General features: G+C 56.8%; 91 protein-coding genes, 1 tRNA gene and 1 riboswitch (1 of these 93 only partly in view). Of the genes, 53 read left to right on the forward strand and 39 right to left on the reverse strand.

Translation table 11 applies throughout. The annotated features are described in order from the left end of the window. Together GM298_RS08360 and GM298_RS08365 are read right to left on the reverse strand one after the other, a co-directional pair. Positions 1 to 841: the 5' portion of a multifunctional CCA addition/repair protein gene (locus GM298_RS08360; protein WP_266153925.1), read on the reverse strand. The gene continues 401 nt to the left of window position 1, outside the view; 841 of the gene's 1,242 nt are visible here — the first part of the coding sequence; the start codon lies at positions 839 to 841; its stop codon lies off the left edge, out of view. 60 nt (positions 842 to 901) lie between these two features. Next, on the reverse strand, positions 902 to 1,522 hold the full coding sequence (locus GM298_RS08365; protein ID WP_025758524.1) for a TIGR04211 family SH3 domain-containing protein: 621 nt from the start codon (positions 1,520 to 1,522) through the stop codon (positions 902 to 904). Positions 1,523 to 1,751: 229 nt separating this feature from the next. On the opposite strand from GM298_RS08365, the gene GM298_RS08370 reads away from it, so the two are divergent. Genes GM298_RS08370 through hldE form a run of 3 tightly spaced genes read left to right on the forward strand, consistent with a single transcriptional unit; the run spans position 1,752 to position 7,401 of the window. Then, entirely contained in the window at positions 1,752 to 3,053 is a 1,302-nt protein-coding gene (locus GM298_RS08370) for an inorganic triphosphatase (protein ID WP_266153926.1), read from the forward strand. Positions 3,054 to 3,074: 21 nt separating this feature from the next. Beyond that, positions 3,075 to 5,930, forward strand: a complete 2,856-nt coding sequence (gene glnE, locus GM298_RS08375; protein WP_266153927.1) for a bifunctional [glutamate--ammonia ligase]-adenylyl-L-tyrosine phosphorylase/[glutamate--ammonia-ligase] adenylyltransferase — start codon at positions 3,075 to 3,077, stop codon at positions 5,928 to 5,930. Between the two features lie 40 nt (positions 5,931 to 5,970). Beyond that, positions 5,971 to 7,401 carry a bifunctional D-glycero-beta-D-manno-heptose-7-phosphate kinase/D-glycero-beta-D-manno-heptose 1-phosphate adenylyltransferase HldE gene (gene hldE, locus GM298_RS08380; RefSeq protein ID WP_059384898.1) on the forward strand — a complete coding sequence of 477 codons (1,431 nt, stop codon included), beginning with the start codon at positions 5,971 to 5,973 and terminating at the stop codon, positions 7,399 to 7,401. Between the two features lie 95 nt (positions 7,402 to 7,496). Here the strand turns inward: hldE and ubiK are convergent, their stop codons facing one another. After that, positions 7,497 to 7,793 (reverse strand): ubiquinone biosynthesis accessory factor UbiK, encoded by a 297-nt coding sequence (ubiK, locus tag GM298_RS08385; RefSeq protein ID WP_013098757.1) that lies wholly within the window; start codon positions 7,791 to 7,793, stop codon positions 7,497 to 7,499. Between the two features lie 119 nt (positions 7,794 to 7,912). Next, a riboswitch (FMN riboswitch) is annotated at positions 7,913 to 8,063 on the forward strand. A 109-nt stretch (positions 8,064 to 8,172) separates the two neighbouring features. Here ubiK and ribB point away from each other — a divergent pair. Next, on the forward strand, positions 8,173 to 8,826 hold the full coding sequence (ribB, locus tag GM298_RS08390; RefSeq protein ID WP_008502964.1) for a 3,4-dihydroxy-2-butanone-4-phosphate synthase: 654 nt from the start codon (positions 8,173 to 8,175) through the stop codon (positions 8,824 to 8,826). Between the two features lie 31 nt (positions 8,827 to 8,857). Here ribB and zupT read toward each other — a convergent pair whose 3' ends face one another. After that, positions 8,858 to 9,631 (reverse strand): zinc transporter ZupT, encoded by a 774-nt coding sequence (gene zupT, locus GM298_RS08395; RefSeq protein WP_025758519.1) that lies wholly within the window; start codon positions 9,629 to 9,631, stop codon positions 8,858 to 8,860. Positions 9,632 to 9,827: 196 nt separating this feature from the next. On the opposite strand from zupT, the gene ygiD reads away from it, so the two are divergent. After that, entirely contained in the window at positions 9,828 to 10,616 is a 789-nt protein-coding gene (gene ygiD, locus GM298_RS08400; RefSeq protein ID WP_025758517.1) for a 4,5-DOPA dioxygenase extradiol, read from the forward strand. A gap of 93 nt (positions 10,617 to 10,709) precedes the next feature. On the opposite strand, the gene GM298_RS08405 is transcribed toward ygiD, so the two are convergent. From GM298_RS08405 to tolC, 3 genes are all read right to left on the reverse strand, one after another. Further along, complete coding sequence (locus GM298_RS08405; RefSeq protein ID WP_025758516.1) at positions 10,710 to 11,870, reverse strand: glutathionylspermidine synthase family protein; 1,161 nt, start codon at positions 11,868 to 11,870, stop codon at positions 10,710 to 10,712. 2 nt (positions 11,871 to 11,872) lie between these two features. Beyond that, the gene (locus GM298_RS08410; protein ID WP_025758515.1) at positions 11,873 to 12,538 is read right to left on the reverse strand and encodes a DUF1190 family protein; all 666 of its coding nucleotides are present in this window, start codon (positions 12,536 to 12,538) and stop codon (positions 11,873 to 11,875) included. Positions 12,539 to 12,732: 194 nt separating this feature from the next. Continuing rightward, positions 12,733 to 14,211, reverse strand: a complete 1,479-nt coding sequence (gene tolC, locus GM298_RS08415) for an outer membrane channel protein TolC (RefSeq protein ID WP_094918780.1) — start codon at positions 14,209 to 14,211, stop codon at positions 12,733 to 12,735. 204 nt (positions 14,212 to 14,415) lie between these two features. On the opposite strand from tolC, the gene nudF reads away from it, so the two are divergent. From nudF to parE, 5 genes are read left to right on the forward strand one after another with little or no spacing between them, the layout of a single operon-like run. After that, positions 14,416 to 15,048, forward strand: a complete 633-nt coding sequence (nudF, locus tag GM298_RS08420; protein WP_025758512.1) for an ADP-ribose diphosphatase — start codon at positions 14,416 to 14,418, stop codon at positions 15,046 to 15,048. After that, positions 15,045 to 15,467, forward strand: a complete 423-nt coding sequence (locus GM298_RS08425) for a DUF1249 family protein (RefSeq protein WP_003862516.1) — start codon at positions 15,045 to 15,047, stop codon at positions 15,465 to 15,467. The genes nudF and GM298_RS08425 overlap by 4 nt, the downstream gene beginning before the upstream one ends. Positions 15,468 to 15,494: 27 nt before the next feature. Beyond that, positions 15,495 to 16,322 (forward strand): 3',5'-cyclic-AMP phosphodiesterase, encoded by an 828-nt coding sequence (gene cpdA / locus GM298_RS08430; protein ID WP_045285910.1) that lies wholly within the window; start codon positions 15,495 to 15,497, stop codon positions 16,320 to 16,322. Then, complete coding sequence (yqiA, locus tag GM298_RS08435; RefSeq protein WP_045285909.1) at positions 16,322 to 16,903, forward strand: esterase YqiA; 582 nt, start codon at positions 16,322 to 16,324, stop codon at positions 16,901 to 16,903. The genes cpdA and yqiA overlap by 1 nt, the downstream gene beginning before the upstream one ends. Positions 16,904 to 16,931: 28 nt before the next feature. Continuing rightward, entirely contained in the window at positions 16,932 to 18,824 is a 1,893-nt protein-coding gene (gene parE / locus GM298_RS08440; RefSeq protein ID WP_266153934.1) for a DNA topoisomerase IV subunit B, read from the forward strand. A gap of 83 nt (positions 18,825 to 18,907) precedes the next feature. Here the strand turns inward: parE and GM298_RS08445 are convergent, their stop codons facing one another. Continuing rightward, positions 18,908 to 21,049 carry a TonB-dependent siderophore receptor gene (locus tag GM298_RS08445; RefSeq protein WP_266153935.1) on the reverse strand — a complete coding sequence of 714 codons (2,142 nt, stop codon included), beginning with the start codon at positions 21,047 to 21,049 and terminating at the stop codon, positions 18,908 to 18,910. 385 nt (positions 21,050 to 21,434) lie between these two features. Here GM298_RS08445 and GM298_RS08450 point away from each other — a divergent pair, with 385 nt between their 5' ends. Genes GM298_RS08450 through GM298_RS08470 form a run of 5 tightly spaced genes read left to right on the forward strand, consistent with a single transcriptional unit; the run spans position 21,435 to position 26,105 of the window. Then, on the forward strand, positions 21,435 to 22,244 hold the full coding sequence (locus GM298_RS08450; protein WP_266153936.1) for an ABC transporter ATP-binding protein: 810 nt from the start codon (positions 21,435 to 21,437) through the stop codon (positions 22,242 to 22,244). Continuing rightward, positions 22,241 to 23,224 (forward strand): FecCD family ABC transporter permease, encoded by a 984-nt coding sequence (locus GM298_RS08455; RefSeq protein WP_266153937.1) that lies wholly within the window; start codon positions 22,241 to 22,243, stop codon positions 23,222 to 23,224. The genes GM298_RS08450 and GM298_RS08455 overlap by 4 nt, the downstream gene beginning before the upstream one ends. Next, positions 23,221 to 24,261, forward strand: coding sequence for a FecCD family ABC transporter permease (locus GM298_RS08460; RefSeq protein ID WP_266153938.1), 1,041 nt, complete (start codon positions 23,221 to 23,223; stop codon positions 24,259 to 24,261). Before GM298_RS08455 ends, GM298_RS08460 begins: the two co-directional genes overlap by 4 nt. 9 nt (positions 24,262 to 24,270) lie before the next feature. After that, entirely contained in the window at positions 24,271 to 25,221 is a 951-nt protein-coding gene (locus tag GM298_RS08465; protein ID WP_266153939.1) for an iron-siderophore ABC transporter substrate-binding protein, read from the forward strand. Next, the gene (locus GM298_RS08470) at positions 25,218 to 26,105 is read left to right on the forward strand and encodes a MurR/RpiR family transcriptional regulator (protein ID WP_047959473.1); all 888 of its coding nucleotides are present in this window, start codon (positions 25,218 to 25,220) and stop codon (positions 26,103 to 26,105) included. Before GM298_RS08465 ends, GM298_RS08470 begins: the two co-directional genes overlap by 4 nt. Before the next feature lie 96 nt (positions 26,106 to 26,201). Here the strand turns inward: GM298_RS08470 and GM298_RS08475 are convergent, their stop codons facing one another. The 4 genes from GM298_RS08475 to qseB all read right to left on the reverse strand — a co-directional run bounded on the left by GM298_RS08475 (position 26,202) and on the right by qseB (position 29,240). Beyond that, the gene (locus tag GM298_RS08475; protein WP_025758496.1) at positions 26,202 to 26,516 is read right to left on the reverse strand and encodes a putative quinol monooxygenase; all 315 of its coding nucleotides are present in this window, start codon (positions 26,514 to 26,516) and stop codon (positions 26,202 to 26,204) included. 31 nt (positions 26,517 to 26,547) lie between these two features. Beyond that, the gene (locus GM298_RS08480; protein ID WP_008502985.1) at positions 26,548 to 27,129 is read right to left on the reverse strand and encodes an NAD(P)H-dependent oxidoreductase; all 582 of its coding nucleotides are present in this window, start codon (positions 27,127 to 27,129) and stop codon (positions 26,548 to 26,550) included. Positions 27,130 to 27,234: 105 nt separating this feature from the next. Next, entirely contained in the window at positions 27,235 to 28,584 is a 1,350-nt protein-coding gene (gene qseC, locus GM298_RS08485; RefSeq protein ID WP_088244375.1) for a quorum sensing histidine kinase QseC, read from the reverse strand. Further along, positions 28,581 to 29,240 (reverse strand): quorum sensing response regulator transcription factor QseB, encoded by a 660-nt coding sequence (qseB, locus tag GM298_RS08490; protein WP_266153940.1) that lies wholly within the window; start codon positions 29,238 to 29,240, stop codon positions 28,581 to 28,583. Before qseB ends, qseC begins: the two co-directional genes overlap by 4 nt. Positions 29,241 to 29,378: 138 nt before the next feature. On the opposite strand from qseB, the gene GM298_RS08495 reads away from it, so the two are divergent. The 6 genes from GM298_RS08495 to GM298_RS08520 all read left to right on the forward strand — a co-directional run bounded on the left by GM298_RS08495 (position 29,379) and on the right by GM298_RS08520 (position 37,367). Then, positions 29,379 to 29,780: a YgiW/YdeI family stress tolerance OB fold protein gene (locus GM298_RS08495; protein WP_025758490.1), complete on the forward strand. Its 402-nt coding sequence runs from the start codon at positions 29,379 to 29,381 to the stop codon at positions 29,778 to 29,780. Positions 29,781 to 29,898: 118 nt separating this feature from the next. Continuing rightward, entirely contained in the window at positions 29,899 to 32,157 is a 2,259-nt protein-coding gene (gene parC, locus GM298_RS08500) for a DNA topoisomerase IV subunit A (RefSeq protein ID WP_045285901.1), read from the forward strand. 164 nt (positions 32,158 to 32,321) lie between these two features. Beyond that, entirely contained in the window at positions 32,322 to 33,059 is a 738-nt protein-coding gene (plsC, locus tag GM298_RS08505; protein ID WP_025758488.1) for a 1-acylglycerol-3-phosphate O-acyltransferase, read from the forward strand. Between the two features lie 58 nt (positions 33,060 to 33,117). Further along, the gene (gene ftsP, locus GM298_RS08510; protein WP_126801365.1) at positions 33,118 to 34,530 is read left to right on the forward strand and encodes a cell division protein FtsP; all 1,413 of its coding nucleotides are present in this window, start codon (positions 33,118 to 33,120) and stop codon (positions 34,528 to 34,530) included. Positions 34,531 to 34,681: 151 nt separating this feature from the next. Next, positions 34,682 to 36,856 (forward strand): YgiQ family radical SAM protein, encoded by a 2,175-nt coding sequence (locus GM298_RS08515; protein WP_045285898.1) that lies wholly within the window; start codon positions 34,682 to 34,684, stop codon positions 36,854 to 36,856. Between the two features lie 109 nt (positions 36,857 to 36,965). Beyond that, a complete protein-coding gene (locus tag GM298_RS08520; protein WP_045285897.1) occupies positions 36,966 to 37,367 on the forward strand; it encodes a carboxypeptidase-like regulatory domain-containing protein in 402 nt (133 codons plus the stop codon). Between the two features lie 41 nt (positions 37,368 to 37,408). Here the strand turns inward: GM298_RS08520 and dkgA are convergent, their stop codons facing one another. Next, the gene (dkgA, locus tag GM298_RS08525) at positions 37,409 to 38,236 is read right to left on the reverse strand and encodes a 2,5-didehydrogluconate reductase DkgA (RefSeq protein ID WP_025758482.1); all 828 of its coding nucleotides are present in this window, start codon (positions 38,234 to 38,236) and stop codon (positions 37,409 to 37,411) included. 105 nt (positions 38,237 to 38,341) lie between these two features. Further along, entirely contained in the window at positions 38,342 to 39,505 is a 1,164-nt protein-coding gene (yqhD, locus tag GM298_RS08530; RefSeq protein ID WP_025758481.1) for an alcohol dehydrogenase, read from the reverse strand. Positions 39,506 to 39,700: 195 nt separating this feature from the next. On the opposite strand from yqhD, the gene GM298_RS08535 reads away from it, so the two are divergent. Continuing rightward, positions 39,701 to 40,600: an AraC family transcriptional regulator gene (locus tag GM298_RS08535; protein WP_025758480.1), complete on the forward strand. Its 900-nt coding sequence runs from the start codon at positions 39,701 to 39,703 to the stop codon at positions 40,598 to 40,600. 45 nt (positions 40,601 to 40,645) lie between these two features. Here the strand turns inward: GM298_RS08535 and yghB are convergent, their stop codons facing one another. Both yghB and metC read right to left on the reverse strand, forming a co-directional pair. Then, positions 40,646 to 41,305, reverse strand: coding sequence for a DedA family general envelope maintenance protein YghB (gene yghB / locus GM298_RS08540; protein ID WP_025758479.1), 660 nt, complete (start codon positions 41,303 to 41,305; stop codon positions 40,646 to 40,648). A gap of 143 nt (positions 41,306 to 41,448) precedes the next feature. Beyond that, the gene (metC, locus tag GM298_RS08545) at positions 41,449 to 42,636 is read right to left on the reverse strand and encodes a cystathionine beta-lyase (protein ID WP_025758478.1); all 1,188 of its coding nucleotides are present in this window, start codon (positions 42,634 to 42,636) and stop codon (positions 41,449 to 41,451) included. Positions 42,637 to 42,887: 251 nt separating this feature from the next. On the opposite strand from metC, the gene exbB reads away from it, so the two are divergent. The 3 genes from exbB to GM298_RS08560 all read left to right on the forward strand — a co-directional run bounded on the left by exbB (position 42,888) and on the right by GM298_RS08560 (position 45,775). Beyond that, positions 42,888 to 43,619 carry a tol-pal system-associated acyl-CoA thioesterase gene (gene exbB / locus GM298_RS08550; protein ID WP_025758477.1) on the forward strand — a complete coding sequence of 244 codons (732 nt, stop codon included), beginning with the start codon at positions 42,888 to 42,890 and terminating at the stop codon, positions 43,617 to 43,619. A gap of 4 nt (positions 43,620 to 43,623) precedes the next feature. After that, the gene (exbD, locus tag GM298_RS08555) at positions 43,624 to 44,049 is read left to right on the forward strand and encodes a TonB system transport protein ExbD (RefSeq protein WP_025758475.1); all 426 of its coding nucleotides are present in this window, start codon (positions 43,624 to 43,626) and stop codon (positions 44,047 to 44,049) included. 274 nt (positions 44,050 to 44,323) lie between these two features. Then, positions 44,324 to 45,775 (forward strand): methyl-accepting chemotaxis protein, encoded by a 1,452-nt coding sequence (locus GM298_RS08560; RefSeq protein ID WP_095450199.1) that lies wholly within the window; start codon positions 44,324 to 44,326, stop codon positions 45,773 to 45,775. Here GM298_RS08560 and GM298_RS08565 read toward each other — a convergent pair. Together GM298_RS08565 and GM298_RS08570 are read right to left on the reverse strand one after the other, a co-directional pair. Next, on the reverse strand, positions 45,772 to 46,218 hold the full coding sequence (locus GM298_RS08565; RefSeq protein ID WP_262747561.1) for a cytoplasmic protein: 447 nt from the start codon (positions 46,216 to 46,218) through the stop codon (positions 45,772 to 45,774). The two genes, GM298_RS08560 and GM298_RS08565, sit on opposite strands and share 4 nt — an antisense overlap. Before the next feature lies 1 nt (position 46,219). Next, complete coding sequence (locus GM298_RS08570; protein ID WP_025758471.1) at positions 46,220 to 46,624, reverse strand: hypothetical protein; 405 nt, start codon at positions 46,622 to 46,624, stop codon at positions 46,220 to 46,222. Between the two features lie 103 nt (positions 46,625 to 46,727). Here GM298_RS08570 and GM298_RS08575 point away from each other — a divergent pair, with 103 nt between their 5' ends. Together GM298_RS08575 and GM298_RS08580 are read left to right on the forward strand one after the other, a co-directional pair. Beyond that, the gene (locus GM298_RS08575; RefSeq protein WP_025758470.1) at positions 46,728 to 47,231 is read left to right on the forward strand and encodes an ESA_00282 family adhesion-associated protein; all 504 of its coding nucleotides are present in this window, start codon (positions 46,728 to 46,730) and stop codon (positions 47,229 to 47,231) included. Between the two features lie 81 nt (positions 47,232 to 47,312). Beyond that, a complete protein-coding gene (locus GM298_RS08580) occupies positions 47,313 to 47,801 on the forward strand; it encodes a TIGR00645 family protein (protein WP_014171606.1) in 489 nt (162 codons plus the stop codon). A 124-nt stretch (positions 47,802 to 47,925) separates the two neighbouring features. Here the strand turns inward: GM298_RS08580 and GM298_RS08585 are convergent, their stop codons facing one another. Then, on the reverse strand, positions 47,926 to 48,966 hold the full coding sequence (locus GM298_RS08585) for an aldo/keto reductase (protein WP_025759772.1): 1,041 nt from the start codon (positions 48,964 to 48,966) through the stop codon (positions 47,926 to 47,928). A 219-nt stretch (positions 48,967 to 49,185) separates the two neighbouring features. On the opposite strand from GM298_RS08585, the gene GM298_RS08590 reads away from it, so the two are divergent. Beyond that, complete coding sequence (locus GM298_RS08590; RefSeq protein WP_025759773.1) at positions 49,186 to 50,733, forward strand: methyl-accepting chemotaxis protein; 1,548 nt, start codon at positions 49,186 to 49,188, stop codon at positions 50,731 to 50,733. Between the two features lie 32 nt (positions 50,734 to 50,765). Here the strand turns inward: GM298_RS08590 and GM298_RS08595 are convergent, their stop codons facing one another. The 3 genes from GM298_RS08595 to GM298_RS08605 form a co-directional block, all read right to left on the reverse strand. Continuing rightward, entirely contained in the window at positions 50,766 to 51,092 is a 327-nt protein-coding gene (locus GM298_RS08595) for a DNA-binding protein (protein WP_032672665.1), read from the reverse strand. Positions 51,093 to 51,104: 12 nt separating this feature from the next. Then, positions 51,105 to 51,437 carry a type II toxin-antitoxin system RelE/ParE family toxin gene (locus GM298_RS08600; RefSeq protein WP_025759776.1) on the reverse strand — a complete coding sequence of 111 codons (333 nt, stop codon included), beginning with the start codon at positions 51,435 to 51,437 and terminating at the stop codon, positions 51,105 to 51,107. Positions 51,438 to 51,594: 157 nt separating this feature from the next. Continuing rightward, positions 51,595 to 52,185 (reverse strand): TetR/AcrR family transcriptional regulator, encoded by a 591-nt coding sequence (locus GM298_RS08605; RefSeq protein WP_025759777.1) that lies wholly within the window; start codon positions 52,183 to 52,185, stop codon positions 51,595 to 51,597. Between the two features lie 141 nt (positions 52,186 to 52,326). Between GM298_RS08605 and GM298_RS08610 the strand changes: the two genes are divergently transcribed. From GM298_RS08610 to GM298_RS08620, 3 genes are read left to right on the forward strand one after another with little or no spacing between them, the layout of a single operon-like run. Continuing rightward, positions 52,327 to 53,382 carry a sugar phosphate isomerase/epimerase family protein gene (locus tag GM298_RS08610; RefSeq protein ID WP_266153943.1) on the forward strand — a complete coding sequence of 352 codons (1,056 nt, stop codon included), beginning with the start codon at positions 52,327 to 52,329 and terminating at the stop codon, positions 53,380 to 53,382. A 24-nt stretch (positions 53,383 to 53,406) separates the two neighbouring features. Then, entirely contained in the window at positions 53,407 to 54,303 is an 897-nt protein-coding gene (locus GM298_RS08615; protein WP_266153944.1) for an alpha/beta fold hydrolase, read from the forward strand. Next, positions 54,293 to 55,195 carry an alpha/beta hydrolase gene (locus tag GM298_RS08620; protein WP_262783744.1) on the forward strand — a complete coding sequence of 301 codons (903 nt, stop codon included), beginning with the start codon at positions 54,293 to 54,295 and terminating at the stop codon, positions 55,193 to 55,195. The genes GM298_RS08615 and GM298_RS08620 overlap by 11 nt, the downstream gene beginning before the upstream one ends. 46 nt (positions 55,196 to 55,241) lie before the next feature. Here GM298_RS08620 and GM298_RS08625 read toward each other — a convergent pair whose 3' ends face one another. The 3 genes from GM298_RS08625 to yghU form a co-directional block, all read right to left on the reverse strand. Beyond that, entirely contained in the window at positions 55,242 to 55,565 is a 324-nt protein-coding gene (locus tag GM298_RS08625; RefSeq protein WP_266153946.1) for a hypothetical protein, read from the reverse strand. 123 nt (positions 55,566 to 55,688) lie between these two features. Next, positions 55,689 to 56,021, reverse strand: a complete 333-nt coding sequence (locus GM298_RS08630) for a glycine zipper domain-containing protein (protein ID WP_045286656.1) — start codon at positions 56,019 to 56,021, stop codon at positions 55,689 to 55,691. 160 nt (positions 56,022 to 56,181) lie between these two features. Next, positions 56,182 to 57,048, reverse strand: coding sequence for a glutathione-dependent disulfide-bond oxidoreductase (gene yghU, locus GM298_RS08635; protein ID WP_025759785.1), 867 nt, complete (start codon positions 57,046 to 57,048; stop codon positions 56,182 to 56,184). A gap of 245 nt (positions 57,049 to 57,293) precedes the next feature. On the opposite strand from yghU, the gene GM298_RS08640 reads away from it, so the two are divergent. From GM298_RS08640 to gss, 6 genes are all read left to right on the forward strand, one after another. Next, a complete protein-coding gene (locus GM298_RS08640; protein ID WP_266153948.1) occupies positions 57,294 to 58,883 on the forward strand; it encodes an ABC transporter substrate-binding protein in 1,590 nt (529 codons plus the stop codon). 45 nt (positions 58,884 to 58,928) lie between these two features. Further along, entirely contained in the window at positions 58,929 to 59,882 is a 954-nt protein-coding gene (locus GM298_RS08645; RefSeq protein WP_266153950.1) for an ABC transporter permease, read from the forward strand. A gap of 5 nt (positions 59,883 to 59,887) precedes the next feature. Beyond that, positions 59,888 to 60,733: an ABC transporter permease gene (locus GM298_RS08650; protein WP_266153952.1), complete on the forward strand. Its 846-nt coding sequence runs from the start codon at positions 59,888 to 59,890 to the stop codon at positions 60,731 to 60,733. Then, complete coding sequence (locus GM298_RS08655) at positions 60,726 to 61,703, forward strand: ABC transporter ATP-binding protein (RefSeq protein ID WP_128340088.1); 978 nt, start codon at positions 60,726 to 60,728, stop codon at positions 61,701 to 61,703. Before GM298_RS08650 ends, GM298_RS08655 begins: the two co-directional genes overlap by 8 nt. Continuing rightward, positions 61,700 to 62,677, forward strand: a complete 978-nt coding sequence (locus GM298_RS08660; RefSeq protein ID WP_047959461.1) for an ABC transporter ATP-binding protein — start codon at positions 61,700 to 61,702, stop codon at positions 62,675 to 62,677. The genes GM298_RS08655 and GM298_RS08660 overlap by 4 nt, the downstream gene beginning before the upstream one ends. 110 nt (positions 62,678 to 62,787) lie before the next feature. Continuing rightward, positions 62,788 to 64,653: a bifunctional glutathionylspermidine amidase/synthase gene (gss, locus tag GM298_RS08665; protein WP_266153953.1), complete on the forward strand. Its 1,866-nt coding sequence runs from the start codon at positions 62,788 to 62,790 to the stop codon at positions 64,651 to 64,653. A 438-nt stretch (positions 64,654 to 65,091) separates the two neighbouring features. Here the strand turns inward: gss and pgaD are convergent, their stop codons facing one another. The 4 genes from pgaD to pgaA are packed head-to-tail and all read right to left on the reverse strand — an operon-like array spanning position 65,092 to position 71,231. Then, complete coding sequence (gene pgaD / locus GM298_RS08670) at positions 65,092 to 65,526, reverse strand: poly-beta-1,6-N-acetyl-D-glucosamine biosynthesis protein PgaD (protein ID WP_025759795.1); 435 nt, start codon at positions 65,524 to 65,526, stop codon at positions 65,092 to 65,094. Further along, entirely contained in the window at positions 65,523 to 66,854 is a 1,332-nt protein-coding gene (pgaC, locus tag GM298_RS08675) for a poly-beta-1,6-N-acetyl-D-glucosamine synthase (protein ID WP_059384924.1), read from the reverse strand. The genes pgaD and pgaC overlap by 4 nt, the downstream gene beginning before the upstream one ends. Next, the gene (pgaB, locus tag GM298_RS08680) at positions 66,847 to 68,784 is read right to left on the reverse strand and encodes a poly-beta-1,6-N-acetyl-D-glucosamine N-deacetylase PgaB (protein WP_266153955.1); all 1,938 of its coding nucleotides are present in this window, start codon (positions 68,782 to 68,784) and stop codon (positions 66,847 to 66,849) included. Before pgaB ends, pgaC begins: the two co-directional genes overlap by 8 nt. Positions 68,785 to 68,792: 8 nt before the next feature. After that, positions 68,793 to 71,231 (reverse strand): poly-beta-1,6 N-acetyl-D-glucosamine export porin PgaA, encoded by a 2,439-nt coding sequence (gene pgaA, locus GM298_RS08685; protein ID WP_266153956.1) that lies wholly within the window; start codon positions 71,229 to 71,231, stop codon positions 68,793 to 68,795. Positions 71,232 to 71,903: 672 nt separating this feature from the next. On the opposite strand from pgaA, the gene GM298_RS23270 reads away from it, so the two are divergent. Beyond that, a complete protein-coding gene (locus tag GM298_RS23270) occupies positions 71,904 to 72,437 on the forward strand; it encodes a helix-turn-helix transcriptional regulator (RefSeq protein WP_167514986.1) in 534 nt (177 codons plus the stop codon). A 55-nt stretch (positions 72,438 to 72,492) separates the two neighbouring features. On the opposite strand, the gene GM298_RS08695 is transcribed toward GM298_RS23270, so the two are convergent. Together GM298_RS08695 and GM298_RS08700 are read right to left on the reverse strand one after the other, a co-directional pair. Continuing rightward, positions 72,493 to 75,525 carry an autotransporter outer membrane beta-barrel domain-containing protein gene (locus tag GM298_RS08695; RefSeq protein ID WP_266153957.1) on the reverse strand — a complete coding sequence of 1,011 codons (3,033 nt, stop codon included), beginning with the start codon at positions 75,523 to 75,525 and terminating at the stop codon, positions 72,493 to 72,495. Between the two features lie 116 nt (positions 75,526 to 75,641). Next, positions 75,642 to 75,956, reverse strand: a complete 315-nt coding sequence (locus tag GM298_RS08700) for a lipoprotein (RefSeq protein ID WP_045286548.1) — start codon at positions 75,954 to 75,956, stop codon at positions 75,642 to 75,644. A gap of 175 nt (positions 75,957 to 76,131) precedes the next feature. Here GM298_RS08700 and GM298_RS08705 point away from each other — a divergent pair, with 175 nt between their 5' ends. The 3 genes from GM298_RS08705 (at position 76,132) to GM298_RS08715 (ending at position 79,000) form a co-directional block, all read left to right on the forward strand. After that, entirely contained in the window at positions 76,132 to 76,764 is a 633-nt protein-coding gene (locus tag GM298_RS08705; protein ID WP_088244365.1) for a response regulator transcription factor, read from the forward strand. Continuing rightward, positions 76,761 to 78,560 carry a hybrid sensor histidine kinase/response regulator gene (locus GM298_RS08710; protein ID WP_266153958.1) on the forward strand — a complete coding sequence of 600 codons (1,800 nt, stop codon included), beginning with the start codon at positions 76,761 to 76,763 and terminating at the stop codon, positions 78,558 to 78,560. The genes GM298_RS08705 and GM298_RS08710 overlap by 4 nt, the downstream gene beginning before the upstream one ends. A gap of 113 nt (positions 78,561 to 78,673) precedes the next feature. Next, on the forward strand, positions 78,674 to 79,000 hold the full coding sequence (locus tag GM298_RS08715) for a hypothetical protein (RefSeq protein ID WP_045286545.1): 327 nt from the start codon (positions 78,674 to 78,676) through the stop codon (positions 78,998 to 79,000). 226 nt (positions 79,001 to 79,226) lie between these two features. Here the strand turns inward: GM298_RS08715 and GM298_RS08720 are convergent. Continuing rightward, a tRNA-Phe gene (locus tag GM298_RS08720) sits at positions 79,227 to 79,302 on the reverse strand. A gap of 95 nt (positions 79,303 to 79,397) precedes the next feature. Then, positions 79,398 to 80,111, reverse strand: coding sequence for a DUF554 domain-containing protein (locus GM298_RS08725; RefSeq protein WP_045286745.1), 714 nt, complete (start codon positions 80,109 to 80,111; stop codon positions 79,398 to 79,400). Between the two features lie 180 nt (positions 80,112 to 80,291). On the opposite strand from GM298_RS08725, the gene GM298_RS08730 reads away from it, so the two are divergent. Continuing rightward, positions 80,292 to 82,427 carry an ornithine decarboxylase gene (locus GM298_RS08730; RefSeq protein WP_128339808.1) on the forward strand — a complete coding sequence of 712 codons (2,136 nt, stop codon included), beginning with the start codon at positions 80,292 to 80,294 and terminating at the stop codon, positions 82,425 to 82,427. 99 nt (positions 82,428 to 82,526) lie between these two features. Here GM298_RS08730 and GM298_RS08735 read toward each other — a convergent pair whose 3' ends face one another. Both GM298_RS08735 and GM298_RS08740 read right to left on the reverse strand, forming a co-directional pair. Next, entirely contained in the window at positions 82,527 to 83,219 is a 693-nt protein-coding gene (locus GM298_RS08735) for a response regulator (protein ID WP_045286747.1), read from the reverse strand. 28 nt (positions 83,220 to 83,247) lie between these two features. Further along, a complete protein-coding gene (locus tag GM298_RS08740; RefSeq protein ID WP_164881267.1) occupies positions 83,248 to 84,834 on the reverse strand; it encodes an ATP-binding protein in 1,587 nt (528 codons plus the stop codon). Positions 84,835 to 85,179: 345 nt separating this feature from the next. Between GM298_RS08740 and GM298_RS08745 the strand changes: the two genes are divergently transcribed. From GM298_RS08745 to citG, 8 genes are read left to right on the forward strand one after another with little or no spacing between them, the layout of a single operon-like run. Further along, positions 85,180 to 86,541 carry a 2-hydroxycarboxylate transporter family protein gene (locus GM298_RS08745; RefSeq protein WP_115876255.1) on the forward strand — a complete coding sequence of 454 codons (1,362 nt, stop codon included), beginning with the start codon at positions 85,180 to 85,182 and terminating at the stop codon, positions 86,539 to 86,541. A gap of 17 nt (positions 86,542 to 86,558) precedes the next feature. Beyond that, positions 86,559 to 87,422: a fumarylacetoacetate hydrolase family protein gene (locus GM298_RS08750; RefSeq protein WP_045286750.1), complete on the forward strand. Its 864-nt coding sequence runs from the start codon at positions 86,559 to 86,561 to the stop codon at positions 87,420 to 87,422. Positions 87,423 to 87,435: 13 nt separating this feature from the next. After that, entirely contained in the window at positions 87,436 to 88,458 is a 1,023-nt protein-coding gene (citC, locus tag GM298_RS08755) for a [citrate (pro-3S)-lyase] ligase (RefSeq protein ID WP_262747548.1), read from the forward strand. A gap of 16 nt (positions 88,459 to 88,474) precedes the next feature. Next, on the forward strand, positions 88,475 to 88,768 hold the full coding sequence (citD, locus tag GM298_RS08760) for a citrate lyase acyl carrier protein (RefSeq protein ID WP_045286752.1): 294 nt from the start codon (positions 88,475 to 88,477) through the stop codon (positions 88,766 to 88,768). Further along, positions 88,765 to 89,640 carry a citrate (pro-3S)-lyase subunit beta gene (gene citE / locus GM298_RS08765; RefSeq protein WP_025760235.1) on the forward strand — a complete coding sequence of 292 codons (876 nt, stop codon included), beginning with the start codon at positions 88,765 to 88,767 and terminating at the stop codon, positions 89,638 to 89,640. Before citD ends, citE begins: the two co-directional genes overlap by 4 nt. 10 nt (positions 89,641 to 89,650) lie before the next feature. After that, the gene (gene citF, locus GM298_RS08770; protein WP_045286753.1) at positions 89,651 to 91,174 is read left to right on the forward strand and encodes a citrate lyase subunit alpha; all 1,524 of its coding nucleotides are present in this window, start codon (positions 89,651 to 89,653) and stop codon (positions 91,172 to 91,174) included. Beyond that, the gene (gene citX, locus GM298_RS08775) at positions 91,171 to 91,710 is read left to right on the forward strand and encodes a citrate lyase holo-[acyl-carrier protein] synthase (RefSeq protein WP_266153962.1); all 540 of its coding nucleotides are present in this window, start codon (positions 91,171 to 91,173) and stop codon (positions 91,708 to 91,710) included. Before citF ends, citX begins: the two co-directional genes overlap by 4 nt. Next, a complete protein-coding gene (citG, locus tag GM298_RS08780; protein WP_266153963.1) occupies positions 91,688 to 92,491 on the forward strand; it encodes a triphosphoribosyl-dephospho-CoA synthase CitG in 804 nt (267 codons plus the stop codon). The genes citX and citG overlap by 23 nt, the downstream gene beginning before the upstream one ends. A gap of 82 nt (positions 92,492 to 92,573) precedes the next feature. Here citG and GM298_RS08785 read toward each other — a convergent pair whose 3' ends face one another. From GM298_RS08785 to mutY, 4 genes are all read right to left on the reverse strand, one after another. Then, the gene (locus tag GM298_RS08785; RefSeq protein ID WP_025760238.1) at positions 92,574 to 93,830 is read right to left on the reverse strand and encodes a nucleoside permease; all 1,257 of its coding nucleotides are present in this window, start codon (positions 93,828 to 93,830) and stop codon (positions 92,574 to 92,576) included. A gap of 233 nt (positions 93,831 to 94,063) precedes the next feature. After that, positions 94,064 to 95,140, reverse strand: a complete 1,077-nt coding sequence (gene mltC / locus GM298_RS08790; protein ID WP_045286756.1) for a membrane-bound lytic murein transglycosylase MltC — start codon at positions 95,138 to 95,140, stop codon at positions 94,064 to 94,066. A gap of 57 nt (positions 95,141 to 95,197) precedes the next feature. Continuing rightward, a complete protein-coding gene (locus GM298_RS08795) occupies positions 95,198 to 95,470 on the reverse strand; it encodes an oxidative damage protection protein (RefSeq protein ID WP_023309138.1) in 273 nt (90 codons plus the stop codon). Positions 95,471 to 95,495: 25 nt separating this feature from the next. Further along, on the reverse strand, positions 95,496 to 96,548 hold the full coding sequence (gene mutY, locus GM298_RS08800) for an A/G-specific adenine glycosylase (protein WP_262747545.1): 1,053 nt from the start codon (positions 96,546 to 96,548) through the stop codon (positions 95,496 to 95,498). Positions 96,549 to 96,692: 144 nt separating this feature from the next. Here mutY and trmB point away from each other — a divergent pair, with 144 nt between their 5' ends. From trmB to GM298_RS08815, 3 genes are read left to right on the forward strand one after another with little or no spacing between them, the layout of a single operon-like run. Beyond that, complete coding sequence (gene trmB / locus GM298_RS08805; protein WP_025760376.1) at positions 96,693 to 97,412, forward strand: tRNA (guanosine(46)-N7)-methyltransferase TrmB; 720 nt, start codon at positions 96,693 to 96,695, stop codon at positions 97,410 to 97,412. Continuing rightward, a complete protein-coding gene (locus tag GM298_RS08810; RefSeq protein WP_003862421.1) occupies positions 97,412 to 97,738 on the forward strand; it encodes a YggL family protein in 327 nt (108 codons plus the stop codon). The genes trmB and GM298_RS08810 overlap by 1 nt, the downstream gene beginning before the upstream one ends. Positions 97,739 to 97,794: 56 nt before the next feature. Then, positions 97,795 to 98,511: a DUF2884 domain-containing protein gene (locus GM298_RS08815; RefSeq protein ID WP_025760375.1), complete on the forward strand. Its 717-nt coding sequence runs from the start codon at positions 97,795 to 97,797 to the stop codon at positions 98,509 to 98,511. The last annotated feature ends 151 nt before the right edge of the window (positions 98,512 to 98,662 follow it).

Below are 98,662 nucleotides of genomic sequence, written 5' to 3' on the forward strand. Positions count from 1 at the left end.
CCAGCTTCACCCCCGCCGGGCCATGACCGTGATGGCGAGGCCAGAATTCTTTTGGCGTTAAGCCTTTGCCCAGATCGTGGCACAGGGTGGAAAAGCGCACGTCCACGTCCGGGCTCAGCATGGCCGCCATGCTGAGCGTCATCAGCGTATGCACGCCGGTGTCAATTTCCGGGTGCCATTTCGCCGGCGCGGGGACGCCAAACAGCGCGTCTATTTCCGGAAACAGCACCTTCAGCGCGCCACAGTCGCGCAGAACCTGGAAAAAGACCTGCGGGTTGCGGGTGGTGAGGGCATTTTCCGTCTCTTTCCAGACGCGCTCTGGCGTCAGGTGTGCAAGCTCGCCGGCTTCGGTCATGGCGGTCATCAGCGCCATTGTCTCATTGGCAATCCGGAAGCTGAGATGAGCGTACCGTGCGGCAAAGCGCGCCACGCGCAGCACGCGCAGCGGATCTTCAGAAAACGCCGGGGAGACGTGACGTAAAAGACGGTTGCGCAGATCGTCCTGGCCGCCATACGCGTCAACGATCTGGCCGTTCTCGTCCTGCGCCAGCGCGTTGATGGTGAGATCGCGACGCAGAAGGTCTTGCTCCAGCGTCACGTCCGGCGCGGCATAGCAGGTGAATCCGGTATAGCCCGAGCCCGATTTCCGCTCGGTACGCGCCAGAGCGTACTCTTCGCGGCTTTGCGGGTGCAGAAACACGGGAAAATCGCGGCCTACCTGCTGGTAGCCCGCGTCGAGCATCTCTTCCGGGGTGGCGCCTACCACCACCCAGTCTTTATCTTTGACCGGCAGACCTAACAACGCATCTCGTACCGCACCACCGACCAGATAACTCTTCACGCCTTACACTCCTGTTTTCTCTTTTCCAGGATAATACGTAAGTCTGGCAGAGAAGACGAATTAGTTCATCCAGCGGTCTTTACGCTTACGGCTTGGGATCAGATGCGGCAGAACCAGACCCAGCACCAGACCTACGCCCAGCACGCCGCCGCCATACATAAACCACTGCATGATGATGGTGCGCTGTTTGTCATCGAGCTGCAGATTGGCGGCATTCACTTTCTTCTGCGCGACAATCAGCTCGTTTTTCAGTTTCTGGTTCTCTTCTTTCAGACCGTTAATCACCCCGTCGCTCTGCGCCACTTTCTGCTGCATTTCAGCGGTGCGCTGGTTCCAGGTGCCGTCGATGTTGTTCAGCTTGTCGGTCAGAGTTTTTACCTGGTTTTCCAGATCCGGCACGCGGGTGCGCAGGCTTGGCACGGTGCTCAGCTCTTTCAGCGGGATCCAGGACGTACGGCCGGAACTGTCGCGAACCTGACCGTAATTGGTCTCCGCGTTGGTCTGTAACAGCGTCACTTCCTCGCCGGCATTTACCGTGCCCACGAGGCGATAATTATCTCCGGGGCCACTGCGTACCCAGGTGTTCAGTTCGTCAGAAACGTAACGCTTCTCTTCAGCGTGCACGGCGGTTGCGGCGCTAAAAGCGAGTAAAGTAAGTCCAATCAGGCGTAATTTAAGCATCATTAGTCGTTATTTTCATAAAAAGTGGAACGATAGTAGTGGCAACAGTGTCTCTACGCAAAGCATTCGTCAGCAATCAGAATCATCTGTGTCACGACTCTACACATTTACGCCCGTCAAATTGCTCATTGCATGGCAATTTGGCGCAAAATACTATGTACTGACAAATAAATGGCGAGGAAGTTCGCCCTCATTGACGCGTCTGTGACGCCCGCAAAAGTACAAGGCTATGGCTCAGGAAATCGAATTAAAATTTATCGTCGAAAAAGACAGCGTTGACGCACTCCGCCAGCATCTGCATACGCTTTCCGGCGAACACCATGCACCGGTACAACTGCTTAATATCTATTACGAAACGCCAGACAACTGGCTGCGCCGCCACGATATGGGGCTGCGCATCCGTGGCGCAAGCGGACGCTACGAGATGACGATGAAAATTGCCGGCCGCGTGGTCGGCGGGTTACATCAGCGTCCGGAATATAATATCGACATCAATAAGCCAGAACTTGAGCTGGAACGTTTCCCGGCCGAAGTCTGGCCAGAAGGGGCGCTGCCTTCCACCCTCGCGGAACAGGTACAGCCGCTGTTCAGCACCGATTTCTGGCGCGAAAAATGGCTGGTGACAGAAGGCAAAAGCCGCATTGAAATCGCCCTTGATTTGGGTGATGTGAAGGCGGGTGAGTTCCAGGAGCCGATTTGCGAACTGGAGCTTGAGCTGCTGGAAGGGGATGCGAACGATGTGCTGAAGCTGGCGCGCAAGCTGGTGAACCAGTCCGGATTGCGCCAGGGGAGCCTGAGCAAAGCCGCGCGGGGCTACCATCTGGCCGCCGGGAATGCGCCACGTGCGCTGAAAGAGACAACCATTTTGCATGTTGCGCCGAAAGCCAGCGTTGAGCAGGGACTGGAAGCCGCACTGGAACTGGCGCTTTCTCAGTGGCAGTACCATGAAGAGCTGTGGGTGCGAAACGTGAAACACGCCAAATACCACGTGCTGTCGGCTATTGCCCTGGTGCGCCATACCCTGGCGCTCTTCGGCGGCATCGTTCCTCGAAAAGCGAGCGCTCACTTACGTGATCTGCTGACGCAAACCGAAACGCTGATGCTTTCCGACGTCTCGGCGCAAACGGCGATCTACAGCCCGCAAACCGCAACGGCAAAACTCGCACTGACCGAGTTCCTGGTGACGCGCGGCTGGCGCGCTTTCCTGGATGCGAAAGCGCAGGCCAAAATCGCGGAAAACTTTAAGCGTTTTGCGGATATTCATCTCTCCCGTCATTCCGCCGAGCTGAAAAACACCTTTGCCTATCCGCTGGGCGATCGGTATGGCGATCAGCTCCCTCGTCTTTCGCGCAACATCGACAGCATGCTGCTCCTCTCTGGTGCTTACGACGGTCCAAAGGCGCAGGCGTGGCTGGAAAACTGGCAGGGGCTGAAGCATGCCATTGAAACCCGTCAGCATATTGAGATAGAGCATTTCCGTAACGAGGCCATTTCGCAGGAGCCATTCTGGCTGCACAGCGGAAAACGTTAACTCTGGCAAGGAACCCCTAAAATGCCGCTTTCTTCGCAGTTACAGCAGCAGTGGCAGACCGTTTGCGAACGTCTGCCTGAGTCATTACCGGCGTCATCGTTAAGCGAACAGGCGAAGAGCGTGCTCGCCTTCAGTGACTTTGTGCAGGAAAGTATTACCGCCAATCCGGACTGGCTGGCGGAACTTGAAAACGCACCGCCGCAGGCAGATGAGTGGCGGCACTATGCTGGCTGGCTGCAGACTGCACTCGAAGACGTTGCGGATGAGGCTGCGCTGATGCGCGTCCTGCGCCAGTTCCGCCGTCGGGTGATGGTGCGCATTGCCTGGGCTCAGGCGCTGGAAATCGTGAGTGAAGAGAGCACGCTGCAGCAGTTAAGCGAGCTGGCGCAAACGTTGATTGTCGCCGCGCGAGACTGGCTCTACGCCGCCTGCTGTAAAGAGTGGGGCACGCCGTGCAGCGAGGAAGGGGTTCCTCAGCCACTGTTGATCCTGGGGATGGGCAAGCTGGGCGGCTGCGAACTGAATTTCTCCTCCGATATCGATCTGATTTTTGCCTGGCCGGAGAACGGCTCTACGCGCGGCGGGCGTCGCGAGCTGGACAATGCCCAGTTCTTTACCCGCCTCGGTCAGCGTCTGATTAAGGCGCTGGATCAACCCACCCAGGACGGGTTTGTCTACCGTGTGGACATGCGCCTGCGTCCGTTTGGCGACAGCGGCCCGCTGGTGCTGAGCTTTGCGGCGCTGGAAGATTATTACCAGGAGCAAGGGCGCGACTGGGAGCGTTACGCGATGGTCAAAGCGCGGATCATGGGCGACAGCGACGATGCCTATGCCAACGAGCTGCGCGCCATGCTGCGCCCGTTTGTCTTCCGTCGTTATATCGATTTCAGCGTCATCCAGTCCCTGCGTAATATGAAAGGGATGATCGCCCGTGAGGTGCGCCGCCGCGGCCTGAAGGACAATATCAAGCTTGGCGCAGGCGGCATCCGCGAAATTGAATTTATCGTTCAGGTCTTCCAGCTAATTCGCGGCGGACGAGAGCCGTCGCTACAGTCCCGCTCGCTGCTGCCGACGCTGTCAGCGATTGAGCAACTGCACCTTCTGCCGGACGGCGATGCGAACACTCTGCGCGAGGCCTACCTGTTCCTGCGTCGTCTGGAAAACCTGCTGCAAAGCATCAATGACGAACAGACCCAGACCCTGCCGGGCGATGACCTTAACCGGGCGCGTCTGGCGTGGGGAATGCGCGTGGACGACTGGTCAACGCTGACCGAACGACTCGATGCCCATATGGCAGGCGTGCGCCGAATCTTTAACGAGCTGATCGGTGATGATGAAAGCGAATCGCAGGACGATGCGCTTTCCGAACACTGGCGCGAGCTGTGGCAGGACGCGCTCCAGGAGGATGACACCACGCCGGTGCTGACGCACTTAACCGACGACGCGCGCCATCGCGTGGTGGCGCTGATTGCCGATTTCCGTCTCGAACTGAACAAACGCGCCATTGGGCCGCGCGGACGTCAGGTGCTGGATCACCTGATGCCGCACCTGCTGAGCGAGGTCTGTTCGCGGGCGGATGCGCCGGTGCCCCTGTCACGCATGATGCCGCTGCTAAGTGGCATTATCACGCGCACCACCTATCTTGAACTGCTGAGCGAGTTCCCCGGCGCGCTGAAGCACCTGATTACGCTCTGTGCCGCCTCGCCGATGGTGGCCAACAAGCTGGCGCGTTACCCGCTGCTGCTGGATGAGCTGCTTGATCCAAATACCCTCTATCAGCCGACGGCAACCGATGCCTATCGGGACGAGCTGCGTCAGTATCTGCTGCGCGTGCCGGAAGAGGACGAGGAGCAACAGCTGGAGGCGCTGCGCCAGTTTAAGCAGGCGCAGATGCTGCGCGTGGCGGCGGCGGATATCGCCGGCACGCTGCCGGTGATGAAAGTGAGCGATCACTTAACCTGGCTTGCGGAAGCGATCATCGACGCGGTGGTACAGCAGGCATGGGTGCAGATGGTGGCGCGCTACGGCCAGCCGAAACATCTGGCCGATCGTGAAGGTCGCGGCTTCGCGGTGGTAGGCTACGGCAAGCTCGGCGGCTGGGAGCTGGGCTATAGCTCCGATCTGGATTTGATCTTCCTGCACGACTGCCCGGTCGACGTGATGACCGACGGCGAGCGCGAGATTGACGGGCGTCAGTTCTACCTGCGTCTGGCGCAGCGCATCATGCATCTGTTCAGTACCCGCACCTCGTCGGGCATTTTGTATGAAGTGGATGCCCGCCTGCGCCCGTCCGGTGCGGCGGGGATGCTGGTCACCTCGACGGAATCCTTCGCCGATTATCAGAAGAATGAAGCCTGGACGTGGGAGCATCAGGCGCTGGTGCGCGCCCGCGTGGTGTATGGCGATCCGCAGCTCAAAACGCAGTTCGACGCTATCCGTAAGGAGGTCATGACCACCCTGCGTGAGGGCAGTACGCTGCAGACCGAAGTGCGCGAGATGCGTGAAAAAATGCGCGCGCATCTGGGCAATAAACACCGCGATCGCTTTGATATCAAAGCCGACGAGGGCGGTATTACCGATATCGAGTTTATTACCCAGTATCTGGTGTTGCTCCACGCGCACGACAGGCCGAAGCTGACGCGCTGGTCGGATAACGTGCGCATTCTGGAACTGCTGGCGCAAAACGACATCATGGACGAGCAGGAGGCGCTGGCCTTAACCCGCGCCTACACCACGCTGCGCGATGAACTTCATCATCTGGCGTTGCAGGAGCAGCCAGGGCATGTGGCGCTGGACTGTTTCACCGCTGAACGCGCTCAGGTAACGGCCAGCTGGCAGAAGTGGCTGGTGGAACCGTGCGTAACAAAACAAGTGTGATATTATCGCGCGAAAATTGTGAATCTTTCTGGAGTCAGGAATGAAAGTAACACTGCCAGAGTTTGAACGTGCTGGAGTAATGGTTGTTGGGGATGTGATGCTGGATCGCTACTGGTATGGGCCGACCAGCCGCATCTCTCCGGAAGCACCGGTACCGGTGGTTAAGGTCGACACCATTGAAGAGCGTCCCGGCGGCGCGGCAAACGTGGCGATGAACATTGCTTCTCTGGGCGCGCATTCGCGTCTGGTGGGCCTGACCGGCATTGACGATGCGGCGCGCGCGCTGAGCAAGTCGCTGGCGGACGTGAACGTGAAGTGCGACTTCGTTTCTGTTCCGACACACCCGACCATTACCAAGCTGCGCGTATTGTCGCGTAACCAGCAGCTGATCCGTCTCGACTTTGAAGAAGGGTTCGAAGGGGTTGATCCTGAGCCGCTGCACGAGCGCATCAACCAGGCGCTGAGCAATATCGGCGCGCTGGTGCTGTCCGACTACGCCAAAGGCGCGCTGGCGAGCGTGCAGACGATGATCCAGCTGGCGCGCAAAGCCAATGTGCCGGTGCTGATCGACCCGAAAGGGACGGACTTTGAGCGTTACCGTGGCGCAACGTTGCTGACGCCTAACCTCTCTGAGTTTGAAGCGGTGGCGGGCAAATGCAAGACCGAAGCCGAGATCGTCGAGCGCGGCATGAAAATCATTGCTGACTTCGAGTTGTCTGCGCTGCTGGTCACCCGCTCCGAGCAGGGGATGACCCTGCTGCAACCGGGTAAAGCGCCGCTGCATATGCCGACTCAGGCGCAGGAAGTGTACGACGTGACCGGTGCCGGTGATACGGTGATTGGCGTGCTGGCGGCAACCCTGGCCGCGGGTAACTCTCTGGAAGAGGCGTGCTATTTTGCCAACGCGGCGGCAGGCGTAGTCGTCGGGAAACTCGGTACTTCTACCGTTTCGCCCATTGAGCTGGAAAACGCGGTACGCGGTCGTGCCGATACCGGTTTTGGCGTCATGAGCGAAGACGAGCTGAAAGTGGCCGTCGCCGCTGCGCGCAAGCGCGGTGAGAAAGTGGTGATGACCAACGGTGTGTTCGACATCCTGCACGCGGGCCATGTCTCTTATCTGGCGAATGCGCGTAAGCTGGGCGATCGCCTGATTGTGGCGGTGAACAGCGATGCCTCGACGAAACGTCTGAAGGGCGAAACGCGCCCGGTGAACCCGCTGGAACAGCGCATGATCGTCCTCGGCGCGCTGGAAGCGGTGGACTGGGTGGTGTCATTTGAGGAAGACACGCCGCAGCGCCTGATTGCCGGAATTCTGCCGGATCTGCTGGTGAAAGGCGGGGATTACAAACCGGAGCAAATCGCGGGCAGCGAAGAGGTCTGGGCCAACGGCGGCGAAGTGATGGTGCTGAACTTTGAAGACGGGTGTTCAACCACCAACATCATTAAGAAGATTCAGAAAGACAGTCAGTAGTCCGTGCGGGCTGATGCCCTCACCCCAACCCTCTCCCACCGGGAGAGGGCGCAAACCTAAAAAACGGCAACCGAGGTTGCCGTTTTGCATTGATTTTAGGCCTGGTCATCCACCGGCGGAATCGCCGGGGCCGGCTTCACTTCTTCCGGCGTATTACGGTTTTCCAGCTCGGTCAGACGCTGTTCCAGCAGCGCCAGCTTCTCGCGGGTGCGCAGCAGCACCTGCGTCTGCACGTCAAACTCTTCGCGGCTGACTAAATCAAGGCGAACCAACTGCGCCTGCAGCGTCTGGCGGATTTTCTTCTCAACGTCATCACCAAATTCACGAATGCCTTTTGGCATGGATTCATGAACCTGACGCGCGATCTGCTCAATTTTTTTCGGGTCAATCATTGTCGTTTCCCTTGATGGAAAGGTGTTAGTGTCCATTGTAGCGCGTCATGCCCGGGGTAAACAAAATTGTTTGATGCTTATGCATTGCCCAGGTTAATCAATAGCGTTATAGTTATCTCGCTTATTCTCAGGGCGGGGCGAAATTCCCCACCGGCGGTAAATCAGCGTCACGCTGAAAGCCCGCGAGCGCTTTGGGTGCATTCTCAAAGGTCAGCAGATCCGGTGTAATTCCGGGGCCGACGGTTAGAGTCCGGATGGGAGAGAGTAACGATCCAGTCGGGCATGGGCCCGCTCACGTTATCTTTTTGCCGCTTATAATACGGCGCTCCTAAGACTGCCCTGATTCTGGTAACCATAATGTTAATGAGGTTTTTTTACCATGAATCAGACGCTACTTTCCTCTTTTGGCACTTCAACTCAACGTGTTGAACATGCACTGGATGCGCTGCGCGAAGGTCGCGGTGTGATGGTGCTTGACGATGAAAACCGTGAAAACGAAGGCGACATGATTTTCGCCGCCGAAAACATGACCGTTGAACAGATGGCGCTGACCATCCGTCACGGCAGCGGCATCGTATGCCTGTGTATTACTGAAGACCGTCGTAAGCAGCTTGAGCTGCCAATGATGGTTGAGAACAACACCAGCGCCTTCGGAACCGGTTTTACCGTGACCATCGAAGCCGCGCATGGCGTGACCACCGGTGTATCGGCGGCTGACCGTCTGACCACTGTCCGTGCCGCCATCGCCGATGACGCAAAACCTTCCGATCTGCACCGTCCTGGCCACGTCTTCCCACTGCGTGCGCAGGCGGGCGGCGTGCTGACCCGTGGTGGTCACACCGAAGCGACCATCGATCTGGTGACGCTGGCAGGCTTCAAACCCGCTGGCGTGCTGTGTGAACTGACCAACGACGACGGCACCATGGCGCGTGCGCCAGAGTGCATCACCTTCGCACGTCTGCACAACATGCCGGTCGTGACGATTGAAGATCTGATCGAGTATCGTCAGGCGCACGAGCGCAAAGCCAGCTGATGATAAAACGCCGGGACATCCCGGCGTTTTTTTACCCAATTCCTGCCGTCTGCAGCAATACCAGGCTGAACCCCATCACCGACATTCCGCACAGCACGCCGTAACTGGGGTTGTTGTTCGGGTCAATCTCTTTCGCCAGCGGCATCAGTTCATCCACCGAAAGCGCGACCATAATCCCGGCCACCGCTGCCATGATGGCCGCCATCACAACAGGCGAGACCAGGCTGCCGAGGATCAGCCAGGCCAGCACGCCGCCAAGAATTTCTGCCATGCCGGATATCCCTGCCCAAAACACGGCCGTCCGCTTTGAACCCGTGGCGGCATAAACCGGCCCGGCAACGGCCAGTCCTTCAGGAATATTGTGTAAGGCGACCGCCAGCGCGATGCCGAAGCCCATCTCAAGATTACTGCTGGCCGTCACATAGGTGGCGACCCCTTCCGGGAAGTTATGCAGGCTGATGCCCAGCGTCAGCAGAATCGCCGTGCGCTTAATATTCCGCGGCATGGGGGTAATGTTTTTCTGCATTAAATCCTGCGGATGCGCGTGCGGTAGCATACGGTCAAGAGCAAAGTACCCCAGCAGGCCAAAGACAAACATACCGTAACCCAGCAGCGGAGACATGCCCTCTGTGCCCAGCGCGGCGGGGAGCATCTCCATCAGGGAGATAAGCAGCATGATCCCGGCAGCAAAGCCCAGTGAAAAGGCCAGTACGCGGTTAGACGGCTTCTGGCCAAGCACGCCGAGGAGTGCACCGATAAAGGTTGCGGCGCCCGCCAGGATGGTCAGGATCAAGGGGACTGACATGCATTGCTCCTTGTGATAATGATTCTCATTAATCCTAATGATTCACTACGCGTAAAGCGAGAGAGGGAACGCTGTTTTACACATTCCTTACATTCAAATTTCCTGATGATGATCTTCACGCTTATCAGCGTTCATCCTGGCCCGATTGCGCGTAATGTAGCACCATTAAATTGACACCTTCTGTAAGGATATCACCATGACTACTTCCCGTATGCCAGCCCTGTTTTTAGGCCACGGTAGCCCCATGAACGTGCTGGAAGATAACGTCTATACCCGCGCATGGCATCATCTGGGCGAAACGTTGCCGCGTCCAAAAGCGATTGTGGTGGTGTCTGCACACTGGTTTACCCGTGGGACGGGCGTGACCGCCATGGAAACGCCAAAAACCATTCATGATTTCGGCGGCTTCCCGCAGGCGCTGTATGACACACATTATCCGGCCCCCGGCTCGCCTGAGCTGGCACAAAAGCTGGTTGATTTGCTGGCACCTGTCCCGGTCGCGCTGGATAAAGAAGCCTGGGGCTTTGACCATGGCTCGTGGGGCGTGCTGATCAAAATGTACCCTGATGCGGATATCCCGATGGTGCAGCTGAGCATCGACAGCACCAAACCGGCCGCCTGGCACATGGAGATGGGGCGCAAGCTGGCTTCGCTTCGTGATGAAGGCATCATGCTGGTGGCGAGCGGCAACGTGGTGCATAACCTTCGCACGGCACGCTGGCACGGTGAAAATACCCCGTACCCGTGGGCAACATCGTTTAACGACTTTGTAAAAGCGAACCTGTCCTGGCAGGGCCCGGTGGAGGAGCATCCGCTGGTGAACTATCTGGATCACGAGGGCGGTTCGCTCTCTAACCCGACGCCGGAGCATTTCCTGCCGCTGCTGTACGTTCTTGGCGCATGGGATGGACAAGAGCCGATTACGATCCCGGTTGACGGTATTGAGATGGGAAGTTTGAGTATGCTGTCGGTGCAGGTGGGATAATAAAAGCAAAACGGCAACGTCAGGTTGCCGTTTTTGGTGTTTACTCCCTCTCCCTGTGGGAGAGGGCCGGGGTGAGGGCATCAGGCCGCAGCCTTACTCAATAAAGATGTGCGGATAAAACCGTGACAGATCCTGCGTGATCAGCGCGCGATCTTCGCGGATGCCAATTCCGGCTGGTTGATCGTTGATGAGCCAACTGCCAATCAGCGTATAACTGTCGCCAAATTTCGGCAGTTGATAGAACTCCTGGACGATCATCCCTTCTTCGCCGTAAGGTCCTTCAACCGCTTCCAGCGTTTTACCGTTTTCAATAATGGAGACGTTTGCCCCCTCGCGAGAGAAGATAGGCTTCACGACATATTTTTCCATTTGCGGGTAATCATCTTCCGCAAAATAGGCCGGCAGCAGGTTCGGGTGGTTCGGGAACATCTCCCACAGCATCGGCAGCAGGGCCTTGTTGGAGATAATGCTCTTCCAGGCCGGTTCCAGCCAGCGTACGCCCGCATCTTCCAGCTTGGTGGAGAACATCTCACGCAGCATGTATTCCCACGGGTAGAGTTTGAACAGGTTACTGATCACCTGGTCCTGCATGTCGGTAAACTGGCCTTTCTCACCCAGGCCGATATCCTCGATATAGAGGAACTCGGTCGCCACTTCCGCTTCGGCCGCACAGTCCTGCAGATACTGAACCGTGCCACGGTCTTCTTCCGTGTCGCGGCAGCAGGCGAGATGCAGCAGGTTGAAGCCATGCTGTTCACGCAGCTCGGCAAAACGCTCGATCAGCTTTTCCTGAAGGCTGTTGAACTGGTCGCTGCCTTCCGGCAGGTTTCCGGCGTTCATCTGGTCTTCCAGCCAAATCCACTGGAAGAACGCCGCTTCGTACAGGGAGGTCGGCGTATCGGCGTTGTTTTCCAGCAGCTTAGGTTCACCCACGCCGTCCCATGCCAGATCAAGACGAGAGTAAAGCGAAGGCTGATTCGTTTTCCACGACTGACGTACAAAGCCCCAGGTGTGCTTTGGAATGCGGAACTTTGTCATCAGCGCGTCGCTGTCGATAACCTTTTCCACGACCTTCAGGCACATCTGGTGCAGCTCGGCCGTCACCGCTTCCAGTTTTTCAACCTGGGCCAGCGACAGCCTGTAATAGGCGTCTTCACACCAGTACGGCTCACCGTACATGGTGTGGAAGTTAAAACCGTATTCGGTGGCTTTTTCGCGCCAGTCCGGGCGTTCGGTAATACTGACTCGTTCCATGATCAGCCGCCCATTGAGCGAGAAGAGGTGCCTGTCGCGCTACGCTGCATGCTGGTCTGTTTCGCCACAGACTCACCAAATCCGCCGCGGGTGATGGTGCTGGTGGTGGCCGGTTTCGGTGCCATTGCCGTTTTCGGTACGGTCACGGTGCGGCCTGGGGTAGCTGCGCCGTAGCCTTTGCCGCTGGCATCGGTGTATTGGCCATAAGCCGGGCTGGCCGGGTTTTTCGAGCTAAACAGCGGCTGCTGCTGATAACCCGCACCGCCACCCATCAGGCGGCCCATCATGTAGCCAGCCATCAGCGGCATCCAGAAGCTGCCGCTGGACTGCGCCTGCGCCTGATTTTCTGGCGCCGTGCCCGCCTGAGCAGGCGTCTGCTGGCACTGTCCTTCACCAAACTCGGCCACGCAGTCTTCGCGTGAGGCATATTTCGGCGCGGTACGTTCCGCTTCTTTCAGGGCATTGGTGTAGGCCGTCTTACATTCGGCGGCTTTACCGGTTGCCGCAGAGCAGTCGTCTGCATTTTGATACAGCGAAACCGTTTCGTCGTTTTTCTCACAGCCTGCCAGCATAAAGACCGCGGTGACCGCCAGCGCAACAGGGGTGAGATGACGGGCGTTCCAGCTTTTGCGGAACGACGCGTGATTAATGGATTTTGTCCGTTTCATGTTTGTCTTCCAGGACCCAGTGGTAATAACGCTCAGGATAGAGGATGAGTGGTTGAAAATGAAGCGAAGAGGGGCGGAATCAGGGGGATCTTTACGTTGGCTTACGTTCAGGTGTGATTTTGCGCCAGGTGGCGCTGCGCTGACCCGGCCTACGATTCAGTAGGCCCGATAAGCGAAGCGCCATCGGGCAATGCTTAGTTACGGAACGGATTATTGCCTTTGCTGGCGGACGTCGTGGTACGCGCAGCGGCTGGCTGTGCAGCAGGCGCGCTGCTGTCAGCGTTGAAGTTATCAACCGCGGCTACCTGCTCCGGGTTCTCTGGTGCAACACTGTCCGGAGAAGTTGAGACCGGTTTGCCCAGCGCGCTGTTCAGCATCTGCAGATCCTGCTCGTTCAGCGTACCCAGAGCCTGTTTGATGTTCAGCTGGTTAATCAGGTACTGGTAACGAGCGCTGGAGAGCTGCTGTTTGGCGTTGTACAGCGTGGTGGTCGCGTCCAGCACGTCAACGATAGTACGTGTACCGACGGAGTAACCCGCTTCCATCGCATCCAGGGAGCTCTGTGCAGACACCACGGCCTGTTTATAGGCGTTGATGCTGCTGATCGACGCGTTCACGTTGTTGAAGGAAGAACGCACGGTCTGCACCACGTTGCGGTGCGCGCTTTCCAACTGCTCGCTCGCGCCCACAAAGTTGTACTGCGCCTGTTTCACCTGAGAGTTGACCTGACCGCCCTGATACAGCGGCAGGGAGAAGCTCAGACCCACTTTGTTCTGACCCATATTGCTGTCGTCATACTGGGCAGAATTGGTTTTAGAGCCGCTGTAGGTCGTGTCAGAAACACCGGTAGACGCGCTCAGGCTCAGGGTTGGCAGGTGGCCGTCCTGTGCCTGACGAATCTGCTCGCGGGCCAGGTCCTGGCTCAGACGCGCCTGCAGCAACGTCAGGTTGCGGTTTTCCGCCTCTTTAAGCAGGGCGTTAACCGCCTGCGGTTTATCCGTTTTGAAGTTGTCCACGTTCAGGGAGGCCAGTTCCGGGTAGTAATTCCCGGTGACCTGACGCAGGGATTCCAGCGCGTTATCGAGGTTGTTACGCGCGGTCACTTCGTTGGCCAGCACGGTGTCGTACTGTGAACGGGCGTTCTGCACGTCGGTGATCGCCACCAGACCCACGTTGAAACGCTGGGTGGTTTGATCTAACTGACGGTAAATGGCCTGTTTCTGCGCTTCGGTGTAGGAGAGCGCGTCGATCGCGCTCAGCACGTTAAAGTAAGCTGTGGCCGTGTTCAGGATCAGCGTTTGCTGGTCGGTCTGATAGGTCACATCCTGAATGCCCGCGCTCTTTTCCTGCAGGGTCAGGGCGCGCCATTTGGACATATCAAACAGCGTTTGTGTCAATTGCAGTGAGGCGCTGGTAGCATTGGAGTTAACGCCGTTAGCGTCGCGGAAACCGTTGCTGTAGGTATAATCTGCACCTAAGCCTAACTGCGGCAGCAGTGGGCTACGTGCTTCGTTAATCTTTTCAAACGCAGCATCACGATCGGCCGCTGATTTACGTAAATCAGGGTTGCCCAGACGTGCCTGCTGGTAGACCTGTAACAGGTTTTCCGCCTGGCTCATTGCACTGAAGCCCGTCAGGCTCAGGCCGATAAGGATGGGGAGCAATTTCTTCATTTGCATTCCTTGTTGTGAAGCAGTATTAGCGCTGATCTAATTAAAAAATAATTGCCGATTCTAACAGAATCATCCACACCAAAAGGTTGGCGTTACGTGCCATCTGGCGGTAATTTGCACCAATCTACCATAGAGCCTTACAAACGGCAGCCAAACAGCCTTGAAATTCATCATTTCATCACTATTGCTACCAGGACCCGACTCATGCAAAAACCAGAAAAGTTGCCCGTGACATTCGCCAAAAACGATGTAGAAATTATTGCACGAGAAACGCTTTATAGCGGTTTTTTTTCGATGGAACTTTACCGTTTCCGGCATCGCCTGTTTAACGGTGAAATGAGCGGCGAAATCCGACGCGAAATTTTTGAGCGCGGCCATGCGGCAGTCTTGCTACCCTTTGACCCAGTGCGTGACGAAGTTGTGCTGGTGGAGCAGATCCGCATCGCCGCTTATGACGTCAGTGAAAGCCCGTGGCTGCTGGAAATGGTGGCCGGGATGATCGAAGAAGGTGAGTCGGTCGAGGACGTCGCCCGGCGCGAGGCGCTGGAAGAGGCGGGGCTGGTGGTGGGCCGCACCAAACCGGTGTTGAGCTATCTGGCAAGCCCGGGGGGCACCAGCGAGCGCTTGTCCATTATGGTTGGCGAAGTGGACGCCACGACGGCGGAAGGGATCCACGGTCTGGCAGATGAAAACGAAGATATTCGGGTTCATGTGGTGAGCCGGGAACAGGCTTATCAGTGGGTAGAAGAGGGGAAAATCGACAACGCAGCGTCTGTCATCGCCCTGCAATGGCTACAGCTGCATTATCAGACATTACGAAACGAGTGGAAAAAATGAAGCGCTATACGCCTGACTTCCCAGAAATGATGCGCCTGTGCGAAACCAATTTCGCACAATTGCGCCGCCTGCTGCCGAGAAACGACGCACCCGGCGAAACGGTAAGCTATCAGGTGAGCAATGCGCAGTATCGGTTAACGATAACAGAATCAACGCGCTACACTACGCTGGTGGAGATTGAGCAAACGGCCCCCAGCATCAGTTACTGGAGCCTGCCGTCGATGACGGTGCGCCTCTATCACGACGCGATGGTCGCTGAAGTGTGTTCAAGTCAGCAGATCTTTCGTTTCAAGGCGCGGTATGATTATCCGAATAAAAAGTTGCATCAACGCGACGAAAAGCATCAAATTAACCAGTTTTTAGCCGACTGGCTAAGGTATTGTTTAGCACATGGAGCAATGGCGATTCCGGTTTGTTAGCGTCATAAACCTACCTAAGGACACCATTTGGAAAGCCTGTTGAACCTGACTGTTGCTGGTGGGGCGCCAGTCAGGATATTACAAATCACCGATACCCACCTTTTTGCCGAAAAGCATGAGACGCTGCTGGGGGTCAATACCTGGGAGAGTTATCAGGCGGTACTTAGCGCCATTCACGCTGAAAATCGTGCATGCGATCTGATTGTCGCAACCGGCGATCTGGCGCAGGATCAATCCTCCGCGGCCTACCAGCATTTCGCTGAAGGCATCGCGAGCTTTAGCGTGCCTTGCGTCTGGCTGCCTGGAAACCATGATTTCCAGCCGGCGATGTACAGTTCTCTTCAGGATGCGGGCATTTCTCCGGCGAAATGTGTTTTTGCGGGTGAACAGTGGCAGATCCTGCTGCTGGACAGTCAGGTATTCGGCGTTCCGCACGGTGAGTTAAGCGAGTTTCAACTCGACTGGCTGGAGACCAAACTGGCTGCTGAGCCTGAACGTCATACGCTGCTGTTGCTTCATCATCATCCTCTGCCCGCGGGGTGCAGCTGGCTCGATCAACACAGCCTGCGCAACTCTGCGGCGCTGGATCACGTACTGGCGAAGTTCCCGCGGGTAAAAAACCTGCTGTGCGGACATATTCATCAGGAACAGGATCTCGACTGGAATGGACGCCGTATGCTGGCGACGCCGTCGACCTGCGTGCAGTTTAAACCGCACTGCGCCAACTTTACGCTGGATACCATCGCACCAGGCTGGCGCTGGCTGGACCTGCATGCCGATGGCACGCTGACCACGGAAGTCTGTCGTCTGACCGGCGCAAAATTCCGCCCGGATACCGCTTCAGAAGGCTACTGATGTCTACGCTCCTTTATCTGCACGGATTCAACAGCTCGCCGCGCTCCGCAAAAGCGACACAGTTTCGCCACTGGCTGAGCGAGCATCACCCCGACGTTGAGATGATCATCCCGCAGCTGCCGCCCTATCCTGCGGAGGCCGCGGAGATGCTGGAATCTATTGTGCTCGAACACGGCGGCGAGTCATTCGGTGTGGTCGGCTCATCGCTGGGCGGGTACTACGCCACCTGGCTGTCGCAATGCTTCATGCTGCCGGCCGTTGTGGTCAATCCGGCGGTACGGCCATTTGAGCTGCTGCGGGACTTTCTTGGCGAAAACGAGAACCCCTACACCGGCCAGCAATATGTGCTAGAGTCACGCCATATTTACGATCTCAAAGTTATGCAGGTCGACCCGCTTGAAGCGCCGGATCTCATCTGGCTGCTGCAACAGACGGGAGATGAAGTGCTGGATTACCGCCAGGCAGTGGCGTATTACGCATCCTGCCGCCAGACTATAGAAGAGGGCGGAAATCATGCTTTCACGGGCTTTGAGAATCATTTCACCCAGATTGTCGATTTTCTTGGACTGCACAGCCACTGACAATCAATGCGAATTGCTAGTTTAAATCATGACGCAAACCTATAACGCAGATGCCATTGAGGTCCTCACCGGGCTAGAGCCGGTTCGCCGCCGCCCGGGGATGTACACCGATACGACGCGCCCAAACCATCTGGGCCAGGAAGTTATTGATAACAGTGTGGACGAAGCGCTGGCGGGTCATGCCAAACGCGTTGACGTCATCCTGCATGCCGATCAGTCGCTGGAAGTTATCGACGACGGGCGCGGCATGCCGGTGGATATCCACCCGGAAGAGGGGGTGCCTGCCGTCGAGCTGATCCTCTGTCGTCTGCATGCGGGCGGTAAGTTCTCCAATAAAAACTACCAGTTCTCCGGTGGTCTGCACGGCGTAGGCATTTCCGTCGTCAACGCCCTGTCGAAACGCGTGGAAGTTAACGTTCGTCGCGACGGTCAGGTGTACAACATCGCGTTTGAGAACGGCGAGAAGGTGCAGGATCTGCAGGTGGTTGGCACGTGCGGTAAACGCAACACCGGCACCAGCGTCCACTTCTGGCCTGATGAAAGCTTCTTCGACAGCCCGCGTTTTTCTGTTTCCCGCCTGACGCACCTGCTGAAAGCCAAAGCGGTGCTTTGCCCTGGCGTGGAAATCACCTTCAAAGACCACGTTAACAACACCGAGCAGAGCTGGCATTACGAAGATGGCCTTAATGACTATCTGTGCGAAGCGGTAAACGGCCTGCCGACGCTGCCGGAAAAACCGTTCGTCGGTAATTTCGCCGGTGACACCGAAGCGGTGGACTGGGCACTGCTCTGGCTGCCGGAAGGTGGCGAGCTGCTGACCGAAAGCTACGTTAACCTGATCCCCACGATGCTCGGCGGGACCCACGTCAACGGCCTGCGTCAGGGTCTGCTGGATGCGATGCGCGAGTTCTGCGAATACCGCAATATCCTGCCGCGCGGCGTGAAGCTCTCGGCGGAAGATATCTGGGATCGCTGCGCCTACGTGCTCTCCGTGAAGATGCAGGATCCGCAGTTTGCCGGGCAGACCAAAGAGCGCCTCTCTTCACGTCAGTGCGCGGCCTTTGTCTCCGGCGTGGTGAAAGATGCGTTTACCCTGTGGCTGAACCAGAACGTGCAGGCGGCAGAGATGCTGGCCGAAATGGCCATCTCCAGCGCCCAGCGTCGTCTGCGTGCGGCCAAGAAAGTGGTGCGTAAAAAGCTGACCAGCGGCCCTGCGCTGCCGGGTAAGCTGGCGGACTGTACCGCGCAGGATCTCAACCGTACCGAACTGTTCCTCGTGGAAGGGGACTCGGCAGGGGGATCGGCCAAGCAGGCGCGCGATCGCGAATATCAGGCGATCATGCCGCTCAAGGGTAAGATCCTGAACACCTGGGAGGTCTCGTCTGATGAAGTGCTGGCCTCGCAGGAAGTGCACGATATCTCGGTGGCGATCGGCATCGATCCTGACAGTGACGATCTGAGCCAGCTGCGCTACGGCAAGATCTGTATCCTCGCGGATGCGGACTCCGATGGTCTGCACATCGCTACGCTGCTGTGCGCGCTGTTTGTGAAACACTTCCGCACGCTGGTGAAAAACGGTCACGTCTACGTGGCGCTGCCGCCGCTATACCGTATCGATCTCGGCAAAGAGGTGTACTACGCGCTGACGGAAGAAGAGAAAGCGGGCGTGCTGGAACAGCTTAAACGTAAGAAGGGCAAACCAAACGTACAGCGCTTTAAAGGGCTGGGCGAGATGAACCCGATGCAGCTGCGCGAAACGACGCTGGATCCGAACACCCGCCGTCTGGTACAGCTGACGATCAGCGACGAAGACGAACAGCAAACCAACGCCATGATGGATATGCTCCTTGCCAAGAAACGTTCGGAAGACCGTCGTAACTGGTTGCAGGAGAAAGGCGATATGGCGGATATTGAGGCCTGATGCCCTCACCCTAACCCTCTCCCACAGGGAGAGGGAATGGATCGTAGGCCCGGTAAGCATTAGCGCCACCGGGCTTTTTTACATCAAAACTCCATCTTCACCGTAAACTGCACTTCGCGCGGGTCGCCAATCTGGTTACCCAGATTGTTGGTGGCGATAGATGAGGTGTAGTAGGTCTTATCAAACAGATTTTTGACGTTCACCTGCAGCGTCACCGGATACTGCAGCTTTATCTTATACGCCGCAAACGCATCCGCCACGAAATAGCCCGGCAGATAATAATCCGCCCCGTTGGTCGCTGAACGACGGCTCACGCCATGCCCGCCGCCGCCCAGCGTCAGGGTATTCCCGGCAAACGCATTATGAATATCGTAGGTCAGGAACAGGGAGCCGGTATGGCGCGGCACGTTCGGCAGCGGTTTGCCGGCATAGTCCGGATCTTCCAGCACTTTCGCGTCGGTATAGCCATAGCTGGCGATGATATTGGTGTTCTCGGTCAGCGACCCGGCAATATCCACCTCCACGCCCTGGGAGCGCACGCGTCCCGCAGTTTTGGCGATGGTTTCCCCGCCAATGCTCTCGGTGTACAGCACGTTGCGCTTGTGAATATCAAACAGCGCGATATTGGCGGTAATCCCGTCGAACAGATCGAATTTTGCACCCACTTCATAGGCATTCGACGTTTCCGGCGGCAGGTCACCGATGTAGCTCGCAATCGACGACTGCGGCATAAACGTTTGTGAGTAGTTGGCAAACAGCGAGACGGATGGCGTGAGCTTGTAAACCAGCCCCAGCTTTGGCGTCCACTGCTCGTCGCGGCTGTCGGTATTGATGTTGAACGGACGACCTTTGCCCGCGTACTGGGTGTAATACTGATAGCGCAGCCCGGCGACGGCGATCCAGTTGTCGGTCAGGTACAGGGCATCCTGCGCGTAGGCCGAGTAGCTCTCCTGCTTGAGCGTCTGGTCGCTGTCGGACGCCGACACGGTGGTGCATTTGCCGAGGTTGCCATACGTCGGATGGTAGATATTGAAATCTTTCACGTTCTTACAGCGCATCATGTCTGTGCGCAGCAGATCGTAATTTTCATACGACACGCCGGTCAGGATCTCATTGTAAAAACCGGCAATATCCACATTCCCCTGCAGATCCGCGCGGGTGCTGTGCATGCGCTGGGTCGATCCCTGGGTGGCATCCACGCGGCGGGTCAGGTTGCCGGTTTTTGAATCATAGGCCATCACGCGGGCCTGATTATCGCTGTATTTATCCTGACTGTAGCTGTAGTCGAACTTTGCGGTCCACTGGCTGTTGAGACGATATTCCGCGTTGAGCTGGGCGAGGTCCGACTGCCCGTCAGTGATATTAAACGGCTCGTCAAAGCGGGTTTTACGATCCACGTTTACCGGCTGTTTGGTGTTGAGATCGAAGATCGTCCCGCGATCGAACGGCGTCTTATAGTCGCGATGGGAATAGAGCACGGTTACGGTGGCATCATCACCAAACCAGGTGAGCGACGGAGCGATAAAAGTGCTGCGTTCGTTACCAAAATTACGCCAGTAATCCTCGTCCTGATATTCCCCTGTGAGGCGATACGCCAGACGGGTGCCCTCTATCGGGCCGGTGACGTCAACCTGTCCGGTGCCGCCGCCAAAGCTGGAAGAAGTGGCAGAAATCGACCCGCCGAAGCGCTGTTCCGGGCGTTTGGTGACCACGTTAATCAGCCCGCCGGGATCGAGAATGCCATAAAGCGTTGAGGCCGGACCTTTCAGCACCTCCACGCGTTCGGTTGCGGCATTAAAGCTGCGCGGCAGCACGGTGCGCAGACCGTTGGTCATGATCGAGCCGTCACGGTTCGCGCCAAACCCGCGGCGCACAAACGCATCCTGCGTGCCGCCCAGCGTGTTGGTCTGCACCACGTTGCTGACGTTGTAGAGCGCTTCATCCAGCGTGGTGGCGTGTTGATCCTGAAGCACCTTATCGCTGACGGTATTCACCACCTGCGGGATATCCAGCATCGGCATGTTGGTTAGCGTGGCGGTGGAGGTATTCAGCGGCTGATAGCCATTCGTGGCTTCCGCCGTAGTAGTTGGATCGGCCGTGACGGTCAGCGTTTCGCCGTCTTTAGCCGCGGTGGTGTCTGCTGCCTGCACCAGCGGCGCCATAAACAGCAGTGAAAAGAGCGCGCGCCCTTTTACCCCAGAGAGTGAAGGTGTGAACGTAGCCATTACATCTGTTATCCCGAAATATTCCGCAAAAGACGTTTCGCGGAAGAATGTGTGAGTCATTGCCCCTTACGGTCTGCCCGTTAGCCAGAACTAGCATCGGACATGTAATTGAGAATCATTCAATCATGAGCAGATGTAGTAGTAAATGGAAAAAAGCATAAATCGACTACAGCGAGAAATAAGGAGATAAAGCGTAACGGCGACAGAGTTAATTTATTGAAAATAAAGTTGATATAAAGCTATCCGAGCTCGCTTGCTTGTCCGTTTTCCCCTGGTTTTTACAGGGTGTTTCTTCGCTTGACTACTACAGGGCGCAGCGTCAAACTTCTCAAAAGAGAATGAGTTTTATTTTTATTTATTGGCTTTTCATTACGTTGGCGTTCACGTGGCTCACAACACAAACAAACCGGGACTGGTTCTGAAGAACCTCTCTGCGGGGTATCAGAAAAAAATCATCATTGATGGGCTCACCCTTGCGATCCCTCAGCAGAAAATGACGGTGCTGGTAGGAGCGAACGGCTGCGGGAAATCCACGCTGTTGAGCACTATCGCGCGGCTGCTGCGGCCACTTGGGGGGACTGCGCTGCTGGATGGCAAAGCCATTCATGAGCAGCCGACCAAAGCGGTCGCCCGTCAGCTTGGCATTCTGCCGCAGTCCCCGCTGTTGCCGGAAGGGTTAACCGTTTTTGAACTGGTCTCGCGCGGGCGTTATCCCTGGCAAAACGTTATGCGCCAGTGGAGCGAAGAGGACGAACTGGCGGTGGAAGAGGCCCTGCGCCTGACCGGTACGGCAGCGTTTGCCCATATGCCGGTAGAAAGCCTGTCCGGCGGTCAGCGACAGCGCTGCTGGATCGCGATGGCGCTGGCGCAGCAAACGCCGTATATCCTGCTGGATGAACCCACCACCTTTCTCGATCTTCGCTACCAGGTAGAGATCCTCGAACTGCTACATACGCTGACGCGTGAGCACGGGCGTACCGTGCTGGTGGTGTTGCACGACCTTAACTTCGCCGTGAACTATGGCGATACGCTGGTCTTTTTACGCCAGGGAAAGGTGGAGGGGGTATTGCATGAGGGGGACGTTTGTACGCCAGAGCTTATTAAAGCGGTGTTCGATGTCGACGTGCATATGTCCATCAACCCGTTAACCGGCAAACCGTTCTTTATGCCGTTTCGCCAGGTCGCTGAAAAATGATCCGCACCTCTCTGGCGTTTACCCTTTTTGTCTTACTGCTGACGGCGGGCGCGATTGCCCATCTGGGAACTGGCGCGCGTGTTATTCCGCCCTGGACAGTGGCCCAGGCCTTTTTCGCTTTCGACCCGCACAATTTCGACCATAACATCATCATCAGGCTGCGCCTGTTACGCCTGATGGCGGCCACGATCGTTGGCGCGGCGCTGGGCGTGGCGGGGGTATTATTACAGTCGGTCATCCGCAACCCGCTGGCTGAGCCGCATATTCTCGGGCTCAATGCCGGGGCGGCGCTGGCGGTGGTGCTGACGAGCGCGCTGGGCCTGACCCTGCCAGTGGGGCAGCCGCTTATTGCCGCTGCCGGTGCCGCCACGCTGTTTTTGCTGGTACTGGTGTTCTCCTCTTCCGGGCGGACCGGACTCACGCCGATGAAAGTCACCCTGTGCGGCGTCGCGATGTCGGCCTTTGCCTCGTCAGTGACCGCCGCCGTGCTGATTCTGGACGAACAAACGCTGCTCTCCCTGCGCACCTGGCTGGCGGGTGATGTCGCCGGGGTCAACGCACAGACGCTGCAGAGCGCCCTGTGGGCCGCCACCGCCGGTTTTGTTCTCGCTCTTGCGCTGTCGCCTTCGCTCAATATGCTGGCGCTTGGCGACAACATGGCGCAGGGGCTTGGCGTATCGCTGCTGAAAACCCGTTTGCTCGCTCTGCTGGCTATCGCGCTGCTCTGCGGCGCGGCCGTCTCCATCGCCGGGCCGATTGGTTTTATTGGCCTTGTGGTGCCGCAGCTCATTCGCCGTCTGGTGTCGGTCGATCTGCGGGTGATGGTGCCGCTGTCTGCGCTGTGCGGCGCGCTGGTTCTGCTGCTGGCGGATATCGCGGCCCGGACGCTGTTTACGCCCTGGGAGCTGGCAACCGGCATCATGACTGCCCTGGTTGGCGCCCCCGTCTTTATCTTCATGGCGTCGAGGATGTTTAAATGAACCGCGCCGGACTGCGTGCGTTGCGCGTTGGCACCTTCTCGGCGCTGGTTCGTCCAAAGGCGCTGGCGTGTCTTGCCATCCTGACGCTGGCCGCCTGCCTGCTGACCGGTTTTGGCCTGACGCACGGTTCCCTGCCTATTCCCAGCTCCGCCATCGGACGCGCGCTGTTTATGCCTGAAAGTCTGACAACAGAGACGCGCTACATCGTGATGGACATCCGTCTGCCGCGTCTGCTGATGGCGATCCTGTGCGGCGCAATGCTCGGCATGGCAGGGGCGGCCATGCAGTCCATCACCCGCAATGGCCTGGCCGATCCGGGACTGATCGGCGTGAAAGAGGGCTGTAGCACAGCGGTACTGCTGCTGATTTTTCAGTTCCCGGCGCTGAGCCTGGCGTGGCGTCCGCTGGTCGGGATGGCCGGGGGGCTGCTCACCGCGCTGCTGGTGATAGCCCTGGCGCGGGATATCTCGCGCCCGCGATTTATTCTGATCGGTATTGGCGTGTCGTGGGCCTTTGCCGCGGCAATGGGGGTTTTTATCACCACTGCTGACGTGCGCGACGTGCAGACGGCGATGCTGTGGCTGGCGGGAAGCCTGCATGCGGCAAACTGGACGCTGGTGGGGCTGGCCGCGCTCTGGACTGTCCCCGCGTTTGCGCTGCTGCTGTTTACCGCCCGGGCTGCAGACGTGGCGTTGCTCGGCAACCAGACGGCAACGGGCCTTGGGATTCGTACCACCCGGCTGGCGCTGCTGCGGGTTCTTGCCCCGGTGGTGCTGACGGCGGCCTGCGTCTCCTGCGTGGGCAGTATTGGCTTCGTGGGGCTGATTGCCCCGCACATGGCACGCCTGCTGCTGCGCGGTGGTCAAACCGCGCTCCTGACGGGCAGTGCCGTGCTGGGAGCGCTGCTGGTGCTGCTGGCGGATAACATTGGACGGCTGGCATTCCTCCCGCTGCAACTGCCGGCGGGCATTGTCATTTCATTAATTGGCGGACCGTTTTTCCTGCTGCTGCTCTGGCAGCGCCGGGACAGATTTTAGAGGACGATAATGCGCGTACTTTTTTCGATGCTGTTGCTGGTGGGGTTTGCAGTGAGTGCGGCGGAGCCGACTCAAACATTTACCGACGATTTGGGACGTAAGGTTGTTGTGCCGCTTCACCCAAAGCGGATCGTCTCGCTGCATGATCTGGATATCACCATTCCGCTGATTGAGCTTGGCGTGCCACCGGTCGCAAGCCATGGCCGCACGCGCCCGGACGGTAGCCACTTTCTGCGCTCCAGCGGCATGTTGACGGGCGTCGATTTCGATAACTCCGACATCAAATTTATCGGCACGGCCGATATCGACATTGAAGCCATTGCCGCCGCCAAACCTGACCTGATCATTACCGAGCCGACCCGTAATACGCCGGTGGAACAGCTTGCGAAAATTGCCCCGACGGTGAGTATCGATCACCTCGACGGCGGTGCGCCGGAAATCTACCGCAAGCTGGCGCAGCTTACCGGTACGCAGGCGCGGCTGAAAATCCTGGAGCGCCGTTATCAGGAACAAATCAAAGCGCTGAAGGCAACCCTCGACACCCGCCATATCACCGTGTCGGTCATTCAGGCCAACCAGGGGAAAATTAACGCCATGCACAGCTACCACTCGCTTGGACGCGTGCTGCGCGACGCAGGATTCACATTCCCGCCGTTGATTGAGAGCATCCCGGACGGAGGGCGCATTGACGTCAGCGCCGAGCGCCTGCCGGAGCTGGATGCCGATTTTGTCTTTGCTACCTGGCGTGGGGACACCGGCGGAAAACCGCAGGATGAGCTGGCGGCAATGGATGCCGTGATGCCGGGCTGGTGCCAGTTTCTGAACGCCTGCCGGACCGGACACTACGTGCTGATCTCACGCGAGGAGGCCATCCCGAATTCGTTCGCCTCGTTAGGGCTGATGGCCGCGCAGGTGCAGTCGCAGATTGCCGGGCGTCCGCTGCCGGAGGCATCACGGTGATCCGCAAAGAGAAAGGTCGCGTGGATGTTTATGGCGAACGTTTTCGCGCGCGGGCGCATCAGCTGACGCCGCGTCTGCTGCAGGTCGCCCGCTATATTCATGACAATCGCGAAGCGGTGATGGAGCAGACGGCAATGGAGATCGCCACGCAGCTTAAAACGTCAGACGCCACGGTGGTTCGCGCGATCCAGGCGCTGGGCTTTGCCGGGCTGCGCGATCTCAAGCAGACCCTGGAGCAGTGGTTTGGTCCGGTGGTGACCTCGAGCGAAAAAATCTCCTCTACGGTCAATACGCTCACCAGCGACGTGAATGCGAGTATCGATTTTGTGCTGGAAGGGCACCAGCACACCTGCGAGGTGTTGTCGCAACCGCACAACCGCTACGCGATGGCCCAGGCGGTCTCACTGCTGGCACAGGCAAGGCAGGTCGCCCTGTTTGGGATTGGCGCCTCCGGCATTCTGGCCGAGTACACCGCCAGGTTGTTCAGCCGGATGGGGCTGCCCGCCACGCCGCTTAATCGCACCGGAATAGGCCTTGCTGAACAGCTGATAGCGCTTCAGCGCGGCGACGTGCTGGTGATGATGGCGCAGAAATCCGCGCACCGGGAAGGGCAAACTACGCTGCGTGAAGCGAAACGTCTGGGCATCCCCACCATTTTGCTGACCAACGCGCTGGATTCACGTTTCAGTAAAGAGGCAAGCGTAGTGATCCACGTCCCGCGCGGCGGTGAAAAGGGTAAAATTCCGCTCCATGGCACGGTGCTGCTGTGTCTGGAGATGCTCATTTTATCCGTCGCCGCCACCGAGCCGCAGCGCACCATCAGGTCCATGAAGCGCATTAACGAGCTACACCGTGGGTTAAAACCGGGGAAGAAAAGCAGCTAAAAACAACAAAGCCCGGTGGCGCTGGCGCTTACCGGGCCTACGATTCAGGTTTTGTAGGCCGGGTAAACGCAGTGCCACCCGGCAAATTTCACAAATTTAAACCCCTTGCTCCAGAATGCGGATGTGGGTTTCCAGCACGTCACCTTTCACGGCATCACTCCACGCTTTCATGTGCGCGGTCTGCAGATGCGCTTCAAGGTGCGCGACGGTTTCCCACTGCTCAACCATGATGATCGAGTCTGGTGCGGTCGCCTGGAAGCTGGCGTGAGTGGCGGCATCCACCATCGGCGCGTAGCCGTGGCAGCCTTCTTCTTTCAGTACGGTTGGGATAATTTTCGCGAACTGATCCAGCACCGCCTGGCGGTGATGTTGACCTGGACGAGTACGGATTTCTGCAATAACGGTAAGCATTGTGACTACTCCTTTAATTCCAGGTTACCAGTTAAGCAAAAATTTCCGCGAGATGCTTGCGATATTCTGCGATATAGCGCGGGACATCAGGCATTTTAATCACGTCGTTGACGATAAAGGTCGGCAGCGGATCCATGCCCAGGAACTGGTTAGCCTTGTGGAACGGCAGGTACGCGCCGTCAACGCCCACCCCTTCGAAGAACTGATCTTTCTCGGTGAAAGCTTCCAGCGGGGCGTTCCAGGTGAGCGACAGCATATATTTTTTGCCCTGAATCAGGCCGCCGGAACCGTATTTTTTAGACGCATCTGAGCGGGTGCGGCCGTCGCTGGCATACAGCGAGCCGTGACCTTCAGTGAACACATCGTCCATGTATTTTTTCACGGTCCACGGTGCGCCCATCCACCAGCCAGGCATCTGCCAGATCACCACGTCAGCCCACAGGAAGTTCTGCACTTCGGCTTTCACATCGTAATCGCTGTCTGCGCGCACGACCTTAACATCATGCCCGGCGTCGCGCAGGAAACCGTCCGCGACCTCGGTCAGGGTGTCATTCAGCTGGCCTTTCGAGTGCGCGAACTCTTTCGCGCCGTTGATAATCAGAATGTTGCTCATTATTTGTCCTCGTCGATGAGAGTATGGCGAGTATTCTACGCGCGAGGGCGGGACGGTAAAATGAGCAAAATGTGCAAAGTCTTTTGCATTAAACGCAATAATATCCTACCAGCTGACCCTGACTTCAAGCCCCCCTTCCGGCGCATTGTTCAGCGAGACACGCAGTCCATGTAGCGCAGCAATACGTTTCACAATGGATAACCCCAGCCCGCTGCCCGTCGCATCCTGGCCGGGCGGGCGATAAAACCGCTCGCCGATACGCGCCAGCGCCTCGGGGGAAATCCCCGGGCCGTTGTCGCGCACGGTGAAGCTCCGGGTATCCAGCGTCACGTCCACCACGCTGCCGCGCGGGCTGTAGCGAATCGCGTTATCCAGCAGGTTACGCACCAGCAGGCTCATCAGCAGTGGCTGACCCGTGCGTGTCACCTCCGGGGCATGAATGTTCAGGCGAATATCCGTGCCCGCCTGCTGAGCCGGATGCCAGATATCCAGCACCGCTGACTGCAGTAAATCGGCCATCGTGATGGGTTCGACATCTTCCAGATTGTCCAGCGAGTCCAGACGCGAGAGCGTAAGGAGCTGATCCACCAGCCGGGAGGCGCGGTCGATCCCCGCATGAAGCTGCGAAAGTGCTTTTTCCTGCGCCTGTGGGTCATCCAGAGAGAGTTGCGCCACGTCGGTTTGCACTTTCAGGGCCGCCAGTGGGCTGCGCAGCTCGTGAGCGGCATCGGAGGTAAAACGACGCTCGCGGATCATCATCTCCTGGGTACGTGCGAAGAGATGATTCAGCGCGTCAAGCAGGGGGCGCACTTCCGCAGGGACACCCTGCGTCGGCAGAGTATCGGTGGCATCCGGCGAGCGGGCGCGCAGGGTCTGGGCCAGCTTTTTCAGCGGCTTCAGTTCCCGGCTCAGGAGGACAATCAGCAACAGCAGCATCACCGGCAGCGCCACCAGCCAGGGCGTGAGCTGTGAACTGACCACGTCCAGCGCCATCTCCTGGCGGTACTCCCACTCCTGGCCGATCACCACGCGGTATTTCCCGTCGGGTGACGTCAGCCATAAGAAACGCCATTCATCGTTATCGTCTTTAAGCCTTCCGTTATCAAACCCGTCGCGACGATAGTGATACGGGATATCGCGCCCGTTTTCGCCGTCGTTGAGGATCATTTTGCCGTCGACGGCATAAATGGCGAAAGCCAGCGCGTCGTCATCCAGACGACCATGTTTCACTTTTTTCGGGATCTCGCGCATGCGCTCAGGGGCACGGATCTCGTCCAGATCCATCGTCAGCAGCCGTTTGGCGAACAGCATCTGCTGGGTATCAAACAGCTTATCCAGCTTGTGGGTCGTCTGCTGCCAGGCCACCAGACTGGCGGCAAACCATGCCGTCAGGGAGAGCGCTAAAAAGAGGAGCGTCAGGCGCAGCTTCAGGCTCAGGCGTTGCGTCAGTTTCATGCGTCACCCAGGGTATAGCCGATGCCGTGCACGGTGCGGATAAACTCGCTGCCAAGCTTGCGGCGCAGATGGTGGACGTGGACTTCCACCGCATTGCTGGAGACGTCGTCGTCCCAGGTGTAGAGCTTCTCTTCGATCGCTTTGCGCGGCAGCACGCGGCCGGCATTGCGCATCAGCAGCTCCAGCAGGGCGAACTCTTTGGGCTTGAGCGTCAGCGTTTCCCCCTCCAGCGTGGCGACGAGGCTTGTCGGGTCGAGAGTGACCTTTCCGTGGCGCAGCTCGCTGCGCGTCTGGCCGTGGCTGCGGCGGACCAGTGCTTCGAGGCGGGCCCCCACCTCGATCAGCGCGAATGGCTTACAGAGATAATCATCCGCGCCCAGGCGCAACCCTTCGACGCGCTGGTTAAGCGCATCCCGCGCGGTCAGGATCAATACCGGTTCGCTGCGGCCGCTTTCTCGCCATGCGCGCAGGATCTGAAGACCGTCGATTTCCGGCAGCGTCAGGTCCAGCACCACGGCATCGTAAGGTGCAGAGTAGAGTGCGGCCTGGCCGGTTTTTCCATCGGTAAACCAGTCCATGCTAAAGCCCATTTTGCTTAAGCCCGTTTTGATGCCGTCGCCAATGAGCTTGTCGTCTTCTACCAGTAAAATGCGCATATTCCCTCCTTGATGCCGTCAGTAAACCCTCTGAATCCGTCTGCTGTACAGTAAAAATAAATAAATTTTCCCCTTAAGAAGTTGTTAAGGATTACCCTGTTAAATGGTTTGCGAAACCAGATTAAAGGGAGAGTTAATATGAAAAAATTCGCTGCGATTGCTGCCATCATGATGATGACCACTGCCCCTGTTTTTGCTGCCCAGGGCGGATTTAACGGCCCGTCAGCCACGCAAACTCAGACTCACGCGCAGACAGGCGGGTTTGTTGATAATGACGCGAACCTCACCACCGCGGTGAAGGTTAAAGAGATGAAAGATGACAGCTGGGTGAAGCTGCGCGGGAACATTACCCAGCGTCTGTCCGACGACCGCTACACCTTCCGCGATGAGACCGGCACGGTAAACGTGGAGATTGACCACAAGCGCTGGAACGGCGTGACCGTCACCCCGCAGGATAAAGTTGAAATCCAGGGCAAGGTCGATAAAGAGTGGAACGATTTTGAAATCGACGTGAAGCAGATCATTAAGCTGAACAAATAACCCGGAAAGGGCCGCCTGAGCGGCCCTTTTTCTTTGTGACTCAACTCGTCAGATAGGGTAGTATCTGCGGCAATATTGCCTGAAACCCATCGGTTTCTGAGTTGAGGAATCACACGTAATGAGCGATATGGCAGAGCGCCTCGCGCTACATGAATTCACGGAAAACGCCTACCTGAACTACTCCATGTACGTCATCATGGACAGGGCGTTACCGTTTATCGGGGATGGCCTGAAGCCCGTACAGCGCCGCATCGTGTATGCGATGTCCGAACTGGGGCTGAATGCTACCGCCAAGTTCAAGAAATCCGCCCGTACCGTCGGTGACGTACTGGGTAAATACCATCCGCACGGTGACAGCGCCTGTTATGAAGCGATGGTGCTGATGGCCCAGCCATTCTCGTACCGCTATCCGCTGGTGGATGGTCAGGGGAACTGGGGGGCGCCGGACGATCCGAAATCCTTCGCGGCGATGCGTTATACCGAATCCCGTCTGTCAAAATATGCCGAAGTGCTGCTGGGCGAGCTGGGGCAGGGCACCGTTGACTGGGTGCCAAACTTCGACGGCACGCTGCAGGAGCCGAAGATGCTGCCTGCGCGTCTGCCGAACATCCTGCTGAACGGGACCACCGGTATCGCCGTTGGTATGGCGACGGACATTCCGCCGCACAACCTGCGTGAAGTGGCGAATGCCGCCATCACCCTGATTGAGCAACCGAAAACCTCGCTGGATGAGCTGCTGGATATCGTGCAGGGGCCGGACTTCCCGACCGAAGCCGAGATCATCACCTCACGCGCGGAAATCCGTAAAATTTACCAGAACGGTCGCGGCTCCGTGCGCATGCGCGCGGTGTGGACCAAAGAGGACGGCGCCGTGGTGATCACCGCGCTGCCGCATCAGGTCTCCGGCGCTAAAGTGCTGGAGCAGATCGCCGCCCAGATGCGCAACAAAAAGCTGCCGATGGTGGATGATCTGCGCGACGAGTCCGACCACGAAAACCCGACCCGTCTGGTGATTGTGCCGCGCTCTAACCGTGTGGACATGGAGCAGGTGATGAACCACCTGTTTGCCACCACCGATCTGGAAAAAAGCTACCGCATCAACCTGAACATGATTGGCCTCGACGGACGCCCGGCGGTGAAAAACCTGCTGGAGATCCTCACCGAATGGCTGACGTTCCGCCGCGATACGGTTCGCCGTCGTCTGAACCATCGTCTGGAGAAAGTGCTTAAGCGCCTGCATATCCTCGAAGGTTTGCTGGTGGCGTTCCTCAATATCGACGAGGTGATTGAGATCATCCGTACCGAGGACGAGCCGAAGCCTGCCCTGATGTCGCGTTTTGGCATCAGCGAAACCCAGGCCGAAGCGATCCTCGAACTGAAGCTGCGCCATCTCGCCAGACTGGAAGAGATGAAGATCCGCGGTGAGCAGAACGAGCTGGAAAAAGAGCGCGATCAGCTGCAGGCGATCCTCGCGTCCGAACGCAAGATGAATACTCTGCTGAAAAAAGAGCTGCAGGCCGATGCCGACGCGTTTGGTGACGACCGCCGTTCTCCGCTGCACGAGCGCGAAGAAGCGAAGGCGATGAACGAGCACGACATGCAGCCGTCCGAGCCGGTGACCATTGTCCTGTCGCAGAGCGGCTGGGTGCGCAGCGCCAAGGGGCACGATATCGACGCGCCGGGGCTCAGCTACAAGGCGGGCGACAGCTTCAAAGCGGCGGTGAAAGGTAAGAGCAACCAGCCGGTGGCGTTTATCGACTCCACCGGTCGCAGCTACGCCATCGACCCGATTACGCTGCCATCCGCGCGCGGGCAGGGCGAACCGCTGACCGGTAAGCTAACGCTGCCGCCGGGGGCTACGGTTGACCATATGCTGATGGAAGCCGATGACCAGAAACTGCTGCTGGCCTCTGATGCGGGTTACGGCTTTATCTGTACCTTTAACGATCTGGTCTCGCGTAACCGTGCCGGTAAGGCGCTGATTAGCCTGCCGGACAACGCTCACGTGATGCCGCCGCTGGTGATCGAGAACGAAAGCGATATGCTGCTGGCGATCACCACCGCCGGACGTATGCTGATGTTCCCGGTCAGCGATCTGCCGGAGCTGTCAAAAGGCAAGGGCAACAAGATCATCAACATCCCGTCGGCGGAAGCCGCGAAAGGCGAAGATGGCCTGGCGCACCTCTTCCTTCTGCCGCCGCAGAGCACGCTGACCATCCATGTCGGCAAGCGTAAAATCAAACTTCGTCCGGAAGAGCTGCAGAAAGTGGTGGGTGAGCGCGGTCGCCGCGGCTCGCTGATGCGCGGCCTGCAGCGTATCGACCGCGTGGAGATTGACTCTCCTGCACGCAGCTCCGCGGGTGACAGCGAAGAGTAATGTCGTGATATCCCCCCTCTGTCCGGAGGGGGAATTTCAATAAAATTTCCCGTAAAATCGTTGTTAATTCGTGCGTTGCGATTAACAATACGCGCTCGTAATAAAGTCCTTACCTGGCCACAGGTGAAGTATAATTGTCAGCTGTCAGGGCTTCAGAGGTCGCTATGCTATACATTGTTCGTCTCATTCTTACCGTTATCTACTGCATTCTGGTCTGTGTTTTCGGCTCTGTTTATTGCCTGTTCAGCCCGCGTAATCCGAAGCATGTTGCCACTTTTGGTCATATGTTCGGTCGTCTGGCGCCACTGTTCGGTCTGAAGGTTGAAAAACGTCTGCCTGAAGGGGCGGAGAATTTCGGTAACGCCATCTATATCGCTAACCATCAGAACAACTACGATATGGTGACGGCCTCCAATATTGTCCTTCCGCCGACCGTGACGGTGGGGAAAAAAAGCCTGCTGTGGATCCCGTTTTTCGGTCAGCTGTACTGGCTTACCGGCAACCTGCTGATCGACCGTAATAACCGTGCAAAAGCGCACAGCACTATTGCGGAAGTGGTGAACCATTTTAAAAAGCGCAAAATCTCAATCTGGATGTTCCCGGAAGGAACGCGCAGCCGCGGCCGTGGCCTGCTGCCGTTTAAAACCGGAGCGTTTCATGCCGCAATTGCGGCGGGTGTTCCAATTATTCCTGTGTGCGTTTCCAATACTTCTAATAAGATTAATCTTAACCGCCTGAATAACGGGCTGGTGATTGTCGAGATGTTGCCACCCGTTGATACCAGCAAATACGGTAAAGATCAGGTGCGCGAGCTGGCAGCACACTGCCGCGAGCTGATGGCTCAGCATATTGCGCTGCTCGACAAAGAAGTCGCAGAGAGAGAAGCCGCCGGTAAGATTTAACCCGGCGTTGAAGGGAAAACGAATTCCCGCGTTGTTAGTCGTTTCAGATGGAGCTTATATGTCACTCAGTCGGCGTCAGTTTATTCAGGCTTCGGGGATCGCCCTTTGTGCGGGTGCGATGCCGCTGACAGCCAGCGCCGCCGGGCAGCAGCAGCCGCTGCCCATTCCGCCGTTGATTGAATCCCGTCGCGGTCAGCCGCTTTTCCTGACGCTGCAGCGCAGCCACTGGTCCTTTACCCAGGGAACCCGCGCGCCGGTCTGGGGCATTAACGGACGTTACCTTGGGCCGACCATCCGCGTTTGGAATGGCGATGACGTTAAGCTCATCTACAGCAACCGTACGTCTGAAAATGTCGCCATGACCATCAGCGGTTTACAGGTTCCGGGTCCGTTGATTGGCGGCGCGGCGCGCATGATGTCGCCTAACGCCGACTGGGCGCCGGTGCTGCCGATCCGTCAGAGCGCGGCTACCCTGTGGTATCACGCCAACACCCCTAACCGTACGGCGCAGCAGGTCTATAACGGCCTGGCCGGTATGTGGCTGGTGGAAGATGAGGTCAGTAAATCTCTGCCGATCCCGAACCACTACGGTGTGGACGACTTCCCGATTATTATCCAGGACAAACGTCTGGATAACTTCGGTACGCCGGAATACAGCGAGCCGGGCAGCGGTGGCTTTGTGGGCGATACGCTGCTGGTCAACGGCGCACAAAGCCCTTACGTAGAAGTCTCGCGCGGCTGGGTACGCCTGCGTCTGCTCAACGCCTCTAACTCGCGCCGCTATCAGCTCCAGATGAGCGATGGTCGTCCGCTGCACGTCATCTCCGGCGATCAGGGCTTTTTACCGGCACCGGTGTCCGTTAAACAGCTGGCCCTCTCGCCGGGTGAGCGCCGCGAAATCCTCATTGATATGACCAACGGGGATGAAGTTTCTGTCACCTGCGGCGAAGCGGCGAGCATTGTGGATCGTATTCGCGGGTTCTTTGAGCCATCGAGTATTCTGGTTTCCACCCTCGTGCTGACCCTGCGCCCAACCGGCCTGCTGCCGCTGGTGACCGACAGCCTGCCCATGCGCCTGCTGCCGCAGGAGATCATGAGCGGCTCGCCGGTGCGCAGCCGGGATATCAGCCTGGGCGACGATCCGGGCATCAACGGTGCGCTGTGGGACGTCAACCGTATCGACATTACCGCGCAGCAGGGCACCTGGGAGCGCTGGATTGTTCGCTCGGACATGCCGCAGTCGTTCCATATTGAAGGCGTGTCATTCCTGATCCGCAACGTGAACGGTGCGATGCCGTTCCCGGAAGACCGCGGCTGGAAAGATACCGTCTGGGTGGATGGTCAGGTTGAACTGCTCGTCTACTATGGTCAGCCTTCGTGGCCGCACTTCCCGTTCCTGTTCCACAGCCAGACGCTGGAGATGATGGACAGGGGCTCCGTGGGGCAAATGCTGGTTAACCCGGCGCCGTAAAACGAGTCGGGTGGCGGCTTCGCCTTACCCGACCTACAGGCCCCCAGGCCCGGTAAGCGTAGCGCCACCGGGCAATAAATACCCCTTCATTTCCCGCAATGATCCAGCGTATAATCCCCGCCCTTTTGTCTATTTTTTCTTCGGAAGCATTATGAGCGCAATTTCCCTGATCCAGCCGGATCGTGACCTCTTCTCCTGGCCCCAGTACTGGGCGGCCTGCTTTGGACCGGCGCCGTTCCTGCCGATGTCCCGGGAAGAGATGGACCAACTGGGCTGGGACAGCTGCGATATCATTCTGGTCACGGGCGATGCCTACGTTGACCACCCGAGCTTCGGCATGGCCATCTGCGGCCGTATGCTTGAAGCGCAGGGCTTCCGCGTGGGGATCATCTCCCAGCCTGACTGGAACAGCAAAGACGACTTTATGCGTCTGGGTAAACCCAACCTGTTCTTCGGCGTGACCGCAGGCAACATGGACTCGATGATTAACCGCTATACCGCCGACCGTAAGCTGCGTCATGACGATGCCTACACCCCGGATAACGTAGCGGGTAAACGTCCTGACCGTGCCACGCTGGTCTATACCCAGCGCTGCAAAGAAGCCTGGAAAGACGTGCCGGTGATCCTGGGCGGCATCGAGGCGAGCCTGCGCCGCACCGCGCACTACGACTACTGGTCAGATACCGTGCGCCGTTCGGTGCTGGTGGATTCCAAAGCCGACATGCTGATTTACGGTAACGGTGAGCGTCCGCTGGTGGAAGTGGCGCACCGTCTGTCGCAGGGCGAGCCGGTGAGCAGCATCCGCGATGTTCGCAATACCGCGATCATGGTGAAAGAGGCGCTGCCGGGCTGGAGCGGGGTGGATTCCCGCATCATCGATATGCCGGGCAAAATCGACCCGATCCCCCACCCCTATGGTGAAGATCTGCCGTGTGCCGATAACAAGCCGGTAGAGCCAAAGAAGGCGGAGGCAAAGGCGATCGTCGTGCAGCCGCCGCGCCCGAAACCGTGGGAAAAAACCTATGTGCTGCTGCCGTCCTACGAGAAGGTGAAAGCCGACAAGGTGCTCTACGCGCACGCGTCCCGTATTCTGCACCATGAAACCAACCCGGGCTGTGCCCGCGCCCTGATGCAGAAACACGGCGAGCGTTTTATCTGGATCAACCCGCCGGCGATCCCGCTCTCCACGGAAGAGATGGACAGCGTCTTCGCGCTGCCGTACAAGCGCGTGCCGCACCCGGCGTACGGCAACGCCCGTATCCCGGCGTATGAGATGATCCGCTTCTCGATCAACATCATGCGCGGCTGCTTCGGGGGCTGCTCCTTCTGCTCCATTACCGAGCACGAAGGACGTATTATTCAGAGCCGCTCTGAAGATTCGATCATCAATGAGATCGAAGCCATTCGCGACACCGTACCGGGCTTTACCGGCGTGATTTCCGACCTTGGCGGCCCAACCGCCAACATGTATATGCTGCGCTGTAAGTCGCCACGCGCGGAGCAGACCTGCCGCCGCCTGTCGTGCGTCTATCCGGATATCTGTCAGCACATGGACACCAACCACGAGCCGACGATCAACCTCTACCGCCGCGCGCGTGATCTGAAAGGCATCAAGAAGATCCTGATCGCTTCCGGGGTACGTTACGATATTGCTGTGGAAGATCCGCGCTACATCAAAGAGCTGGCGACGCACCACGTGGGTGGCTATCTGAAGATTGCGCCGGAGCATACCGAAGAAGGCCCGCTGTCGAAGATGATGAAGCCGGGCATGGGCAGCTACGACCGCTTTAAAGAGCTGTTCGACACCTACTCGAAGCAGGCGGGCAAAGAGCAGTATCTGATCCCGTATTTCATCTCGGCGCACCCTGGCACGCGTGATGAGGACATGGTGAACCTGGCGCTGTGGCTTAAGCAGCGTCGCTTCCGTCTGGATCAGGTGCAGAACTTCTATCCTTCACCGCTCGCCAACTCGACGACCATGTATTACACCGGCAAAAACCCGCTGAGTAAGATTGGCTATAAGAGCGAAGAGGTGGTGGTGCCGAAAGGGGATAAACAGCGTCGTCTGCACAAAGCACTGCTGCGTTATCACGATCCGAAAAACTGGCCGCTGATCCGTCAGGCGCTGGAAGAGATGGGCAAAAAGCACCTGATCGGCTCGCGCCGCGATTGCCTGGTGCCGGCGCCTACGCTTGAGGAGATGCGCGAAGCGCGTCGCCAGAATCGCAATACGCGCCCGGCGCTGACCAAGCACACGCCGATTGTGCATCAGCGTTCGAACGGTGGGGCGGGAACGAAGAAAAACGTAAAACGTAAGAGCGGCTAGACATATTGCCCGGTGGCGCTGCGCTTACCGGGCCTACAGTTCAGCGCGTAGGCCGGGTAAGGCGCAGACGCCACCCGGCTTTTTTCTGCATAAGGGCAGGAGGCCCAACATGAAAATAATGAAGTTAACGGGAGCGATGCTGATTGGCCTGACGTTAAGCGGTTGTGTAATGCACCGCCAGACACAGCCAGAAGTGGAAGGACGTCTTATCGACAGCGCAGGTAAGCCAGTCCCGGGCGCTAAAATAACATTAGAGAGGGAGCAAACGCTTTCTGACGACAACGGTCGTTTTGCTTTTCAGAGCCAGCATGAGTGGATCTTCTTTCTGCCAATAGGTCCGATGGACTGGATTTATCGCACTCCGCTCCAGATAAGTGTCAACGGAAAGGAATATGAAGCAGAAGCAGGCGGCGGTCTCGGCGGACCACATGAACTTGAAGGGAAAGCGTTTAACGTTATTTGCACCTTGCCTGACCTCCCCGGAGAAGCGAGATGTCAGTCCGGTTTATAGATTAAAACGAGCCCGGTGTAAGATCGGGCTCGTTTTAGGTATTACCCGCCAAACTGATCCGGATCCGGCCCTAAACGTTTCCCCTTATCCAGCTTCGCAATCTCACCCAGTTCATCTTTGTCCAGGCGGAAATCCCAGACGTCGAAGTTCTCGGCGATGCGCGATGGCGTGACCGATTTCGGGATCACCACCAGGCCGTTGTCCAGGTGCCAGCGAATGACAACCTGCGCCGGGGTTTTGCCGTATTTATCCGCCAGATCGCGGATAATTTTCTGGTCGAACACCCCCTCGCCGCCCTGAGCCAGCGGGCTCCAGGATTCGGTCTGGATTTTGTGCGTGGCGTTCCAGGCGTGAAGCTGGCGCTGCTGCATCAGCGGGTGCAGCTCGATCTGGTTAATCACCGGCGCGACGCCCGTTTCGTCTATCAGTCGCTGCAGGTGATGTACCTGGAAGTTACAGACGCCGATGCTTTTCACCAGCCCCGCTTTCTGCAGTTCAATCATCCCTTTCCAGGCGTCAACGTAATGGTCGATAGCCGGAACCGGCCAGTGCATCAGATACAGGTCGACGAAATCAAGCTGGAGTTTCTCCAGGCTCTCCTGCAGCGCTTCGCGCGGGCGCTTTTGATCGTCGTTCCAGAGTTTTGTGGTGATAAATAACTCATCGCGAGGGACACCAGCGCTGGCCAGAGCCTTACCCACGCCGTCCTCATTTTTATACGCGGCGGCGGTATCAATCGACCGATAGCCGACTTCCAGGGCCTTATGAATGGCGGAGACGACCTCGTCGTTACCGGCTTTCCATACACCTAGCCCCAACTGGGGCATCACGTTGCCGTCCTGCAGCTTGATTACGGTTTGGTTTGCCATTTTTCCTCCTTCAGGTGCGCATCGCCGGAGAGGGACTCCGGCGATGGGGTGTGCATTAAGTCTGGACGAAATGTCAAAAAACGAAAGTCGGAGGGACAAAAACGCTTAGCGTGCCGCCTCGTAGATACGACGGCTCACGTCCAGCGTAATGTCGCCGTGTTCGCCCAGATGGGTCATACCGTGTTCTTCCAGTTTCGCCAGCAGGGCAGGGATAGAGCTGCCATCCAGACCGTAGCCAGACAGACGCGTTGGCACGCCCAGCCCTTCAAAGAAGTTGCGGGTCGCGTCGATTGCCGCATCAATACGCGCATCGTCAGAGCCCTCGGTGATGTTCCACACGCGCTCGGCGTACTGCAGCAGTTTGGCACGTTTGGTATCCCGCTTTTCGTTCCACAGCGCAGGCAGAACAACGGCCAGCGTTTGGGCGTGGTCCAGACCGTGCATCGCCGTCAGCTCGTGGCCCAGCATGTGGGTCGCCCAGTCCTGCGGCACGCCAGCCCCGATCAGGCCATTCAGCGCCTGCGTTGCAGCCCACATCACGTTGGCACGCACGTCGTAGTTTTCCGGCTCTTTCAGCGCTTTCGGACCTTCTTCAATCAGCGTCAGCAGAATGCCTTCCGCGAAACGATCCTGAATTTTGGCGTTCACAGGGTAGGTGACGTACTGCTCAACGGTATGCACAAAGGCATCGACCACGCCATTCGCCACCTGACGCGCAGGCAGGGTGTAGGTGTAAACCGGATCCAGGATAGCGAACACTGGCTGAACGTGTTCGTTCATAAAGGCCTGTTTATCGCCAGTGGTTTTGCGGGAGATCACCGCGCCCTTGTTGGATTCAGAGCCGGTAGCCGGCAGAGTCAGCACCGAGCCCATCGGGATTGCGCTTTTAATGTCGCTGCCGCGGGTCTCCAGGATGTGCCACGGATCAACGCCTTCTGCGTAGTGGGCTGCCGCGGCGATAAATTTGGTGCCGTCCAGTACGGAGCCGCCGCCGACCGCCAGCAGGAAGGTGACCTTCTCGTCGCGGGCGATTTTCACCGCGTTCATCAGCGTTTCGTAAGAGGGGTTTGGCTCAATACCGCCAAACTCACGCACGTCCAGACCGTCCAGCGCGCTGTAAACCTGATCCAGCACGCCGGTTTTTTTCACGCTGCCGCCACCGTAGGTGACGAGGACGCGGGCGTCTGCCGGGATCTGCGCGCGCAGATCGGCGATAGCGTCTTTACCAAACAGAATGCGGGTTGGGGTGTGAAGATTAAAGTTGTTCATGGCTCGTTCCCTTTAGTGGGTGAATAATCGTGGTGGCGCAGAGGGCAACCTGATGCTGCACATTGTGGTCGCCTGCGGCTATCCTCTCAATGCACATTCCTGCCGATGTCTTGCCCATTTCTACAGAGCGCTGGAGAAAGCGCGGAAAACGACGCACACTGTCAACGTCGGAAACCGTACCCGGAGTAACGAAAAATGAACCGTGAGGCTATCTGTCAGCAGCTCACTGCGCAGATTAAGAGGTTGATAGATAATGAAAACCGCGCCAGCGAACTGCTGCCGGATATTCGCCTGCTTTATGGCACCCAGCCCGGGACGCGTACGCCGGTGATGTACCAGCCGGGCATCGTTTTTCTCTTTTCTGGCCATAAAATTGGCTATATCAACGAGCGCGTCTTCCGTTACGACACCAATGAATATCTGCTGCTGACGGTACCTTTACCCTTTGAATGTGAAACCTTCGCGACAGAGGCGGTTCCGCTGGCGGGGATCCGCGTCAATGTCGATATCCTTCAGCTGCAGGAGTTGCTGATGGAGATTGGCGAAGACGAACTCTTCCAGCCGTCAATGGCGTCGAGCGGGATTAACTCTGCGACGTTATCGGAAGAGATCCTCTGCGCCATTGAGCGTCTGCTGGACGTGATGGAGAGGCCGCTGGATGCGCGCATTCTCGGCAAACAGATCATCCGCGAAATTCTTTACCACGTACTGCTGGGACCCGGCGGTGGGGCATTGCTCGCCCTGGTGAGCCGACAGACCCACTTCAGTCTGATAAGCCGCGTGCTCAAGCGTATTGAGAGCCAGTACACCGAAAACCTGAGCGTTGACCAGCTCGCCGCGGAGGCGAACATGAGCGTCTCGGCGTTTCACCACAACTTTAAATCGGTGACCAGCACCTCGCCGCTGCAGTACCTCAAAACCTACCGGCTGCATAAGGCGCGGATGCTGATGATCCACGACGGCATGAAGGCCAGCGCGGCGGCGATGCGGGTGGGTTATGAAAGTGCGTCGCAGTTCAGTCGGGAATTTAAACGCTACTTCGGCGTCACGCCGGGAGAAGATGCGTCACGTATAAGAACGATGCAGGGAGTTTAGGCTTTTTCCCCTCTCCCCTGCGGGGAGAGGGTCAGGGTGAGGGGCTCACGCGCTGCAGTACTTCTTCTTAATCACTACCGCAATAGTCCCTACCAGTCCCGCCACCAGCAGGAACATCGGCAGCACCATCAGGAAGGTCATCACCTGGTCTTCATGGTGTTTCACAAACGGGATCATATTCAGCGCGTAGCCGAGCGTAGTGACCACGCCGACCCACAAAAGCGCGCTCAGCCAGTTGAAGAACTGGAAGCGGCGGTTCGACAGACCGGAAATGCCCGCCATGGTAGGCAGAAGGGTGCGAACAAACGCCAGGAAACGCCCGGCCAGCAACGCCAGCAGGCCGTGCCGATCGAACATGCAGGTGGCACGCTGATGATATTTATGCGGTAACTGCGCAAGCCAGCTTTTAACGACGCGTGTATTCCCCAGCCAGCGGCCCTGCAGATAGCTCAGCCAGCAGCCCAGGCTCGCGGCGGAGGTGAGGATGACCATGGTTGGCGTGAAGTCCATAACGCCTTTGCCGATTAACGCCCCGGCAAGTAAAAGCAGGCTGTCACCGGGTAAAAATGAGGCTGGCAGTAGTCCATTTTCCAGGAACAGCGTTGCGAACATCACGAAATAGACGATACCGACGACGTGAGGATCCGCCAGCGCGGCAAAGTCGTGTTGCCAGAGCGCCGCGATAATATCTTGAATAACAGCCATGGACTTTCCTGTGGAACAGCAGATATAACGCTATTGTACTCCCTTATTCGCCCGTCGGGTTTGATCGCGGGCGCATCTCATGCAGACTTTTCTGGTTGCAGTGTCCACAAAAGCGTCCAGGGAGTACATTTTCAGCCAGCACTTTACACGATACGCTCGAACCCTGCTGCTAAATCGGCAATTAAATCGTCCACATTTTCTAAACCGATGTGCAGTCGGATCAGGGTACCGCTGAAGTCCACTTCGCCGCCGGGACGCAGCGCCGCAATCTGTTCCGGCTGGTTAGGCAGAATCAGGGACTCAAATCCGCCCCAGGAGTAGGCCATGCTGAAGAGGGTAAAGTTATCCAGATAATTTGCCAGCTCGTCATGGGTCAGGCGTTTTTTCAGAACGAACGAGAACAAACCGCTGCTGCCTGTAAAGTCACGTTGCCAGAATTCATGTCCCTTACTGCCCGGTAGCGCCGGATGATTAACGCGCTCAACCTGCGGGTGCTGTGCCAGCCATTCGGCCACTTTCAGGCTGCTTTCATGGTGTTGACGCAGGCGAACCCCCAGCGTGCGAATACCGCGGCTGGTCATGTAGGCCGTGTCTGCATCCACCATCTGCCCCATCAGGTAGGCATTTTCACGCAGTTGATCCCAGCAGCGGGCGTTAGAGACCGCCGTGCCAATCATGCCGTCAGAGTGGCCAATCAGGTACTTGGTTGCCGCCTGAATCGAGATATCAATGTCGAATTCCAGCGCCTTAAACAGCACACCAGCCGCCCAGGTGTTGTCGATCATGATAATCGCCTCTGGCGCTTTACTGCGCACGGCTTTCACAATGGCCGGCACGTCGTGTACTTCCATGGTGAGCGATCCTGGCGATTCCAGAAACACAATGCGCGTGTTTGGCTGAATAAGCTCGGCAATGCCTTCACCAATCAGCGGATCGAACCAGCCGGTGGTGACGCCGAGCTTGCTGAGGATTTTGGTGCAGAAGTCCTGGCTGGGTTCATAGGCGGTGTTGGTCATCAGGATATGGTCGCCCTGTTCCACAAACGCCAGAATGGTATTAGCGACCGCCGCGGCGCCGCACGGGAACAGCGCGCAGCCCGCACCGCCTTCCAGCTCGCACATCGCTTCCTGCAGAGAAAAATGGGTTAGCGTGCCACGACGGCCATAAAACAGCCCGCCTTTCGCGCGGTTACGCGTGGCGTTTTTTTTCTCCTCCACGGTATCAAACACCAGCGAGGAGGCGCGTTGAATCACGCTGTTGACCGAGCCCTGGGTATATTTCTTGCTGCGTCCTGCCTGTACCAGCGTGGTATCAAGATGCTTCTTAGTCATGTTCGCTAACCCTGTTTTTATACGTCTGGACGTCCAGACTACCACGATTGTAAAAATCTGCACCCTGAGGCTTATCGAATAAGCAGAAAATATTAGCAAAAAACCGCATAAGAAATTTTTACTGCGTAAGCGCAAAGAAAGTGAGCAAAAATTGCGGCACTATGTAAATAGTAATGAGAACGACTATCAATTCGACGACGTTTTGATATTATTATGCTCAGATTTTGTGATTTGCGTCCTGGAGATACAGAGTGGGTAATAATTTGATGCAGACGGATCTCTCCGTTTGGGGCATGTATCAACATGCTGACATCGTGGTTAAGATTGTGATGATCGGCCTGATTCTGGCGTCCGTGATCACGTGGGCTATCTTCTTTAGCAAGAGCGCCGAACTCATTTCTCAGAAGCGTCGCCTTAAGCGGGAGCAGCTGCAGTTAGCCGAAGCCCGCTCGCTGGATCAGGCTTCTGACATGACCTCATCCTTCCACGCCAAAAGCCTGACCACCCTGTTAGTTAACGAAGCGCAAAACGAGCTGGAACTCTCCGCTGGCAGTGAAGATAACGAAGGCATCAAAGAGCGTACCGGCTTCCGCCTTGAGCGTCGCGTTGCGGCCGTTGGCCGACATATGGGACGTGGTAACGGGTATCTGGCGACGATCGGCGCAATTTCGCCGTTCATCGGCCTTTTCGGTACGGTCTGGGGCATCATGAACAGCTTCATCGGTATCGCCCAGACCCAAACCACCAACCTGGCGGTGGTGGCACCGGGTATCGCGGAAGCGCTGCTGGCGACGGCTATCGGTCTGGTAGCGGCCATCCCGGCGGTGGTTATCTACAACATCTTCGCGCGGATGATTGGCAGCTACAAAGCCACGCTTGGTGATGTTGCCGCGCAGGTTCTGCTGCTGCAAAGCCGCGATCTCGACCTCAATGCCAGCTCGGTTAAGCCGGTGCATGCGGCGTCCAAACTGCGCGTAGGTTAATGCGATGGCGATGCGTCTAAACGAAAACCTGGACGATAACGGCGAAATGCATGAAATCAACGTGACGCCGTTTATCGACGTCATGCTGGTTCTGCTGATTATCTTCATGGTGGCTGCGCCGCTGGCGACGGTTGACGTGAAGGTCAATCTGCCAGCCTCTTCCAGCCAGCCACAGCCGCGTCCGGAGAAGCCTGTTTATCTGTCCGTGAAGGCGGATAAATCGATGTTCCTCGGTAACGACCCGGTAACGACTGACTCTGTCATCCCGGCGCTGGAGCAGCTTACCGGCGGTAAGAAAGACACCACGGTCTTCTTCAGGGCGGATAAAACCGTTGATTATGAAACCATGATGAAGGTAATGGACACGCTGCATCAGGCGGGTTACCTGAAGATTGGACTGGTCGGCGAAGAAAAAGCGGCTAAAAAATAAAATAAAAGCTGGCGAAAGCCGGCTTTTTTGTTTTCTCTAAGGCCAAATCGTTATTATTTTCTGCCGTATTTCCCCACACATCATATTTATTTATCAATAAAGCCATCATTAATAATCTCTTGATTGTTAAGCAAATATCAATATTCGGCTGCGTCATTTAACGCTATCTTTTGTTGTACTGGCGTCGCGTAATATCCCCGCTACGCTTAAAAAAGATAATAAAAACAGACCTTCTTCGAAGGATCTTTTTCACCTGCACAGCAAGAGACTCCGTATGCCTACGATGACATGGCTCTATCCGCACGCGCATCAAAACGATCTGATTTCCCTTTCTTCCATACGCCGCCGCGCCGACAGGCTAATACTGGTGCTCATCTGGTCACTCTGGGGCATCTCACTGGCCGTGGGCTATCTCAATGAGAATGTGGTGCAGGGCGCCATCGTGGCGACTGCGCTGGCGTGTTTATCGTCGGTGCTCACACTGCTGTTTCCCGGCGCGCTGCTGCTTCGTCTGAGCTCGGCGTTTGTGCTGATGGCCTTTTCCGCGCTGCTGATCCATCTGGGGCACGGGGAAACCGAATATCACTTCTCTGTTTTCGTCCTCCTCTCCGCGCTGCTTGCCTGGCGCGACTGGCGACCGCTGTTGATGGGGGCTGCGGTCATCGCTATACACCATCTGGTCTTTAACTATTTGCAGGAGCACGACCTGTATGGCGTGGTGGTGTTTATGCACACCGGTTTTCATATGGTGGTTTTTCACGCCCTGTTTGTGGTAGTCCAGACGGCGATCCTGATCCTGCTGGCGGTGCGCATGGAGCAGGACGCCCGCTCGGCGAGCGAGGTGGCCGCACTCGCCGGGGTCATTAACCGCGAGCCGGGTTATCTGACGCTCGCCGTCGATGCCGCGCCCGCCGGGTCGCCCTTCGCCCGTACCTTTAGCCTGACGCTGGGCACCATGCGCGCCACGCTTGAGCAGGTCAGCGCCAATATTGGCCAGCTGCTGGAAGCCTCCCGCACATTAGGCCAGCGTAACAGTGCGCTGTCAGAGCGTACCGATCACCAGGCAAACTCGCTGGCAACGGCGGCCAGCGCGATGGAACAGCTACGAGCTGTCGCCACCCTGACCAGTGAAAAAGCCAGCCAGGTCAGAGAGGTGGCATTCAGCACCAGCCACGTGGCGGAGCAGGGGGGAAATAACGTACGGCAGGCGATGGCGGCAATGGAGCAGATTCGCGAGGAGTCGCAGCGTATTTACGCCATTCTGGAACTGATCGACGGCATTGCCTTCCAGACCAATATTTTGTCGCTTAACGCCTCGGTCGAGGCTGCCAGAGCGGGCGAGCATGGCAAAGGTTTCGCGGTGGTCGCCTCCGAAGTGCGCGTCCTGGCGCAACGTAGCGAAGAGGCCGCAAAAGAGATCCGCCAGCTGCTTACGGCGGCGCAGGCGACCACTCAGCACGGGGTCGAGCAGGTTGAGCACGCGGGGCTAACGATGAAGTCGATCATTGAGAGTATCGAAGGGCTTCGCTCTTTGCTGGAAGAGCTCTCACAGATGAGTGAGCAGCAGCGGGCGAGCATCGCACAAATGAACGACAGCATTGCCAGCATTGATGCCAGCGTACAGGAGAATGTGCGCCACGTTGCGCAGACCCTGCAGGTGGCTGAAGCACAGCGGCAGCAGACAAGTCAGTTAAAAGAGGCGATTGCCGTATTCAGATTTAATTAGCGTAGAGGTTCGGTGGGGGCGCTGCTGCCAGACGCCAGCGCGTCCTCATCAAGCGCAACGCAGGTCACGTTTGAGGTGCGGTACTCGCCGTCTGCCAGTTTACGTGTCAGGCGCAGGGTGGCGATTTCTCTGGCAAGCAGATACTGATAGTTGGCTTCAAGGCGTCCAAGAAGCTTCTCTTTGAGCTCCGGTCGCTGTTCGATAATGGCATTCATCACTGCACCGTAAATCTCTTCCTTTACCTGTAACGGATAAATATCGCGCCGGTTCTGCCATTTCAGTCGAACCAGTGCTGCCGGGATCGAGACCAGGTCTTGCGTAATACGTGTCATCTCGTCATTTTTTGATTTTCTCAGTGCATCGAGATTTTGCTTTAAGATAAATTCATCACTTTTTTTATCATCTAAAGTCAAATAAACGTCATTGTTCTTAATTTCTTTCACGTTAATCTTCCCCCAGGGTATAAAAAATAGGGTTGTTTTTTTCGCGTGTAATTAGATTAAGCCAAATTTCATTGCCCGCTTCATTAATTGCTTTGGTTTTCTCGGCCATTATCTGGCTTAATTTTTGGGCATCTATTTCACCTTCGGCCTGCAGGTCATTCAGTAGATGGACGAAGGCTTCAATTTTCATGGCACGAAATAAGCGGTCTTTTATATGGCGATCGTGCTCTTCCAGCAACATATTACGGGATTTGCCGCTGTCGGAAACACCAATTAATATATCAGGCTCGAAATCAGAGAGCTTTCTTTTCCCCTGAGTGAAACTGGCCTCTTTTTCTGCTTCCATCGGTTGCTGTTCCACAGGCGTAATGTGGTACTTAGCCGGGACGAGATAGTCGGGCAGCATTTTTAATTTCCTTTAATTTCAACAGGGTGGGGTTGGTAAAGGCGTGAGATTCGTTGACAATATCATGAGGCAAATTTAAAATCAAAAAAAATGGAGCCAACCCATGAACAGCATCTTTTTTACGGTCATCACATTACTATTACTGACCGCTGGTGTTCTTTTATTGATGCAGGAGTTCAATAAAACGAAAGTGTCGAACGACACCAGTGAACCCCCGCAACCGGAACGCATGACAAAAGAGGAAGGTGAAGACCATTTCTCTGTTTTGATGAACTCTGTTACGCCTGTCTGGTACTGGCGGGTCAACCATGAATATATCGATTTTTTACACGCAACAATTAAGCGTATGAAAATGTCGGAAATTAATGACACGCCCGGACTGTTTGAGGCTCAGCGTCGCTGTAGCGACCTCAATTCAGCCGTGTATAAATATTACGACAATATCAAAAAGCGCTGCCTTAACGGTGAGAAGGTCTCTTATTCCGACCTGGACGTATTAAATTTGCGCCAGTGTTTTCGTGAGTTCAGTCTGGAAGCCTACCCGGAGCTGGTGGCGCTGGTCTGGCCGGAATATGCCCGTCCTGAGGTTAACCCCGACAACGTCTGAGTGACGTTCTGGTTAGCTATTGCAAACAGTCAGCGCCGTTGAGCTATACTGGGCGCTGGTTTCTTTTGCAAACAGGACTTTATGGAACGCTTTTTTGAAAACGCCATGTACGCCTCTCGCTGGATACTGGCCCCCGTCTATTTTGGCCTTTCGCTGGCCCTTATCGCGCTGACGATTAAGTTCTTTCAGGAAATCCTGCATGTTCTGCCGAACATTTTTTCCATCGCCGAAGCAGATTTAATTCTGGTTCTGCTGTCGCTGGTGGACATGACGCTGGTGGGTGGACTGCTGGTGATGGTGATGTTCTCCGGCTATGAAAATTTCGTCTCTCAGCTGGATATCGATGAGCGAAAAGAAAAACTGAACTGGCTGGGCAAAATGGATGCCTCGTCGTTGAAGAATAAAGTGGCCGCCTCGATTGTGGCGATCTCCTCTATCCACCTGTTACGCGTGTTTATGGACGCAAAGAACGTCCCGGATAACAAACTGATGTGGTATGTGATTATCCATCTGACGTTTGTACTGTCGGCGTTTGTGATGGGGTATCTGGATAAGATCAGTAAGAAGTAAAATTCACCTTACCCCTCACCCCGCCCTCTCCCCAAAGGGGAGAGGGAGAAAGGCCGCACCGAGCAGTCCCCTCGCCCCTTTGGGGAGAGGGTTAGGGTGAGGGGGGGGAAGGCAACAGACCGCACTATTTCTCCGACGACGCCTGCCAAAGATTCAACTCCCCATCCGCAACATGCCGATCAATTCTTTCCAGCTCATCCGGGCTAAAGTGCAGATTATCCAGCGCCCGCACGTTCTCCTCTATCTGCTCCGGACGGCTTGCGCCAATGAGTACGGACGTCACGCGTTCATCTTTCAGTAGCCAGCTCAGCGCCATCTGCGCCATTGTCTGACCGCGTGCCTGCGCCATCTCATTCAGCAAGCGCAGGCTGTTCAGATTCGCTTCGGTCAGCATCTTCTGCGTCAGTCCGCGCACTTTGTTTCCTTCGCGCTGCATGCGTGAACCGTCAGGAATACCGTTCAGGTATTTTCCGGTGAGCAGCCCCTGTGCCAGCGGGGTAAAGGCGATACAGCCCGTCCCGTTTTTCTCAAGCGTATCCAGCAGGCCAGTATGATCGACCCAGCGGTTGAGCAGGTTATAGGAGGGCTGATGAATAAGCAGCGGGATTTTCCACTCGCGAAGCAGGTCAGCCATTTTCCGGGTGCGCTCGGTTGAATAGGACGAAATCCCGACGTACAGCGCTTTACCGCTCTGCACGGCATGGGCCAGCGCAGCGGCAGTCTCTTCCATCGGCGTGTTTTCATCCACCCGGTGGGAGTAGAAAATGTCCACATACTCCACGCCCATCCGCTTCAGGCTTTGGTCGAGACTGGCGAGCAGATACTTGCGCGAACCGCCCGAACCGTAAGGCCCCGGCCACATGTCGTAACCCGCCTTGGTGGAGATAATCAGCTCGTCGCGATACGCGGCAAAATCCTCACGCAGCAGACGGCCAAAATTTTCTTCCGCACTGCCCGCCGGCGGGCCGTAGTTGTTGGCGAGATCGAAATGGGTAATGCCGAGGTCGAAGGCTTTGCGCAGCAGCGCGCGCTGGGCATCAAGAGGCTGTACGTGGCCGAAGCTATGCCACAGCCCCAGCGACAGCGCAGGAAGGCGCAGGCCGCTCTTGCCGCAGTGGCGGTAGAGCATCGTTTCATAGCGGGCAGCGTCAGGGTACCAGGTCATGATGTCTCCTTTTCTTATCGATAATTTTTTGAAACGTCGTTTTCATTCTGAACTTATCACATCACTCCTCGCGAAGATAAGGGTTAACGGTGGCTGTGTGACCAGTGAAGCCACGCTAATTAAAAATGATCACAAAACGTTATAATTTCCCTCTTTCCTGCCGATAACGAGAGAAGCACTCGCCTCTGGGCGAATTCACCCTCACGGCAAGGAAGACTTATGAATATGCTCCGTAATTTCACAATACGTTTCGTCATGCTGACGATCCTCGGGATCTTTTGTGTAATGTGGGCGGGGGTTGGGCTGTACAGCACCTGGTCCCTTTCCCGCGTTTCCGATGGCAATGACGTGGACCGCCAGCTGGTTAAACAGATGACGGTACTCAGCCAGGGTAACGATCAGTATTTCCGCTTCGTGACCCGTCTGAGCCGCGCAATGGAAGTCAAAGCCGCAGGCGGCACGCCGGATCTGGCCTCTGCCCAACAGGCGCTGGATAACATGGGCAAGAAACTGGCCGAGATGAAAGCCATCTCCCCAGGCCCGATGGATGAGCAGGTTTCATCCCGGGTGATTGGCGCCTGGCAGGCGCTGCTCGAACAGGGGGTGACCCCGCAAATGCAGCAGGCGAAACAGGGCGCACTGGACGGCTATCGTCAGCAGGCGAATAATGTCACCCCACCGCTGAGCCGCGCGTTCGGTGCGGCGGCTGAGGCATTCAACACTGCCGCCGCGACGTCGCTCGACAGCACCCGTGTGGTGGTGGACGGCCTGACCAGCATGACCCGGACGGTGATTATCGTCGCCACGATTATCGGCCTGCTGATCCTCCTCTTCACCGACCGTTATCTGGTGGCAATGCTGGTCAAACCGCTGGATCGCATTCGCCAGCAGTTCCGCCAGATTGCCCAGGGCGATCTCAGCCAGCCTATTGAGCCGTTTGGCCGCAACTGTGTGGGACAGCTGGTGCCGCTGCTGAGCGCCATGCAGGACAGCCTGCGCGAAGCGGTCAGCACCATCCGCTCCGGCAGTGAGAATATCTGGCGTGGGGCGACGGAGATTTCCAGCGGTAACAACGATCTCTCTTCCCGTACCGAAGAGCAGGCGGCGGCGCTGGAAGAGACGGCGGCCAGCATGGAGCAACTGACCGCCACGGTGAAACTGAACGCCGAAAGCGCGCGTCAGGCGAGCCAGCTGGCCGATGTGGCCTCGACCACCGCCAGCCGCGGCGGCTCGCTGGTGGAAGAGGTGGTCACCACCATGAGCGGGATCTCGGAAAGCTCGAAGAAAATTGCGGAAATCACCAACGTCATCAACAGCATCGCCTTCCAGACCAATATCCTGGCGCTTAACGCCGCGGTTGAAGCGGCACGCGCGGGCGAGCAGGGGCGTGGTTTTGCCGTTGTGGCAGGCGAAGTCCGCAATCTGGCCAGCCGCAGCGCCAACGCGGCGAAAGAGATTGAGGGGCTGATTGCCGATTCGGTTTCCCGTGTGGAGCAGGGGGCGCAGCTGGTGAGCGACACGGGCACGACCATGGATGCGATTTTGCGTGACGTGACAGAGGTCACCACCATCATGAAGCAGATTGCGTCGGCTTCAGAGGAGCAAAGCAAAGGCATTTCTCAGGTCGGTATCGCCATCACCCAGATGGACGGCGTTACCCAGCAAAACGCCTCGCTGGTGGAAGAGGTTTCCGCGGCGGCGGCGGCGCTTGAGCGCCAGACCGAAGATCTTCAGCGTTCGGTGCAGAAGTTCCGCCTGACGGCTTAACGCGCAAAGGCCGCCCTGTGCGGCCTTTCTTTTCACGCGGGTGTGTTTAACCCTGCTGATGCAATTCGGGAAATCGGGTATCCCGTTGCAGATGCCACTTCGGCGATACGCTTAAATGAGGGATTACCGTTTGGTGAAAGTGATTTGTAGAGTGATTCGCGGGAAATACCTGCACGTTTTGCAATGACAGTCATCCCGCCCGAGGCTTCAATCACATGACGTAAAGCCAGCATGAACGCCTCATAACCTCCGGGCTCGTCAATTTCTATAAAAGCCTGATGAAGATATACGGGCGCGAAATCCGGAGAATCTTTCAGGAGTTGTACCATTGCGTCATCATGGAGTACTGATTTAGCCATTCCGATTTCCTCTTATATCCTGCGCTTGTAGTCGTTGAGGTACTCAACGGCTCTTTCTATATCTGCATTTTGCTTTTTTTTCGTTCCAGTCAATAGCACCAGGCTTACTGCGCCATCTGCCGGATCGGAGACTTCGCTGAAATAGACTCGGTAACCCGGCCCCTGGTTAATTCTGAGCTCTGAAACGCTCTCTCTGCATGGTTTACAATCACCATAGTTACCCGTTGACATTCTGGCGACACGCGTAGCAATCATGGCTTTTGCTATGGGATCTTTCACACTTCTCAGATATGCATCAAACGGGTCGTACCCGTCAGCTGTGATGTAGTGTTTAACCTTAGCCATTATTGTAGCCTGTAGTTTACGATAAGCAAATGCATTGTTATCTTCAGGCTACGACAGGCAACGGTTTACAGGGTTGTGACAGTGGGGAAGATGTGATTTCTGAAAGCGGATCGCAAAAATACGAAACCGTTGTGTGCGGCCTTTCTCAGCCTCTCACTCAGGAATGTGGCAGCAGGCTAAGCGCCTGTTTAACCGCCGCCTGCAAACGTGATTCCGGCACTCCGTCCCGGGCCTGCACCGACAAACCATGTAAAAAGACGGCAAAATAGTCTCCCAGACTCTCGGCATCGGTCGACTCCGGCAATTCACCGTTACGCACTGCCAGATGGAGACGGTCGATGATCTGCTGTGTACGCTGCAGGCGATGCTGTGCCAGCCAGGTTTTGATCGTCTCATTTTCCGCACTGACGCTGGCTGCCGAGGCCACCACCATACATCCTTGCGGCAATTCCGGATGGCAGTACAGGTGAACCGCATCCATTAACAGCGTCTGGAGGGTATCCCGCACGCTGCCCCCGGCAGCTAAGGCCCGATCCGCAAAACCGCCTTCCTGTTTTTCGTAATCGGCGATAGCTTCCCGAAAGAGCTGCTCTTTTGAACCGAACGCCTTGTAAATACGTGCCGATGCAATCCCCAGTTCTGCCACCAGGTCCGACATTGAGGTGCCTTCATAACCCTGTCGCCAGAACAGGTTACGCGCTTTGATAAGCGCTTGGTCACGATCGAACTGGCGCGGTCTGCCTGCCATTTTGTTGCTCCGGTTGGTCCTGAATTCTGTGCAACAGGATCGCCTAAATCATCTGGATTACCAACGAATTTATAATTTTCGCTTGCGGTTATCCGGCTTTACTCCTATTGTTTGTCAATCGACAAACAATAGGAGTATACGATGAAAACCCTCAAAGGTCCCTCTCTCCATCTGGCTCAGTTCAGCGATGATGCGGCCCCCTTTAATAATTTGCCCGCGATCGCCCGGTGGGCGGCGCAAACGGGTTTTAGCGCTCTGCAAATTCCGGCATGGGACCGCCGTCTCTTCGACGTGGCGACGGCGGCAGAAAGCCAGACCTACTGCGACGATCTGACCGGTATGCTGGCAGAGCATGGCCTGGTGATAAGTGAACTGACCAGTCATATTTTTGGCCAACTGATGGCAGTACATCCTGCTTACGACAGCTTATGCGACAGCTTTGCGCCGCCAGAAGTACACGGCAACGCACAAGCCCGCGGCGAATGGGCGCGGCAGCAGCTGCTCCTGGCGGTCAAGGCCTCTGCCCGGCTTGGTCTCAGCGATCTGGGTACCTTCTCTGGCTCGCTGGCGTGGCCCTATCTGTTCCCGTTCCCGCAGCGTCCGGAAGGGTTAATTGAAACCGCCTTTGACGAGCTGGCCAGACGCTGGATGCCGGTGCTCAACGCCTGTGACGAGCAGGGCATAAACCTCTGCTATGAGATCCACCCGAGTGAAGATCTGCATGATGGGATAACGTTTGAAATGTTTTATCAGCGGGTGAAAGAACATCCCCGCTGCCGGATACTTTTCGACCCCAGCCACATGGTGCTCCAGCAGCTTAACTACCTGGAGTTCATTGATATCTATAAGGACCTGATCAACATGTTCCACGTCAAAGACGCTGAATTCAATCCGACCGGCCGTCAGGGGATTTATGGTGGCTATCAGTCATGGGTTGATCGTGCAGGACGTTTTCGCTCACTGGGTGACGGTCAGGTGGATTTCAGGGCTATTTTCTCAAAGCTGACCCAATACGATTATGCCGGCTGGGCAACCCTCGAGTGGGAATGCTGTCTGAAAAATCCGCTGGACGGTGCCAGAGAAGGGGCTGCGTTCATCCGCGACCATAGTATTCACATCACCGATAAAGTCTTCGATGATTTCGCCGGTGCGCCGGTGAACCCTCAACAAATCAACGCATTACTCGGCATTCGCTAAGCCACGACATTACAGGGAGTCCCCATGGAACAACAATACGGTGAGATCGCGCATGCGGATCTCAGGGCAGAACACGTCTATACGAAAGTGAACGGACAGCGCATCCATTGCGTCGTGGCGGGAGAAGGTCAACCGGTATTACTGATACCGGGCTGGCCGCAGACCTGGTATACCTGGCGCTATGTCATGCGCGCGCTGGCAGCGGCAGGTTTTAAGGCTATCGCGGTTGATCCACCAGGCATGGGGGAGTCAGACAAACCGCGCGACGGCTATGACACCGGACGCGTTGGTGCCACGCTGCATACGATGATGGCGCAACTGGGGCATTCACATTACAGCATCGTGGGCCACGATATCGGCATGTGGGTGGGTTATGCCATGGCGAGCGATTTTCCACAGGCGATAGAACGGCTTGTGCTGACAGAAGCGGTTATCCCTGGACTGGCACCGCCACCGCCGATTTTTGTCGCACCGGAAGAGAATATCTTTCTCTGGCACTTCATGTTCAATCAGCTGGCGGATTTACCCGAAACCCTGACCAGCGGGCGCGAATCACAGTATCTCAGCTATATTTTTGACCGCTGGTCGCATCGCCGTGAACGGGTCGCAGCAGAGGTGTATATCACCGCCTATTCGACGCCCGGCGGGCTGCGTGCGGGTTTCGACTATTATCGCGCTATCCCGGAGACCATCCGGCAGAACCAGCGTCGCGCGCAAACGCCTTTAACCATGCCGGTGTTAACGGTGGGGGCCGAACATGCCACGCACGACGCACCACTGATAACCCTGCAGGGCAATGCCCGTGATCTGCGTGGTGAGACGGTGGCCGATTGCGGGCATTTTATTACCGAAGAGTGTCACGAGGCGTTTATTGGGCTGATCGTGCCATTCCTCTCAGAGGATGCACATCATGCCGCTTGATAAACATATTGCTGATTTTCTGGCTGCGTCATCGGGCGCGCCGCAGCCGGCGTCATTAGCCGAACTGCGTGTCGCCACCGACGTGGAATTGCTGCGGCTACAGGGCGAGGAGGAAACGGGTGGCGCCATTCAACATCACGTTGTGATTGCCGATGATGGCTACGAGATTGAACTTCGCGTCTATACCCCTGCCGCCTCGAAGGCAGAAATCGCGCAGCCTGCAATGCTGTTTGCTCATGGCGGCGGATGGTGCCTGGGGTCGCTGTCACTGTACGATCGACCCTGTCAGGCATTAGCGAATGCTACTGGCCGGAAAATACTCTCCGTGGATTACCGTCTGGCGCCGGAGTTCCCCTTCCCGAGGCCGTTAGAAGACGTTTATCAGGCATTGTGCTGGGCCAGTGAACAGGCCGCGCTTCTGGGTATTGATGCCACTCGTCTGGCGGTGGGCGGCGACAGTGCAGGCGGAAACCTCGCTGCAGCGACAACGCTGTTGGCCCGTGATCGTGGCGGACCTCATATAGAGCATCAGTTGCTGCTCTACCCGGCGTTAAGTCGCGATATGTCGACCGAAAGCTATTGTGAATTTGCTGAAGGTTATTTTTTAACGCGTGATGCGATGGCGTTTTGCTGGGAAAACTATCTGGGAAACCGTCGTCATCCTTATGCCGAGCCGCTGCGTATGGCCTCGCTGAGGGGGGTACCGCCAGCAACCATCCTGAGTTGTGAGTATGATCCCCTGCGCGATGAGGCTGAAGCGTATGCGCGGCGGCTTGAGGAGGCGGGAGTACCGGTACGCTGTGAACGGCTGCCGGGCATGGTGCATGCCTGTATTCATATGTCAGGGCTAACGCCTGCCGCGCGTCGGTTGTTCGAACGGGCTTGTATATAGTTCAGGGTGGGGCTTCGTTTTCCAAACGTGGCGCTTGATTTGCTGGCTATCGAGCCTTCCGGGTAAGAGTCCTCTGCAGGCGGAATGCTTTCCAGCCCAGAGCGGGTGGAAAGGTCACCCAGGCAATGATCAGGATAATGGGGAAACTCATGCTCCCGGAAAGAATGTGTGTCCGGCTACCCGCGATGAGGGTGACCAGCATAACCAGAACCAGCACGACCGTGAGCCATACCGAAACCTGGAAGCGCCGTGAGAGCGCATCGATGAGATGCTGCAGGGTGCCTCCAGCTGCTGAGAGTCGGGCCTGTAAATTGTCTACTTCGCTTTGGCTGAAACCTGCCTCAAGCAGGTCTTTCTCACTGATAGCCATCACGTCCTCCCTAATCAGGCGAAAATATACTGTATTAAACCAATAATGAGAGAAGACAAAAACCCAGCGTAATTGCTGGGTTTCTTCATCATGCCGGTTCGAAAGGGAGAATTACGGCGTTTATCAGTGCGTCGCTTCACCGATCAGCGCGCCGGAACCGGCGCCGACAGCCGCGCCTTTCAGCACGCTATTGCCCGTCACGGCAGCTGCGCCAGCACCCACAACAGCACCAACGGCACCGCCTTTACGTGCGGCTTTGCCTTTGTCGCCGTTTTTGAACATGGCACCGGTGCCTGCGCCCACCACGGCACCGCCAACGGTTGATTTCAGATCTTTACCCGTGGCCGCGCCAATTGCCGCGCCTGCTACCGCGCCAGCGGCGGTTTTGTCGATAGCCATTCCCGAGGCGGAAAAAATGAGGGCGCTGATAACCAGCGTTGTTTTAATCAGTTTCATAACAGATCCTTTGTGACTGCTGTCGGTTGATACGTCATTTCTCACCGTCTGGCGGAAGAAACACGCCCGGATAGTGCCAGCAATACCGGCCCAACCTTTAGGCTAATCATGCCCTGAACAGGGATCTGTTCTGCCGGGCGGTAAACCGCCCGGCCAGTCGTCATGCCTGACGCTTGTCTTCGGTATTCGTATCAAAGTCGCTCGCCGCGTGGCGTTCGTGGAGCTGCTCGTTCAGCTCGCCGCTGGTGCGGTTAACGATACGTCCGCGCTTAACGGCATGGCGGTTCGCCACGTCTTTCGCCCAGCGCTGCACGTTGGTGTACTTCTCTGCATCCAGGAACTCGGCGGCGTTGTACACGCTGCCCAGCGCCACGCAGCCGAACCATGGCCAGATGGCGATGTCCGCGATGGTGTACTCCTCACCCGCCACGTAGCGACCGCGCGCCAGCTGTTTATCCAGCACGTCGAACAGGCGTTTAGCTTCCATCGTGAAGCGGTCGATCGCGTACTCTATCTTCACCGGCGCATAGTTGTAGAAGTGGCCAAAACCACCGCCGAGGAACGGTGCCGCGCCCTGAAGCCAGAACAGCCAGTTCAGCGTCTCGGTGCGTCCCGCCGGATCTTTTGGCAGGAAGTGACCAAATTTCTCTGCCAGATAGAGCAGGATATTGCCGGATTCAAATACGCGCGTTGGCGGGTTCGTGGAGTGGTCGCGAAGCGCCGGTATTTTCGAGTTCGGGTTCACTTCAACGAAGCCGCTGGAGAACTGATCGCCCTCGCCGATGCGGATCAACCACGCGTCGTACTCCGCGCCCGTCACGCCCAGCGCCAGCAGCTCTTCGAGCATGATGGTGACTTTCTGGCCGTTAGGTGTCCCCAGTGAGTAGAGCTGTAGCGGGTGAGAGCCGACAGGCAGATCTTTCTCATGCGTTGCGCCGGAAATGGGACGGTTGATATTGGCGAACGCGCCGCCATTGTTCTTTTTCCATTCCCACACTTTGGGTGGCTGATAGGTGTTGTCTGACATGTTGGCCTGCCTTTTTTGTGATGTGTTGAGGCAGTGTAGCAGGAGATTTGTGAAGCGTTTAACGAACTGAGCGTAATTGATCTGCCGCTCTTCCTTCCGGCGCTTATATATAACAAATCCGGCATAAGCTTAATCGAAAATCGCATTTTCATAATTAATGCGTAAACAGATAAAGCTGCATATGATGCTTCAACATAAATAAAAGATGCAGTTATAAACACTTTATAAGGCAAGGAGTTAGTGAGATGCGTAAGCTTCTGTTATCGGCCGTGGTCGTTTCGCTCGCGTTAGGCCTGGCGGGCTGTGATGATGCGAAAAATAAAGAGACAAATACGTCCCCCGCGGCAAAAAACGATGCGCCAAAAGAGGGCGGTTCGCTTATTATCGGCATAACCTCCGGCGACCCGCTAGCCGTTAATCCGCTCTATGCCAGTGACCGCACAACGTTAACCATCATGCAGGCGCTGTATGCTCCGCTGTACAGCTTTAATAACGGCAAAATTGAGTGGGGCCTGGCAGAAAGCCTGACGCCGTCTGCCGATAACCTGAGCTACACCCTCACGTTAAAACCCAACCTGAAATGGCAGGACGGGCAGCCGCTGACGGCGGACGACGTGGTCTTTACGTTCAATAAGCTGCTGGATGCCAAACAGCACAGCTTCTTCCGCAGCATGTTCACCTACGGCGATAAGCCGGTGCAGGTAAGCAAGGTTGACGACCGCACCGTTAAATTCACCTTACCGCAGGTCAGTGCGGCTTTTACCGGCACCCTGGTGCAGATCTACCCGATCCCGCAGCACGTGTTCGCCGGTGAAGGCGACCTGGAAAAGAGCAGCAAAAACGATGCGCCGGTGGGCTCCGGGCCGTTTAAATTTAAAGAGTACCGCGCCGGACAGTATTACGCCCTGACCCGTTTTGACGATTACTGGAACGGCAAAGCGAAGCTTGATTCCGTGACTTACCGTTTCGCCAAAGACAGCAATGCCGCGAATCTTGCCCTGCAAAACGGTGAAATCAACCTCAAGATGGTGGACCCGCAGGATGTGAACCGCCTGAAAAATACCGGTAAGTTTGACTTCGTGGTCTATCCGGAAGGGCGTCTGGCCTACATGACCTTCAACCAGAACGTGCCGGTGATGAAGAGCAAGGCGCTGCGTCAGGCCATTGCTTACGCCATCAACAAAGATGAGCTGACCCAGACCGCGTTTACCTCGCTGGACTACGCCAAACCGGCGACCTCGTTCCTGACGCCAGATACGCTTTACAAGACGGACGATGTAGAACAGTACAAATTCGATCTGCAAAAAGCCAAAGATCTGCTTAAAGCGTCCGGCGCGCCGGACAACCTCAGGCTGCGCCTGGCGTATGTGAACACCAACAAAACCCAGGAGAGCATGGCGCTCTACATTCAGCAGGCGCTGAAGGGCATTGGGGTGAACGTGGAGCTGATGCCGCTGGACTCCAACGCTATGTCTCAGCGCAGTCTCGACATGAACAACACCGCCTGGGAGCTGAACCTGGGCGGCTACATCATGGGCTCAGAGCCGGACGGTTACAAATCACTGTTCATGAGCAACGAGGCCTATAATTATGCGCATTATAAAAATCCGCAGTTCGATGCCCTGTGGGATAAAGGCGCCGTGGAAACCGACGCCGCGAAACGGGCTGATATCTACAAGCAAATTCAGCAGACCGTGGCAAACGACATGACCTACTACCCGATTGCCTATACCAACGCGACCGTCGCGGTGGACAAGCGCTTCGGCGGCACCCAGGAAGCAGAGCCGAAGCCGGTCTACCTGTTCCAGGATCTGTCAAAAATCTATCAGAAATAAGCGATAGCCCCGGCCGTCAGGCCGGGGTCTGAGTAAGGGCATGTCGTGAACACACTTCTCACGCGTCGGCTGCTGCAACTGTTCCCGATGCTGTTCTTTATTTCACTGGTGGCGTTTTTGCTGGTCAAACTCGCCCCCGGCGATCCGGTGGCGGCGTACATCACGCCGCGTATGGCTCCGGAAGATATCGAACGTATTCGCCAGAGCCTGGGGCTGGATAAGCCGCTGGTTACGCAGTACGTTCTGTGGCTGAAAAACGTCCTGCGGGGCGATCTCGGCTATTCGCTGATCTACCACCGCCCGGTGCTGGAGATGATCGGCGAACGCATTCCGGCCACGCTGGGGCTGATGGGGGCGTCGCTGCTGCTGGCGATCGTACTGGCTATTCCGCTCGGTCTGCTGGCGGGAGCATTTAAGCACCGCTGGCTGGATCACGTGCTGAACCTGTTCGCCTATATCGGCATCTCGGTGCCGATTTTCTGGTTCGGCATTTTGCTTATCACCGTCTTTGCCGTGCAGCTTAACTGGTTCCCCAGCATGGGGATGCGCACCATCGGCATGGAAGACAGCGCGCTGGATGTCTTGCGCCACGGCGTGCTGCCGTGCATTGCGCTGACGTTCTACAACCTCTCCAGCTACGTGCGATACATCCGCTCCAACACCATCTCGCAGCTCTCGGCCGACTACGTACAAACCCAGCTTGCCTACGGCGCGACGCGCGCCAGTATTCTGTTCCGCCACGTGCTGAAAAACGTGCTGCTGCCGGTGATTACCCTGTTCGGCCTGTCGTTCGGCGAGCTGATTGTGGGGGCCTATGTGACGGAGAGCGTCTTCTCCTGGCCGGGGATGGGGCTGCTCGGGATCCAGTCGATCGCCTCGCTGGACTACCCGCTGATCATGGCGATCATCATGCTTTCGTCGATGATGCTGATCGTCGGCAACCTGCTCGCCGATCTGCTTTATCGCTTCGCCGATCCCCGCATTCGTACGCTGAGGTAACCTGGATGAGCAGACGCTGGCAGCAGGTTCGTCACCAGCTGCGCCGCAACCGTCCGGCGCAGTTCTCTCTGTTTGTGCTTTTTATTTTCGTTGTCGCCGCGCTTTGCGCGGGGTTAAGTCCGTACGATCCGGATCGGATGGCGCTCGGCGCACGCACGCTACCGCCGGATGCCGCGCACTGGTTCGGTACCGATGAATACGGACGCGATTACTTCACCCGCGCGCTGTATGGCGGCCAGATCTCGTTGATGGTCGGTTTTCTCGCCATGCTCTTCTCCACGCTTATCGGCACGGTGGTGGGAACGGTGAGCGGCTATTTTGGCGGCTGGCTGGATAACCTGATGATGCGCGCCGTGGATATCCTGATGGCCATTCCGGCCTTCTTCCTGCTGCTGGTGGTGAATGCTTACCTCAAGCCGGGCGTGGATAACATCATCCTGATCATCAGCCTGCTGACGTGGATGAACATGTCGCGGCTGGTGCGTGGCGAAACACTGTCGGTGAAAGAGCGCGAGTATGTGCTCTATGCCCGCGCGTCGGGAGAATATCCGCTGCGCATTATCGTGCGCCACATTATTCCCGGTGTGCTGCCGACCATTATCGTGGCCGCCACGCTCAATATCGCCTCGGCGATTTTGATGGAATCAACGCTCAGTTTCTTAGGGCTGGGCGTGCAGGCACCTGCGGCGTCGTGGGGAAGTATGCTGAACAACGCGCAGTCCTATATTGGCGAAGCGTCGTGGCTGGCAATGTTCCCCGGCATTTTGATCCTGCTGACGGTGTTCAGCTTTAACGTGCTGGGCGATGTGTTCCGTACCGCCTTTGAGCCGGGAGCCAGTCGCGATGAGTAGCTTATTAGAACTCGATGACCTGCATACCACGTTCCGCACCCGGGAGGGGGAAATGCATGCGGTGCGCGGCGTGAGCTTTCAGGTTCAGCCGGGAGAACTGGTGGGTATCGTTGGCGAATCGGGCTGCGGCAAGAGCGTCACCTGTAAGTCGATAATCCAGCTTCTCGGCAGCAACGGCCGGATAACGGGCGGCAGCATCCGCTTTCAGAACGAGGACCTGGCGCAGAAAACCCCGGCGCAGATGCGCGCCATTCGCGGCAACGAGATCGCGATGATTTTCCAGGATCCAATGACCGCCCTCAACCCGGTGCTGACCATCGGCAAGCAGATGGCGGAGATCCTGATGCGCAATAAAGGGCTCAGTAAAAAAGCGGCTAAAGCGGCGGCGATCGGCATGCTGCAACAGGTGGGCATTGCTGAGGCGGAACGCCGGTACGACCAGTATCCCCACGAGTTCAGCGGCGGGATGCGCCAGCGGGTGATGATCGCCATTGCGCTTTCCTGTAATCCGAAGCTTCTTATTGCTGATGAACCGACCACCGCGCTGGACGTGACCATTCAGGCGCAGATCCTGCGCCTGCTGAAAAGCCTGCAGCAGCAGACCCAAACCGCGATTTTGCTGATCACCCACGATCTCGGCGTGGTGGCGCAGGTCTGCAGCCGCGTGGTGGTGATGTACGGCGGGCTGGTGATGGAGGAGGGGAGCGTGGAGGACATTTTTTATCGCCCTGCGCATCCTTACACCCAGGGGCTGCTGGCTTCGCTGCCGCGTCCGGATGAGGAGAACCAACGGCTGTCGCCGATAGAAGGTTCGCCGCCTGGTCTGCTTAACCCGCCGCCGGGTTGCCCGTTCGCCGAACGCTGTCCGAAGCGTATGCCGCAGTGTGAGCGGCAGCCCGCGTTTTATTCCGCCGGAGAGGGCCATCGCGCCGCCTGCTGGCTATGGGCCGACAAGGAGATTCAGGCATGAGTGAACAACAGACACCTTTAGTGCGCGTACGGGACCTGCACAAACACTATCAGCTTAACGGCGGTTTGCTGCGTAAAGGCGTGGCCGTGAAAGCGGTCGATGGCGTGAGCTTTGATATCCAGCCCGGCGAGACGTTTGGCCTGGTTGGGGAGTCCGGCTGCGGGAAATCGACCCTCGGGCGCGCCATTCTGCGTCTTTTCGATATCACCTCGGGCGAGATCCACTTTGCCGGACAGGCGATCGCCCACGCCCGTGAAAAAGAGCTGAAGCCGCTGCGTAAAAGAATGCAGGCGATTTTTCAGGATCCCTGGTCCTCGCTCAACCCGGGGATGACCGTGCGACAGCTGGTGGCCGAGCCGATGCAAATCCACGGCTACAGCCGGGAAGCGCAGCAGGAGCGTACGGAAACGCTGCTCTATAAAGTCGGGCTGAAGCAGGAACACCTTGAACGGTTCCCGCACGAGTTCAGCGGCGGGCAGCGCCAGCGCATCAGTATTGCCCGCGCGTTGTCCGTGAATCCGGAGTTTGTGCTGTGCGATGAACCGCTCTCGGCGTTGGACGTCTCGGTGCAGGCGCAGGTGGTGAATATTCTGCAGGACCTGCAGCAGGAGCTGGGGCTGACCTATCTGTTTATCGCCCACGATCTCTCCATGGTGCGCCATATCTCGAGCCGAATTGGGGTGATGTATCTCGGTAAGCTGGTGGAGGTGGCCCCGGCGAATGCGCTGTATCAGCATCCGGCGCACCCTTACACCCGCGCGCTGCTGGCGGCGGTTCCCCGTCCCGACCCGCGCATTCGTCACCTCGACGACGCTACCCTGCGCGGCGATATTCCAGGCCCCACCTCCGCGCTGCCTGGCTGTAAGTTCTGCAGCCGCTGCCCGCATGCCATGCCGGTTTGCCAGACGCAGGAGCCGGCGATGCAGGAGATTGCGCCAGGGCATTTTGCAGCATGCTGGTTGTTTAACGTGTAATTAATGCGCCACGCAGGTGTATGATAAATCCTCCTCTGTCAGGTTAATTACAACGTGCAGACGACGACAACCCTTAAAAAATTGCCGCCTGCCTGTTTTAGGTTGGATACATGCGTAAAGGAACGTTAAGCAGTGATGCGCCATTCGGGACATTGTTAGGCTATGCGCCCGGTGGCGTGGCGATTTACTCTTCAAATTACGGCAGTCTGGACCCGCGAAATTACCCGGAAGATGCGGATTTCCGCAGCTATATTGGCAACGAATACATGGGCCACAAATGGCAGTGCGTTGAGTTCGCCCGCCGTTTTCTGTTTCTCAACTATGGCTTTGTGTTTACCGATGTCGGCATGGCGTGGGAGATCTTCTCTCTGCGCTTTTTGCGTCAGGTGGTGAACGATAACATTCTGCCCCTTCAGGCCTTTGCCAACGGCTCGAAGCGCGCGCCGCGCGCCGGGGCGCTGCTGATCTGGCAAAAGGGCGGCGAGTTTCACGAGACCGGCCACGTGGCGGTGATCACCCAGCTTCTGGACGATAAGGTGCGTATCGCGGAGCAGAACGTCATTCACGCGCCGCTGCCGCTCGGGCAGCAGTGGACGCGCGAGCTGCGCCTCTGTGTTGAGAACGGCAGTTACACGATCCACGACACCTTTACTGACACCGAAATCCTCGGCTGGATGATCCAGACTGACGACACAGAACACAGCATTCCGCAGCCGGAAATCGACGGCGAACAGCTGAAAATCAGCGGTGCGCGGCTGAAAAACAGACGCCAGTTCGACGGGAAGTGGCTCAACGAAAATGACCCCCTGCAACAGGCCTATATCCGCGCCAACGGTCACTTTATCAATAAAGATCCCTGCCAGTACTTCACCATTACCGAAAGCGCCGAGCAGGAGCTGATTAAAGCCACCAACGAGCTGCACCTGATGTACCTGCACGCGACCGATAAGGTGCTGAAAGATGACAACTTACTGGCGCTTTTCGACATACCGAAAATCCTCTGGCCGCGCCTGCGCCTCTCCTGGCAGTGGCGCCGCCACCATATGATTACCGGTCGTATGGATTTCTGCATGGATGAGCGCGGGATTAAGGTGTATGAGTACAACGCCGACTCCGCCTCCTGCCACACGGAGGGCGGGCTGATCCTCGAAGAGTGGGTCAAAAACGGCTATCGCGGCAACGGGCACAATCCGGCGGAAGGCCTGCTGGAAGAGCTGACCGGGGCGTGGAAGCACAGCCACGCGCGTCCGTTCGTGCATATCATGCAGGACAACGATGTCGAAGAGGACTATCACGCGCTCTTTATCCAGCGCTCACTGCTGCAGGCCGGGTTTGAAACGAAAATTCTGCACGGTCTTGGCGCCCTGAGCTGGGATGCCGCCGGGCAGTTGATTGACGACGAAGGCCGCCACGTCAACTGCGTGTGGAAAACCTGGGCGTGGGAGACGGCGATAGAGCAGATCCGCGAGGTGAGCGAAACCGAGTATGCCGCGGTACCGATTCGCACCGGCCACCCGGCTGGGGAAGTACGGCTGATTGACGTCCTGCTGCGCCCGGAAGTGCTGGTCTTCGAACCGCTGTGGACGGTGATCCCCGGCAACAAGGCGATCCTCCCGGTACTGTGGCAACTGTTCCCGAACCACCGCTACCTGCTCGATACCGATTTTGAGGTCAACGATCTGCTGAAACAGACCGGCTATGCCGTTAAGCCCATCGCCGGGCGCTGCGGCAGCAATATCGATCTGATTAGCGCTGAGGATGAACTGCTGGACAAATCCAGCGGCAAGTTTGTTGACCGCAAAAATATCTACCAGCAGCTGTGGTGCCTGCCAAACGTTGATGGCAAGCATATTCAGGTTTGCACCTTTACCGTGGGCGGAAACTACGGCGGAACCTGTCTGCGCGGCGATGACTCGCTGGTGGTGAAAAAAGAGAGTGATATTGAGCCGCTGATTGTGGTAAGGGACTCACTATAAAATATTACCTGCACGGACGACTCCCTCTCCATTGAGGGAGAGGGTTGGGGTGAGGGGGAACATACGGCTCTGGTGGTCATTCCGTTCACTTTATGTTCCTTGCTACTCTGCAACGACATGGCCTGTGAACGTGCCAGGGTGGCTCAGTCGCCACCACCCTGGCGACCCGGGCTCCCGGCGGTAAATCGCCGCTTCGCGGTACCTTCGGCTAATTCCTTCCGGCTTATCGGGGACGGGCGGAGGTAACGTCCCTGTAAAGCCCGCCCTCTCGGCGCATCCATGCGCCTCGCCCCGGCCGGAAGGAAAACGCCTCAGCGATTTACAGCCGGACCAGGGCATCGCTGAAAGCCTTTAGTCATTCTGAAACAAGATTATTGCTTCTGTTTAAAAATTACTGTGGATCCCTCAGCCCGCAGGGCATCCTGCGGGCGCCTTTTGTTACGGTTCTTCCTCTTCCTGCTGCCCGCTGACCTTCAAATCAATAATCCGGCCAATCTGGTCATGATAGACCGTCAGCAGGTTGTACTGGCTCATCTCAGAGATGATCTGTGGTGAGACATTAAAGCTGCGGGCAAGCTCCTCCTCCGGCAAATAACCCGGCTGACGCCGTCTCACCTGAGCCCGGCGGCGGTTGTACTGATACCATAAAATCAGCAGCCAGCCGTTGAGCGCGGCGAACAGTAAATAGATCAGCACCGTATTAAAGGACGCAACGATCGCGCCCCAGCGATAGTCGCTCTCATCGGTGAGCTGCATCCAGAGCCGGGCATACAGGAAAAAGAAAAAACCTCCCCACGCAACCAGCGTTAACGCGGCATCAAAAAGTCGCGGCAAGAGCCGATGTTCAGTCAAAATTAAGGTATTTTCGTTCATTGCAGGCTTCCTTTTCCCCGGTCCGGACTGATCCAGCGCGCGCGGGCACGCTGGCGTTTAAGCATCACTTTTGGAAAGGCGACGAGGGTAGTGAACAGGCCAATCATCCAGTACACCATCGGGAACCAAATCACCCAGAAAAGCGCGCTGGCCACGTTTCGCTCATAGCGCCGCTCGATGTACAGGCTGACCAGAAATTGCAGCAGACACATGACCCCCAGCAGCAGCCCGGTAAACGCCGGGGGAAAGAGACTCTCGACGGTCAGGTTCGCGGGAAGCGGGGCGACATGGCTGAAGACGAACAGCAGCACCGTCATCGCGTAGGCGAAGGCCCACAGCGTTGACAGCGCGTACTCCATAAACAGTGGCCACATGCGGTGGTGCTCCCAGCGCACGATCTTACGCAGGTTAACCAGAAACACCTCAGCACCGCCCTGGGCCCAGCGCAGACGCTGTTTCCACAGGCCCTTCAGCGTCTCCGGCATCAAAATCCAGCACAGCGCACGCGGTTCGAAAAAAATATCCCAGTGGCGCAGCTGGAGCTTCCAGCTGATGTCGATGTCCTCGGTTATCATGTCCGGGCTCCAGTACCCGACATCCGCCAGCGCCTGCCGGCGAAAGGCGGCGATGACGCCGGAGACGGTAAAGACCCGACCGTAGATCCGCTGCGTCCGCTTGATGAGCCCAATGATGGAGGAGAACTCGCCCACCTGTATGCGGCCAATCAGCGTGGAGCGCGTGCGAATACGCGGGTTGCCGGTCACCGCCCCGACATGGGGGTACTGGATCAGCGGCGCCACCAGATAAGCCGCGGTATCGCGATCGAGCAGCGCGTCGCCGTCAATACAGACCAGCAGATCGCCCCGGGCCGCCGCCGCCCCGGCTTTGAGCGCCAGCGCTTTGCCCTGATTTTCCGCGAGGTTAATCACCCGCAGGCGCGGCTGTTCCAGCGCCAGCTCCTGCAGCACCTGCGCAGTGTTGTCAGACGAGCCGTCGTTAATGGCGATCACTTCTATATTCTCATACCGCTGAGCCAGCGCGGCGCTGATGGTCTCTCTGGCGTTCCTTTCCTCATTGAAACAGGGGATCAGAATGGAAATGAGCGGCTCGCCGGCGAGCGTGGGGGCCGGTGTGTCGTGATCCCATGACCAGTGTCGTTCAAGCTGAAACCAGAAATAGAGCCCGCCGGTTATCCAGAGCACGGACATAAACAGCGGCCAGAAGAAGACAAAATCCAGAATCAGTTCGCCGGTAAAGAGGGCGGCCACGCCTAACGGCAACCCGAATACCAGACATAAAATAGAGAAGGCGATAAGGCGATCAGTCATTGTCAGGGTACCAGTACGATGAAAATTCAGGCCTGATACGGGAAATATCAGGTTGGTTATTGAGGAAGTCGTCGGGGTAGTAGCCGTAGTTTTTAATGCCGTTCAGCTGGAGCACCTGCATCCACGCCACAAGCTGGCTATCGGAAACGGCACGGGGCGGTTTCTGCCCCCAGTCCCTGGCCTGCAGCTCAAAAATGGTTTTATTGCGCGCGCCGGGGCGTTCGGCGACGGCCTTAACCAGACGCGTCAGCCAGGCATCGCTTTCGTCTACCGGGACGGACTCCATCAACGGCATGGCCATCGGCACCGTCCAGTCATACTCCGCCAGAAAGTCATCGAGATTCTGCGCAAACCACGCCTCGCTTTCGGGCTGCAGGATGGGTAAGGCAAACAGATTGCGGGCGGTTTGTATCTGCGGACCGCGGATGTGCTTCACCGCCAGGCCAAGGGCGTGGGTAAACCCGATAAGCAGTTGGCTCTTCTGGCGAGTCGTGTCCTGCCCGGCGTCGTCCACGTCCGTCAGTACCGCATCGTCATGAAACAGGATCCCATTGAAGCTGGCATAGCGGGCCAGATCCTCATAGATGTCCGTCACCTGCTGACGCACCTGCGGATCCCACGGGGAGAGCCGGATATAAGGCTCGGTGGCGTCGCTTAACCGGCCGGTTTGCCGATCCCGGCGCTGGACGCGCGGCAGGGAAGGGGAGAGATCGAACGAGAGCACCGGCATCCATGCGAAGACTTTTACCCCCGCGCGGGTTTGCAGCTGCCAGGAGACAAAATTAAACAGATCGGCCCGGACCGGAAGCCGTCGGTTGGGGAAATAGAGCGCCTTGATCCTGCCATCGCCCTGCGGATCGGCAAACGCCTGCAGGAAAACATGGCTGATTTTCATGTCGTAAACCCGCTGGATCAGTCGGTTGATATTTTGGGTCTGCTGAACCGGATCGGGATCGTAAACGTAGTCGAGATCGACATGCATGACGCGCACCGGTTCAGGCTCCTGAACCTGGCTAACCGTGCTGGCAAAGGCTTTGAGCGAGGGATTCCCGGCGATCAGCAGACGGGGAATGCTGCCGAGATTGCGCACGTCACCCAGCCCGTCCTCAAGGGTAAAAGCCAGCTGATAGCCCTGTTTTTTGGCAATTTCGAGCGACGTGCCGTTGGCGGCGCCATAGGGCCAGACCCAGGCACGCGGAGCTTTGCCGGTCACCTGGGTGATTTTTTCGGTGACTTTGCGCACGTCATCGCCGATCCGCTGGCTGAACTCAAGGTCCGTTTCATAGCGGCCCGTTGCGTTATCATAAAAGCGATTGGCGATCGCCGGTTCGCGGCTGCCCTGCGGGTTGGCCGGAATGCCGTAGTGCGAGGCCCAGGTATGCGAGCCGATCTCAATCAGCGGGGAGTGGCTGAGCTCGCGCACCATGTCCCACGTCGCGAAGCGATCGCGGGGCGTCATCAGGCCGCCGAAGTTAACCTTTTGATCTGCCGGCGTATCCACCCAGCTGCCCACCGGCGCCCACAGCGCAGGAACGTTCCATGCCTGAAGCAGCGGCCAGACGCGGGTGTAAAAGCTGCTGTAGCCGTCGTCAAAACTGAGTAATACGGCTTTCGGCGGCAGCGTTTTTTTCCCGTCATGGGCATCCAGAATGTCCTGCACGCTGATGGCGTGATAGCCGTTGTGCACAAGCCAGCTAATCTGCTCGTTCAGCGCGCTGGTGCGAACGGAGAGGTAGCGCTGATCGGCGGCATCATCTTCTACGTCGTGGTAGGCCAGGACCAGAAACTGGTTCGTCGGCCAGGGTTTGCTCGCCTCCAGCTGCGGTCGCGCTTTGGGGGCAATAAATGAGAAAGCCTGTGCACAGGCGCTCGCGCTCAGGCAGAGCCAGCCGAAGAGGAGCAGGCTCACGGAAAGACGTGTATTCAGCATATTCATCCTTAAAAGCGTAAAGTCGCATCAAACGTGACGGAGAGATTGCTTTCGCGCTTGCCGTCGTAAGGGCGTTTATCCCAGTTCAGCATCACGCCGGTATCAATGACGTTGTTCCACTGGATGCGTTGTCCGTAACCCACCAGGGTGATGGCCCCGGCGGACTGTTTTTTCTGCCAGTACCTGCCGCCTCCCGCCACGATCTGCTGGCTCCAGAGGGTGTCGTAATGGCGATACATCTCATGATCGACGGACAGGGCAGCCGTCACGGACAGGTCCCGCGCCGGGTTGTAATAGAGCGTGTTCCGCTGGCTGTTTTTACTGGCGGCGATCTCCGGTTCGAGATCCAGCGTCAGGGACGGCGCCTGCCAGAGACGCTCTTTTCCTGTGAGGGTGTATTCCTGTCGGCGGTTATGGTCTGAAAAGTGACTGACGGCGGCGCTGAACTGGTACTCACGCCGCTCGTTTTGATACCAGCGCACGCCGCCTTCACCCCGGTTAGCACTGATCCCGTTGCGTAACGCCCGCAGAGGCGTGGTGCGGGACAGGCGTTCGAGGCTGCCGCTGATCTGCCAGTTATCCGTGACGCTGTAGGTGCTTGAGAGGCGAGCCCCGGGCTTGCTGGCCCCGTGATAGCGGTTTCCGGAGAGTTCAGCTTCGAGCAGGAGGTCACGAGGCCGCCATTCGACGCCGCCCGACAAATGACGGCTGGAACCTTTGCCTTCATCGAAATTACCCTCTGCGTAGCGGGTGCCCGCAAACAGCCGCCAGTTATCTGCCATTGGCGGACCATAGAGCGTGGCGTCCCAGTTCATGTCGTGGGTACCGCTAACGGGGTTATCGGAGTGCAAGCCTTTTCCCGCATTGAGACGCAGCTCGGACAGGTGGTGGACCGCTCTGAGCCTGTCCAGACGCCGGGCGCTGCGATCGAGGGGTGCGCGGGCAAGCACGTCGTCGGCCAGTACGTCCATCTGTCGCCACTCCTGCAGATCCATCGCGACGTAGGCCTGCTGCAGTTCCAGCTCCAGATTCGACGGTTCCAGCGCCTCTGCCATTTTCAGCTTTCGCTCGGCCGCGCGCGGCAGACCCCGGGCCTGAAGCAGGGAGGCATAGTCAATCTGTAATCCCTGGTTGCCGGGCGCCGTTGCGGCCATACGCTGAGCCAGCTTTTCGGCTTCCGGCTCGGCGTGGGTCGCCAGTAAATAGTTAAAGCGCAGCGACTGTCCGCTAAGCCATCGATCGTTCGGCTGAGGGGTAGGGGAACCGAAATCGTAACGACTCCAGGGGATGTTGCGGGTCTGGCGCTCAGCATACTGGCGGGCGGCCTGATACTGACCGGTATCCAGCCAGGCATAGAACAGCGCATGCTCCTCGTCCTGCGGATCGGACGCATATTGTGGATAGCGTTGCAGAAGTGAGAAGGCGGCAGCGGCGTTTTTCTCCTGCAGATACGAGGAGATAACCCAGCCGATTGCCCAGCCCGGGACCGGATGCCGTGCGGCCGTCAGCGCCTGATACTCGCGGATGACCTGCGGATAATCGCCATGCGCATACAGCGCACCAAGCCTGTCGATACGGGCAAGGATAATGTCGTCCGCCGCCTGCGGATCGTTTTGCCAGCGAGCAAACAGGGTGTCGTAACGATTCAGTGCACGTTGCGCAAGAAGCAGGCGCTCTTTTTCTGTCCTGGCGGGCACGTCAGCAAGGCGAACGGTTTCGGCAGCGGCATTCAGCTCAAGACGGCGACGCTGCGCGGTAGTCAGCGCCACCCGCTGTGAACGTTGAAGCGCGGGGGTATTCACCCGGTTATCCGTAAGCGCATCGATGAGGTCTCTCTGCAGCGCCTTATTCTCTGGCGCGATATTCAACGCGCGCGTGTCCGCTAAAAGCCGATCGCTGTTCTTTCCCTGCATTAACCAGACATACGCGAGCGTCTGAAGATGGGCCTGCGAGGGATTTTCAGCCACCAGCTGCCGGGCTTCCTGCAGCGCAAGGGTATCCATGCGGGCATCGGCAAGGGTTTTGATGTAGCCGATACGGTAATCGTCATTCTCTGGGGCAAGGCTACGCGCTTCATTCCAGAGCGATAACGCGGGCTGCCACGCTTTCTGATTTCGACTGGACTGCGCGACGGCCGCAACGCCCCGGGCGGGAAGCGGCATATAAATACCATAACGCCGCCAGACCTGAATCACCTCGTCATCGCGACCTGCCCATCCTGCTACCTGTAGCCAGTCCGCAACGTTCTCAGGCGTCAGGGCATGCTGTTGCTGATAACGCTGAACATAATCGAGAAACGGAGTGTAATTACCGTTACGCGCCTGCTGAATCTGTTGCTCATAAACGGATCCCGTAGCCTGAACCAGAACAGGAAAGAGTAATAACAGGAACAATAATGTTGGGATGCGATAAAAGAATAACGTATTGAAGCGAAGTGAACTTTCCATATCTATTTGCCATTTGTTTATCATGAATCCATTGCATAACACGGCCGCCTTTAAACTCAGCGTTAAAGGCCATAAATGAGAACATTAAATCTGAATGCAGTGATGTTACGGGGTACTTACTTAAAGGTAATTATGGATCCTTATCTCAGTCGGTGGGATGGAAGATAATGTACACCTGATATCTTGCCGGATAAATATGCTGAAAAGCGGCTATGCTGTTTTGAGATAATTCTGGGATGAGCCGGTTTTAGCGATTATTTGGAAGGGGTTGGTTAATTCTAACTATTTGAAATTAAAATAATTTATTTTTATTGTGACAAGAATGTTTATATTTTTAATGCCGATTATCTGCGTCAATTAAAGTAGTTTCTGGTGCATGTTTGGGAAGTTTCATGACAAAAATTCTTAATGTTCAGAGAAGTGACTTTTCTGCGATTGTTTTTTATTTATAATTAATGGTAGCCATTGAATGAGAGTCTACAGGAAGTCTCACTCATCAATGTCTGAATTGAGGGATGTCCAAAGCCAGAATACATTTATCGTTAATATGACAGCGCTATAAAACGAAGGCGGTTTTCTTTCCGCAGGATCGTTCTTGCTTTAATCTAAAAGGGATGGTTAGTGGCAACTTCAATAGTGTTAGTGACTCAGGATCGCTACCTTGTCAGGGGGATGAGGCTATTTTTCCCGGATATTATCCTGCTCGACTCGGTTGACAGAAACATATTTGATAACGGTGCAGATGAATATTCTGTATTGATTGATAGTCGTTCTCCGCTCCGTTTATATGATTACCTGATACGCCATCCGGCCAGAACGAAAAAAACGATCTGCTGCGTTATGCTCGATATGCGCCATCGTGAGGAGAATCTGCTCAGTATGAAATTGTTTACCAACATGTCGCACACCGCGGCGGATATGGCCTCGCTGTTTAATCTGGTGCTGAATATGAAGGGCAGGCGTCTGACCACGAAGTGGCTGCTTAACCTGCGGCTAAGCATGCACGAAGCGATCATGTTGCGGTTGCTGCGGGCAGGCATGTCGATGGAGGAGGTGGCAAGCGAGCTGGGGATGTCGGTTAAAAGCCTCTACCGCAAACGCACGGCGCTCTCGGAACGGCTGGGGGCTGAGAACTTTAATGAGGCGTGTTTGTTTATCTTTAAAAACAAACTGCTGGACGCAGGTGGGAACGATCCCTGGCTTTGACAGAAACCGAAACAAAGAACCCGCCACAAGGGCGGGTTCTTTAAAGGGAAATCATTCAGAACGACCAGCGCAGATTCGCGTTAACCGAGTTGACGCGGGTATCCGCACCGTATTGTCCCTGATACCCCACATCCAGCGTCGCAGCCCGCGACAGCTGTACGCTCACGCCGATATCACCCACCATCACGTCCTCATCCACGGCTTGTCCCTGAGTAATGAACGCGTCGCTGCCCGCAAACGCCATGCGCGAAGACGTATTCTTATCGCCATAGGCGTGCTGCCAGCCCAGCGAACCGTAGAGGTTAATGTTCTTCGGCAACTCGGTCACGCCGCGCACCCCGAGGGTGGAATAGAAGGTGTTCATCGTTTCATTACGTACGCTCAGCGCGGCGGCACCGCCGTCTTCCCTGAAGCTGTCGGTATGCAGTCGGATCCAGGAAAGATTAATAAAGGGCTCGACATTCATCTCTGGCTGGCCGAAACGGTAGCCCGCTTCGGTGAACGCCAGCAGCGAGTTGGCGTCGTAATCCGACTTCAGCCGATCCGAGAAGCCGCTGAAATCCACATTGCGCTCGCCTTCAATCTTGTGCCAGGTGTAACCCAGCGCGCCACGAAGGGAGAACGCATCCTGTTGGCCAGCCGCATACAGGCCAAGGTGGTAGTTATCGGTATCCGTTGAGGAACGACGGCTGTCGACGTCGTAATCCCCCCGGCTATAGCCGAAGTAGCCACCGACACGCACGTTATGGTCCGCCAGCTTACGATCTGCCCCCAGCAGGAAGCCGGTGGTGTTGCCGTCCAGCTTGCCCACGTTACCGTCGCCGCTGTTTCGGCTCCAGGAGCTGAAGGTCTGGCCCCAGACGCCATTGTTTTGCGGCTCCGGCTGCTGCACCAGCGACATTGCTAACGGTGGTATCGGCAGGGTGTCGTTATCAAACGCGCGCTGCATCCGCTGGTTTAACACATTAAACACCTGCGTGCTGCCGGCAATCAGGTTGGACTGCATTGACGGATAAACTTCACCGGATAGCTGGTTGAACGCCTCGCGTGCTTCCGGCGCGCTCAGCACCAGTAGCGAGTTATACAATGCCAGCGACGGGCCGCTTTGCGTCAGCGTGGAGAGCGCGCCGGCAGTGTTCCACTGGTTGCTGCTTTTGGCCACGGTCTGGAAAATCCCCGGCTTGCCGCTGCCGGGGTTTTCACCGCCAGGATTCTCACCGCCGGGGTTTTCGCCTCCTGGGTTTTCTCCTCCTGGATTCTCACCTCCTGGGTTTTCTCCTCCCGGGTTCTCACCACCCGGGTTTTCGCCTCCAGGATTCTCGCCGCCAGTCTCTTTCTGGGCGATGGTCAGATCGACGGCGTTGGTGCCCTGCCTGAGCGCCACGTCCAGGAAGGCAGATTTGGAAATCGCTCCGGCGAACTGACCGTCAATTCCCCCGTCCGAGGTTAATATGCGATAGCTTTGGCCCGTTTTGTAACTGGTTTGCGGGTCCAGCGCGGTGACCTGTACTTTAGCCAGATCGCTGATAGTCGTTTTGCCCGATACCAGCAGCTGGTCGCTGCGGCCATCTCCTGCGATATCGACGTCATAGAAGGACTCGCCCACAAAATTCAGATAGCGTTTCAGCGTCAGCGTGCCGATATCGCCATCCCCTGGTGAGATATGCCCACCGGACAGGATCTCGGTCTGGCCCAGCGTGCCGTTGCCGCCCAGCGTGCCGCCGGCCTTGATTGACGCGGCGCTGCTGTAACCCAGTCCATTGCTGACGTCTGAACCCGCCGTCGCGTTGAGGATCAGCGTGCCGCCGTTCTCGGCGCTAAGGGTCTGAATGTCAAAGATATCGTCTTCTGGCTGGGTGTTGATGTTGCTGGCAATAATGACTTTGCCTCCGCGCGCGGTCACGTTCGCCTGAAGGGCTGAAAGATCGCCGTTCAGCGTTGTCTGTCCGGAGGTATTGATCACCTCACCTTCGCCGCTCATCGTGTTGCTGAAGACGTAATTTTCGTCGGTATGGTTGAAGTAGACATAGCTGCCGAACAGCCCGCCACGCAGGCTGATCGCCGTCTTCGCATCGAGGGTACCCGCACCGCCCGCCTTACCAAGCGTTGGCTCAGTTATACCCGTGCCGGTGTCCATGTTGCCGCGGCTGCCGATAATTAGCGCACCCCGGTTCGAACCGGAACCCGATGTCCCCACGATCAGCGCATTGCTGCCAGCGGAAAATGAACCGTCGTCAATAACCGACAGCACGCCGTTGCCATAATCGCCCACGCTAACGCTGCTCTGGCTGGTAAAGCGCGAGTCTTTGCCCGCAATAACCAGCTCAGCGGTTTTCCCTGCCCCGGAGACGCCCGCTACCTGCACGCCGCCAACGTTAACCGCTCCGCCGTTCAGTACGTCCAGGTCGCCATTAAGCGTCAACGTACGGCCAACATTCCACAGTGAGCCGCTCCCCGTGACGGTGGCTTTTGGGCTCAGCGTGTCGGTTTCATCCGGCCCCGTACCATTGCCGATGCGCGCATCGTAGGCGGTATTGAGCGCCGCACCGTCTTCAATCGCCAGCGTGGAGCGTGCGCCCAGATCGGTGCCTACGCTAAGAAAATTACTGGTCACGCGAGAGCCAGCACCCGTGGCGATAAGGTGGCTGTCATAGCCACGCGTGGTGCCGACAACGATCTCCTTAGCGCTCGCCAGCGCGCCCTCTTCGACTCGAAGGGTGCCGAGGCCAAGATTCAGGTCGCCGTGCAGGACGTATTGATCGTTCAGCGCGTTAAGCTCCGCGTTTGGCCCACGGACCGTGACCACGCTTTCATAAATTTGGCCGTCGAACAGCCGACCGATATTGATGTTATAGGCGGTGATTTTGCCATTATCGATCAGCAGGTTTCCGCGTTGATTACGTCCTACGTAAACATCTCCGGTGTAACCCAGCGTTTCGGTAATACGCGAGTCGCCATCAAAAATAGCATCCGCTGCACGCGCGAAATCGGCAGGTGAAAGCAGTAACAGCGGCGCGGAAAATAGAGCGAGGTAAAGTCTGGAAAGCGGTGTCTTAACCGCTAAAGAATGCGATGTAGAGTTATTCACGGGCTATCTCCGTACTCATTAGCGTGATGTCGGGAAAATCGTTTTTATATGAAAACTCAGATACGTCAGATAACGTAAAAGGCGTTATTTCAGTACGCCTTTTAATGTTGTGTTAATTATTTATGGGTGACAACAGGTGTACAGGTTGGCGCGCTCAGCGTCGGTGCGGATCCTAAAATCCCTGGCATCATCATCGATGAACAATCGAAAATACGCCCTTTTTCTGTCGTCGCGCGATAAGAGAGTTTTTGTCCTCCCAGTGCGTCTGGCTGGGCGCCATTAACGTTAGTCACGGTTATTTCATCCGATGAGCCCAGCCCCAGCATTTTAGCGGTCTCAGCCTGCAGAAGTGGAATAGCCTGATCGGTTTTTAGCGTGGAACAACCGGCTAGCATCAACGTAACGGTTAAAAAGATTAGTGGTTTTCTCATAAATTACCCTTTATATCCAATCAGTTAATTTCACTGATTGTATTTATGTTTACAGTTACCCAAATCAGCAAATAATATATTTCCCTTTCCTAATCGAAAAAACCCTCCTAAAGTAGGGTGGGTAGAAAATAATTCATCCGTACTCTTAGATATGCGAAGGTAAAAGGAGGACCCTTTGGGACAGAATTATGCGTTGGTCGTTGATGACCATCCATTGGTAGCAAGCGGCATCGCCAATTTTCTGATTACACACTGCCACTTTAAGCAGGCGCATGTGGTGACGAATGAGGAAGATTGCTACCGTCAAATTAGGGACAATGGCCCACCACGCTTGCTGGTAATCGATTTTTGGCTCTCGTCCGGAACGGCCTTGAGTTTACTCAAGGAAATAAAACAACTTTACCCACAGGTACGACTCCTGGTGGTCAGCGGGGATGACAATAATGATATCTGGCGGAAAGTTCATACCGCCGGGGGGCACGGTTTTGTATTAAAAAGCGAACCGCCTGAAATGTTCTCACGGGCCGTTTTCGCACTCACCGATAATCTGACCTGGTTTCCTGAGGGAAACGAACTTTCCATCAAGTCGAATAAGGAGAAGTTAAGTAAGTTTAACTTAACGCCGCGACAAATTGACGTGTTAAATATGATTATGCGCGGCTTGCCAAATAAAAGAATCGCCGCGCAGCTTTCAATTTCCGAGCCCACGGTAAAAGAACATATTAGTAATATTTTGAAAAAGATAGGCGTTAATAGTCGTGTCGAGGCCATTACGCTTCTGCATGGCAAGCAGGAACCGTCGGAATGAGGTTTTTTCAGAGTTTACAGAACGATGGTATCTCCGCTCCAGCGCAGATCCGTTTGCTAAACAACACCTTTTTACGGCTGGTGTTCAGCTTTAGCGCGGTGCCCTTTGTCGGTATTCCTTTCGCCATCTGGATTTATATGCTTGGGGACGACCTTGGCCCAACGATTTCCTGGATAATTATTTATCTGCTATGTGCTGTGGCGATACGAATATTGCACCGACGTTATCAGCGCGAAGCGAAAGAAGACGTTGAAAAAGACGTCCTGAGACGCTGGCTTCCGCGTATTAATAATATCGCCTTTATTCACGGGCTGGGAATCTCATCCCTCTATTTAATTACCCCGCAGACGCAGAACTTTGACTTTTTCCTGCTGCTTAATATCAGCATTGCCGCCATCGTCGCCGCCAATGCGACGCATCTGACGCCTGTCATCAGCACCTTTACGCGGTTTTTCTTCGCCTCCTGGGGGATGCTGAACCTCGGTATTATCTGGCGGCTGGATGAGCTGATGTTTATCGTGCTTATGCTGAATCTGCTTTACGGCTTCGCGATTTACCGCCATGCGTTAACGTCACATGCGTTCTTTATTCAGCAAGCGCTGCTTGAGGAAAAAAGCTCACGGCTGGCGGAACAGTTTCGTCAGGCCAAAGAGGACGCGGAGCAGGCGCTGCTGGATAAAAATCAATTTCTGACCACCGCCAGCCACGATCTGCGCCAGCCCGTGCACGCGATGGGCTTTCTGATCGAGGCCATCCTCCACCGAAACCGGGACGTTAGCCTGACGCCACAGCTTCTTGACCTGCAGCAGAGCGTTCGCTCGGTACATTTGATGCTCAATTCTCTGCTCGATCTCAGCAAAATAGAATCCGGGAATGTACTTTCTGCCCCTGGCAAAGTGGATATCGGTGTTCTGCTCGACTCGGTCATCACGCTGTTTCGCGAAGAGGCCAACAGCCGCGCGCTTAAGCTATGTACCCGGCGGCCCAAACGCCGCATCTACGTGCTGGGCGATCCGCTGCTGGTGCGACAATCTCTGATTAACCTGATTCAAAACGCCCTTCGCTACACGCTCCAGGGCGGCGTGCTGGTCGCCATCCGACCACGCGGCGAGGAGTGTATGGTGGAGGTGTGGGATACGGGGGTCGGTATCGCCGATGACGAGAAGGGCAAAATCTTCTCGCCTTACTACCGTCCCGAGCTGGCATGGAAGATCGACAGCGCCGGACACGGGCTGGGACTGGCCGTAGTGGCCCGTTGTGCCAAGCTGATGAAGGTGAAGTACGGGATGCAATCCATTGAAGGTAAAGGCTCACGCTTCTGGATGCGCTTCACCCAATATACTGGCGAAGACATCGCGCCGGATATTTCGCCCACCTGTGACAACACTGCCACGCCGGTACGCTATGCGCCGCTGCACGGTTCCTGCCTGGTCGTCGATGACGATCCGCTGGTAACGTCTGCCTGGGAGAGCCTGATGAGCATCTGGGGAATCAACGTGCGCTGTGCGGCCTCTGCTGAAGAAGCGTTCGCCATTATCGACGAGGGCTTCACGCCGTTTGCCGTGCTGTGCGACCAGCGCCTGCGATCCGGCGAAAGCGGCTTCGATATCCTGAAAGCGCTTTTTGAACGTCTCCCGGATATGAGCGGCGCGATAGTCAGCGGCGAATTTAATTCACCGGTTCTGCTGGAAGCGGAGCAGGAGGGGTACCTGGTGCTTCGCAAGCCTCTCGAACCGGCTAAACTGCATGCGCTGCTGACGCAGTGGTCGGGGTGTCGTGGATATGGAAATAGATAACAGCAGCAGTGAAGCTCTGAAGTGGGCAATAATGTCAGTGTTCGAGGGTGTAGATATCTTCAACTATTTGATATAAATAAATTATTTCAGTGGGTTATAGGGCGGGTGACGGAATGACCAGCGAAGAAGCACTTTTAAAATCAGGTTTTAGTAAACGAGATCTTCAAAAACTAAAAAACAATATTGAGAATTACGGTGGTTCGTTGGATAGCGTAACTCATGATCTGTCCAATCGTTTTAAAGCAATGAAGTGGATAACGATTATTGCCTTCATCATACTGGCTTTAACTCTTTTACTTGCCTCCAGGGATACAAGTCTTAACCTTGCGCTCACATTATTGATTTTACTCCCTTTTATTTGGTATATAACGCCAGCAAAACTTGGCTATAAATCCTGGCGTTATCGTAAAATGCTGACTAATTCTGGGACGGGTCGCTGACGGACAACAAATTGTCTCCGGGTGTGACCCTAAACGTAGCGCCTGAGGAAACACTTTTCGGATGTAGAAGGTACCGTTTCGGTCTTTGGTAGGCTTTATCATAATGCCCATGTTGCACCACCGGGAAGCGGGGCCGGAGGAACGATAAGGGCGTTAACTACTGATAAAACAAAAATTGCTGATTCAGAAAGCAAAAACCCCCGCCTAAGCGAGGGTTCGAAATAAGTGGTGCCCGGACTCGGAATCGAACCAAGGACACGGGGATTTTCAATCCCCTGCTCTACCGACTGAGCTATCCGGGCAACGGGGCGCATTAAACCCGATCTGCCCTCTGTCGTCAACGAAAAATGTTGTTTTCGTTACAGACTGCGCAATCTCTCGCCATTTCGCCGCATCTTTAGGCGAAAAAGTGCGTCCAGAGCGCAGAGAGCGGCATGGCGAGCAGCAGCGCGGGTAGCATGTTGACCACGGCAAACATCTTGATCCCGCAAATGCGCAAGCCTGTCGCCAGCAGCAGCAGGCCACCGACGGCGGTGAAGTCCGCCATCATCGCTGGCGTGGTCAGCGGGAGAATCAAGGTGGCGCAGGTGGCGAGCGCCAGCTGGATAAGCAGCATTGGGACGCAAATCGCCGCCACTGCGACGCCAAGGGTGGTGGCGAAAATGGTGGCGGTGAAGAAATCGAGAAACGCCTTCGCAATTAAGATGCTCGGGTCACCGGTCATCCCTTCCTGCATCGAACCGAAAATCCCCGTGCCGCTGGCACAAAACAGAATAATGATGGCGACATAGTTCTGAATAAAGGACTCATGCGTGCCGTGCTTCGCTTTGCCCGGCCGGGCAATCAGGTTTTTGGCTTTACTGACTGCGCTGTTAATGCCTTTTTCCAGATAACAGAACTCACCAATGAGCGCGCCGAGCAGGGTGGCCAGCACCATCACGGGCAGATTGGCGCATTTGATGACTAAAAGAATACCGATCCCTAGAGACGCCAGGCCGAATATGGAGGGCATAGAGGTGCGAATACGCTCCGGTAACCGCTGGCTCAGTACTGCACCGAGTACGCCGCCCAGCAATACGGCGCCGGCGTTGATAAATGGCCCGATAACCACATCTGACTCCTGTTACTTACTCATTGGTATTGCATGATTATGACATGCTTCTGCTTTCCGACCGTTAGCATTGGGTGATTAAATGCATAAGGATTGCTTGTTGCAGCTAAAAATAAAAGGTGACATTATTGCGCGAATTTTCTCCTCCTGTCTCACCGTTCGGTGAGGGTAACTGCGCTTATGAAAACCATGAAAATCGCCGTCAGCCGCGAGCTGCTCTCTACTGTGTCTACGCACCGCGAAAAGGTGACGCTGGATAACACGGATTTCACCGATGTGGCCGCCGTCGTCCTGACGACGACAGACAGTTGCAGCGGCATTCTTGCGCTACTGAAACGCACGGGCTTTCAGCTGCCGGTGTTCATTTTCTCGCAGGAGCCCACGGAAGCGCCCGACGGCGTCAGCGCGGTCATCTCGGGTAAAGCTCAGGAGTTTCTGGAGCTGGAGACCGCAGCCAGCCGTTACGAAGAGACCCTATTGCCGCCGTTTTTCGACACCCTGAGCCAGTATGTTGAGATGGGCAACAGCACCTTTGCCTGTCCGGGCCACCAGCACGGCGCCTTTTTCAAAAAGCACCCGGCCGGGCGGCAGTTCTATGATTTCTTCGGTGAGAACGTCTTCCGCGCCGACATGTGCAATGCCGATGTGAAGCTGGGCGATCTGCTGATCCACGAAGGGTCCGCCAAGCATGCACAAAAGTTTGCGGCAAAAGTGTTTAACGCGGATAAAACCTACTTTGTGCTGAACGGTACGTCGGCGGCCAACAAGGTGGTGACTAACGCACTGCTCACCCGTGGCGATCTGGTGCTGTTTGACCGTAACAACCATAAATCCAACCACCACGGGGCGCTGATCCAGGCGGGCGCCACGCCGGTGTATCTTGAGGCCGCGCGTAACCCGTTTGGCTTTATTGGCGGAATTGACGAGCACTGCTTTGACGAGGCGTATCTCCGGGAGCTGATCCGCGAGACGGCGCCGGAAAAGGCCGACGAGACGCGGCCGTTCCGCCTGGCGATCATTCAGCTTGGCACCTACGACGGGACGATCTACAACGCCCGTCAGGTGATCGACAAGATCGGTCATCTGTGCGATTACATTCTCTTTGACTCCGCCTGGGTGGGCTACGAGCAGTTTATTCCGATGATGGCGGAGACGTCCCCGCTGTTGCTGGAACTGAACGAGAACGATCCGGGTATCTTTGTGACCCAGTCGGTGCATAAACAGCAGGCCGGGTTCTCGCAAACGTCGCAGATCCATAAAAAAGATAACCACATCCGCGGTCAGGCGCGTTTCTGCCCGCACAAGCGTCTTAACAATGCGTTTATGCTGCATGCTTCCACCAGCCCGTTCTATCCGCTGTTCGCGGCGCTGGATGTGAACGCGAAAATCCACGAAGGGGAAAGCGGGCGCAGGCTGTGGGCGGAGTGCGTTGAGCTGGGCATTGAGGCGCGTAAGGCGATCATTGCCAATTGCCATATGATCAAACCGTTTATCCCACCGGTGGTGGCAGGGCGGCCGTGGCAGGATCATCCCACCCACGCCATCGCCAGCGAGCTTCGCTTCTTCAGCTTCGAGCCCGGTGCTAAATGGCACGGGTTTGAGGGCTATGCCCGCGAGCAGTACTTTGTCGACCCGTGCAAGCTGCTGCTGACCACGCCGGGCATTGATGCCGAAACGGGGGAGTACACGGATTTCGGTATTCCGGCGACGATTCTGGCGCACTATCTGCGTGAAAACGGCATTGTGCCGGAGAAGTGCGACCTTAACTCGATCCTGTTCCTGCTGACGCCTGCTGAAAGCAGCGAGAAGCTGGCTCAGCTGGTGGCGATGCTGGGGCAGTTTGAACAGCATATTGAAGACGATACGCCGCTGGCGGACGTGCTGCCGACTATCTTCCAGAAATACCCGGTGCGTTACCGGGATTATACCCTCCGCCAGTTATGTCAGGAGATGCACGATCTCTACGTCAGCTTTGACGTGAAAGATCTGCAGAAGGCGATGTTCCGCAAGGAGAGCCTGCCGGAGGTGGTGATGAACCCGCAGGATGCCAATCAGGCGTATATTCGCGGGAACGTGGAGCTGGTGCGTATTCGGGATGCTGTAGGGCGGATCGCTGCTGAAGGGGCGCTGCCTTATCCGCCGGGCGTGCTGTGCGTGGTGCCGGGTGAAGTCTGGGGCGGGGCGGTGCAGCGTTACTTCCTGGCGCTGGAGGAGGGCATCAACCTGCTGCCGGGCTTCTCGCCGGAGCTGCAGGGGGTCTACAGCGAGAAGGATGCCGACGGGATTAAGCGGCTGTATGGGTATGTATTGAAGTAGACCCCCTCACCCTAACCCTCTCCCCAAAGGGGAGAGGGGATTGCACGGAGCCGTCTTTTCACCCTCGTCCCTTTGGGGAGAGGGCCGGGGTGAGGGGAGTTAAACCGCACTACGCTTGTACATCCTCCTCGGATGCCCAATCTTGCCGTACAGCATCTCCACCGTCAGAAAACCCGCCTCCACGCAATGCTCCAGATAGCGTCGGGTGGTGGTTTTACTCAGCCCCGTCTCGCTCACGACCTCATCCACGGTAAAGCAGTGTGTTGACCGGGCGTTAAACAGCGACTGCACCCGCGCCAGCGTATTTTCCTCAATGCCTTTGCTGCCGTTGTCCTGACGGTAGTTTTTCGCCTGTAGCTGATAGAGCGAATCGACGTTCTGCTGGTCGACAATCTTCCAGACGCGCTGCTGTTCGGCAAACTGCACAAACCGCTCCAGCGACTGGCTGAGCCGCTTCCAGGAGACCGGTTTAAGAATGTAGTCGAACGCGCCGTTGCGGATCGCCTGGCTGCAGGTGTCCATATCACTGGCGGCCGTAATAAAAATCACCGAGCAGTTGGCGCGCGCCAGCAGGGGGTTAGTGATAAGCGAGATCCCTTTGCCGTCAGGCAGATAGTTATCCAGCAGCACCAGCTGCGGCTGTTTGCTTTCAAGCTCAGCCTGGGCCGCAGCCAGCGACGAGGCAATGCCCACCAGCCTCAGACGCGGATGCTTACCTATCAGCTCCGCGTGCAGCTGCGCCAGCTCGTTCTCGTCTTCAACAATCAGTACGTCGATAAGTTCATGTTGCATAGTCGGTGTCTTCCAGTTGCCTGGCGGCTCAAGTCGCAGGGATAAACAGTGAGAAAATGGCGCCGCGCGGCGTGTTATCGGCAACTTCAATTGTGCCGCCTGCCTGTGTGACATAGCTTTCAATCAGATACAGGCCAATCCCATGATCGCCGCGTGTCTTGGTGGTGATGCCGCGCTCAAAGATCCTGTCACGGATCGCAGGGGTAATGCCAACCCCCTGGTCGGCCACTTCAACGATCAGCTCTTGTTCGCTGAGTTTGATCAGCACCTCCACCGGCGCGTGGGGAAGCGGCGACCGTTGCGTCGCTTCGATGGCGTTATCCAGCAGGTTGCCAATAATCGAAATCAGCTCTTGTTCCCCCAGCGGCAGGAACGGTTTGTCCAGCCGACAGGCCGGGTCGAAACTGAGTTCGACCCCTTTCTCCCGCGCGCGGGCGGCTTTCCCCAGCAGCAGGCCGCACAGCGTCGGGGAACTGAAGCGCGACGAGATAAAGTCCAGCAGCTCCTGGGCATGTTCCGATTGCGCCTGAATGTAGCCAATGGCCTCCTCATAGCGGCCCATATGCAGCAGCCCGGAGAGGGTGGTCATCCGGTTCAGTTGCTCGTGGCGCATGATGCGCAGATTATCGACATAGCGTTTGACCTGGCTGAGTTGGGCGCTCAGCGAGTCGATCTCGTTGCGATCGCGGAAGGTGATCACCCAGCCCTGCAGCGCCCCCTCAAGCATGATGTGTACCCGGCTGGCAATAACCGTGAGGTCGTTAAAACGGCAAATCTCGTCATGGGTATCTTTCGCCAGCATAGTTTGCGTGTCGAAGAACGGCACCGGCTCAATTACCTGGTTTATCAGCTGCCCGCGCAGTTCCCGGGCCGGCTGGCTCAGGCCCAGCAGCTTGCGCGCCGCCTGGTTGATCACCTCTATGCGTCGTTCGTCATCAATGGCGATCACGCCTTCGTAGATGGACTCCATCATCGCCTTCTGCTGGCGCACCAGCAGACCGATCTCTCGCGGCTCGAGGGAGAATATCTGCTTCTTAATGCTGCGGGTAAAGAACCAGGAGAAGACAAAGAGGGCGATCAGCAGCAGCACGGCGGCAATCAGGATATTGACTACCTTACTGACGGTAATGGTATCCAGATAGCTGGTGAGATAGCCTACCGAAACAATACCGACCACCTGTCCGGCATTGTTAAAGATGGGAGCTTTACTGCGCAGCGAAATGCCCAGCCCGCCTTTGCGGATCGTGGTGATACTTTTCCCCTGTAAAACGGCTTCATTGTCACCGCCGACCAGCGTGGTCCCCACTCTGTCGGCAAAGACGGAATGAAAAAGGTGCAGCCCCTTATTATCACCAATCACAATAAAGCTGGCGTCACTGAGCGCTGAAATCTTCTGCATAAAATCATGAATGGCGTTGATATTCTTTTGTTCAACTTCATCACGTAATGTCGGAATAAGTGCTATCTCTTCAGCCTGTATTTTGGCGCGCGCGCTCATTTCCTGATAAAGCTGTTTACCAACATCGACATAATAATATCCACCCAGTAAGGTAAAAAGTACTGAGAAAAAGGCAACCAGCGAAATAAACAGCTTAATCTGGAAAGAGACTTTCATAACTATCACGCGAGGTAGCGACAAAGATGGCCAATATATCATCTTTTTTCGTGCGGATGCCCGCTTTGCCGAAAACTTGTGATCCCTTGCACAGCAGGGGCTGTAAAAGCATAGCCAGGAAGGAGGGCAGACTTCAGGCTGCCGCAATAAATGTTATTTGTTTGTTCAATTCGGAAAAGAAACCATAAAAACCACGGGAATAAATACGGTATAAATCACAGTAAATAAAAGAAACCATTAAAACCATAGCGGCCATTAAAACTTCGCTTTTAATATGCCTTTCCTCACATAAAGTAAGCCTTTGTGACTCTAAGCTGAACGCACAAAATAACCAAGGGGCTTATTATGAGCACAACTGACGATTCTTTCTCTGTTACCCACGACCCGATTGAAATTCAGCGACCTTCGCTCAAAGAGCGCTGGTGGCATATTATGGATACCTGGAAAATTGGGATTATTCCTCTGCCGCTGTTCGTTCTGGCGGGTGCGCTGATTGCAATTGATTGCCTGGGCGGAAAATTGCCGAGCGATATCGTGGTGATGGTGGCGACGCTGGCCTTTTTCGGCTTTGCCTGCGGTGAGTTTGGCAAACGCCTGCCAATTGTCGGCAAGCTCGGCGCGGCGGCGATTTGCGCCACCTTTATCCCTTCCGCGCTGGTCTACTACGGCCTGCTGCCGGACGTGGTGGTCGAGTCCACCACTAAGTTCTACAAATCCACCAACATTCTCTACCTCTACATCTGCTGCATCATCGTTGGCAGCATCATGAGTATGAACCGCACGGTGCTGATTCAGGGCTTCCTGCGCATCTTCTTCCCGATGCTGTGCGGCGAAATCGTCGGCATGCTGGTGGGGATGGGCGTCGGCCTGGCGCTGGGTCTTGAGCCGTTCCAGATCTTCTTCTTCATCATTCTGCCGATTATGGCGGGCGGCGTAGGAGAAGGGGCGATCCCGCTTTCCATCGGCTATGCCACCCTGCTGCATATGGACCAGGGCGTTGCGCTCGGACGCGTGCTGCCGATGGTGATGCTCGGCGGTCTGACGGCAATCATTATCTCCGGGTGCCTGAACCAGCTCGGCAAACGCTATCCGCACCTGACCGGTGAAGGCCAGCTGATGCCGAACCGCGCGAATGCGGATGCCACCGTCTCTCAGCCCGCGTTCTCCGGTAAAGCGGACGTGACCACCATCGCCTCCGGCGCGCTGCTGGCGGTGCTGCTCTACATGCTGGGCATGCTCGGCCACAAGCTGATTGGCCTGCCTGCGCCAGTGGGCATGCTGTTTATGGCGGTGCTGGTGAAGCTGTGCAACGGCGCTTCTCCACGTCTGCTGGAAGGCTCGCAGGTGGTGTACAAGTTCTTCCAGACCTCCGTGACCTACCCGATTCTCTTTGCCGTTGGCGTGGCCATCACCCCGTGGCATGAACTGGTGGCGGCCTTCACGCTGACCAACCTGCTGGTGATTATCAGCACCGTCTCCGCGCTGGTGGCGACCGGGTTCTTCGTCGGCAAAAAGATTGGTATGCACCCGATTGATGTCGCCATCGTCTCCTGCTGTCAGAGCGGCCAGGGCGGAACCGGCGACGTGGCGATCCTGACCGCAGGCAACCGCATGAGCCTGATGCCGTTCGCCCAGATTGCTACCCGAATTGGCGGCGCGATTAACGTCTCTGTCTCACTGCTGATTCTGGGCAACTTCCTCGTTTAAGTTTTCAGGAAAGAACAATGAAACTCGCAAGCTTTTTATACCAGGGAAAACGCAGCTACGGCATCGTACAGGCCGACGGCGTGATTGATTTAGGTCGCCGTCTGGGCGACCGCTACAGCGACCTTAAAGCGCTGCTGCAGGGTAACGGGCTGGCACTGGCCACCCGTTACCTGAATGACGCAGTGGACGTGCCGATGAGCGCCATCACCTTCTTACCGGTGATTGAGCAGCCGGAAAAAATCCTCTGCGTGGGCATGAACTACGCCGACAAGCGCAAGGAGTTTGACCAGCATAACCCGGCTCCAACGCTGTTTGTCCGCTTCCCGGATTCCCAGACCGGCCACAACGAACCGGTGCTGAAGCCGCGCCACTCCAGCGAATTCGACTACGAAGGCGAGCTGGCGGTGATCATCGGTAAAGGCGGGGAGAATATCCGCCGCGACGATGCCCTGCGCCACGTGGCGGGCTACAGCTGCTACATGGACGGCTCCGCCCGCGACTGGCAGCACACCTGGTTTACCGCCGGTAAAAACTGGCGCAAAACCGGCGCGTTTGGCCCGTGGATGGCGACGGCGGATGAGATCCCGGACCCGCACCAGCTTGCGATCCGCACATGGCTGAACGGCCGCATGGTGCAGGAAGACAATACCAGCAGCATGATCCACAAAGTCGCCGAGCTTATCGAGTACATCAGCACCTTTACCCGCTTAAGCCCGGGTGACGTGATCATCACCGGCTCTCCAGGCGGAGTGGGTAAAAAGCGCAACCCGCCGCTGTTTATGAAAGAGGGCGATCGCATTGAGGTGGAGATCGAGCATATCGGTCATCTGAGTAACGTGATTGTGGAAGCGCCAGCCGTCGGGCTCGCGGCAGCACACTGAGTAAGGCGGTAACATGCACTCGCAACCCATCGATTTTCGCCACACGCTGGTGGCGAAGCACCCGGAACGCTTAAGCCAGATCCGTTACCTGCTGGCGGACAGCGGCCTGGGCCTGGACAACGACATCACGCTGTTTGTCGAAGCCTGGTCCGGCCCGCAGCTGGTGGGTTGCGCAGGGCTTGCCGCCAACGTCATCAAATGCGTGGCGGTCAACGAGCAGCTTCGCGGCGAGAACCTCAGCGCACGGCTGCTGGCGGAGGTGCAAAATGCGGCGCTTGAGCGCGGCCATTTTCACCTCTTCCTCTGCACCCGTCCGTGCAACAAGGCGCGTTTTGCCCGCAGCGGTTTCTGGCCGATTGCCGAGAGCGGGAACAACGCGGTACTGATGGAGAACACCCCGCAGGGGATTGAGCGTTATTGCCGTTCTCTGCGCGCGAGCCGCAAGAGCGGGGAGAAAATTGGCGCCATTGTGATGAACGCCAATCCATTCACCCTCGGCCACCGCCATCTGGTGGAGCAGGCGGCGATGCAGTGTGATGCCCTGCATCTGTTCGTGGTGCGTGAAGATGCCTCGTTTTTCCCGTTCAGCGCGCGTCTTGAGATGGTGCGCACGGGCGTGGCGCATCTGCCGAACGTGGTGGTGCATGAAGGCTCGCAGTACATCATCTCCCGCGCCACGTTTCCGGCCTACTTCCTGAAGGAGACCGGCAAAGTGCAGCAGGCGTGGAGCGAAATCGATGTGCTGATCTTCCGGGATTTCATTGCCCCGGCGCTGGGCATCACGCACCGCTTCATCGGTTCGGAGCCGTTTTGCGACATCACCCGCCAGTACAACCAGACGCTGCACGACCTGCTGGCCTCGCATATCGAGGTGGTGGAAATGCCGCGCATCAAGGCCACCGGCAACGCCATTTCAGCGTCCGAAGTGCGCCGCTTACTGAAGACACAGCAGTTTTCCCGGATCCGGGAGATAGTCCCGGACTCCACCTTCGCGCACCTCGAGACACACTATCGGGCGAGTGCGGAAGTCGCTTAACTACCAGGAATTTATCATGAAAATTGTAAGGGAGGCGCTGGCCGGAACGCAGGAGTCCAGCGACCTGATGGTGAAAATCGCTCCCGCTCACGGCGAGCTGGAGGTAGTCATCCACAGCGAAGTGATTAAGCAGTTTGGCGAGCAAATTCGCCAGGTGGTCAACGACACATTGCGCGCCATGAACGTGCACCAGGGACTCATCATTATTGAAGACAAAGGGGCGCTGGACTGTGTGATCCGCGCCCGCCTGCAAAGCGCGCTGATGCGTGCCGCCGATGAACAGGCCATCAACTGGGGGGCGCTGAAATGAGCAAACTCCGCCGCAGCATGCTGTTCCTCCCGGGTGCCAACGCCGCCATGCTCTCCACCGCGTTTATCTACCGCCCGGACTCCATCATGTTTGACCTGGAAGACGCCGTTGCCCTGCGCGAGAAAGACACCGCACGCATGCTGGTGTTTCATGCGCTGCAGCATCCGATGTATCAGGATATCGAAACCGTGGTGCGCATTAACCCGCTGAGCACGCCGTTTGGCCTGCTGGATCTGGAGGCCGCCGTACGGGCCGGCGTGGACGTGATCCGTCTGCCGAAAACCGATACGCCGGATGACATCTATGAGCTGGAAGGCCACCTGGTGCGCATTGAGCAAGAATGTGGTCGCGAGGTGGGTTCTACCCGCGTGATGGCGGCTATTGAATCGGCCGTTGGCGTGATTAACGCCGTGGCGATTGCCCGCAGCTCTCCGCGCTTAATCGGCATCGCGCTGGCCGCCTTTGACTATGTCATGGACATGCAGACCGAACGCGGCGACGGCACCGAGCTGTTCTACGCCCGTTGTGCCGTGCTGCACGCCGCGCGTGCCGCAGGCATCGACGCCTTCGACGTGGTGTGGTCAGACGTTAACGACGAGGCCGGGTTCCTGCGCGAGGTCGATCTGATCCGCAAGATGGGCTTTAACGGTAAATCGCTGATCAACCCGCGCCAGATCGATCTCCTGCATAACGCCTATGCCCCGACCCAGGAAGAGGTGGATCACGCCAAAAGGGTGATTGAAGCGGCAGAAGAGGGCGAGCGTAACGGCCTGGGCGTGGTGTCGCTCAACGGCAAAATGGTGGATGCACCAATTATTAACCACGCGCAGGTGGTGCTGGAGCGCGCGGCGGCCTCCGGCGTGCGTCGGTAAGGATGAGATAATGAATCAGACTGAACTTCTCCATGTCAATTTTCCCCATCTGCGGGACTTAAAACCGTTTGATACCGCCCACAGCGCGACGCCGTGGCTGGCGGACAGCGACGCGAAGCACAACCGCAAACTGTGCGCCTCTGTCGAAGAGGCGGTTAAGCGCTGCGGTCTGCAGGACGGGATGACCATCTCCTTCCACCACGCGTTTCGTGAAGGCGACCGGGTGATTAACACCGTAGTGGCGCTGCTGGCGCGGATGGGCTTCAAAAACCTGACCCTGGCCTCCAGCTCGCTGATGACCTGCAACGACGCGCTGATTGAGCACATTGAAAGCGGGGTGATCACCCGGATTTACACCTCCGGGATGCGCGGCAGGCTGGCAGAGGCCATCTCCCACGGGCTGATGGACGAGCCGGTGCAAATTCATTCCCACGGCGGGCGGGTGAAGCTGCTCCAGGACGGCGAGCTGAATATCGACGTGGCGTTTCTCGGTGTGCCGTGCAGCGATGAATTTGGCAACGCCAACGGCACGCACGGCAAATCCTGCTGCGGCTCGCTGGGCTATGCGATGGTGGATGCGCACTTTGCCCGTAAAGTGGTGCTGCTGACCGAAGCGCTGGTGCCATTCCCCAATATGCCCGCCAGCCTGGTGCAGGACCAGGTGGACTACATCGTGCAGGTGGAGAGCGTGGGCGATCCGGCGAAAATCAGCGTTGGCGCAGCGCGCGTCACCAGCAACCCGCGCGAGCTGATGATTGCCCGCTATGCGGCGGACGTCATTGAGCACTCCGGCTACTTTAAACCGGGCTTCTCGATGCAGACCGGCTCCGGCGCGGCGGCCACCGCCTGCACCCGCTTTATGGAAGAGAAGATGGAGCGCAGCGGCGTGAAGGCACGCTTTGCGCTCGGCGGCATCACCGGCAGCCTGGTGGATCTGCATGAAAAGGGGCTTATTGAAAAGCTGCTCGATACCCAGTGCTTTGACGGCCAGGCGGCGGCCTCGCTGGCGCGTAATCCGAACCACGTGGAGATCTCCACCAACGTCTACGCCAACCCCGGCAGTAAGGCGGCAAGCTGCGACCAGCTTGACGTGGTGATCCTCAGCGCCCTGGAAATTGACGTCGATTTCAACGTCAACGTCATCACCGGCTCCGACGGCGTGATGCGCGGTGCGTCCGGCGGACACTGCGACGTGGCCGCCGCGGCGAACCTGACCATCGTCGTTGCGCCGCTGCTGCGTAGCCGCATTCCGACGGTCGTGAAGCGGGTTACCACGCGCCTCACGCCGGGAGAGAGCATTGACGTACTGGTCACCGATCACGGTATCGCGGTCAACCCGGCGCGCCCGGAGATCCGCGAGCGCCTGCTGGAAGCGGGGCTCAAGGTTGTGGACATCACTGCGCTGTACGAGCGGGCGATTTCCCTGACTGGCGTCCCCAAACCAATCGCGTTTACCGACAAAATCGTCGGGGTGATCCGCTACCGGGACGGCAGCGTGATCGACACCGTGCGACAGGTGAAGGAGGACGTATGATTTCAGCGACACTCGTGCGGGCGGGTGTCAGCCTGGACGAACTGCTGGCGGCGAAAGAGCGCCGCGCAGGGCGTCAGGCTGACATGCTTGAGCACTATCAACAACCGGTCATTTCCCTCACCCTGGTGACGCCAGGGGAGGTCAAAGACAGCCTGCGCTATCGCAACACCATGGGCGTGGCGCTGCAGATGTGCGACCAGCTGCTGTGGGAAAACCGCTGGCAGGTGCTGGACCGCCAGGTACTGTGGCTCCCGACCGGGCCGGAAGCCCTGTGGTGCGTGGCCCATCCGGCGGCAGAAATCAAAGCGCACTGTGCGGAACTGGAGCAGACGCATCCGCTTGGCAGGCTGTGGGATCTGGATGTGATCTGCCCTCAGCACGGCCACGTCGGGCGACAGTCGCTGGGGACGAATCTCAGACGCTGTCTGATCTGCGACGAGCCGGCGCATGCCTGTTCCCGTTCGCGCGCGCATCAAGTGGTACAGGTTGTGGCTCGCGTGGAGAAGATGATCGATGACTGGTTTGCTCGCGACTAAACTGCGCCCGGCTGACGTGCCCGCGCTTGCCGAAGCGGCGTTGTGGCAGGAGCTGGAGCTGACGCCCAAGCCGGGGCTGGTGGACAAACTCAATAACGGCGCCCATCGCGATATGGACCACGCGCTGTTTGTCCGCAGCATTGCGGCGATTACGCCGTGGTTTTCGCGCTTTGCTGAGCTGGGCAGCGCGCATACCGATAAACCCGCTGACGAACAGTTACGGGTTCTCCGCCCGATGGGGATGGCCTGCGAGCAGGCGATGTATGCCGCAACGAACGGGGTGAACACGCACAAAGGCGGTATTTTTGCCCTTGGTTTATTGTGCTTTGCTGCCGGGCGTGTGAAAAGGGTCTCCGCAGACAGCCTCTGTTGTGAGGTGAGTAACCTCTGCAGCGGGCTGGTCTCGCGGGAGCTGGCCGCACGCAGCGGGCAGGCGACGGCGGGCGAGCGACAGTATCAGCTGTATGGCTTAACCGGCGCGCGCGGAGAGGCCGAAAGCGGTTTTGCTACGGTGCGTAAGGCGCTGGCGCAGTGGAACGGACATTCATTTCACGACCTGCTGTTACGCCTGATGTCAGTCAATCAGGACAGCAATCTGGTGTCGCGCGGCGGCATTGAGGGGCTGCGCTACGTTCAGGGTTATGCGCGGAAACTGCTGGCTGCAGGCTGGGACCGCGAGGCGTTGCTCAGAATGGATAACGCATTGATTGAACGGAACCTGAGTCCCGGAGGCAGCGCGGATTTACTGTCGGTGGGGTGGGTGCTTGCAGCAATAAAATAGCCGGGTGGCGGCTTCGCCTTGCCCGGCTTACGAACGGTGTTTTTGTAGGCCCGGTAAGCGTTAGCGCCACCGGGCACAACAATCAATGCGCGACTGGCTGCGCACCATTCGGCACGCGAACGTGTTTGTACTTGAACAGCACGATAAACGCGAAGAACAGCACCAGTGAGTACGCGGCGAAGATCAGCCACACCGGCTGCCAGTTGGTGATGCCGTTGGTGGTGTACATCTCAACCACTTTGCCGCTCACCACGCCGCCCAGAATACAGCCGAAGCCGTTGGTCATCATCAGGAACATACCCTGTGCACTGGCGCGGATTTCAGGTTTCACCTCTTTTTCCACAAACACGGAACCCGAGATGTTGAAGAAGTCGAAGGCGCAGCCGTAAACAATCATCGACAGAACCAGCAGCACGGTGCCGAACGGGCTTGGGTCGCCATAGGCGAAGAGACCGAAGCGCAACATCCATGCCGCGATACTGATCAGCATGACGTTCTTGATGCCGTAGCGGCTCAGGAAGAACGGAATGGTCAGGATGAACAGCGTCTCAGAGATCTGCGAGATGGACATCATCACCGACGCATGTTCAACGATAAAGCTGCCGGAGAACAGCGGGTTGTTATCGAAGCTGTGCAGGAAGGTGTTGCCGAACATGTTGGTGATCTGCAGTTCCGCGCCCAGCAGCATGGAGAAGATAAAGAAGATCGCCATGCGTTTGTTTTTAAACAGCGCGAAGGCGTCCAGGCCGAGCATGGTGCTCCAGCTCTGGTTTTTCTGCTGGTTAGAGACCGGAATGGTTGGCAGCGTCAGGGTGAACAGCGCCAGCAGCACGGAGAGTGCAGCGCCGATGTAAAGCTGCATATGGCTCAGTTCGAAGCCCGCGAAGCTCACGCCCCACATCGCCATGATAAAGCCGATAGTGCCCCAGATACGGATTGGCGGGAAATCGGTAACGATATCCATATCCGCGGATTTCAGGCGATAGTAGGAGATGGTGTTGATCAGCCCAAGCGTTGGCATGTAGGCCAGCGAGTTAAGCAGGATCACCATGAACATCGCCCCCGGCGTGGTCACCTGGGCTGCCATAAACAGCGTCCCCGCGCCCACCAGGTGGCAAAGCATGTACAGCCATTTGGCACTCAGCCATTTATCCGCCACGATCCCCAGCAGCGTTGGCATGAAGACCGCCGCAATACCGAGCGAACTGTATACGGCACCGATTGACGCACCATCGAACTTGAGCGTCACAAACATATAGGAGCCGAGTGTAGTCAGCCAGCTACCCCACAGGCAGAACTGCAGAAACGACAATATTTTAAGCTGCAGCTTAAGGTTCATGTTACTTTCCTCACAAGTGAGCGGGAGATATGTTGTTATAGGAACATTCAGGGTTGTTATTTGATGCAATTCTATCAGTTGGCAACGATATGTTTTGTTACCTCCCGCAAAAAAATGCAATCCACATTAATTTGCAGTTTGGATTGTGATGCAAATAACATTTTCGTATGGGTGAGGGTGTTCAGTCCCCTCTCCCCTTTGGGGAGAGGGTTAGGGTGAGGGGTGTTGGTTTTCTAGCGACGACGGTAGTTCTTCTGCGCCGTATTCACTTTATACAGATAACGACGGGATTCCGCGGACGGATGGCGGGTGGTCAGGGTTGCGTAGACATCTCCCGGCGCCATGCTGTTGATGATGTTTGCGGCCTGCACTTTGTCATTCGAGAAGACACGTAGCACGCTGCCCGCACCCCCGTTATAGGCGGTGATCACCGCGTAGCGGCGCGAGGTCGGGTTATCAATCCCGCCCAGGTAGACATTGTTCAGCATCGCCAGATAGGCGGTGCCGGTATCAATGTTGCTCTGCGGATCGAACAGATAGCTGCGGCTCGGCGTTCCGGATTTCCCCTGCGCGCGGAAGACGTCTTTACCGGCGCTGTGCTGTACAACCTGCATCAGCCCCAGGGCGTCGGAACGGCTCACCGCGTACGGGTTAAACGATGATTCGGTCTGCATAATCGCCAGGATCAGCGACTCATCCACGCCGTACTTGCGTGAGGCCTGACGCACCATGCCTAAGTACTTATGCGCACGCTTGTCGAGGTGGTTCGGAACAAGGTTGATGGTGACGCTATAGATAATCTTCAGACCGTTCGAGCGGCTTTTCAGGCGCGTCTGCAGCAGGTAGTCGGCAAATTTCGTGGCGCGGCCTTCCCAGCGAATGGGCTGGCCGGTCTGATCGACGACCTGACCGTACAGGAACGGCTCTTTGGATATCGTGATGTCGTCGGCATCGGAGTAGAGATCGATTGAGCCCGGATCGTCACCCATCAGCAGGGTTTTGATGATTGCCTGACGGAGCCGAGCGGCAGGGTCTGTGCCGGCAATGGTTTCAATCGTGATCGTACCCTCATCAAAGTTGATGTGGCTACGGGTCAGATAGGCGTCGGTGTACTTAACGTAGTCCTTAGGTCCGGCAATAAGAACTTCGTTAAATCCCCATATATTCTCGATGTTATGGGCAAACTGCCCCATCAAAATATCAAAACCGTTGGTGTCCTTGATCCAGGCTTCGTTGTACTCATCACCTTTTTTTGACGAACACGAGACAAGCAACGGCGCAACAAGGGCTAGCGCTAAAAGTTTTTTCATCATTCCGGGAGTGCGTGTTGTGTTTGCTTTAACGGCGGGGTTTCCCCCCGCACGCTGTTATTTTTCCGGTGGCGTATAGCCTTCGATGTGCACGTCTTTACCTTCGAACAGGAAGCTCACCATCTCCTGCTCCAGCAGTTTGCGGTGTTCCGGGTTCATCATGCTGAGTTTCTTCTCGTTGATCAGCATGGTCTGCTTTTTCTGCCACTGCCCCCAGGCTTCTTTGGAAATTTCGTTATAAATGCGTTTACCCAGGTCGCCCGGATAAAGCTGGAAATCCTGGCCTTCAGCGTCACGCTGCAGGAAAGTACAAAAAATCGTTCTGGCCATACTCATTCCTCTTTTTTAGCCGATGCTAAACCATTGCACCGGCACGTAATTGCTGTAACAGGCGCTCCACGGGAGCCGCCAGCCCGACTGATGGCGGTTGCGCTAAGTTATACCAGAGAGCGGTGCCTTCATCCATGCACGAGGCGTAGGAGGACACGGGAAGCCACATCGGCACAATATCCAGATGGAAATGGCTGAAGGTGTGGCGAAACGCGGTCAGCTGCGTCAGGTTATCGGCAGCAATCCCGCGCTTTTTAAGCCATTCACGCAGCAAGTCTTCATCTTCAAACTGTGGGAAGCAGTATAGACCACCCCACAGACCGCTCGGTGGACGTTGGGCCAGGAACACTTCATCGCCGTGCTGCATCAGCAGCATATAGCCGGTGCGTTCCGGCAGCGTCTGTTTGGGTTTTTTACCGGGATACTGCGCCCACGACTGGTTGGCGTACGCCACGCAGAGATTATTCACCGGGCAGAGTTCGCATTTTGGCTTTGAGCGCGTGCAGACCATCGCGCCCAGATCCATCATCGCCTGGTTGAAACGCTCGACGCCATTTGCCGGGGTGACCTCTTCACTTATTTCCCAAAGACGTTTTTCAACATCCTTCTTCCCCGGCCAGCCGTCGACGGCATAGCAGCGTGCCAGCACGCGCTTCACGTTGCCGTCGAGGATCGGAAAATGCTTGCCTAAAGAGAGGGAGAGAATGGCGCCGGCGGTTGAACGTCCGACGCCGGGTAAGTCCGCCACCTCGTCGAAGGTTTCCGGGAAGCGTCCGTTGTGGCGCGTCGCGACCTGCTGTGCCGCTTTGTGCAGGTTACGCGCGCGGGCGTAGTAGCCAAGCCCGGTCCACAGGTGCAGCACCTCGTCCAGCGGAGCGTTAGCCAGATCGGTCACCGTCGGGAAGCGCGCCATAAAACGCTCAAAGTAAGGAATCACCGTTGCGACCTGCGTTTGTTGCAACATCACTTCGGAGAGCCATACTTTGTAAGGCGTTTTTTCAATTTGCCAGGGCAGGGTTTTACGCCCGTATTTGTCGTACCAGTCCAGCACCTGGGCTGAAAATTGAGAGGCTTGCATGGTCATCGATTCGTATAATCAGGGACGCCGATTGCAGCACAGCGTCAATCTGCTGTAAACCGGATCTTTCCCATGCTTGCATAGAAGCCTTAACTTTGGATAATGCCCGTTTCCCGAACATTCTCACAAGCAGACAACTCTTTTATGAAAAACGACGTCATTTCACCGGAATTTGATGAAAACGGTCGCCCGCTGCGCCGTATTCGCAGCTTTGTCCGCCGTCAGGGTCGCCTGACGAAAGGGCAGCAACATGCGCTGGACAACTACTGGCCGGTGATGGGCGTTGAGTTCAGCGAGCAGCCTCTGGATTTTAGCGAGCTGTTTGGCCGCGACGCGCCGGTAACTCTGGAAATTGGTTTCGGTATGGGCGCCTCGCTGGTGACCATGGCCAAAGCCCGCCCGGAGCAGAACTTCCTCGGCATTGAAGTGCATTCCCCGGGCGTGGGCGCGTGTCTGGCTACGGCCCATGAAGAGGGCGTTGAGAACCTGCGCGTGATGTGTCATGACGCGGTGGAAGTGCTGCACAAAATGATTCCTGACAATTCTTTAACCATGGTTCAGCTCTTTTTCCCTGACCCGTGGCACAAAGCACGTCATAATAAACGCCGTATCGTTCAGGCGCCGTTTGCTGAGCTGGTAAAAAGTAAGCTCAAGCTGGGCGGTGTCTTCCATATGGCGACCGACTGGGAACCTTATGCGGAACATATGCTGGAAGTGATGTCATCGCTGGACGGTTACAAAAACCAGTCGGCGAGCAACGACTATGTACCGCGTCCGGAATCGCGTCCGGTAACGAAATTTGAACAGCGTGGCCATCGTCTTGGTCACGGTGTATGGGACTTAATGTTCGAGAGGGTGAAATAATGGCAAAGAATCGTAGCCGTCGTCTGCGTAAAAAGATGCACATCGAAGAATTCCAGGAAGTGGGCTTCTCCGTTGCCTGGCGTTTCCCGGAAGGCACCAGCGTTGAGCAGATCGATCAGGACGTTGATGCGTTCATCAACGAGGTGATCGAGCCAAACAAATTGGCCTTCGATGGTAGCGGCTATCTGGCGTGGGAAGGTCTGATCTGCACCCAGGAAGTGGGTAAATGCACCGAAGAACATCAGGCCCTGGTACGTAAATGGCTTGAAGACCACAAGCTGGAAGATGTTCGCGTCAGCGAACTTTTCGACGTTTGGTGGGACTAATAAAGTAGTAAAGGGCCAGCATTAGCTGGCCCATTTTGTCTGAGGGAGTGTTTAAGATGCGCAAAACGTTGCTGGCTGCTGCTTTGATGGCAACCGGATTCACCGCCCATGCGGAGTATAAATGTAGCGTCACCCCGCGTGATGACGTGGTGTTAAGCCCGCAAACCGTGCAGGTCAAAGGCGAGAACGGCAATCTGGTGATTACGCCGGAAGGGAACGTCACCTTTAACGGCAAACAGTACAACCTGACTGCCGCACAGCGTGAGCAGGCGAAAGACTACCAGGCCGATTTGCGTACCGCGCTGCCATGGATTAACGAAGGCGCGCTGACGCGCGTTGAGAAAAGCCGCGTGGCGCTGGATAAGATCATCACCAAAGAGGTGGGGGAGAGCAGCAATATGCGCACCCGCCTGACGAAGCTCGATAAGCAGTTGAAAGAGCAGATGAACCGGATTATCGAAACGCGTACCGACGGCCTGACGTTCCACTACAAGGCAATTGATCAGGTCCGCGCTGACGGGCAACAGCTGGTGAACCAGGCGATGGGCGGTATCCTGCAGGACAGCATCAACGAGATGGGTGCTAAAGCGGTACTGAAAGGCGGCGGTAACCCTCTTCAGGGCGTGCTGGGCAGTCTGGGCGGCCTGCAGACCTCCATTCAGAACGAGTGGAAGAACCAGGAAGATGATTTCCAGAAGTTCGGCAAAGACGTGTGTAAACGCGTGGTATCGCTGGAAGATAGCCGGAAGGCGCTGGTGGGGACGTTGAAGTAATTCACCCCTCACCCTAACCCTCTCCCCAAAGGGGCGAGGGAATGGTTTGCTCCCTCTCCCTTTCAGGGTGTACGGTCCGGGGACATGGTAGACAGGTGTTCGGGGACATGGTGAACACTTTTTAACATCCTTTACCCATGGTGATCGACTT

Origin of the sequence: Enterobacter sp. HSTU-ASh6, assembly GCF_026319105.1 — a bacterium.
In the GTDB taxonomy this organism is placed as follows: domain Bacteria; phylum Pseudomonadota; class Gammaproteobacteria; order Enterobacterales; family Enterobacteriaceae; genus Enterobacter; species Enterobacter sichuanensis.

What these genes read in the sequence shown, in the direction of transcription:
- GM298_RS08515 (WP_045285898.1), top strand. Translation starts at nt 34,682, where the DNA reads ATGAGCGCAATTTCCCTGATCCAGCCGGATCGTGACCTCTTCTCCTGG.
- ftsP (WP_126801365.1), top strand. Translation starts at nt 33,118, where the DNA reads ATGTCACTCAGTCGGCGTCAGTTTATTCAGGCTTCGGGGATCGCCCTT.
- GM298_RS08785 (WP_025760238.1), bottom strand. Translation starts at nt 93,830, where the DNA reads ATGAACCTTAAGCTGCAGCTTAAAATATTGTCGTTTCTGCAGTTCTGC.
- tolC (WP_094918780.1), bottom strand. Translation starts at nt 14,211, where the DNA reads ATGAAGAAATTGCTCCCCATCCTTATCGGCCTGAGCCTGACGGGCTTC.
- GM298_RS08605 (WP_025759777.1), bottom strand. Translation starts at nt 52,185, where the DNA reads ATGGCAGGCAGACCGCGCCAGTTCGATCGTGACCAAGCGCTTATCAAA.
- yqhD (WP_025758481.1), bottom strand. Translation starts at nt 39,505, where the DNA reads ATGAACAACTTTAATCTTCACACCCCAACCCGCATTCTGTTTGGTAAA.
- GM298_RS08610 (WP_266153943.1), top strand. Translation starts at nt 52,327, where the DNA reads ATGAAAACCCTCAAAGGTCCCTCTCTCCATCTGGCTCAGTTCAGCGAT.
- GM298_RS08580 (WP_014171606.1), top strand. Translation starts at nt 47,313, where the DNA reads ATGGAACGCTTTTTTGAAAACGCCATGTACGCCTCTCGCTGGATACTG.
- GM298_RS08475 (WP_025758496.1), bottom strand. Translation starts at nt 26,516, where the DNA reads ATGCTTACCGTTATTGCAGAAATCCGTACTCGTCCAGGTCAACATCAC.
- GM298_RS08640 (WP_266153948.1), top strand. Translation starts at nt 57,294, where the DNA reads ATGCGTAAGCTTCTGTTATCGGCCGTGGTCGTTTCGCTCGCGTTAGGC.
- trmB (WP_025760376.1), top strand. Translation starts at nt 96,693, where the DNA reads ATGAAAAACGACGTCATTTCACCGGAATTTGATGAAAACGGTCGCCCG.
- GM298_RS08615 (WP_266153944.1), top strand. Translation starts at nt 53,407, where the DNA reads ATGGAACAACAATACGGTGAGATCGCGCATGCGGATCTCAGGGCAGAA.
- metC (WP_025758478.1), bottom strand. Translation starts at nt 42,636, where the DNA reads ATGACTAAGAAGCATCTTGATACCACGCTGGTACAGGCAGGACGCAGC.
- GM298_RS08370 (WP_266153926.1), top strand. Translation starts at nt 1,752, where the DNA reads ATGGCTCAGGAAATCGAATTAAAATTTATCGTCGAAAAAGACAGCGTT.
- mutY (WP_262747545.1), bottom strand. Translation starts at nt 96,548, where the DNA reads ATGCAAGCCTCTCAATTTTCAGCCCAGGTGCTGGACTGGTACGACAAA.
- yghB (WP_025758479.1), bottom strand. Translation starts at nt 41,305, where the DNA reads ATGGCTGTTATTCAAGATATTATCGCGGCGCTCTGGCAACACGACTTT.
- parC (WP_045285901.1), top strand. Translation starts at nt 29,899, where the DNA reads ATGAGCGATATGGCAGAGCGCCTCGCGCTACATGAATTCACGGAAAAC.
- GM298_RS08590 (WP_025759773.1), top strand. Translation starts at nt 49,186, where the DNA reads ATGAATATGCTCCGTAATTTCACAATACGTTTCGTCATGCTGACGATC.
- plsC (WP_025758488.1), top strand. Translation starts at nt 32,322, where the DNA reads ATGCTATACATTGTTCGTCTCATTCTTACCGTTATCTACTGCATTCTG.
- GM298_RS08750 (WP_045286750.1), top strand. Translation starts at nt 86,559, where the DNA reads ATGAAACTCGCAAGCTTTTTATACCAGGGAAAACGCAGCTACGGCATC.
- mltC (WP_045286756.1), bottom strand. Translation starts at nt 95,140, where the DNA reads ATGAAAAAACTTTTAGCGCTAGCCCTTGTTGCGCCGTTGCTTGTCTCG.
- GM298_RS08620 (WP_262783744.1), top strand. Translation starts at nt 54,293, where the DNA reads ATGCCGCTTGATAAACATATTGCTGATTTTCTGGCTGCGTCATCGGGC.
- GM298_RS08535 (WP_025758480.1), top strand. Translation starts at nt 39,701, where the DNA reads ATGAACCGTGAGGCTATCTGTCAGCAGCTCACTGCGCAGATTAAGAGG.
- parE (WP_266153934.1), top strand. Translation starts at nt 16,932, where the DNA reads ATGACGCAAACCTATAACGCAGATGCCATTGAGGTCCTCACCGGGCTA.
- GM298_RS08520 (WP_045285897.1), top strand. Translation starts at nt 36,966, where the DNA reads ATGAAAATAATGAAGTTAACGGGAGCGATGCTGATTGGCCTGACGTTA.
- gss (WP_266153953.1), top strand. Translation starts at nt 62,788, where the DNA reads ATGCGTAAAGGAACGTTAAGCAGTGATGCGCCATTCGGGACATTGTTA.
- pgaC (WP_059384924.1), bottom strand. Translation starts at nt 66,854, where the DNA reads ATGACTGATCGCCTTATCGCCTTCTCTATTTTATGTCTGGTATTCGGG.
- hldE (WP_059384898.1), top strand. Translation starts at nt 5,971, where the DNA reads ATGAAAGTAACACTGCCAGAGTTTGAACGTGCTGGAGTAATGGTTGTT.
- ribB (WP_008502964.1), top strand. Translation starts at nt 8,173, where the DNA reads ATGAATCAGACGCTACTTTCCTCTTTTGGCACTTCAACTCAACGTGTT.
- GM298_RS08715 (WP_045286545.1), top strand. Translation starts at nt 78,674, where the DNA reads ATGACCAGCGAAGAAGCACTTTTAAAATCAGGTTTTAGTAAACGAGAT.
- GM298_RS08745 (WP_115876255.1), top strand. Translation starts at nt 85,180, where the DNA reads ATGAGCACAACTGACGATTCTTTCTCTGTTACCCACGACCCGATTGAA.
- GM298_RS08495 (WP_025758490.1), top strand. Translation starts at nt 29,379, where the DNA reads ATGAAAAAATTCGCTGCGATTGCTGCCATCATGATGATGACCACTGCC.
- GM298_RS08455 (WP_266153937.1), top strand. Translation starts at nt 22,241, where the DNA reads ATGATCCGCACCTCTCTGGCGTTTACCCTTTTTGTCTTACTGCTGACG.
- yghU (WP_025759785.1), bottom strand. Translation starts at nt 57,048, where the DNA reads ATGTCAGACAACACCTATCAGCCACCCAAAGTGTGGGAATGGAAAAAG.
- GM298_RS08560 (WP_095450199.1), top strand. Translation starts at nt 44,324, where the DNA reads ATGCCTACGATGACATGGCTCTATCCGCACGCGCATCAAAACGATCTG.
- GM298_RS08575 (WP_025758470.1), top strand. Translation starts at nt 46,728, where the DNA reads ATGAACAGCATCTTTTTTACGGTCATCACATTACTATTACTGACCGCT.
- GM298_RS08585 (WP_025759772.1), bottom strand. Translation starts at nt 48,966, where the DNA reads ATGACCTGGTACCCTGACGCTGCCCGCTATGAAACGATGCTCTACCGC.
- pgaB (WP_266153955.1), bottom strand. Translation starts at nt 68,784, where the DNA reads ATGCTGAATACACGTCTTTCCGTGAGCCTGCTCCTCTTCGGCTGGCTC.
- citG (WP_266153963.1), top strand. Translation starts at nt 91,688, where the DNA reads ATGACTGGTTTGCTCGCGACTAAACTGCGCCCGGCTGACGTGCCCGCG.
- qseB (WP_266153940.1), bottom strand. Translation starts at nt 29,240, where the DNA reads ATGCGCATTTTACTGGTAGAAGACGACAAGCTCATTGGCGACGGCATC.
- GM298_RS08595 (WP_032672665.1), bottom strand. Translation starts at nt 51,092, where the DNA reads ATGGCTAAATCAGTACTCCATGATGACGCAATGGTACAACTCCTGAAA.
- GM298_RS08465 (WP_266153939.1), top strand. Translation starts at nt 24,271, where the DNA reads ATGCGCGTACTTTTTTCGATGCTGTTGCTGGTGGGGTTTGCAGTGAGT.
- GM298_RS08710 (WP_266153958.1), top strand. Translation starts at nt 76,761, where the DNA reads ATGAGGTTTTTTCAGAGTTTACAGAACGATGGTATCTCCGCTCCAGCG.
- GM298_RS08700 (WP_045286548.1), bottom strand. Translation starts at nt 75,956, where the DNA reads ATGAGAAAACCACTAATCTTTTTAACCGTTACGTTGATGCTAGCCGGT.
- GM298_RS08810 (WP_003862421.1), top strand. Translation starts at nt 97,412, where the DNA reads ATGGCAAAGAATCGTAGCCGTCGTCTGCGTAAAAAGATGCACATCGAA.
- GM298_RS08655 (WP_128340088.1), top strand. Translation starts at nt 60,726, where the DNA reads ATGAGTAGCTTATTAGAACTCGATGACCTGCATACCACGTTCCGCACC.
- ygiD (WP_025758517.1), top strand. Translation starts at nt 9,828, where the DNA reads ATGACTACTTCCCGTATGCCAGCCCTGTTTTTAGGCCACGGTAGCCCC.
- GM298_RS08795 (WP_023309138.1), bottom strand. Translation starts at nt 95,470, where the DNA reads ATGGCCAGAACGATTTTTTGTACTTTCCTGCAGCGTGACGCTGAAGGC.
- GM298_RS08445 (WP_266153935.1), bottom strand. Translation starts at nt 21,049, where the DNA reads ATGGCTACGTTCACACCTTCACTCTCTGGGGTAAAAGGGCGCGCGCTC.
- zupT (WP_025758519.1), bottom strand. Translation starts at nt 9,631, where the DNA reads ATGTCAGTCCCCTTGATCCTGACCATCCTGGCGGGCGCCGCAACCTTT.
- citD (WP_045286752.1), top strand. Translation starts at nt 88,475, where the DNA reads ATGAAAATTGTAAGGGAGGCGCTGGCCGGAACGCAGGAGTCCAGCGAC.
- citE (WP_025760235.1), top strand. Translation starts at nt 88,765, where the DNA reads ATGAGCAAACTCCGCCGCAGCATGCTGTTCCTCCCGGGTGCCAACGCC.
- GM298_RS23270 (WP_167514986.1), top strand. Translation starts at nt 71,904, where the DNA reads ATGAGGCTATTTTTCCCGGATATTATCCTGCTCGACTCGGTTGACAGA.
- GM298_RS08630 (WP_045286656.1), bottom strand. Translation starts at nt 56,021, where the DNA reads ATGAAACTGATTAAAACAACGCTGGTTATCAGCGCCCTCATTTTTTCC.
- GM298_RS08740 (WP_164881267.1), bottom strand. Translation starts at nt 84,834, where the DNA reads ATGAAAGTCTCTTTCCAGATTAAGCTGTTTATTTCGCTGGTTGCCTTT.
- exbD (WP_025758475.1), top strand. Translation starts at nt 43,624, where the DNA reads ATGGCGATGCGTCTAAACGAAAACCTGGACGATAACGGCGAAATGCAT.
- GM298_RS08735 (WP_045286747.1), bottom strand. Translation starts at nt 83,219, where the DNA reads ATGCAACATGAACTTATCGACGTACTGATTGTTGAAGACGAGAACGAG.
- GM298_RS08460 (WP_266153938.1), top strand. Translation starts at nt 23,221, where the DNA reads ATGAACCGCGCCGGACTGCGTGCGTTGCGCGTTGGCACCTTCTCGGCG.
- GM298_RS08660 (WP_047959461.1), top strand. Translation starts at nt 61,700, where the DNA reads ATGAGTGAACAACAGACACCTTTAGTGCGCGTACGGGACCTGCACAAA.
- pgaA (WP_266153956.1), bottom strand. Translation starts at nt 71,231, where the DNA reads ATGGAAAGTTCACTTCGCTTCAATACGTTATTCTTTTATCGCATCCCA.
- GM298_RS08425 (WP_003862516.1), top strand. Translation starts at nt 15,045, where the DNA reads ATGAAGCGCTATACGCCTGACTTCCCAGAAATGATGCGCCTGTGCGAA.
- citF (WP_045286753.1), top strand. Translation starts at nt 89,651, where the DNA reads ATGAATCAGACTGAACTTCTCCATGTCAATTTTCCCCATCTGCGGGAC.
- glnE (WP_266153927.1), top strand. Translation starts at nt 3,075, where the DNA reads ATGCCGCTTTCTTCGCAGTTACAGCAGCAGTGGCAGACCGTTTGCGAA.
- yqiA (WP_045285909.1), top strand. Translation starts at nt 16,322, where the DNA reads ATGTCTACGCTCCTTTATCTGCACGGATTCAACAGCTCGCCGCGCTCC.
- GM298_RS08410 (WP_025758515.1), bottom strand. Translation starts at nt 12,538, where the DNA reads ATGAAACGGACAAAATCCATTAATCACGCGTCGTTCCGCAAAAGCTGG.
- GM298_RS08815 (WP_025760375.1), top strand. Translation starts at nt 97,795, where the DNA reads ATGCGCAAAACGTTGCTGGCTGCTGCTTTGATGGCAACCGGATTCACC.
- qseC (WP_088244375.1), bottom strand. Translation starts at nt 28,584, where the DNA reads ATGAAACTGACGCAACGCCTGAGCCTGAAGCTGCGCCTGACGCTCCTC.
- GM298_RS08650 (WP_266153952.1), top strand. Translation starts at nt 59,888, where the DNA reads ATGAGCAGACGCTGGCAGCAGGTTCGTCACCAGCTGCGCCGCAACCGT.
- pgaD (WP_025759795.1), bottom strand. Translation starts at nt 65,526, where the DNA reads ATGAACGAAAATACCTTAATTTTGACTGAACATCGGCTCTTGCCGCGA.
- GM298_RS08405 (WP_025758516.1), bottom strand. Translation starts at nt 11,870, where the DNA reads ATGGAACGAGTCAGTATTACCGAACGCCCGGACTGGCGCGAAAAAGCC.
- GM298_RS08730 (WP_128339808.1), top strand. Translation starts at nt 80,292, where the DNA reads ATGAAAACCATGAAAATCGCCGTCAGCCGCGAGCTGCTCTCTACTGTG.
- GM298_RS08570 (WP_025758471.1), bottom strand. Translation starts at nt 46,624, where the DNA reads ATGCTGCCCGACTATCTCGTCCCGGCTAAGTACCACATTACGCCTGTG.
- citC (WP_262747548.1), top strand. Translation starts at nt 87,436, where the DNA reads ATGCACTCGCAACCCATCGATTTTCGCCACACGCTGGTGGCGAAGCAC.
- GM298_RS08480 (WP_008502985.1), bottom strand. Translation starts at nt 27,129, where the DNA reads ATGAGCAACATTCTGATTATCAACGGCGCGAAAGAGTTCGCGCACTCG.
- citX (WP_266153962.1), top strand. Translation starts at nt 91,171, where the DNA reads ATGATTTCAGCGACACTCGTGCGGGCGGGTGTCAGCCTGGACGAACTG.
- dkgA (WP_025758482.1), bottom strand. Translation starts at nt 38,236, where the DNA reads ATGGCAAACCAAACCGTAATCAAGCTGCAGGACGGCAACGTGATGCCC.
- GM298_RS08365 (WP_025758524.1), bottom strand. Translation starts at nt 1,522, where the DNA reads ATGCTTAAATTACGCCTGATTGGACTTACTTTACTCGCTTTTAGCGCC.
- GM298_RS08625 (WP_266153946.1), bottom strand. Translation starts at nt 55,565, where the DNA reads ATGGCTATCAGTGAGAAAGACCTGCTTGAGGCAGGTTTCAGCCAAAGC.
- nudF (WP_025758512.1), top strand. Translation starts at nt 14,416, where the DNA reads ATGCAAAAACCAGAAAAGTTGCCCGTGACATTCGCCAAAAACGATGTA.
- ubiK (WP_013098757.1), bottom strand. Translation starts at nt 7,793, where the DNA reads ATGATTGACCCGAAAAAAATTGAGCAGATCGCGCGTCAGGTTCATGAA.
- GM298_RS08600 (WP_025759776.1), bottom strand. Translation starts at nt 51,437, where the DNA reads ATGGCTAAGGTTAAACACTACATCACAGCTGACGGGTACGACCCGTTT.